Annotated in this window: 117 protein-coding genes, 4 tRNA genes and 1 riboswitch (1 of these 122 only partly in view); of the genes, 64 read left to right on the plus strand and 57 right to left on the minus strand. The window is 41.9% G+C overall.

Annotated elements, in window-relative coordinates:
• Positions 1 to 137: 137 nt before the first annotated feature.
• Positions 138 to 1,277, minus strand: coding sequence for an AraC family transcriptional regulator (locus FM019_RS14795; protein ID WP_143836739.1), 1,140 nt, complete (start codon positions 1,275 to 1,277; stop codon positions 138 to 140).
• A 199-nt stretch (positions 1,278 to 1,476) separates the two neighbouring features.
• On the opposite strand from FM019_RS14795, the gene FM019_RS14800 reads away from it, so the two are divergent.
• From FM019_RS14800 to FM019_RS14810, 3 genes are all read left to right on the plus strand, one after another.
• Positions 1,477 to 1,836, plus strand: a complete 360-nt coding sequence (locus tag FM019_RS14800) for a tetratricopeptide repeat protein (RefSeq protein WP_143836740.1) — start codon at positions 1,477 to 1,479, stop codon at positions 1,834 to 1,836.
• A 290-nt stretch (positions 1,837 to 2,126) separates the two neighbouring features.
• Positions 2,127 to 2,618 carry a GAF domain-containing protein gene (locus FM019_RS14805; protein ID WP_143836741.1) on the plus strand — a complete coding sequence of 164 codons (492 nt, stop codon included), beginning with the start codon at positions 2,127 to 2,129 and terminating at the stop codon, positions 2,616 to 2,618.
• Between the two features lie 229 nt (positions 2,619 to 2,847).
• On the plus strand, positions 2,848 to 3,657 hold the full coding sequence (locus FM019_RS14810; RefSeq protein WP_143836742.1) for an esterase/lipase family protein: 810 nt from the start codon (positions 2,848 to 2,850) through the stop codon (positions 3,655 to 3,657).
• Here FM019_RS14810 and FM019_RS14815 read toward each other — a convergent pair.
• Together FM019_RS14815 and FM019_RS14820 are read right to left on the minus strand one after the other, a co-directional pair.
• Positions 3,654 to 4,889 (minus strand): RNA polymerase sigma factor, encoded by a 1,236-nt coding sequence (locus tag FM019_RS14815; protein WP_143836743.1) that lies wholly within the window; start codon positions 4,887 to 4,889, stop codon positions 3,654 to 3,656. The two genes, FM019_RS14810 and FM019_RS14815, sit on opposite strands and share 4 nt — an antisense overlap.
• Positions 4,886 to 5,227, minus strand: coding sequence for a YciI family protein (locus tag FM019_RS14820; RefSeq protein WP_143836744.1), 342 nt, complete (start codon positions 5,225 to 5,227; stop codon positions 4,886 to 4,888). Before FM019_RS14820 ends, FM019_RS14815 begins: the two co-directional genes overlap by 4 nt.
• A 496-nt stretch (positions 5,228 to 5,723) precedes the next feature.
• On the opposite strand from FM019_RS14820, the gene FM019_RS14825 reads away from it, so the two are divergent.
• Positions 5,724 to 6,515: a DUF432 domain-containing protein gene (locus tag FM019_RS14825; protein ID WP_143836745.1), complete on the plus strand. Its 792-nt coding sequence runs from the start codon at positions 5,724 to 5,726 to the stop codon at positions 6,513 to 6,515.
• A 20-nt stretch (positions 6,516 to 6,535) separates the two neighbouring features.
• The gene (locus tag FM019_RS14830) at positions 6,536 to 7,429 is read left to right on the plus strand and encodes a mechanosensitive ion channel family protein (protein WP_143836746.1); all 894 of its coding nucleotides are present in this window, start codon (positions 6,536 to 6,538) and stop codon (positions 7,427 to 7,429) included.
• A 260-nt stretch (positions 7,430 to 7,689) separates the two neighbouring features.
• Here the strand turns inward: FM019_RS14830 and FM019_RS14835 are convergent, their stop codons facing one another.
• Entirely contained in the window at positions 7,690 to 8,076 is a 387-nt protein-coding gene (locus FM019_RS14835; RefSeq protein WP_143836747.1) for a hypothetical protein, read from the minus strand.
• A gap of 338 nt (positions 8,077 to 8,414) precedes the next feature.
• On the opposite strand from FM019_RS14835, the gene FM019_RS14840 reads away from it, so the two are divergent.
• The 4 genes from FM019_RS14840 (at position 8,415) to bfr (FM019_RS14855) (ending at position 11,728) form a co-directional block, all read left to right on the plus strand.
• Complete coding sequence (locus tag FM019_RS14840) at positions 8,415 to 8,996, plus strand: hypothetical protein (protein WP_143836748.1); 582 nt, start codon at positions 8,415 to 8,417, stop codon at positions 8,994 to 8,996.
• Positions 8,997 to 9,086: 90 nt separating this feature from the next.
• Positions 9,087 to 10,661, plus strand: a complete 1,575-nt coding sequence (locus FM019_RS14845) for a cation:proton antiporter family protein (protein WP_143836749.1) — start codon at positions 9,087 to 9,089, stop codon at positions 10,659 to 10,661.
• Positions 10,662 to 10,781: 120 nt separating this feature from the next.
• Positions 10,782 to 11,258 (plus strand): bacterioferritin, encoded by a 477-nt coding sequence (gene bfr, locus FM019_RS14850; RefSeq protein ID WP_143836750.1) that lies wholly within the window; start codon positions 10,782 to 10,784, stop codon positions 11,256 to 11,258.
• A 2-nt stretch (positions 11,259 to 11,260) separates the two neighbouring features.
• Positions 11,261 to 11,728 carry a bacterioferritin gene (gene bfr, locus FM019_RS14855; protein ID WP_143836751.1) on the plus strand — a complete coding sequence of 156 codons (468 nt, stop codon included), beginning with the start codon at positions 11,261 to 11,263 and terminating at the stop codon, positions 11,726 to 11,728.
• On the opposite strand, the gene FM019_RS14860 is transcribed toward bfr (FM019_RS14855), so the two are convergent.
• On the minus strand, positions 11,719 to 12,045 hold the full coding sequence (locus tag FM019_RS14860) for a hypothetical protein (RefSeq protein WP_143836752.1): 327 nt from the start codon (positions 12,043 to 12,045) through the stop codon (positions 11,719 to 11,721). The two genes, bfr (FM019_RS14855) and FM019_RS14860, sit on opposite strands and share 10 nt — an antisense overlap.
• A gap of 426 nt (positions 12,046 to 12,471) precedes the next feature.
• Between FM019_RS14860 and ccoN the strand changes: the two genes are divergently transcribed.
• The 12 genes from ccoN (at position 12,472) to FM019_RS14920 (ending at position 23,458) form a co-directional block, all read left to right on the plus strand.
• A complete protein-coding gene (gene ccoN, locus FM019_RS14865; protein WP_143836753.1) occupies positions 12,472 to 13,917 on the plus strand; it encodes a cytochrome-c oxidase, cbb3-type subunit I in 1,446 nt (481 codons plus the stop codon).
• Between the two features lie 12 nt (positions 13,918 to 13,929).
• On the plus strand, positions 13,930 to 14,535 hold the full coding sequence (ccoO, locus tag FM019_RS14870; protein WP_143836754.1) for a cytochrome-c oxidase, cbb3-type subunit II: 606 nt from the start codon (positions 13,930 to 13,932) through the stop codon (positions 14,533 to 14,535).
• Position 14,536: 1 nt separating this feature from the next.
• On the plus strand, positions 14,537 to 14,722 hold the full coding sequence (locus tag FM019_RS14875; RefSeq protein ID WP_143836755.1) for a cbb3-type cytochrome oxidase subunit 3: 186 nt from the start codon (positions 14,537 to 14,539) through the stop codon (positions 14,720 to 14,722).
• Entirely contained in the window at positions 14,715 to 15,686 is a 972-nt protein-coding gene (gene ccoP, locus FM019_RS14880) for a cytochrome-c oxidase, cbb3-type subunit III (RefSeq protein WP_143836756.1), read from the plus strand. Before FM019_RS14875 ends, ccoP begins: the two co-directional genes overlap by 8 nt.
• A 68-nt stretch (positions 15,687 to 15,754) precedes the next feature.
• Entirely contained in the window at positions 15,755 to 16,246 is a 492-nt protein-coding gene (locus tag FM019_RS14885) for a FixH family protein (RefSeq protein ID WP_143836757.1), read from the plus strand.
• Entirely contained in the window at positions 16,246 to 18,630 is a 2,385-nt protein-coding gene (locus FM019_RS14890; protein ID WP_143836758.1) for a heavy metal translocating P-type ATPase, read from the plus strand. The genes FM019_RS14885 and FM019_RS14890 overlap by 1 nt, the downstream gene beginning before the upstream one ends.
• A gap of 19 nt (positions 18,631 to 18,649) precedes the next feature.
• Positions 18,650 to 18,904: a cbb3-type cytochrome oxidase assembly protein CcoS gene (gene ccoS / locus FM019_RS14895; RefSeq protein ID WP_143836759.1), complete on the plus strand. Its 255-nt coding sequence runs from the start codon at positions 18,650 to 18,652 to the stop codon at positions 18,902 to 18,904.
• Positions 18,901 to 19,566: a sulfite exporter TauE/SafE family protein gene (locus FM019_RS14900; RefSeq protein WP_143836760.1), complete on the plus strand. Its 666-nt coding sequence runs from the start codon at positions 18,901 to 18,903 to the stop codon at positions 19,564 to 19,566. The genes ccoS and FM019_RS14900 overlap by 4 nt, the downstream gene beginning before the upstream one ends.
• Positions 19,567 to 19,602: 36 nt before the next feature.
• Complete coding sequence (gene fnr / locus FM019_RS14905) at positions 19,603 to 20,349, plus strand: fumarate/nitrate reduction transcriptional regulator Fnr (RefSeq protein ID WP_143836761.1); 747 nt, start codon at positions 19,603 to 19,605, stop codon at positions 20,347 to 20,349.
• Between the two features lie 82 nt (positions 20,350 to 20,431).
• On the plus strand, positions 20,432 to 21,364 hold the full coding sequence (gene uspE, locus FM019_RS14910) for a universal stress protein UspE (protein ID WP_143836762.1): 933 nt from the start codon (positions 20,432 to 20,434) through the stop codon (positions 21,362 to 21,364).
• A 96-nt stretch (positions 21,365 to 21,460) separates the two neighbouring features.
• The gene (ttcA, locus tag FM019_RS14915) at positions 21,461 to 22,363 is read left to right on the plus strand and encodes a tRNA 2-thiocytidine(32) synthetase TtcA (protein WP_143836763.1); all 903 of its coding nucleotides are present in this window, start codon (positions 21,461 to 21,463) and stop codon (positions 22,361 to 22,363) included.
• Between the two features lie 9 nt (positions 22,364 to 22,372).
• Positions 22,373 to 23,458 carry a patatin-like phospholipase family protein gene (locus FM019_RS14920; protein ID WP_143836764.1) on the plus strand — a complete coding sequence of 362 codons (1,086 nt, stop codon included), beginning with the start codon at positions 22,373 to 22,375 and terminating at the stop codon, positions 23,456 to 23,458.
• Positions 23,459 to 23,534: 76 nt separating this feature from the next.
• Here the strand turns inward: FM019_RS14920 and FM019_RS14925 are convergent, their stop codons facing one another.
• Genes FM019_RS14925 through cobB form a run of 5 tightly spaced genes read right to left on the minus strand, consistent with a single transcriptional unit; the run spans position 23,535 to position 27,111 of the window.
• Positions 23,535 to 24,161, minus strand: coding sequence for a DUF2987 domain-containing protein (locus FM019_RS14925; RefSeq protein WP_143836765.1), 627 nt, complete (start codon positions 24,159 to 24,161; stop codon positions 23,535 to 23,537).
• Positions 24,158 to 24,967, minus strand: coding sequence for a glucosaminidase domain-containing protein (locus FM019_RS14930; protein ID WP_143836766.1), 810 nt, complete (start codon positions 24,965 to 24,967; stop codon positions 24,158 to 24,160). The genes FM019_RS14925 and FM019_RS14930 overlap by 4 nt, the downstream gene beginning before the upstream one ends.
• Entirely contained in the window at positions 24,957 to 25,688 is a 732-nt protein-coding gene (locus FM019_RS14935; RefSeq protein WP_143836767.1) for a hypothetical protein, read from the minus strand. The genes FM019_RS14930 and FM019_RS14935 overlap by 11 nt, the downstream gene beginning before the upstream one ends.
• A gap of 25 nt (positions 25,689 to 25,713) precedes the next feature.
• Positions 25,714 to 26,382, minus strand: a complete 669-nt coding sequence (locus FM019_RS14940; protein ID WP_143836768.1) for a LysE family transporter — start codon at positions 26,380 to 26,382, stop codon at positions 25,714 to 25,716.
• Complete coding sequence (gene cobB, locus FM019_RS14945) at positions 26,383 to 27,111, minus strand: Sir2 family NAD+-dependent deacetylase (RefSeq protein ID WP_143836769.1); 729 nt, start codon at positions 27,109 to 27,111, stop codon at positions 26,383 to 26,385. It abuts the gene before it with no gap.
• Positions 27,112 to 27,199: 88 nt separating this feature from the next.
• On the opposite strand from cobB, the gene FM019_RS14950 reads away from it, so the two are divergent.
• The 6 genes from FM019_RS14950 (at position 27,200) to FM019_RS14975 (ending at position 34,188) form a co-directional block, all read left to right on the plus strand.
• Positions 27,200 to 28,012 carry a MurR/RpiR family transcriptional regulator gene (locus FM019_RS14950; protein ID WP_143836770.1) on the plus strand — a complete coding sequence of 271 codons (813 nt, stop codon included), beginning with the start codon at positions 27,200 to 27,202 and terminating at the stop codon, positions 28,010 to 28,012.
• An 83-nt stretch (positions 28,013 to 28,095) separates the two neighbouring features.
• On the plus strand, positions 28,096 to 29,289 hold the full coding sequence (locus FM019_RS14955) for an amidase (protein WP_143836771.1): 1,194 nt from the start codon (positions 28,096 to 28,098) through the stop codon (positions 29,287 to 29,289).
• A complete protein-coding gene (locus FM019_RS14960) occupies positions 29,286 to 30,875 on the plus strand; it encodes a gamma-glutamyltransferase family protein (protein WP_143836772.1) in 1,590 nt (529 codons plus the stop codon). Before FM019_RS14955 ends, FM019_RS14960 begins: the two co-directional genes overlap by 4 nt.
• Before the next feature lie 10 nt (positions 30,876 to 30,885).
• Positions 30,886 to 31,707 (plus strand): sulfite exporter TauE/SafE family protein, encoded by an 822-nt coding sequence (locus FM019_RS14965; RefSeq protein WP_143836773.1) that lies wholly within the window; start codon positions 30,886 to 30,888, stop codon positions 31,705 to 31,707.
• Positions 31,708 to 31,714: 7 nt separating this feature from the next.
• Positions 31,715 to 32,938: a pyridoxal-phosphate-dependent aminotransferase family protein gene (locus tag FM019_RS14970; RefSeq protein ID WP_143836774.1), complete on the plus strand. Its 1,224-nt coding sequence runs from the start codon at positions 31,715 to 31,717 to the stop codon at positions 32,936 to 32,938.
• Positions 32,935 to 34,188, plus strand: a complete 1,254-nt coding sequence (locus FM019_RS14975; protein ID WP_143837022.1) for an allantoate amidohydrolase — start codon at positions 32,935 to 32,937, stop codon at positions 34,186 to 34,188. The genes FM019_RS14970 and FM019_RS14975 overlap by 4 nt, the downstream gene beginning before the upstream one ends.
• Positions 34,189 to 34,193: 5 nt before the next feature.
• Here the strand turns inward: FM019_RS14975 and FM019_RS14980 are convergent, their stop codons facing one another.
• Positions 34,194 to 35,048: a sulfurtransferase gene (locus FM019_RS14980; RefSeq protein WP_143836775.1), complete on the minus strand. Its 855-nt coding sequence runs from the start codon at positions 35,046 to 35,048 to the stop codon at positions 34,194 to 34,196.
• Positions 35,038 to 35,340 carry an antibiotic biosynthesis monooxygenase gene (locus FM019_RS14985; protein ID WP_260681639.1) on the minus strand — a complete coding sequence of 101 codons (303 nt, stop codon included), beginning with the start codon at positions 35,338 to 35,340 and terminating at the stop codon, positions 35,038 to 35,040. Before FM019_RS14985 ends, FM019_RS14980 begins: the two co-directional genes overlap by 11 nt.
• A gap of 138 nt (positions 35,341 to 35,478) precedes the next feature.
• Here FM019_RS14985 and FM019_RS14990 point away from each other — a divergent pair, with 138 nt between their 5' ends.
• On the plus strand, positions 35,479 to 36,006 hold the full coding sequence (locus tag FM019_RS14990; RefSeq protein WP_260681640.1) for a cupin domain-containing protein: 528 nt from the start codon (positions 35,479 to 35,481) through the stop codon (positions 36,004 to 36,006).
• A gap of 17 nt (positions 36,007 to 36,023) precedes the next feature.
• Here the strand turns inward: FM019_RS14990 and FM019_RS14995 are convergent, their stop codons facing one another.
• The 3 genes from FM019_RS14995 to FM019_RS15005 are packed head-to-tail and all read right to left on the minus strand — an operon-like array spanning position 36,024 to position 38,613.
• Positions 36,024 to 37,025, minus strand: coding sequence for an adenosine deaminase (locus tag FM019_RS14995; protein ID WP_143836778.1), 1,002 nt, complete (start codon positions 37,023 to 37,025; stop codon positions 36,024 to 36,026).
• Positions 37,026 to 37,041: 16 nt separating this feature from the next.
• Positions 37,042 to 37,953, minus strand: coding sequence for an allantoinase PuuE (gene puuE, locus FM019_RS15000; protein ID WP_143836779.1), 912 nt, complete (start codon positions 37,951 to 37,953; stop codon positions 37,042 to 37,044).
• 15 nt (positions 37,954 to 37,968) lie between these two features.
• Positions 37,969 to 38,613 carry a TetR family transcriptional regulator C-terminal domain-containing protein gene (locus FM019_RS15005; protein WP_143836780.1) on the minus strand — a complete coding sequence of 215 codons (645 nt, stop codon included), beginning with the start codon at positions 38,611 to 38,613 and terminating at the stop codon, positions 37,969 to 37,971.
• A gap of 256 nt (positions 38,614 to 38,869) precedes the next feature.
• Here FM019_RS15005 and xdhA point away from each other — a divergent pair, with 256 nt between their 5' ends.
• From xdhA to FM019_RS15040, 7 genes are read left to right on the plus strand one after another with little or no spacing between them, the layout of a single operon-like run.
• A complete protein-coding gene (gene xdhA / locus FM019_RS15010) occupies positions 38,870 to 40,309 on the plus strand; it encodes a xanthine dehydrogenase small subunit (protein WP_143836781.1) in 1,440 nt (479 codons plus the stop codon).
• Entirely contained in the window at positions 40,302 to 42,641 is a 2,340-nt protein-coding gene (xdhB, locus tag FM019_RS15015; protein ID WP_143836782.1) for a xanthine dehydrogenase molybdopterin binding subunit, read from the plus strand. The genes xdhA and xdhB overlap by 8 nt, the downstream gene beginning before the upstream one ends.
• Positions 42,638 to 43,480 (plus strand): xanthine dehydrogenase accessory protein XdhC, encoded by an 843-nt coding sequence (gene xdhC, locus FM019_RS15020; RefSeq protein ID WP_143836783.1) that lies wholly within the window; start codon positions 42,638 to 42,640, stop codon positions 43,478 to 43,480. Before xdhB ends, xdhC begins: the two co-directional genes overlap by 4 nt.
• Complete coding sequence (gene uraD / locus FM019_RS15025; RefSeq protein ID WP_143836784.1) at positions 43,477 to 44,004, plus strand: 2-oxo-4-hydroxy-4-carboxy-5-ureidoimidazoline decarboxylase; 528 nt, start codon at positions 43,477 to 43,479, stop codon at positions 44,002 to 44,004. Before xdhC ends, uraD begins: the two co-directional genes overlap by 4 nt.
• On the plus strand, positions 44,004 to 44,327 hold the full coding sequence (uraH, locus tag FM019_RS15030; RefSeq protein ID WP_143836785.1) for a hydroxyisourate hydrolase: 324 nt from the start codon (positions 44,004 to 44,006) through the stop codon (positions 44,325 to 44,327). The genes uraD and uraH overlap by 1 nt, the downstream gene beginning before the upstream one ends.
• A gap of 7 nt (positions 44,328 to 44,334) precedes the next feature.
• The gene (guaD, locus tag FM019_RS15035) at positions 44,335 to 45,666 is read left to right on the plus strand and encodes a guanine deaminase (RefSeq protein WP_143836786.1); all 1,332 of its coding nucleotides are present in this window, start codon (positions 44,335 to 44,337) and stop codon (positions 45,664 to 45,666) included.
• Positions 45,666 to 46,874: a urate hydroxylase PuuD gene (locus tag FM019_RS15040; protein ID WP_143836787.1), complete on the plus strand. Its 1,209-nt coding sequence runs from the start codon at positions 45,666 to 45,668 to the stop codon at positions 46,872 to 46,874. The genes guaD and FM019_RS15040 overlap by 1 nt, the downstream gene beginning before the upstream one ends.
• 59 nt (positions 46,875 to 46,933) lie before the next feature.
• Here FM019_RS15040 and FM019_RS15045 read toward each other — a convergent pair whose 3' ends face one another.
• The 4 genes from FM019_RS15045 to FM019_RS15065 all read right to left on the minus strand — a co-directional run bounded on the left by FM019_RS15045 (position 46,934) and on the right by FM019_RS15065 (position 50,609).
• Entirely contained in the window at positions 46,934 to 47,566 is a 633-nt protein-coding gene (locus FM019_RS15045) for a PEP-CTERM sorting domain-containing protein (protein WP_143836788.1), read from the minus strand.
• Positions 47,567 to 47,769: 203 nt separating this feature from the next.
• A complete protein-coding gene (locus FM019_RS15050; RefSeq protein WP_143836789.1) occupies positions 47,770 to 49,416 on the minus strand; it encodes a DUF885 domain-containing protein in 1,647 nt (548 codons plus the stop codon).
• A gap of 245 nt (positions 49,417 to 49,661) precedes the next feature.
• Complete coding sequence (locus FM019_RS15055; protein ID WP_143836790.1) at positions 49,662 to 50,129, minus strand: SMI1/KNR4 family protein; 468 nt, start codon at positions 50,127 to 50,129, stop codon at positions 49,662 to 49,664.
• Positions 50,130 to 50,522: 393 nt separating this feature from the next.
• Positions 50,523 to 50,609 (minus strand) — tRNA-Leu (locus FM019_RS15065).
• A 502-nt stretch (positions 50,610 to 51,111) separates the two neighbouring features.
• Between FM019_RS15065 and FM019_RS15070 the strand changes: the two genes are divergently transcribed.
• Positions 51,112 to 52,494: a P-loop NTPase fold protein gene (locus FM019_RS15070; protein WP_143836791.1), complete on the plus strand. Its 1,383-nt coding sequence runs from the start codon at positions 51,112 to 51,114 to the stop codon at positions 52,492 to 52,494.
• 237 nt (positions 52,495 to 52,731) lie between these two features.
• Here FM019_RS15070 and FM019_RS15075 read toward each other — a convergent pair.
• The 6 genes from FM019_RS15075 to FM019_RS15100 form a co-directional block, all read right to left on the minus strand.
• Positions 52,732 to 52,805: transfer RNA gene (locus tag FM019_RS15075), tRNA-Cys, on the minus strand.
• A gap of 4 nt (positions 52,806 to 52,809) precedes the next feature.
• Positions 52,810 to 52,885, minus strand: a tRNA-Gly gene (locus tag FM019_RS15080).
• Positions 52,886 to 53,061: 176 nt separating this feature from the next.
• Entirely contained in the window at positions 53,062 to 53,628 is a 567-nt protein-coding gene (gene pgsA / locus FM019_RS15085; RefSeq protein ID WP_143836792.1) for a CDP-diacylglycerol--glycerol-3-phosphate 3-phosphatidyltransferase, read from the minus strand.
• A 53-nt stretch (positions 53,629 to 53,681) separates the two neighbouring features.
• Complete coding sequence (gene uvrC, locus FM019_RS15090; protein WP_143836793.1) at positions 53,682 to 55,508, minus strand: excinuclease ABC subunit UvrC; 1,827 nt, start codon at positions 55,506 to 55,508, stop codon at positions 53,682 to 53,684.
• A 22-nt stretch (positions 55,509 to 55,530) separates the two neighbouring features.
• Positions 55,531 to 56,175 (minus strand): UvrY/SirA/GacA family response regulator transcription factor, encoded by a 645-nt coding sequence (gene uvrY / locus FM019_RS15095; protein WP_143836794.1) that lies wholly within the window; start codon positions 56,173 to 56,175, stop codon positions 55,531 to 55,533.
• Positions 56,176 to 56,585: 410 nt separating this feature from the next.
• Positions 56,586 to 56,677: transfer RNA gene (locus FM019_RS15100), tRNA-Ser, on the minus strand.
• Positions 56,678 to 56,925: 248 nt separating this feature from the next.
• Between FM019_RS15100 and FM019_RS15105 the strand changes: the two genes are divergently transcribed.
• From FM019_RS15105 to FM019_RS15125, 5 genes are all read left to right on the plus strand, one after another.
• The gene (locus FM019_RS15105; protein WP_143836795.1) at positions 56,926 to 57,591 is read left to right on the plus strand and encodes a Bax inhibitor-1/YccA family protein; all 666 of its coding nucleotides are present in this window, start codon (positions 56,926 to 56,928) and stop codon (positions 57,589 to 57,591) included.
• 65 nt (positions 57,592 to 57,656) lie between these two features.
• Positions 57,657 to 58,049 carry a sulfurtransferase complex subunit TusD gene (gene tusD / locus FM019_RS15110; RefSeq protein ID WP_143836796.1) on the plus strand — a complete coding sequence of 131 codons (393 nt, stop codon included), beginning with the start codon at positions 57,657 to 57,659 and terminating at the stop codon, positions 58,047 to 58,049.
• Positions 58,046 to 58,402, plus strand: a complete 357-nt coding sequence (gene tusC, locus FM019_RS15115) for a sulfurtransferase complex subunit TusC (protein ID WP_185969310.1) — start codon at positions 58,046 to 58,048, stop codon at positions 58,400 to 58,402. Before tusD ends, tusC begins: the two co-directional genes overlap by 4 nt.
• Positions 58,399 to 58,680, plus strand: a complete 282-nt coding sequence (gene tusB, locus FM019_RS15120; RefSeq protein ID WP_143836798.1) for a sulfurtransferase complex subunit TusB — start codon at positions 58,399 to 58,401, stop codon at positions 58,678 to 58,680. The genes tusC and tusB overlap by 4 nt, the downstream gene beginning before the upstream one ends.
• A 12-nt stretch (positions 58,681 to 58,692) precedes the next feature.
• Positions 58,693 to 59,031 (plus strand): TusE/DsrC/DsvC family sulfur relay protein, encoded by a 339-nt coding sequence (locus FM019_RS15125; RefSeq protein WP_143836799.1) that lies wholly within the window; start codon positions 58,693 to 58,695, stop codon positions 59,029 to 59,031.
• A gap of 77 nt (positions 59,032 to 59,108) precedes the next feature.
• On the opposite strand, the gene serS is transcribed toward FM019_RS15125, so the two are convergent.
• The 6 genes from serS to lrp all read right to left on the minus strand — a co-directional run bounded on the left by serS (position 59,109) and on the right by lrp (position 65,837).
• Positions 59,109 to 60,404 carry a serine--tRNA ligase gene (gene serS, locus FM019_RS15130; protein WP_143836800.1) on the minus strand — a complete coding sequence of 432 codons (1,296 nt, stop codon included), beginning with the start codon at positions 60,402 to 60,404 and terminating at the stop codon, positions 59,109 to 59,111.
• A gap of 10 nt (positions 60,405 to 60,414) precedes the next feature.
• Positions 60,415 to 60,798, minus strand: coding sequence for a fluoride efflux transporter CrcB (crcB, locus tag FM019_RS15135; protein WP_143836801.1), 384 nt, complete (start codon positions 60,796 to 60,798; stop codon positions 60,415 to 60,417).
• On the minus strand, positions 60,791 to 62,122 hold the full coding sequence (locus FM019_RS15140) for a replication-associated recombination protein A (RefSeq protein WP_143836802.1): 1,332 nt from the start codon (positions 62,120 to 62,122) through the stop codon (positions 60,791 to 60,793). Before FM019_RS15140 ends, crcB begins: the two co-directional genes overlap by 8 nt.
• Before the next feature lie 2 nt (positions 62,123 to 62,124).
• Positions 62,125 to 62,814 carry an outer membrane lipoprotein chaperone LolA gene (gene lolA / locus FM019_RS15145; protein WP_143836803.1) on the minus strand — a complete coding sequence of 230 codons (690 nt, stop codon included), beginning with the start codon at positions 62,812 to 62,814 and terminating at the stop codon, positions 62,125 to 62,127.
• 2 nt (positions 62,815 to 62,816) lie between these two features.
• Positions 62,817 to 65,246, minus strand: coding sequence for a DNA translocase FtsK (locus tag FM019_RS15150; protein ID WP_143836804.1), 2,430 nt, complete (start codon positions 65,244 to 65,246; stop codon positions 62,817 to 62,819).
• 105 nt (positions 65,247 to 65,351) lie between these two features.
• Positions 65,352 to 65,837: a leucine-responsive transcriptional regulator Lrp gene (lrp, locus tag FM019_RS15155; protein WP_143837023.1), complete on the minus strand. Its 486-nt coding sequence runs from the start codon at positions 65,835 to 65,837 to the stop codon at positions 65,352 to 65,354.
• Between the two features lie 129 nt (positions 65,838 to 65,966).
• Here lrp and ald point away from each other — a divergent pair, with 129 nt between their 5' ends.
• The gene (gene ald, locus FM019_RS15160) at positions 65,967 to 67,097 is read left to right on the plus strand and encodes an alanine dehydrogenase (protein WP_143836805.1); all 1,131 of its coding nucleotides are present in this window, start codon (positions 65,967 to 65,969) and stop codon (positions 67,095 to 67,097) included.
• A gap of 300 nt (positions 67,098 to 67,397) precedes the next feature.
• Here ald and pyrF read toward each other — a convergent pair whose 3' ends face one another.
• The 9 genes from pyrF to gyrA form a co-directional block, all read right to left on the minus strand.
• Positions 67,398 to 68,093 (minus strand): orotidine-5'-phosphate decarboxylase, encoded by a 696-nt coding sequence (gene pyrF, locus FM019_RS15165; RefSeq protein WP_143836806.1) that lies wholly within the window; start codon positions 68,091 to 68,093, stop codon positions 67,398 to 67,400.
• 7 nt (positions 68,094 to 68,100) lie between these two features.
• Positions 68,101 to 69,270: a lipopolysaccharide assembly protein LapB gene (lapB, locus tag FM019_RS15170; protein WP_143836807.1), complete on the minus strand. Its 1,170-nt coding sequence runs from the start codon at positions 69,268 to 69,270 to the stop codon at positions 68,101 to 68,103.
• A gap of 4 nt (positions 69,271 to 69,274) precedes the next feature.
• Positions 69,275 to 69,511 (minus strand): lipopolysaccharide assembly protein LapA domain-containing protein, encoded by a 237-nt coding sequence (locus FM019_RS15175; protein ID WP_143836808.1) that lies wholly within the window; start codon positions 69,509 to 69,511, stop codon positions 69,275 to 69,277.
• A 154-nt stretch (positions 69,512 to 69,665) separates the two neighbouring features.
• Positions 69,666 to 69,956, minus strand: a complete 291-nt coding sequence (gene ihfB / locus FM019_RS15180) for an integration host factor subunit beta (RefSeq protein WP_143836809.1) — start codon at positions 69,954 to 69,956, stop codon at positions 69,666 to 69,668.
• An 81-nt stretch (positions 69,957 to 70,037) separates the two neighbouring features.
• Positions 70,038 to 71,714: a 30S ribosomal protein S1 gene (gene rpsA, locus FM019_RS15185; protein WP_143836810.1), complete on the minus strand. Its 1,677-nt coding sequence runs from the start codon at positions 71,712 to 71,714 to the stop codon at positions 70,038 to 70,040.
• A 104-nt stretch (positions 71,715 to 71,818) separates the two neighbouring features.
• Positions 71,819 to 72,508: a (d)CMP kinase gene (gene cmk / locus FM019_RS15190; protein ID WP_143836811.1), complete on the minus strand. Its 690-nt coding sequence runs from the start codon at positions 72,506 to 72,508 to the stop codon at positions 71,819 to 71,821.
• A gap of 175 nt (positions 72,509 to 72,683) precedes the next feature.
• Positions 72,684 to 73,964, minus strand: a complete 1,281-nt coding sequence (aroA, locus tag FM019_RS15195; RefSeq protein WP_143836812.1) for a 3-phosphoshikimate 1-carboxyvinyltransferase — start codon at positions 73,962 to 73,964, stop codon at positions 72,684 to 72,686.
• Positions 73,965 to 73,967: 3 nt separating this feature from the next.
• The gene (gene serC / locus FM019_RS15200) at positions 73,968 to 75,053 is read right to left on the minus strand and encodes a 3-phosphoserine/phosphohydroxythreonine transaminase (RefSeq protein WP_143836813.1); all 1,086 of its coding nucleotides are present in this window, start codon (positions 75,051 to 75,053) and stop codon (positions 73,968 to 73,970) included.
• 85 nt (positions 75,054 to 75,138) lie between these two features.
• Positions 75,139 to 77,847, minus strand: a complete 2,709-nt coding sequence (gyrA, locus tag FM019_RS15205) for a DNA topoisomerase (ATP-hydrolyzing) subunit A (RefSeq protein ID WP_143836814.1) — start codon at positions 77,845 to 77,847, stop codon at positions 75,139 to 75,141.
• A gap of 260 nt (positions 77,848 to 78,107) precedes the next feature.
• Between gyrA and ubiG the strand changes: the two genes are divergently transcribed.
• The 5 genes from ubiG (at position 78,108) to yfaE (ending at position 83,800) form a co-directional block, all read left to right on the plus strand.
• Positions 78,108 to 78,818, plus strand: a complete 711-nt coding sequence (gene ubiG / locus FM019_RS15210) for a bifunctional 2-polyprenyl-6-hydroxyphenol methylase/3-demethylubiquinol 3-O-methyltransferase UbiG (RefSeq protein ID WP_143836815.1) — start codon at positions 78,108 to 78,110, stop codon at positions 78,816 to 78,818.
• A gap of 49 nt (positions 78,819 to 78,867) precedes the next feature.
• The gene (locus tag FM019_RS15215; protein ID WP_143836816.1) at positions 78,868 to 79,521 is read left to right on the plus strand and encodes an HAD family hydrolase; all 654 of its coding nucleotides are present in this window, start codon (positions 78,868 to 78,870) and stop codon (positions 79,519 to 79,521) included.
• A gap of 473 nt (positions 79,522 to 79,994) precedes the next feature.
• Positions 79,995 to 82,316, plus strand: a complete 2,322-nt coding sequence (nrdA, locus tag FM019_RS15220) for a class 1a ribonucleoside-diphosphate reductase subunit alpha (protein ID WP_143836817.1) — start codon at positions 79,995 to 79,997, stop codon at positions 82,314 to 82,316.
• Positions 82,317 to 82,400: 84 nt separating this feature from the next.
• Positions 82,401 to 83,531, plus strand: coding sequence for a class Ia ribonucleoside-diphosphate reductase subunit beta (gene nrdB / locus FM019_RS15225; RefSeq protein WP_143836818.1), 1,131 nt, complete (start codon positions 82,401 to 82,403; stop codon positions 83,529 to 83,531).
• The gene (gene yfaE / locus FM019_RS15230) at positions 83,531 to 83,800 is read left to right on the plus strand and encodes a class I ribonucleotide reductase maintenance protein YfaE (RefSeq protein ID WP_143836819.1); all 270 of its coding nucleotides are present in this window, start codon (positions 83,531 to 83,533) and stop codon (positions 83,798 to 83,800) included. The genes nrdB and yfaE overlap by 1 nt, the downstream gene beginning before the upstream one ends.
• A gap of 27 nt (positions 83,801 to 83,827) precedes the next feature.
• On the opposite strand, the gene FM019_RS15235 is transcribed toward yfaE, so the two are convergent.
• Positions 83,828 to 84,397, minus strand: a complete 570-nt coding sequence (locus FM019_RS15235; RefSeq protein ID WP_260681641.1) for a YSC84-related protein — start codon at positions 84,395 to 84,397, stop codon at positions 83,828 to 83,830.
• 271 nt (positions 84,398 to 84,668) lie between these two features.
• On the opposite strand from FM019_RS15235, the gene FM019_RS15240 reads away from it, so the two are divergent.
• Entirely contained in the window at positions 84,669 to 85,412 is a 744-nt protein-coding gene (locus FM019_RS15240) for a hypothetical protein (protein ID WP_143836820.1), read from the plus strand.
• A gap of 86 nt (positions 85,413 to 85,498) precedes the next feature.
• On the opposite strand, the gene FM019_RS15245 is transcribed toward FM019_RS15240, so the two are convergent.
• From FM019_RS15245 to dapA, 3 genes are all read right to left on the minus strand, one after another.
• On the minus strand, positions 85,499 to 86,602 hold the full coding sequence (locus FM019_RS15245) for a phosphoribosylaminoimidazolesuccinocarboxamide synthase (protein ID WP_143836821.1): 1,104 nt from the start codon (positions 86,600 to 86,602) through the stop codon (positions 85,499 to 85,501).
• A 78-nt stretch (positions 86,603 to 86,680) separates the two neighbouring features.
• Complete coding sequence (gene bamC / locus FM019_RS15250) at positions 86,681 to 87,787, minus strand: outer membrane protein assembly factor BamC (protein WP_143836822.1); 1,107 nt, start codon at positions 87,785 to 87,787, stop codon at positions 86,681 to 86,683.
• Between the two features lie 29 nt (positions 87,788 to 87,816).
• Positions 87,817 to 88,695 (minus strand): 4-hydroxy-tetrahydrodipicolinate synthase, encoded by an 879-nt coding sequence (gene dapA / locus FM019_RS15255; protein ID WP_143836823.1) that lies wholly within the window; start codon positions 88,693 to 88,695, stop codon positions 87,817 to 87,819.
• A 239-nt stretch (positions 88,696 to 88,934) separates the two neighbouring features.
• Here dapA and FM019_RS15260 point away from each other — a divergent pair, with 239 nt between their 5' ends.
• Together FM019_RS15260 and bcp are read left to right on the plus strand one after the other, a co-directional pair.
• Positions 88,935 to 89,462: a glycine cleavage system protein R gene (locus tag FM019_RS15260; RefSeq protein WP_143836824.1), complete on the plus strand. Its 528-nt coding sequence runs from the start codon at positions 88,935 to 88,937 to the stop codon at positions 89,460 to 89,462.
• A gap of 9 nt (positions 89,463 to 89,471) precedes the next feature.
• Entirely contained in the window at positions 89,472 to 89,936 is a 465-nt protein-coding gene (gene bcp / locus FM019_RS15265; RefSeq protein WP_143836825.1) for a thioredoxin-dependent thiol peroxidase, read from the plus strand.
• A gap of 81 nt (positions 89,937 to 90,017) precedes the next feature.
• Here the strand turns inward: bcp and FM019_RS15270 are convergent, their stop codons facing one another.
• Positions 90,018 to 91,100, minus strand: coding sequence for an AI-2E family transporter (locus tag FM019_RS15270; protein ID WP_143836826.1), 1,083 nt, complete (start codon positions 91,098 to 91,100; stop codon positions 90,018 to 90,020).
• A 205-nt stretch (positions 91,101 to 91,305) separates the two neighbouring features.
• Here FM019_RS15270 and FM019_RS15275 point away from each other — a divergent pair, with 205 nt between their 5' ends.
• Positions 91,306 to 92,895, plus strand: a complete 1,590-nt coding sequence (locus FM019_RS15275; RefSeq protein ID WP_143836827.1) for a M48 family metalloprotease — start codon at positions 91,306 to 91,308, stop codon at positions 92,893 to 92,895.
• 7 nt (positions 92,896 to 92,902) lie between these two features.
• Here FM019_RS15275 and FM019_RS15280 read toward each other — a convergent pair whose 3' ends face one another.
• Positions 92,903 to 93,391, minus strand: a complete 489-nt coding sequence (locus FM019_RS15280) for a TlpA family protein disulfide reductase (RefSeq protein ID WP_260681642.1) — start codon at positions 93,389 to 93,391, stop codon at positions 92,903 to 92,905.
• 90 nt (positions 93,392 to 93,481) lie between these two features.
• On the opposite strand from FM019_RS15280, the gene arsC reads away from it, so the two are divergent.
• From arsC to FM019_RS15300, 4 genes are read left to right on the plus strand one after another with little or no spacing between them, the layout of a single operon-like run.
• Positions 93,482 to 93,835, plus strand: a complete 354-nt coding sequence (gene arsC, locus FM019_RS15285; protein WP_143836828.1) for an arsenate reductase (glutaredoxin) — start codon at positions 93,482 to 93,484, stop codon at positions 93,833 to 93,835.
• Complete coding sequence (wrbA, locus tag FM019_RS15290; RefSeq protein ID WP_143836829.1) at positions 93,835 to 94,422, plus strand: NAD(P)H:quinone oxidoreductase; 588 nt, start codon at positions 93,835 to 93,837, stop codon at positions 94,420 to 94,422. The genes arsC and wrbA overlap by 1 nt, the downstream gene beginning before the upstream one ends.
• Before the next feature lie 3 nt (positions 94,423 to 94,425).
• The gene (locus tag FM019_RS15295) at positions 94,426 to 94,848 is read left to right on the plus strand and encodes a DUF2069 domain-containing protein (RefSeq protein ID WP_143836830.1); all 423 of its coding nucleotides are present in this window, start codon (positions 94,426 to 94,428) and stop codon (positions 94,846 to 94,848) included.
• Between the two features lie 5 nt (positions 94,849 to 94,853).
• Positions 94,854 to 96,788, plus strand: coding sequence for a hypothetical protein (locus tag FM019_RS15300; protein ID WP_143836831.1), 1,935 nt, complete (start codon positions 94,854 to 94,856; stop codon positions 96,786 to 96,788).
• 50 nt (positions 96,789 to 96,838) lie between these two features.
• Here the strand turns inward: FM019_RS15300 and hda are convergent, their stop codons facing one another.
• Both hda and FM019_RS15310 read right to left on the minus strand, forming a co-directional pair.
• Positions 96,839 to 97,573 carry a DnaA regulatory inactivator Hda gene (gene hda / locus FM019_RS15305; protein ID WP_143836832.1) on the minus strand — a complete coding sequence of 245 codons (735 nt, stop codon included), beginning with the start codon at positions 97,571 to 97,573 and terminating at the stop codon, positions 96,839 to 96,841.
• Entirely contained in the window at positions 97,574 to 98,683 is a 1,110-nt protein-coding gene (locus FM019_RS15310; RefSeq protein ID WP_143836833.1) for a DUF2066 domain-containing protein, read from the minus strand. It abuts the gene before it with no gap.
• 171 nt (positions 98,684 to 98,854) lie between these two features.
• Here FM019_RS15310 and purM point away from each other — a divergent pair, with 171 nt between their 5' ends.
• From purM to fadE, 4 genes are all read left to right on the plus strand, one after another.
• Positions 98,855 to 99,895 carry a phosphoribosylformylglycinamidine cyclo-ligase gene (gene purM, locus FM019_RS15315; RefSeq protein ID WP_143836834.1) on the plus strand — a complete coding sequence of 347 codons (1,041 nt, stop codon included), beginning with the start codon at positions 98,855 to 98,857 and terminating at the stop codon, positions 99,893 to 99,895.
• 2 nt (positions 99,896 to 99,897) lie between these two features.
• On the plus strand, positions 99,898 to 100,545 hold the full coding sequence (purN, locus tag FM019_RS15320; protein WP_143836835.1) for a phosphoribosylglycinamide formyltransferase: 648 nt from the start codon (positions 99,898 to 99,900) through the stop codon (positions 100,543 to 100,545).
• Positions 100,511 to 101,242, plus strand: a complete 732-nt coding sequence (locus tag FM019_RS15325) for a DUF3108 domain-containing protein (RefSeq protein WP_260681643.1) — start codon at positions 100,511 to 100,513, stop codon at positions 101,240 to 101,242. Before purN ends, FM019_RS15325 begins: the two co-directional genes overlap by 35 nt.
• Before the next feature lie 236 nt (positions 101,243 to 101,478).
• Positions 101,479 to 103,944 (plus strand): acyl-CoA dehydrogenase FadE, encoded by a 2,466-nt coding sequence (gene fadE / locus FM019_RS15330; protein WP_143836837.1) that lies wholly within the window; start codon positions 101,479 to 101,481, stop codon positions 103,942 to 103,944.
• Positions 103,945 to 104,252: 308 nt separating this feature from the next.
• On the opposite strand, the gene add is transcribed toward fadE, so the two are convergent.
• Both add and FM019_RS15340 read right to left on the minus strand, forming a co-directional pair.
• Positions 104,253 to 105,251: an adenosine deaminase gene (gene add, locus FM019_RS15335; protein WP_143836838.1), complete on the minus strand. Its 999-nt coding sequence runs from the start codon at positions 105,249 to 105,251 to the stop codon at positions 104,253 to 104,255.
• Positions 105,252 to 105,285: 34 nt separating this feature from the next.
• Complete coding sequence (locus tag FM019_RS15340; protein ID WP_143836839.1) at positions 105,286 to 105,930, minus strand: response regulator transcription factor; 645 nt, start codon at positions 105,928 to 105,930, stop codon at positions 105,286 to 105,288.
• 213 nt (positions 105,931 to 106,143) lie between these two features.
• On the opposite strand from FM019_RS15340, the gene cmoA reads away from it, so the two are divergent.
• Both cmoA and cmoB read left to right on the plus strand, forming a co-directional pair.
• Positions 106,144 to 106,872 (plus strand): carboxy-S-adenosyl-L-methionine synthase CmoA, encoded by a 729-nt coding sequence (cmoA, locus tag FM019_RS15345; protein WP_143836840.1) that lies wholly within the window; start codon positions 106,144 to 106,146, stop codon positions 106,870 to 106,872.
• Positions 106,873 to 106,875: 3 nt separating this feature from the next.
• On the plus strand, positions 106,876 to 107,847 hold the full coding sequence (cmoB, locus tag FM019_RS15350; RefSeq protein ID WP_143836841.1) for a tRNA 5-methoxyuridine(34)/uridine 5-oxyacetic acid(34) synthase CmoB: 972 nt from the start codon (positions 106,876 to 106,878) through the stop codon (positions 107,845 to 107,847).
• A gap of 4 nt (positions 107,848 to 107,851) precedes the next feature.
• On the opposite strand, the gene FM019_RS15355 is transcribed toward cmoB, so the two are convergent.
• From FM019_RS15355 to moaA, 7 genes are all read right to left on the minus strand, one after another.
• Complete coding sequence (locus FM019_RS15355) at positions 107,852 to 108,634, minus strand: DUF1223 domain-containing protein (protein ID WP_143836842.1); 783 nt, start codon at positions 108,632 to 108,634, stop codon at positions 107,852 to 107,854.
• 90 nt (positions 108,635 to 108,724) lie between these two features.
• A complete protein-coding gene (gene moaE, locus FM019_RS15360; protein WP_143836843.1) occupies positions 108,725 to 109,213 on the minus strand; it encodes a molybdopterin synthase catalytic subunit MoaE in 489 nt (162 codons plus the stop codon).
• A gap of 26 nt (positions 109,214 to 109,239) precedes the next feature.
• Positions 109,240 to 109,482 (minus strand): molybdopterin converting factor subunit 1, encoded by a 243-nt coding sequence (gene moaD / locus FM019_RS15365; RefSeq protein ID WP_143836844.1) that lies wholly within the window; start codon positions 109,480 to 109,482, stop codon positions 109,240 to 109,242.
• Positions 109,479 to 109,982, minus strand: coding sequence for a cyclic pyranopterin monophosphate synthase MoaC (gene moaC, locus FM019_RS15370; RefSeq protein WP_143836845.1), 504 nt, complete (start codon positions 109,980 to 109,982; stop codon positions 109,479 to 109,481). The genes moaD and moaC overlap by 4 nt, the downstream gene beginning before the upstream one ends.
• A gap of 10 nt (positions 109,983 to 109,992) precedes the next feature.
• On the minus strand, positions 109,993 to 110,532 hold the full coding sequence (gene moaB, locus FM019_RS15375; RefSeq protein WP_143836846.1) for a molybdenum cofactor biosynthesis protein B: 540 nt from the start codon (positions 110,530 to 110,532) through the stop codon (positions 109,993 to 109,995).
• 18 nt (positions 110,533 to 110,550) lie between these two features.
• Positions 110,551 to 111,165 carry a molybdenum cofactor guanylyltransferase gene (locus tag FM019_RS15380; RefSeq protein WP_143836847.1) on the minus strand — a complete coding sequence of 205 codons (615 nt, stop codon included), beginning with the start codon at positions 111,163 to 111,165 and terminating at the stop codon, positions 110,551 to 110,553.
• Positions 111,166 to 111,195: 30 nt separating this feature from the next.
• A complete protein-coding gene (gene moaA, locus FM019_RS15385; RefSeq protein WP_143836848.1) occupies positions 111,196 to 112,164 on the minus strand; it encodes a GTP 3',8-cyclase MoaA in 969 nt (322 codons plus the stop codon).
• A riboswitch (molybdenum cofactor riboswitch) is annotated at positions 112,155 to 112,318 on the minus strand. It overlaps the preceding gene by 10 nt.
• A gap of 416 nt (positions 112,319 to 112,734) precedes the next feature.
• Between moaA and FM019_RS15390 the strand changes: the two genes are divergently transcribed.
• The 3 genes in view from FM019_RS15390 to FM019_RS15400 are tightly spaced (at most 9 nt apart) and all read left to right on the plus strand, a layout consistent with a single transcriptional unit that may run on beyond the window.
• Positions 112,735 to 113,655 carry a kinase gene (locus FM019_RS15390; RefSeq protein ID WP_143836849.1) on the plus strand — a complete coding sequence of 307 codons (921 nt, stop codon included), beginning with the start codon at positions 112,735 to 112,737 and terminating at the stop codon, positions 113,653 to 113,655.
• Positions 113,652 to 114,503: an HAD-IIB family hydrolase gene (locus FM019_RS15395; RefSeq protein ID WP_260681644.1), complete on the plus strand. Its 852-nt coding sequence runs from the start codon at positions 113,652 to 113,654 to the stop codon at positions 114,501 to 114,503. Before FM019_RS15390 ends, FM019_RS15395 begins: the two co-directional genes overlap by 4 nt.
• A gap of 9 nt (positions 114,504 to 114,512) precedes the next feature.
• Positions 114,513 to 115,343 carry the 5' portion of a glycosyl transferase gene (locus FM019_RS15400; protein WP_143836850.1) on the plus strand. Its footprint extends 393 nt past the window's final position, so only the first 831 of its 1,224 coding nucleotides appear in the window; the start codon lies at positions 114,513 to 114,515; the stop codon falls past the right edge of the window.

The raw sequence follows: 115,343 nt of genomic DNA on the forward strand, positions 1-115,343 counted from the left end.
TTACGCAGCAAGGTTAAAAGTGATTTGTTAATGAATCCGTACGTATAATTAACATAAAAGAAATATTTTGTTTGTTTTAATTCGATAAAAAGTAATGTTCGGTAGAAATTCAAACCATACTAAAGCGTTAAAAAATGCTAGTTAACTACCTCTTCTTTCACACTTTCGCGAAATTCCGAAGGTGTTTTTCCGGTACTTTTTTTAAACAAAGTATTGAATGTCGTTTTGCTATTGAACCCCGCTTCCTCGAAGACTCGTTGGATGGTTTTGTGATGTTTTGATTTTTCTCTTAACTGCTCTATAGCATCGCTAATACGGTATTGGTTAACAAAATCATAAAAACTTTTTTGATAATGCTGGTTTAAAATACTAGAAAGCGAGCGAGGTGAAATCCCCATGCTATCTGCCAAACCATCGAGGCGTAATTCAGGATCCTGATACAACTTAACCCGTTGCATTAAATCATTGAGTTGATTAATGGAATTAGGGTTCACAATTGTCGAGTTTTCGGGCTGTTTTTTTTCTGCTGAAATCTCTAAAGACTGTGACTGGCTAATGGCGTGACTTTGACTGTAGAGAACCATTGTACTGATGAGAAATAGGGGAGGCACATGTCTAAACAAATATAAAATTTCAGCGAAGTTGGTAAGACCCACAACCATTGAAAAATCAGCAACAACTGGCAAGACCCAAACCGATACAAAGCCAATCATCACGACTTTTAGCCAGGTCAAACTATATTTATCTATGGTTGAATGGATAAATGGTAATTTAATCTCGTAGGAATGCAGCTGTCTTATTGCTTCAAACCCTAAAACTACGGAACAAACATTTAGTAGCCATGCACACGCTAGCAACACATGAATGTTACCACCCGACGCAATATTGAAATGCAAATTAACGACTATCGTTATCAGGCACAATATGGCAACGACATTAGTTGTTTTAGAACGCAGACCCAATGACCTCCCCATCATGGCTCTTGCAAACCAAAGAACCAATAAGCCTTGTAGTCCAAGTACTAACAAGTGCGGGACTTTGTAAAAGGGGAATAGAGTATCTCGAATGTGTTGCCCTATATTTTCATTAAACAGCAGTACAGAATAGAAGGCGTAAAATCCTTGAATAAAAATGAACGCTGCCAACAATACATCATTTATACCGCGATCACGTTTTATAAGTAAAGGGATCGCCAATAGCAGTGCGACCACAAACGTGGTTAGTAGCAAGACATCATAAATATTTAAAATATGAGAAAAAATGATGCTTGAATTCATTTGCCAAGCAATTCCTATGTTTTACTAAACCGTTTTTCATTCTCACTAAAATCTAACAATTGTCCATAGTGATATAGGTTCGATTTACAGCAATGCGTGCAAATGAACGTTCGACTCGATGAATTGCTTATTTTCGGACGCCAATTGCAAATCAAATCCCTAAGCTGAACTTGGTTATTACAATCAGAGGGACAATACCGTGAAAATAATAGTCAGCGTTACATTACTAACTTTATCAACTATCAGCTTTCAAACATTGTCAGCATCGAGTTCAATTATTGATAAGCTCAATATAAATATTTCCAAATGCTATCAACAAACTGAAAAAGGAAAATATGCAAAAAAACGTGCGTGCAATACAGTATTGAAATCAGATTTCATATCAAGAAAAAACAGAGCGATTGCATACCATAATCGCGGTGTAATCAACCTTAACCAAGGTGATATTAACAGTGCATTTCGTGATTTTCGAAGAGCGATTAAATATGATCCAACAATGAGTAAGACCAAGCAAATTGTCGCATATCTAAACACGAAAATGAGTAACCAGGTGGGTTAACAACGATATTGCCAGTACCGTTGATACGTTGGTCACTGTATCAACGGTTTTTAGCTGCATTTAAATAGCAACATCATAACCTTCTGAATCGCCACTAATTTCCTGGAAGCCTCCCAGTTAGATAAACTACTGAAAGAGTGGTACTTATGAAGGGTATGAGAACCGTCGTGACATTCTGTAGCTAGATGAACAGTGTAAAAAAAGCTTTGCTCTTTTTCGTCGTTGCTATAATTGTTTAGTAAGTTTTTTAGTCCAGTGTCTATTCGAATTCTCTAAGGTAGATGGAATCTATGTCTCAGCTTTCAGACCTGATAATTGAACTAAGTAAACCAACTGACAAACCTGACGATCAGTTAACGAAAATCTGCATCGCGATTGAAGCACTTATTCCTGATGCTCACAGAGTCAGCATTTGGCGGTTCGACGACAATAAAACGTGTATCAGATGCTTAAAGTGTTATGAAAAAATCAGTAAACATTTTTCTGCTGGGCAAATTTTAACTCGTAAAGAATGCCCGTGCTATTTTGAGGAAATACTTCTAAACGGTTTGGTTGTAGCTGATAATGCCCAAGAGCACCCACAAACACAGTGCTTTACTGATGATTATTTTTCAATACACAACATTCGTTCAGTCTTTGACTGTATTGTTGAAACTAATTTCCAGCCAACTGGAATTATCTGCTGTGAGAGTGTGAACGTTGTAAACAATTGGGAAAAATCAGATATTGAAATGATTAAACGAATCGCAAACATGACATCGCTTTTTTTTGAAAGGTACTGAGTATTCAACCCAATACCAATATGCGCATAATGTATATTATGTTAAATCATGTTTGTTGTTTTAAATTAAACAATTCCCTCTTCTTTATCCCTCCAGCACAATCATTGAATTTAATAACTAAGTCCCTTACACATTGTTACATCCTTTAATTATGAGAATTGAACTACATTGATTAAACTATCGTAAGTTTTAATCAAGAATTCCTCTTTGTTTTTAATTGTCACTAAGAATGTTTAGACCAGTAATAAAAGCGAATAGACGAAAAAGTATTTCAAAATGGTGGGCATTACCCATCGTACTTCTAATACAAATCGCGGTAAGTGGTTGTCAAATTCGTCCTGATGCACCAGCGATGTTTGATGATTCTCAAGATCTCACCAATCAAAAAGATGTAGTAATACTGTTGCATGGACTTTGGCGCGATGCTTCTGCAATGCGGCCGGTTGAAACGTTTTTAACTGCTCAGGGTTATCAGGTGCATAACCTGAGTTATCCGTCTACAGAATTTCCTATAGAAACTTTGGTTTCTGACATTCTTAAACCCGCTGTTGATGCGATTAATCTTGGATCGGACCAAAAACTGCATTTTGTTACCCATTCGATGGGCGGTATTCTTGTTCGTTATTATTTGAAGCATAACCAACCTGCCAACTTAGGTAGAGTTGTTATGATTGCTCCACCTAATCAAGGAACTGAACTTGCGAATTTGTTTAAAGATTCGGATTGGGTAGATGTTAGGCGTGGTCCCGCTGTCGAACAATTGAGTAACGCAGAGTCTAGTTGGGTTAGGCAACTCGGTGAAGTCAATTTTGAGCTCGGGATTATTGCAGGAAATTATAATACTAATTGGATAACCGACTGGATTTTACCTGGTGACGATGATGGCGTTGTGACAGTTGAAAGCACTAAAGTCGATAACATGAGTGATTTTCTCACCATTCCAGAAAAACATTACCGATTGAGAGGGGACGAAAAAGTGCTCAAACATGCAGCTTATTTTCTGAAGTACGGAAGCTTTTACCGGCTTACGAGTATCTAACTTTTATATTTATTAAAACGTTTTCTTAACAGTGCAGACACATGGGGCGATGTAGCGAGTTCTAACGCTCTGCTTGCATTGGACTTTGCCTCTGTTAACTCTTTACATCTAAAGTGTAAATCAGCCAATACCGCATACCAATAGTAAGAACAAATTAACCAACTTGGTGGTTCACTTTGTTCAAGCATGGCTAATGCCTTTTCTGGTCCATTGTGCTCCGCAATAGCGATCGCTTTATTAATTAAATGCATGGGTGAAGGCGACACGCTATCTAATAATTCGTACGCATCAATAATTGCCTGCCAATTGGTTTGAGCAAAAGATGGTGACATACAATGTTCAGCGGCAATTCCCGCTTCTAAGTGATAACGCGAAATCTGCTCACCCTGGGCAGACAATTGTAGATAGTACATTCCGCTCTGAATGTAAGACGCATCCCAAAGTTGCCTGTTTTGTTCTTCTAATAGTAGAAGTCCTGACTTACTTTTTCTCCCCGTAAGCCGGGCTAAATTAAACAACATTAGTGCAGCTAACGCATGGCATTGTGGTTTATTTCCAATCGGATTATTGACCAAAACAAACGTTAATCTGAGTGCTTCTTCACACAAATCGCGACGAATGGCCTTATCAGGATGAGACGACAAATATCCTTCGGTGAACATCAAATACAACACATTTAACACATCGGTTACCCGATCATTTAAGTCAGTTGTTGTCAGGGTGTCAAAGTCCGTGTAGTTCTGCTGTAAAAACGCCTTTGCTCTTTGATATCTTTTATAAACATTATCTTTGCTTACAAATAAACGTATAGACAATGCTTCTGTTTCAAACCCACATAGACTTTTTAGAGTAAATACCAATTGAGACTCTGCTGGAATGCGTTTATCACAGCTAATAAAAAACATCCGTAAAAAGGAATCTGCCAATTCATTTTCTAAAAAGATTTCATCCGTTTTTGTTTGTTCAAGAACTTCATTGGTAGGATCCAACACATCAAATGGTCGTTCTTTTTTCTGTTTGTCAATTTCCCGCAATATAAAACGAAATGCGACGCGATACAGCCATCCTATCTGGTTTTCAGGAGCAACTCCCCTACTCCATTTTGACAAGGATTGTTCCATAGAATATTGCACGGCGTCTTCTATGATACCCAAATATACTAAGCCAAAACGCTTAGAAAAATTCGCCACCAATAAACCGTAATGATGGCGATAGCTTTCAGCGAACTTCAAGGTGTACTGATCTCTCTAATTTCAATACTAGTTGAAGGGTTAGCAACCATCGGGCTGGCTTTAATAACCTCAACAGCCCCCTCTAGATCTTGGGCTTGGATCATCATGTACCCGCCTATTATTTCCTTCACCTCTACAAAGGGGCCATCTTTCACCGCATCACTGGATACAACAGCTCCGCTTGACCCCAGTGCACCGCCCATGGAAACAATATTTTCAGAAAACTTCTGCTGCCATGCTTGATATCTGGCGTGCATCGCTTCCATATCAGCAGGAGAAGGTTTTTCGCATTCGCCTGAAGCCGTGCGTAGAATACACATGTAGTTTTTATTACTCATTTTTAAAACCCTTTAATGTTTACTAGTTAAGACGAAAGTTAGTTACCGTCATTATATAGTGCCTTGAGGTGAGTAACTTTGGACACCAAACCAAATTATTTTTGTTGTCAGCGTGCAATTTCCTAGTATTTTATAATAGCAATGTGAAGAACATAATAAACAAAGATAGTTGACCACTATAATAAGCATGAAACAAATAGATATGTTGAAAAACGGATTCATTTATTTCTATCCCCCCTACACTTTCAGTCACCAACCAATCCTTTTCAAGTTAGAAAATTGAATACTAGTTGATGCATTGAACAAACCGAAACAAGCTAATTTGCAACAAGCGTCGTCAATGAATGCAGTCAATAATGAACTAGTATAGGACTGGATCACGGTAGAAAAACGTGTCATAACTGGCGCAGCTCTTTTTGGTCCATGATTTAGTGCGATCAGAAATCATGAGAAATCAAGTTACTTAAACAATTAACGAAACATTAGTATATAGAATATGACGACCAATAAAGAATGGTGGGGCGAGTTTGCGTTTAATCAGGACGAAACAAAATGTTGGCGAATCGGCGATAGATTTATTGCAATAAAGCGCAGCGAACGTGAGTGGACAATCTGGAACAATGAATCAGCGAATGAAATAAATAAACCAGTTATCGTTAATAAGCAAAAATCGCGAGAGTCATTTCAAGATGTTAGCTTCGAACGGTTTATGGTCTGCCAAACTACAGACATTGTGCATGTCGAACCATCATTAGCTGATCGATCAATTATAGTGCGGCCAAGTAAGCCTTTGGTCGTCATGCCCTTCGAGAAAATACAACTTTATGTCAGTACGCCAATTTGGATGACAATTTCTGTTCCAAATATAGAAACCCCAATGTCGGACATACCTTTTTGGCGACCTTCTGACTCGTGGTTTGGCCCTTCCACAATGTCAGGGGATATTTGTTACTCAAAATATACAGACGCAAAAGTTAAGCAAGAAGATTTAGAGATGAGGTCGCATAGGGCTTCAACCATGGTAACGGTAACAAATGATCAAGAAGAGCCTTTAATTATCCAAAGGCTGAATCTTCCCGTTCCGTCTTTGAAAACGTACAGCAATGGCAATGGGCATTTTTGGACAGACCAGATAAGTATTTTACAAAGGACTGAACACTCAAAACCCGTTTCCCACGTTAAACACAGCCCCCCCGAAGACGTTCATACTATGACTCAAGTATCTGAATCGCGTGAGCTAAGTAATAAATCTTCATTTTTATCATCGATAAAAAACCTTATAGGTTAATTATCATCGGAGCGTAACCTATGGAAAACACTGACCAAACTCTGTCACTGTTAGAAAGATTTCATTTGTTTGATGTATTCCAAGCAATAATAATTTTATTTGTTGGGTATTTTGTAGCCCGTTTTTTAAGTAACCTGATTTTGCGTTTTAACATCGCCAATATGACCCCTCATGCACAAGTACTTGTAAGGAGAGGGATTTTCTACGGCATTATGATAATAATGTTAATGTCAGCATTACGTGAATTAGGTTTTGATTTAAGTGTTATCTTAGGAGCCGCTGGAATATTAAGTGTTGCGATTGGATTTGCTTCACAAACGTCGGCTTCAAACCTCATCAGTGGCATTTTTCTTATGATGGAAAGGCCATTTTCGATAGGTGATGTTATTCGCATTGATCAAACGCTTGGAGAGGTCATTTCTATTGATCTACTCTCTGTAAAAATACGAACTTTTGACAATCTTTTTGTGCGGGTGCCCAACGAGTCAATGATAAAGAGTCAAGTGACTACCCTTACGCGTTTTCCAATCAGGCGCGCCGACCTGAAAATAGGAATTGCCTACAAAGAGGATATTGAAAAAGTTAAAACTATATTAAATGAAGTGGCAGATAAAAATCCAATGTGTCTAAATGAACCTGCTCCCCTGTTTATTCTATTAGGGTTTGGCACTTCGTCTGTGGATATTCAATTTTCAGTTTGGGCAAAAAGAGAAAACTTTTTACTTCTTAAAAATGAGATCTATCAACAGATCAAAGAAGCTTTCGATAACAATGCCGTAGAAATACCCTTCCCTCATTTAAGTCTTTATTCGGGAGAAGCGAGCAAACCCATATCGGTGTCACTTTCAGACATTTCGGATGGAAAAAGTAGCTCACCGGCAGCCCAACAAATCGCAAATAAAGATCAAAAATAGTGCAGTAGAACAAGCCTGATAGATAAGCTTAAAATGAAGCGATAGTGCTTTTTAATTGACAATGAAGTCGTTCGGGCGGTACACAACAAAGCAGTCAATTAATCACTTATCCAAGCCAACATTAGCTTGAGGATATTTAACGATATTTGTCACTAAGTTTTGACTCTTGGTCACCTCACTACTCTTCACAAATAGAGTAATAACACAAGGTCACAAAATGATAGACATCTTAAGATGGCAGTCTAAGTAAAGTTACCGTTTCAAGGTATTTCGATACCCAAACGTTTAAAATATTTGAGCGCTTCAGTCTTAGTAAAAACTTTAAAAGGGACAACTTTGGACTCTTTAAAATAAGGTAATAGTTCGTCACCCTGCTTTTCATGATCGACGATCCATACTTCGGCTATTTGCGTTCGTCTATTAAGCATCAATTTACTTTTAAAGGGGGATTCAAAGACTTCCTTTGGAAGAATCCAGCCACGCATGTCTACACACATACCCCACTCGCGGCCTTTAAATACCTGCACAAATTCAACGAGTTTGCTTATGTATTCCAGATCTTTTTGGATTGTCCACACACCAGTGATCGTGATGTAAATCACGTTTTTATATCGGTCTATAGAGAACTCACATTGCGTCAGCGTCATCAACCTCAATTTTTCTGGACGTAGATTAATCGTTCAAGTTGTTTGATTTGTACACATTTTTAAAGGTTGTGGTTCACATTACAACAAAGAAAAAACTAATACAGCTGTTACAAGAAATCCTATTGAAGACGGTCTTTTGGGTAATTAAAACCAATTTAACAAAAGTTGTTTTTTAATATAACCATTGTACTCTCAAATTTTGTTATGTTAATGAATGTTAAAGTATTTCAAATTTACGGTAAGACGAATTCATATTTTGCCGATACAATACTGAGCTGTTGTCTTTGAATGCCGCTTTTGTTTGCATTTTTGAATTGGTTTGATCATTTAAAACGGTTATGTTTGAAAAATTAAAGGTTGAAAAAGTCGAATTGGTAAAAAGAGTTATTCGTCAGAATAACTATGACCAATATGAAAAAACGCACAGACAGTGTGTTGAGCTTGGCTTGAATATAAACCGTCAAGCGCTTGACCGTTTCGCCAACAAATTGGAATTGATAGACAAAGCACAATTATCTAAACGCCAATTTGAGCTGCATAAATTAGAAATCGCCGCGCAAGAGCAGAAAGAAAGGCGACAACAACAGCACGTTTCTAAAAGCGCAACAAACCAACCACCTGCCAGCTTGCGTAGCAATAAAGATCGTGAACTGGATGCTCACTTGGAACAGTATGACGAGTCTTATACTGAGGAAGCTGTTATTTCGACTCCTCAGCCTCCTAAACGACGCGTAGCTCCTCAGCAAAAAAATAAAATGACTCGCCATGGGTCAATGCCTGGCGACATGACATACGAACAAGTCAAACAACGTGAAACAGAAATTACTTTCGAGTTAGGCGAGCTAAAAATCAGAGAAAATGAGCTTCTACAAGAATTAATTCGGTTAACAGAAGCCCTTGATAAAAATCAAAAAAATTAGATATATTTTCGTGAATTACGATTAAACACTTTGGTCCAATGCAATCAGCGTTGTATATTGTTACTTCATTTATGATTTCTCACGGTTAATATGGAATTTGCATTCATTCTCGTTGCTTTTGTATGTGGTCTAGCCATTAAAATAGTAGGACTCCCTCCCCTAATTGGCTTTCTCATTGCTGGCTTTACTCTAAATTTTCTTGGGTTTGAGCCTGACACATCGATTCAAACATTAGCGAACCTCGGTATAACCCTCATGTTATTCACAATTGGGTTAAAACTTAATATTCGAGACTTAATGAAGCCTGAAGTTTGGCTAGGCGGCACGCTCCACATGGTAATTTGGCTCGCTCTGGTATCATCTTGCTTCATTTTTCTGACAATTTTAGGGATTGGTTATTTTGCTACCATAGATATGACTAGTGCGGCACTTATCGCCTTTGCACTAAGTTTTAGCAGTACGGTTTGTATCGTAAAAATTCTGGAAGAAAACGGCGAGATAAAGACCCGGCATGGCAAAATTGCGATTGGGATATTGGTTCTTCAAGATATATTTGCCGTTGTTTTTCTTGTTGTAGCGACAGGTAAAATTCCTTCCATTTGGTCTGCTGCACTATTGCTATTATTTTTTGCCAAACCAATTTGGTCAATTGTTTTGGAAAAAGCTGGCCACGGTGAAATGTTGCCGTTAACAGGTTTTTTAGTCGCCCTAGGGGGATACGAATTATTTGAGCTGGTAGGCGTAAAAGGCGATTTAGGCGCCCTGATTGTTGGAATGCTCATCGCAAATCATTCTAAAGCAGCCGAGTTAGCAAAGTCATTAATGAGTTTCAAGGATTTATTTCTTATTGGCTTTTTCCTTTCTATTGGTTTCACAGCACTCCCCAACATAGAAATGCTCATTACTGCTATCGGTTTTTGTTTATTAATTCCTATTAAATTTGGGCTGTTTTTCAGCGTTTTTACTCGACTAAAACTCAGAGCTAGAACGTCTTACCTGTCGAGTTTAGTACTAGGTAATTACAGCGAGTTTGGCCTAATTGTTGCGGCATTAATGGTGAATTTAGGTGTGCTGGATAAACATTGGCTCGTGGTACTCGCTTTATCAGTTTCGTTTTCTTTTTTATTTACTGGTTATGGGTATCGGAATTCCCATCAACAATATAATCGGATCAAAAACAAACTTAAAAAATATGAACACCCACAACGTCTCAAAGAAGATATTTATGATCAACCGGAAAATGTAAGAGTGTTGATAATTGGAATGGGGCGAGTGGGTAAAGGCGCTTATTTAGCGCTGAAAGATGAAATTGATGAACAAGTGTGGGGAATGGATGCCGACCCCATTCGCATCGCAAAGCTTAAGAAGCTTGGTATGCAAGTACTAACAGGTGATGGTGAGGATATTGATTTTTGGGAAAATTTTGATTTAACCAACACAGAAATCGTAATGCTTGCGGTTCCGTCAGTTGAAGATATCAGCAATATCACTCAGCAACTTCGCAGTGTAAAATTTAATGGGACTGTCGCCTCAATCGCTCGCTATGAAGACGAAATCGAATTACTGCAAAAAGCCGGTGCCGATAAAGTATTTAACTTTTTCACGGAAGCAGGAACAGGATTCGCAGAAGAAAGTCTGCAGATGCTCTCGTCACAATCTAACTAATAACAATGTCAACAATGATAATCATTATCATTGTCTATCCATTTGTTTTTTAACGTTTTTTCTTTTATCGGGCGTTTAAATACTCTATACTTTTGTAACGAATTCGTCGGAGGTTAGTGAATGAAAGGCCAACCCAATATCATCGCCGCGTTGAATGACGCGTTAACCGTTGAACTCACGTCCATCAATCAATATTTTTTGCATGCCCGCATGTACAAAAATTGGGGGTTTGAGGCACTCAACAGTGTATGTTACAAAAAATCCATTAAAGACATGAAACAAGCTGATGCACTAATAGAACGTATATTGTTTCTTGAAGGACTCCCTAACCTTCAAATGCTTGGGAAATTATACATCGGTGAAGAAACCGAAGAAATGTTGCATTGCGATAAAAAGTTTCAATTAGAACAAATTCCCAAAATGAAATCAGCGATTGCGCTATGCGAATCTGAACAGGATTATGTTTCCAGAGATTTGCTCGAAGACATTCTGGAATATGAAGAAGAACATTTAGATTGGTTAGAAACACAAGAGTACCAAATCTCCTCAATGGGGATTGAAAACTATCTGCAAAGCCAAGTTGGTACAGGAGACTAATTATGAAAGGCAACCAAAACATTATCAACGCATTAAATGGACTATTGGCGTACGAACTTGCAGCCATGGATCAATATTTTATTCATTCTCAAATGTACCAGGATTGGGGATTAAACAAGCTTTATGAGCGCATCGCTCACGAGTTTGAGGACGAGAAGGGTCACGCAACAAAGCTAATTGAGAGAATGCTTTTCTTGGAAGGCACGCCAGATATGACCAATCGTGAAGGTTTTCAGGTAGGTAATGATGTGCCGGCCATGCTGGAAAGCGATTTACGCGTTGAATATGCCGTGACAGACAAACTCAAACAAACAATTGCTTTGTGTGAAGTGGAAAAAGATTTTGTCACCCGAGACATGTTAATGGTGTTACTGGATGATACTGAAATGGATCATGCTTACTGGCTTGAGCAGCAATTGGGGCTAATTAAACGACTAGGGCTGCAAAATTACCTTCAGTCTCAATTGTAATTGGTCTGAAAAAATACACTAACTTGGTGTTCTTGGCCTGTGCGGAAATCTGTCAGGTCGAGAACCAACTTCCATCGCATACGTGGTTCACTACATGCCCCTAAAAACAGCTCGATTTGATGATTAATTGCGTTGTTTAGCGTGACGCTTTTGCCTATCGCCAAGTTAGTTTTTCCCATAAACATATTGGTGCCTTCAACCCAGCCCTTTTGTAAGACAAAATGAGCATTGTGTTCAACGGAAAATTTAATTACTTCTTCAATAACAATCGGATACTGTTCAAAGTTTAGAGTGACTTCACTATCAACCAACTTCAAAGTGCATGATTTGCTTTCGAGGTAACAATGATTCTCGAAAATTTCGTTATTCCCCAGATTATTTAAAAAATAAACTCCGGTAAGAATTGAAATCACAACTATAATTGGAAAGGTTTGTTTAATCAGCGTGTTGTACCCTGGTTTGAGTCTATGGTGAACAGAAATCACACAAACATTTCGAATGTTTCATAGTTGAAAAACAAAAATTAGCGGATTTCTATTGATTGAGATCAAGCATACACTGATTAGAGTATCTTTTTTAGTTTAAAAACTTTAAGATCTCGCCCGGATTAACCTAGGATTAAGCACGTAATTCAGTGACTTAGGTTAAAAGATTGTTAATAAAGGCAATTTAATCAATTTACACTTAACGAAAGGTACTGAGATACCGAACGTCAATAATAATGAAGTGGAAGACACATTAATATGAGCGTAACCAGCCAAGTACATCCGGAATATAACTACAAAGTGATCAGGCAGTTTGCCATCATGACAGTAGTTTGGGGTATTGTAGGAATGATAGTAGGTGTGCTTTTAGCCGCACAACTATACTGGCCTGCACTAAACTTCGACATTCCCTATTTAACCTTTTCTCGACTTCGCCCTTTGCATACCAACGCAGTAATTTTTGCTTTTGGTGGCTGTGCATTGTTTGCAACGTCTTATTATGTCGTGCAGCGGACGTCTCAAGTGCGATTGTTCAGCGACAAACTTGCGTCTTTTACATTCTGGGGCTGGCAATTGGTTATTGTTCTGGCAGCTATCACGCTTCCATTGGGCATCACTTCAAGCAAAGAATATGCAGAATTGGAGTGGCCAATAGATATACTCATTACACTGGTTTGGGTCGCATACATCATTAATTTCTTTGGTACCGTTGTGATCCGTCGGGTGTCGCACATCTACGTTGCAAACTGGTTCTTTGGCGCGTTCATGCTAACGGTTGCGGTATTGCATATTGGTAACAGTATGGCGATCCCGGTTTCATTTACCAAATCTTACTCGCTCTACGCGGGCGCCGTTGATGCGATGATGCAATGGTGGTACGGGCATAATGCGGTAGGCTTTTTCTTGACTGCTGGTTTCTTAGGGATGATGTATTATTTTGTACCTAAACAAGCAGGTCGTCCGGTCTATTCTTATCGTCTTTCTGTAATTCACTTTTGGGCGCTGGTTTCTTTGTATATTTGGGCTGGACCTCACCACTTGCATTACACTGCCCTGCCCGATTGGACTCAATCGTTAGGCATGGTGATGTCGGTGATTTTGTTTGTTCCATCCTGGGGAGGCATGATTAACGGAATTATGACCTTGTCCGGCGCTTGGCATAAATTGCGTACAGACCCGATTCTACGTTTTTTAATAGTTTCATTGTCATTCTACGGTATGTCGACGTTTGAAGGCCCGATGATGGCGATTAAAACGGTTAATGCCCTGTCACATTACACTGACTGGACAATCGGACACGTGCATTCTGGAGCTCTTGGTTGGGTAGCGATGGTTTCCATTGGTTCGATTTATCACCTAATACCAATCCTGTTTAACAAACCTGCTATGTATAGCGTTAAATGGGTGAATATCCATTTCTGGTTAGCCACTATTGGTGTTGTGCTTTATATCGTAGCAATGTGGATGTCAGGGGTTCTTCAAGGGCTTATGTGGAGAGCGGTTAATGCCGACGGCACCCTAACCTACAGTTTTGTTGAATCACTCGAAGCGTCAAAACCTTTCTATTTTGTGCGCTTTATAGGTGGTGTGTTTGTTGTCGCTGGAATGTTGTTGATGGCCTGGAACGTCTACAAAACAGTCCGCACTCCAAGTGAAGAGTTTAAAGACGAAACTCAAGCTCAACCTCAGCCTCAAGCAGCATAAGGAGACTAAGCGATGAAAAACGTTCATGAGATCGTCGAAAAGAATGTTGGTTTGCTCGCAGTCTTCGTACTGATAGCAATCAGTTTTGGTGCAATGGTTGAAATTACTCCATTAATGTATCAACAACAAACGATGGAAAAAGTAGAAGGACTTAAACCCTATACTGCACTGGAAATGGAAGGTAGAGACATATACATCAGAGAGGGCTGTGTTGGTTGTCATAGTCAAATGATACGTCCGTTCCGTGCTGAAACAGAGAGATATGGCCATTACTCAGTAGCAGGCGAATCGGTTTGGGAACATCCTTTCCTTTGGGGCTCAAAACGAACGGGCCCTGATTTAGCGCGCGTAGGTGGTCGTTACAGTGACGAATGGCATCGAGTTCACCTGATCAATCCTCGAGACGTGGTGCCAGAATCAAATATGCCTGGTTTCCCATGGTTGGAAGAGAATGTATTGGACGGTGCACTCACGGAGCAAAAGCTACGAGTTTTTCGTGACTTTGGAGTGCCTTACACAGACGAAGACATTGCTGGTGCAAAAGCGGCGGTGCAAGGCAAAACAGAAATGGAAGCCTTAATTGCGTATTTACAATCTCTTGGCACGGCGCTGAAATAAAATGGATTATGGATTAGCTGGCAGCATTTTTACCGTTGTGGTGTTTGTGTCTTTTATTGGCATTGTCTGGTGGGCAATGAGCAGTCGAGCTAAAACACGGTTTGATGAAGCACAAAACTTGGTTTTTGATGATGAACCAACTCAACAAACAGAAAAAAAAGATCGGGAGTCTTCGATAAATGAGTAGCTTTTGGAGTATTTGGGTCTCAGTTATCTCACTGGGAACAATTCTAGGGTGTTACCTTCTTTTACGCTGGTGTTTGCTAAATAAAACCGGCATCGAAGAAGGTGATGATATGCACCATTCTTTTGATGGAATTATCGAAATTAACAATCCCCTGCCGCGTTGGTGGACCATTATGTTCTACATGGTGCTAATTTGGGGAATTCTCTATTTGGTGCTTTATCCTGGCCTTGGAAACTGGGCGGGGTTGTTGGGCTGGAAAAGCTCGAACCAAAACATACAGTCATTGCAAGAATCCCGTGATGCTATTTTGATTTCCCAACAAGAAGCAAAGGAATCCTTGTTTGGCGTTGGTGTTCAATATGACCGAGAACTTGAATTTGCGGAAGAGCGATTTGCGCCCATTTTTAATAAATATGCTGAGCAACCGATCACCACATTAGTGAATGATGAAGAAGCATTAAAAATCGGACAACGACTGTTTATGCAAAACTGTTCTCAGTGTCATGGCTCCGATGCACGAGGACAACGTGGCTTTCCTAATCTAACGGATAATGATTGGTTGTATGGCGGTTCGCCTGAAAAAATCACTGAAACCCTGGTGCTGGGACGTACTGGGAACATGCCAGGCTGGATTGACGCATTTGGCGAACAGGGTATTGATGAGATTGTTGCCTATGCGCTTAGTCTTAGTGGACGCCAGGTGAATCAGTCTCTCAAAGATGCAGGTGAAGCTAGATACGCTGTATGTGCCGCTTGCCATGGCGCTGATGGCAAAGGTAATCAGTTAATTGGAGCGCCGAATCTAACCGATAATATTTGGCTGTACGGCGGCACACAAGATGCAGTCACCGAGACACTCACACATGGTAGAATGGGTGTAATGCCATCTTTCAAAGATACCTTGGGCGAGAAAAAGATTCACTTGGTAGCCACCTACGTTTACAGTTTGTCGCAAGATAAATAGTTTAAAATTGGTTTTGAAATTAGCCTCGATTTTCGAGGCTTTCTTTTTTATGAGAAGTCTAAAAATACATGAAGCAGTCTGATTCTTCACCGTGGTATAAACAATTTTGGCCGTGGTTTCTTATCACAATCCCTTTAATTTCCATTATTTTAAGTGTCACAATGCTTAACCTTGCACTGAACACTGAAGATAGCTTAGTCATTGACGACTATTACAAGGAAGGGAAAGCGATCAACATGGAACTGTCAAAGGTTCAAGAGGCTCGGGTTCGTAATATTAAAACCGAATTATTTGTCATTGACGATAAAATCAGCCTAACATTCTTAACAGGCGCGCCTGAATCAGGAGAAGCGTTGGAGTTGCATTTTTACCATGCAACGTTGGAAAAAAATGACTTCACAATATTACTTACCCGCGACGCTAAAGGTATTTATCGCGCTACCGCACCCAATGTGATCGCAGGCAAGTGGAACATTACACTCTCTCCTGTTGATGAATCTTGGAAAATTATCAATGAGATTGTGTATCCTAAGTCAACGACAACCTCATTTAATCCCTAATGGAACCCAGCACAAAAGAGCAGTGCTACCATTGTGGTTTGCCTTTGATTAAAGGCCAGCTATGTAGCACGGTAGTACTTGGACAAGAACGGCAAATGTGCTGTCCTGGCTGTAAGGCTGTTTCTCACTCCATTGTTGAGAATGGTTTAGAGGATTATTACCGCTTTAGAACTGCCTTTGCGGACAAAGGAGACGAGTTACTCGATAAAACGATTGAAGCGCTAGATGCATTTGACCACCCAGACATTCAAAAGGAATTTGTCGTAGAAGACGGAACTGAAAAGCATATTCAAGTAACTATCGAAGGGATAAGTTGTGCGGCCTGTGGTTGGATCATTGAAAAACAATTATTAAAACTATCAGGAATACAACGTGTTGCCGTTAACGTGTCAGCCAGAAGAGCCACAATTGCCTGGCAGGAGTCGCAGATTAAGTTAAGCCAAATTATTGGCCAACTCGAAAAAATCGGTTACCACTCCCTTCCCTTTCAACCTGATCAACACGAAGCCTCATTCCAAAAAGAAAACCATAATTTTTTAAAACGAATCGGTTTGGCTGGATTAATGTCAATGCAAGTCATGATGTTAGCCATAGGTTTATATTTCGGGATCTTTGGTTCTATCGATGAATCAACCAAGCACTATCTGCATTGGGTAAGCTTAGTGTTGTCAACACCCGTTGTGTTTTATTCTGGATTCGAATTTTATCGAAGTGCATTCAACGCATTAAAAGTGCGTTCAATCAACATGGATTTCTCGGTCACTTTAGCGGTACTTGGGACCTATTTGGCAAGTGTCTGGGCTACTGTAACAAAAAGTGGTGAAATCTATTTTGAATCAGTGTGTATGTTTATATTTTTGTTACTCATCAGCCGTTATATCGAACATCGTGCTAGATACAAAGCCAGCCAAATTTCCGCCAATATGCTCAAATATATTCCTTTAACAGCTACGCTATTGGAGAATGGAAAACCTCAAACGGTATTAGCTAAACACCTAGTCGCTGAGCAGATAATACTAATAAAACCCGGAGAGACACTGCCCGTGGATGGAGAAATTCTAGACGGCGATAGCCACATAGATGAATCCATGTTGACGGGTGAATCTGAAAGAATACATAAACACATAGGCGATGGAGTCTATGGCGGTACTATCAATACCGAAGGAACCTTAAAGATAAAGGTTACTAGTGAATTCAAAAACGCATTAGTTAATCAAATCCTTAGGCTACAAGAGCTAGCTCTGGCAACAAAACCCAAAGCTGCCATCTATGCGGATAAAGCCTCCCGTTATTTTATTCTTATCGTTTTGTTTATCACTGCAGTGAGTTATCTAGTTTGGCTAAATTTGGATCCGAGCAGAGCGTTTTGGATTGCCATTGCGATACTTGTAGCGACCTGTCCTTGCGCACTTAGCTTGGCGACACCATCTGCACTGACCAGCGCAATGGCGAAATTAAATGAATATGGCTTACTATTGAAACGCGCGGATGTCCTCGATCAAGTTCCAGAAATAGACACTATTGTTTTTGATAAAACAGGCACCCTAACCCAAGGTGAATATTCAATCGCTGAAATGAAGCTATTTAATCAATTCAGCAAACAACAAGCCCTTTCGTTTGCGGCAAGTTTAGAAGCGTACTCTGAACATCCCATAGCAAAAGCATTTGAATCGGATACAAAATTTGCAATGCAAAACGTTGTATCCGAATCCGGTTTAGGAGTCAGAGGCTTTCTTGCAAGTGATGAGTTGCGGATTGGCAAAGTGACATTTTTAACTCCAAGCTCCGAAGTTGATGAGTTAATCGATTCGTCTGCAATCTATTTACAACAAAACGACCAATTGGTTGCGAGTTTTGTACTTAATGACACGATTCGAGCAGATGCTTCTTCACTTGTCGCAGCTCATCAAGATAAAGACGTTGTCATGTTAAGTGGCGATGCAAAAGAAAATGCAGTGCGAGTCGCGAAACAAGTAGGGATTGAAAACATACACTTCCGGCAAACGCCGCAACAAAAACTAGCGTTCGTACAGCAAAAGCAATCAGAAGGTAAAAATGTCATGGTTGTCGGTGATGGTATCAACGATGCCCCTGTGATGGCTGCGGCGAATGTTTCGGTTGCGGTGGGAAATGCAGCAGATATGTCAAAACGTTCAGCAGACATCATTTTGCTAAATCAAAAAATTGGGCACATCCAACATGTTTTTACAATGGCAACTAAAGTTAGGCGCAAAGTAAAACAGAATATGGCCTGGGCACTGGGATACAATCTTCTCATCTTACCGTTAGCAATTGCTGGCTATCTGACGCCTTGGATGGCTGTAATAGGAATGTCCTTGAGCTCTATTATTGTTGTAGTAAATTCAGTACGATTACTCCGTTAACTATCATGCAGGCCCTATTTTGAGCATCATTTATGTTTTAATCCCCATCGCAATCGTGTTAGTACTTATTGCGATAGGCGTGTTTTTTTGGGCAGTGAAATCTGACCAATTCGAAGATTTAGAACGGCAAGGATACAATATTCTTTTTGATGACGATTTGGAAAAACAACCCAAAGCATCATTAGATGCCACAATAAATCTGCAAAACGCGGAAAAATCAATCAATACTGAAATAAAAGACAAGACTGACGACAAGCCTCCAAGCGCGTTATGAATGAATTCAGCTTATTCACAGCACTATTGATTGGCATAGCCGGAGGCGTACACTGCGCAGGAATGTGTGGTGGAATTGTAGGTTCATTTACCTTCATGCTGCCAAAAGACGAAACAAAATGGCCGTATATGCTGGCTTATAATGTCGGCAGAATAATTTCTTATAGCCTCGCTGGCGGACTGGCAGGCTTTTTTGGACAATCATTAACTTCCGGGAATGTATTTAATCCACAGACACTTCCATTATTGGCGGGGGTTTTCCTTGCATTGCTAGGTCTATATGTTGGTCAATGGTGGACAGTATTGACCCATTTAGAAAAAGCCGGCTCAATCATTTGGCGACATATAAGCCCTCTATCGAAAAAATTCATTCCTTTTAAACATCCTATTTCGGCCATTCCCTATGGCATGATATGGGGTTGGTTACCCTGTGGCTTGGTTTATTCCACATTGACCTGGAGTATTGCCAGCGGCAGCGCAGTTAATGGTATGTTAACGATGCTTTTCTTCGGCATTGGCACTTTGCCAATCATGTTAGCGATGGGGGCTACTGCTAATACTTTGCGAGTTTGGATGCGCGATTCTCGCGTTAGAAAAACAATTGCAGTCCTTATGCTCAGTTACGGCTTGATTTTAGTCTACCAAGCAATCAATAATTGGTAACTCACACAAGGCTAATGTCTTAAAGGAAAACGATCAATGACTGATTTTACGATCCGCTGCCAAAATTGCAGTTTCAATCATTTATGCATTCCAGTTTCGTTAAACAATACTGAAATGAACAGCCTTGATGAAATAATAGAGCGTAAGCGTCCTCTGCACAAAAACGATCAGTTAACCGTTCCCGGTCAAAAGTTTACTTCCTTGTTCGCAGTGAGAAGTGGATCGTTTAAGTCTTACATTACTTCGAGCGATGGGGAACAGCAGATTACAGGCTTCCATTTTCCTGGCGATATTGTTGGCTTTGATGGGCTATATTCAGATCAATATCAAAGTTATACCCAGGCAATGGAAACTTCAATGATCTGTGAATTGCCTTATGAGAAACTTGATCAGATGAGTGCGCAGCTCCCTACCCTACGTCGTGAAATGTTAAAGATCATGAGCACAGAAATAAACCAAGATCACAGCATGATGATGTTGCTCAATAAGCGCACTGCTGAAGAACGTTTGGCACATTTTTTAACGACCTTATCAGATCGTTTTTCAAATCGCGGGTTTTCAGCCGTAGAATTTAATCTAACGATGACTCGAAACGAGATCGGTAATCTCCTTGGCTTAACGGTTGAAACGGTAAGTCGCTTGTTAACACGTTTCCAAAAGGAAAATATTATCAATGTCGACGGTAAGCTCATTCATATAGTTGATATTGTTGGCTTGAAACAAAAACTCGGTGATCCATCATCTGCTGTTAGCTGTTCAGAAAAGTTCGGGACCCACAACTAAACGATTTTTAGTTACAAGTCACTTGGCGAAAACTCTTATAACCTCTTACACTTAAAGTGTTGGGTAAATAAAGGAGTGGTTTGTGTCTATTTTCAATAAGATACTTGCAGTCGTAGAGCCAGAAGAGATACAACAAAAATCGCTTAAACGAGCAATTACCATTGCGCAAAAAACCGGGGCTAGTGTTACTGCGTTTTTGTCAATTTATGACTTTTCTTATGAAATGACAACAATGTTGTCGGTTGATGAGAGAGAAACCATGCGACAAGCGGTTGTGGATGACCGAACAGATTGGTTAGCAAAGCTGGCAGAGCCTATTGCAGAATCAACGTCTATTTCGATTGATGTAAAAGTTGTTTGGCACAATCGGCCTTACGAAAGTATTCTCTATGAGGTCATAGATAACAGTTATGATCTGATAGTAAAGGGAACCCAACAACACGATTCGTTGAAATCTGTGATATTCACGCCTACGGACTGGCATTTGATTAGAAAGTCACCTGTTCCCGTTTTACTCGTTAAAGAGCATGACTGGCCTGAAAACGGTAACATTATTGCGGCAGTTGATGTTGGTACTCAAGACGAAGAGCATCAAAGCCTAAATATAAATATTACACGCTATGCCAATCATTTTGCCACACTGCTTAACGGTCATGTCAATTTGGTGAATTCTTACCCCGGAACCCCGGTTAATATCGCTATTGAAATCCCCGAATTCGACCCCGTAGGCTATACCGAATCGGTCAAGAAGCATCATCTAGATTCTATGGACAAACATGCTCGGCAACATGCTATTCAACCAGAACGGTGTTTTGTTGAAGAAGGATTGCCTGAAGACATTATCCCTCAAATTGCCGGCAAAATAGACGCTGAACTGGTCATTATGGGTACAGTAGGCCGCTCAGGCATTACTGCTGCGCTAATCGGAAATACTGCAGAACACGTCATCGACTCATTGAATTGTGATGTACTAGCACTCAAACCCGACAAATTTGAGTGTCCTATGCAACGCTAAGAAGATGCTTTTTAAGAAGGTAACAATTTTCTGTTTGTAGACTGGGTACCTAACGGTATAATCCTACGCCGCGGTACTGCAGTTTATAGGATCAAAATGAGCAAGCTAGAAACCTTACCTGACAACAAACGTTACAGCTTTAACAAATTACAAAAGCGTTTACGCAGAAATGTAGGTAAAGCAATTTCCGATTTCAATATGATTGAAGACGGTGATAAGGTCATGGTTTGTGTATCAGGTGGTAAAGACAGTTATACCTTATTAGATATTCTGATGTTTTCGCAAAAAATCGCACCTATTCAGTTTGACATTATCGCAGTCAATCTAGACCAAAAACAACCGGGATTTCCTGAACATGTACTTCCAGAGTATTTAAAAGATCTCGGTGTCGATTTTCATATTGTTAATGAAGATACCTATTCGATTGTTAAGGATAAAATTCCAGAAGGAAAAACCACCTGCTCGCTGTGCTCAAGGCTTAGAAGAGGTATTTTGTATAAAACCGCCACGGCTTTAGGTGCTACTAAAATCGCCCTTGGCCATCACCGTGACGATATGATCGAGACACTATTTTTAAATATGTTTTACGGTGGCCGACTAAAATCCATGCCACCAAAACTCGTTAGTGACGATGGAAAGCAAATGGTCATCCGGCCGCTTGCCTATTGCTCTGAAAAAGACATCTCGTCTTATTCAAATTTAGTAGAGTTTCCAATCATCCCCTGCAACCTTTGTGGTTCCCAGGAAAATCTGCAACGAAAATCAATCAAATCGATGCTTAACGATTGGAATAAGCGCTTTCCTGGCAGAATAGAAAGCATGTTTAAAGCCATGCAAAATGTTGTGCCTTCTCACTTGGCTGACCACACATTGTTCAATTTTAAGGCTCTGCAAACCCAAGACACCCCCTTTGAAGGTGGGGACATTGGGTTTGATAGTGAAGAAATTCAATCACCTTCAGACAATCAACCCACTGTCACTATTGTCGATTTAAGTTAAGGAATCACTATGAAAATTGGATTGGCACTTGGAAGCGGTGCCGCCCGGGGATGGGCACACATTGGAATTATTCAAGCTTTAGAAGAGTTGGGAATAAAAATTGATGTGGTGGCAGGTTGTTCGATTGGTGCTTATGTTGGCGCCGCCTACACCAGTGATAAACTTGAGCCATTAGCCGAATGGGCGAGTTCATTGAGTGAATGGCAGGTATTGGGATTAATGGGCGTTGGGATCAGAAAAGGTGGCTTAGCAAGTGGGTTTAGAGTTTTTAAAGCGTTAGAAGAAAATTTCTGCGCAAAATCTTTTGAAGAATTGAGCAAGCCTTTGGGGGTTGTTGCTACCGACTTGTACAGCGGCAAAGAAGTATCCTTTACCCAAGGTCCTATCCCAAGTGCAGTAAGAGCATCCTGTGCAATCCCTGCGCTCTTCCCGCCTGTTGCGTATGAGGGCCGCTGGTTAGTGGATGGCGCCGTTGTTAACCCAGTCCCAGTAAACTTATGCCGCCAATTAGGTGCAGACTTTGTATTCGCGGTCAATCTGAGTGCGGATTTTAGACCTGAAGTCCAAGCACAATTTAGACAACAGCATGAAAGTAATCAACGACGTACCAATGACTTTTTTAGTCAAAGTCAGTCATTTATTCAACGCATATTCGGCGGAAAGTTTAAAAAAGACGAAGACATAGACCTTGATTCTGAGTTGGAAAGCGAAGAAATGTTGGAAGCAATGGCGGAAAACAACAGCAATGAATCGCTACAGTCCGAGCAGCAGCTTACTACTGAAAATTCAGAGACTGGAAATCAACTAGAGCTTGCTACTGAAGAATTGCCTTCGGGTGACGACTTGCCGGTTAAATTAGATTTAACTGACTCAACGCCAAGTATGTTGGGTGTCATGTCGAGCTCCTTGGATATATTGCAAGCAAGGGTCACACGCTCCAGATTGGCCGGTGATCCACCAGACATTCTAATTGAGCCACAATTGCGCGATTTCGGGATCATGGAATTTCATCGTGCCGCAGAACTGATCGAAGAAGGACGACAAAGTGTTAATCGTGTTGCAGAACAAATTAAGTATCAGCTGAGGTTAACTTAACTCAATCGAAAGCTGCACACCTCTTTGAACTTAGACTTTAAAACGGCTGCTAGCTGGCCGTTCAACACAATGAAGCCTAATTATTAGTCAAAGCAGTGATACGAATTGGCAAGGATTCGAACGTTAGATTATTGCCTTGTTCAATCCACTGCTGATTAATATAAAGGTGATTTCCTTCTACATTCACGCCAGAAGGAAAAGTGTCGTTTAACGCCTGATCAAAATGAAAATGTAGGCCTTCAACACCAGGCATTAAGAAAGATAAAAAACTGCCCATGTCGTCGAAAAAAACTTGATATTGCTTCAACACAAAGGCTAAGTCTTCTGACATGTATTTTGTCTTAAGATATTCGGGTTTTGTTTCTAATTGCACTGACATATCACATTGATTAGCCGGTTCTTGCAGTGAGATTTCTACTTTTGCCCGCGCCTGCTTAAGTGCTTTTTCAGTCGGTAACAAAAAACGTTGTTCGGCAGTCACATCAATTGGAACTGTCACCTTCTGCGTGACAATTTTCACATTGTCTATGGTACATAGTTTTTCACTAGCCACGTGTTTAAAACCAAAAGCGAATTGCAACGCTGGGGTGTCATCGCTGTCTAGTTTACGTAAATGGCTGTAAAAACTTGAGTACTCTACTGATAGCACTTCTGCTTTTAATGAAAGGCAAAAAAACAAACTTAGGCAAAGAACAACTTTCATACCCGCATGAACTTCCGGTTAAATTTTATCATTTGAATAAGTTCATTAATGTACTCATCCCCTCTTTCAGAATAACTTCCTAATCCTTTAGCTAACGCTTCTGCGCGAATATTTTGCCCTGATTTACGTAGATTATGTCGAATATTTCTAAGTTCAGAATAGGCAGCGTGACGATTTAAATTACGAAAATATACATACATGCCATGTGACAAGTTTTTAAATTTAGCGACTTCATGATTAGCGCCGTTATCCCTGTTTTTTGGCACAAACCCACAGCCACGTTTAAAACACCAAAGGCCAAAAAAATTATACCCTTTCGTGGCAAATCGTGATGTTCCCCACGCTGATTCGTTTGCTGCCTGCATCAAAACTAGCTCAGGAGGAATAATATCTATTTTCTTGAGCAGAGAAGTTAACTGACTAACCAATTTAGTATTAGCATCCACTCGATATTCTTTTAGCAACTCGCCCAAACGCTTTAATTGTTTGGTGGTTAACGGTTTTTGTTGATTAATATTTTCCTCAATTGTAAAAAGAAACGCTCGTTTTTCTAATATCAATTTATTTTGATGGCGAATAATCGGCATTAAATAGTTAAAAAAAGCGATTTTACGTGCTTTGATATCTTGAATGCTTTTAAAATCAGGCATATCAGTCTCTACGACTTGGCGTTGTGCAATATCTTCAGGTGCAAAATCACTCGAGGGAAAAAGAAATGGATAGCTAAATACGAGCGCAGCGAAAACCCAAATTATCAGCAGATAAGCAATTCTTTTAGGTGGTGGAATATCAGTATCAAGCTTCAAAGGAACCCTCACTTTGTATTTCGGTTACGTTATTAACTTTATCCTTTGCATCAGCAAATAGTTCAACATACAAAATCCCTTTTACATTATAGTAAAAAGGCAAAAATAAAATTAAGCCAATACCATAAGTTAAAAGCCCCGCGATAAAAAATATCAAGAGCAGTAAATAGAGCCCAATGAATTTCACTAAATAGCGATTCACCATTGTCATAGACAAAGCAATAGCTTTAAAAGGTGTTAGCTTTTTATCCGCAACTAACATCATTGCAAACCCTGTGCTCATGACAACATACATACCCGGGATGAGAAATAGCGCCATTCCAACCAAAGTCAATAAAGAGATAATAATTGATGACAAGCACAAGGCCAACATTTGGGGAAAATACTCAAACAAATCTGACACTCTGCGGGTTTGATTTAATTGAACTTTCACACCGTGCATCATGAGGGCAGCAAACAAAGGAGCGAGCAAGACCCTAACAACCAAATCAAACATGTTGATCGATTCATAATTAATCTGTTCAGCAGATTCCATTCCCTGTGTCTTAACATAAACTAGTGCTAAACCAAGTAAAATGCCGAGTAAAACAAACAGCATAGGAACAAAGGTATTCAAACTACCTAGCGTATTTTTCCAGCCCTGTTTTAAAACACTTTGAATATTAAACTCGTACGCCCCTTTTAGGTTGTTTTCAATTTTCGGCGAATTTGGCTTGTTCAATCGATGACTCTCTTAAGGTTTATAGTTAAACGGAAAAAATCAGATTAATCGCTAAGGCGATAAGAATCGCCCCCATTATACGATCAAATATGTGACCATTTTGGGTTAATGTAGCCCGAACTCTTGAACCACTTAAGATGTATGACAGAAAACAAAACCACATGCCTGTGGCAGTGGCCAAATATAAGCCGTAAAATACTTTGATTTGTAACGGTGTTTCTGGCGACACAGCAACAGCAAATACGGTTAAGAAAAACAAAGTGGCTTTCGGGTTTAGGCCATTTGTTACCAAGCCAATCAAAAAAGATTTTCTATCACTTATCTCATTTACATTATTTTTCATTCTCTTAGTGGGTACTTCGAGTTGATCTTCATTTCCCGAAACCTTGGGTTTACTGCGAATGGCGCCCCACCCTAGAAACAACAGATACCCCGCAGCTGCATACAAAAACAATTGAAATAACCAAGGCGTTGTTTTAATCAACAGCCCTATTCCTAATAGTGAGTAGACAACATGAACTAAAATACCTACTCCGATACCTATGCTTGTCAACATTGCCGCCCGACGCCCTGCGACAACACTTTGCTTCACGACAACCGCAAAATCAGGACCAGGACTGGCGACGGCAAAAAAATGAAGTGTGGCGATTGCCATAAACTCAAAAACAAATGGGCTAAACTCCTGCCAACTCATTTATATTTTCCCCTTTAGGAAATTTTCCACAAATTGCGGAACGACTTGAGAGCCCAAACCATAATATCCCTGATCAAATCCACTGTGCCCAATGCTTGGTTCCAGATTTAATTCAATACATTTTGCTCCGTGAGAACTGGCCTCTTGCACGAAACCCGCTGCGGGATAAACGTTTCCAGACGTACCAATAGATAAGAATAAATCTGCGCGGCTTAACGCTTGGTAAATTCGTTCCATTTGCAAAGGCATTTCACCAAACCATACGATATTTGGACGAATAGAGTTAGCAGGCTCACAGCAAGTACAACGACTCCTTTGATCATACGACTGGGTCGTTTCAAACACCTGACCTGAAAAACAACATCGATAACTCAACAATTCGCCATGCATGTGAATAACTCTGTTAGTACCGGCCTTTTCATGCAGGTTATCCACATTTTGAGTGATTAGGAGGAAATTATCTTGAAGAAAATTTTCTAATTTTGTTAACGCAATATGCCCTGGATTTGGCATAACGTTTTCAGAGGTTAACTGCGCTCTTCGTTGATTATAAAACCGGTAAACTAACTCAGAGTCCCGCTCAAAGGCTTCAGGCGTGGCAACATCCTCAACACGGTGATTTTCCCATAAACCGCCGTTATCTCTGAACGTTTTTAATCCTGACTCTGCCGAAATCCCAGCACCTGTTAGCACCACAACTCGCGTGTGTTTACCAAAATCCGTCGTCATACTATCTTTTTCATTGCATGTTGATTTGTTGTCATTGCATTTTTTTCGCTACACTGCGTAAAGTGCTCATTATTATTGAATCGTCGTTTTGCCAAATTCGAAATTTGTATCCGTCATTACGCAATGTTACCAGCAGCTTTCTCCCAATGGGCGAAAAATTGCTAATTATTTGCAACAAAATCCGTTAGATGTATTGAATATGTCGGTTTCGGAAATTGCACAAATCACTCATACTTCGAAAGCCACAGTCAGCCGATTTTTTCGTCAACTTGGATATGCCAACCATCAAGATGTCAAAGATGAGCTTCGCTCCGCACGTCAAAATGGCTATCCAATAGGTGAATCTCATCAAAACAATGACTACATTACTCAAGAATTGCAGCGTATTCGACAGACGTGGGATAACGTTGATCCTAACGATATCAATGAACTCATTGAATCAATCACACAATCTTCAAGAGTCACCCTGATTGGATTTAGGAATAGCTACCCAGTCGCTTTGCACTTTCGTCAACAATTATTGCAGGTTCGAGGAAAAGTGCGGCTACTGCCCAATCCGGGACAAACTCTAGGAGAGGAGCTTGAAGACATTGCCGAAGACGAATTAGTTATTATTGTGGCCTTTCGTCGTCGACCTAAAATCGTAAAACATCTCATAGAAAAAATACCAACCCAGCAACTTGTACTCATGGCTGATCCATCGGCACAAATATATCAAGACCAAGTAAAACAGCTATTCATATGTCAGCTTGGCCAAGAACTGCCTTTAGATAGCTATTCTGCCCCGATGAGTGTGATATCAGTTGTATGTAATCAAATCCTAAATAGCGACTCGCACAATGGCAAAGACCGTATTAAAGCGATTTCAAAGCTATATAAAGATTTGGATGAATTGGAATAAATTAATCCTACTTTACAATTGTTTCTCTTGACTATTTAATGAAACAGTTGTTTCATAAAGGCTGATAATTAAGTAAGAGAGTCATGGAAACGAATTCACGTTCTCCCTTCTCCACCACTGCTCCTTTGTCGATAAAAAAACGGAATACACCTTCCAAACACCTTCAAGGTTGGTCCTTGGCGGTCAAAGATGTCATTGATGTTGCAAAGTTGCCTACTGGTGCAGGGAATCCTAAATGGGAACAAACACATGTTGTTCCATCCCAACATGCAGACGTTGTTAACGCTTTGCTGCAATCTGGTGCCATCGTGACCTGTAAAACCATTACGGATGAATTGGCCTACAGTTTAAATGGGCAAAATATCCACTTCCCAACGACAATGAATTGTTTGGATGAGGATCGCCTTTGCGGAGGTTCCTCTAGTGGCTCAGCAGTAGCCGTTGGCAATTTTAAAGCAAGACTTGGATTAGGGACAGATACCGGTGGTTCGATTCGTGTCCCGGCTAGCTACAATGGTCTAGTTGGTTTTCGTCCGACTCACGGCGCAATCAGCCGCAAAGGTGTCGTGCCGTTAGCACCCAGTTTTGACACCTTGGGATGGATCACAAAAGACATAGACGACGCGATTAGCGTAGGTAAAGTGCTACTTGGTAATACGCCTGAGCCTTCAATTGAGCTAAAAAAACCTGTCATTTTCGACTGTTTAGTTGAAATGTGTGACTTTAAAGCAGAATTTAATTCGTTTGTAACGAATATTTTTGGGCAATCAGTAGCAACATGCTCTTCGCTATCTAGTCTAGCGATGGAAATTGCGGCGGAAGCGTTTAGAGTGCTGCAAGGCAGAGAGATATGGCAACAACATGGTCAATGGATCAGCAAGCATGAACCAAAATTTGCACAAGACGTAAAACAACGATTCGAGTGGTCCAGCAAATTAACCAAACCTCAAGAGCTTGCCGCCTGTGATCAGCAGCAACGATTTAATCAACAACTTAAACAAATTCTGACAGAAGGACATTTTGTTGTTTTGCCCACGACTCCAGGGGCTGCGCCTTTAAAAAATGCCGATAAAAATGAACTGGCTAACTATCGCAACAAATTAATGATGTTTACCTGTACTTCGGGTTTGAGTGGTTGCCCGCAACTACATCTACCAATTTTTAAGAAGGATAAGGAAGCCTATGGAATATCCTTACTCGGTGCAAAACATTCCGACCAAAAACTGCTGCAGTTGGGGAAACAAATAATGGAAAACTACATTGGAACTTCACAATGAATCAAAACGTACAATATTATCCCGATAGTTTTGGGTTTACAGCGCCGCATTATGCTGCAGCACAAGCGGGACAGCATATTTTGGAAACTGGCGGCACTGCCATAGAAGCTATGGTTGCAGCGGCAGCTTCAATTGCGGTGGTATATCCGCATATGAATGGTTTAGGCGGTGACGGATTTTGGCTTATCAGTGAACCAGGAAAAGACCCCATCGCCATCGATGCGAGTGGTACTGCGTCGATTAACGCGACAACAGATTATTATTCAGAGTATGACAATATTCCAACCAGAGGGCCCAAAGCCGCATTGTCGATGGCTGGCGCCGTTGCCGGATGGAAAAAAGCATTGAGCGTTAGCCAGCAATGGCAAGCAAATAAACCTCTTGATGAACTATTTTCTACGGCTATAGGACAAGCCCAATGGGGTTTAGAAGTCACACAAAGCCTGACAGATGCCAGTTTTAAAACCTTTGAAGATCTTCATGACTACGATGGTTTTGAACAGTTTTTGATCAAAGAAAAGCCACTTAAAAAAGGCAAAATTGTTAAGCTACCAAAATTGGCTGAAACCCTAAATACACTGGCTAATAATGGTTTGGATGATTTTTATCGAGGTAAAATTGCCAAAAACTTGGCTCAGGATCTCCAACACGCGGGCTCACCATTATGTCTAAAAGATTTTGAGCATTATGATGCGAATATAGTTAAGCCGCTAAAAACAAAGATATCAGTCGGTGAATTGTATAATTTAGGTGCTCCCACTCAAGGGGTTGCATCAATGCTGATCTTGGCACTTTATGACAGGCTAAAACATCTGGTTACCTGTGAGAGTGAGCACATCCATCTATTGATCGAGTGCACAAAACAAGCCTTTATTCAACGCAATCAGTTTGTTACAGACCAGGGTCGACTCAATATCTCTTTAGAAGTCTTGTTAGAAGATGAAAATTTGCGCGCATTGGCTGCCAATATTGACATGAATAGTGCTTTGCATTGGCCTCACGTTGCAAAACCTGGAGATACTGTTTGGATGGGTGCTTGTGATAAAGATGGGAGAATGGTCAGTTACATCCAGAGTTTATATTGGGAATTTGGAAGCGGAGTCGTATCACCTTCAACAGGCATTGTATGGAATAATCGGGGAACATCTTTTAGCCTGGAACCGGGTTCAAATCAACTACTTCAACCGGGTTTAAAACCCTTTCATACCCTCAACCCTGCTTATATAAATTTGCAAGACGGTCGACGTATGGTTTACGGCACCATGGGAGGTGAAGGACAACCGCAAACTCAGGCAGCATTGTTTACTCGATATCTATACCAGAATAAAGACCTGGTGAAGGCCATCGAAGAGAGCCGCTGGTTGTTGGGCCGAACTTGGGGAGACCAGTCTCACAATCTAAAAATTGAAGAAGATTTAGACCCACAAATTGTCGAAACGCTCAAACAGTTGGGACATGACATTGTTACAGTTGCGCCCAACAATGAAATGATGGGCCATGCTGGCGCCATAGTGAGAGATACGGACGGAACCGTCTCAGCCGCAACGGACCCTAGAAGTGATGGCAAGGCCTTCCCACTATCATGAGATTATTTAAATGACCGAATTAGTTGAACATTTTCCAACCATTTTTGCTTTGATGCTTACCGGGGTGTTTGCAGGCATACTGGCAGGGTTACTAGGTGTTGGCGGTGGGATTGTCATTGTTCCGGTACTGTATTTTCTATTCCAACATTTTGGTGTGAGCGCAGATTCGGCAATGCTGGTCGCCACAGCGACTTCACTAGCGACTATTGTTCCGACATCTATTAGTTCTATCCGCTCACATCACAAAAAGGGAAATGTTGATCTCGTTCTATTGCGTCAATGGGCAATATTTGTACTTTTAGGCGTGCTGTTGGGCAGTTGGTTAGTCACCCAAATAAAAGGATCTTGGTTAACTCTGCTATTTTCATTTATCGCGATATTAGCGGCATTAAACATGTTGTTTCGAGCAGGTAAACCCGCCCTATTCCAAGCTCTTCCTGGGCGTTTGGGTCAAGGCACTATTGCCACCAATATCGGTGCGTTTAGTGCAATGGTGGGTATTGGCGGTGGCACGCTTTCAGTACCTATCTTAACGGCATGTAATTATCCGGCACACAAAGCGGTTGGAACAGCGGCTGCAATTGGACTGATCATATCATTACCTGGTGCCCTAACGATGTTGACGTTAGGCACGACACCCGTTGACGCGCCGGTTTTGACCTTTGGTCTTGTCAACGTGATCAGCTTTTTATGCATTGTACCGTTGACAGTTTTGTTTGCGCCAGTGGGTGCAGCATTGGCAAATCGATTGGACGCAACTCTATTGAAACGCATTTTTGCTATCGCTTTGCTAATCACCGGATTGCGTATGTTAGGCCAGATACTACTTTGAGGAACTCATGACTTTATTAGCTCCACCTCCACGACTACTTATGGGACCAGGTCCTATCAATTGCTATCCACGGGTGTTAAACGCAATGTCAACCCAGCTAATTGGCCAATATGATCCAGTGATGACCCAATATATGAATGAGGTCATGACACTCTACCGCCAGGTGTTTTTGACCCAGAATCATGCGACTTTACTTATTGATGGAACATCGCGGGCCGGCATAGAAGCGGTGTTAGTTTCTTGCATCGAGCCCGGCGACAAGGTGCTTGTTCCAATATTTGGGCGTTTTGGTCACCTACTAGCGGAAATAGCTGAACGTGCTGGTGCTAAGGTTCACCGAATTGAAGTACCGTGGGGGCAAGTATTTGAACCGGAACAAATAGAACAAGCAATAAAATCAGTTCGCCCCAAAGTGTTGGCTATGGTACAAGGTGATACATCCACAACGATGTTACAACCTCTTGAGCATCTTGGCGCTTTATGTGAAAAATATAATGTGCTTTTTTATAGTGATGCAACCGCGTCCATTGGCGGTAATCCATTCAAAACTGACGAATGGAAACTCGATGCGGTTTCTGTAGGATTGCAAAAGTGTCTTGGCGGTCCATCTGGTAGTGCCCCAATAACATTGAGTGACAAATACGTCGAAATAGTAAGAAAGCGTCATCACGTTGAAGCCGGTATACGCACTACCGAACATGAACACGGTATGGGATCACGGATCCAATCCAATTATTTTGATATCCCAATGATCTTAGATTATTGGTCTGAAGAACGACTCAATCATCATACTGAAGCGACTTCCATGCTTTATTGCGCAAGAGAATGTGCTATTCAAATACTCGAAGAAGGCATTGAAGCGTCTATCCATCGACATCAATTGCATGGAAACGCTATGCTCGCCGGAGTCGAAGGCCTAAACCTAAAGGTCTTTGGTGATGTTAAAAATAAAATGACCAATGTCGTGGGTGTATACATCCCTGAAGGCATTGACGGTGAGCAAATTCGTCACACTATGCTGCATGATTTTAATATTGAAATTGGAACCTCTTTTGGTCCCCTACACGGTAAAATTTGGCGAATCGGTACAATGGGCTATAACGCGAGAAAAGATGCAGTGCTGCATACCCTTCAAGCCTTGGAGAACACACTTCGACGCTCAGGTCACGTATTGAATCCTGGTGACGCTACTGATTGCGCCTATCAAGTATATGCAAAGGAGGAAGTATAATGCCACTAACTCCTTATGCTAAAAAAGTGATGAAGCGATGTGAAAAACTGGCCCAATTTAGTCAACATCCAGACTATATCGACAGGCGCTATTTAACCAAAGAGCATAAAAACGCTAATCTCCAAGTTGCAAAATGGATGCAGCAAGCGGGTATGCGCACCTGGCAAGATGAGGCCGGAAATCAATGGGGTAGCTACCGAAGTTCAAGTCCAAATGCCAAATCACTAATCATTGGTAGTCATTTAGACACTGTTCCTGATAGTGGCAAATATGATGGAATTCTTGGTGTGCTGCTCCCTATCAGCCTGGTGCAGTATTTTCACGATCATAAACAATCTTTGCCTTTTCATCTCGATATTGTTGCCTTCGCTGACGAAGAGGGCACGCGTTTTGGTACTACATTGTTAGGTAGCCGCGCAGTTGCAGGGACTTGGCAAGAAAAATGGGGATGTCTTCGAGATAGTGACGATATTAATCTCAGTTCCGCTATGCGCGAGTTTGGCTTAGATATCAACAAAATTCATGCAGCTGCACGATCAGTTGACGACACAATGGGGTTTCTTGAAATTCATATTGAGCAAGGCCCTGTATTGGAAAGCAGAGGCTTACCTGTTGGGGTGGTTGATGGAATTGCCGGAGCCAAACGTTTTGAAATTAGTGTCGTTGGACATGCTGGACATGCTGGTACAGTTCCCATGGAATTGCGTCAAGATGCGCTTGCTGGCAGTGCACAAATGATCGTTATGATTGAAAAAGCCGCAAAAGAGCATGGTGTCGTAGCAACTGTCGGTCAAATCCACTCTTCCAGTAATGCGGTAAACGTTATCAATGGGAACGTCGTTTTTAGTCTTGATGTGCGAAGTTTGGACAATCAAAAAAGAGATCGCTGTATTGATGAAATAATGAACGCTATCGAACATATTGCAGGTTACCGCGGGCTAGATGCCAAAATACGAATGACACATGACGCAGATGCCACACATTGCGACAAAATGTTGATGGATGAGTTACGAATAGCTTGTGAAAACTCGGGAATTGAACCATTTAATTTAAGTTCAGGTGCCGGACACGATGCCATGGCAATAGCCGATTTGTGTCCAGTGGCGATGCTATTCGTGCGGTGTGCAAAAGGTATCAGTCATCATCCCTCGGAAGCGGTTACCTTCGAAGATGTCTTAAATGCAATGTTAGTTGCTCGTTCATTTATTGAACTTAAAGCACGGACCTGTGAGCACGAATTAGTTGCATAAAAGAATCAATTGTCAATGGGCAAGTTATTGTCACTTCCCCACTCGCTCCATGAACCGTCATACACTGCCCAGTCGTTTATTCCCAATTCATGGGCAGCCAATGCTAATATACATGCGGTGACACCTGAGCCGCAGGTGAATACCCAATATTTTTGGGGTTGCACTTTGAGGCCATCAAATATTTGTTTCAAAGTAGCGCGATCCTGCAAATACCCATCGTTGACCAGCTTGGCATAATGAAGATTGTGCGCACCTGGAATATGACCAGAGCGAACCCCTGCTCTAGGTTCAGGTTCCGTTCCATTAAATCTAGCTGCGCCACGAGCATCACAAACCGTCAGCTTGTTATGGGGTAGATCTTTTAAAATTTCAGATTTATCGCAGACCAAATTGGAATTAAAATGCGCTAGATATTGGCTCTTGCTTTGCAAATTGGTGTCGGTCAGTTGTTCGGTATCGTTACCCGCTTCTATCCAAGCTTTAAGTCCGCCGTTTAACACGTAAACCTGTTGATGTCCCATGCACTTTAACATCCACCAAACTCTAGGCGCACTAAACAAGCCTTGATTGTCGTATACAACCAACGCATCTTCATTTGTAATACCTAGTGCAGACATGTGCCTTGAAAACTCACTTTGCGTCGGCAACATGTGAGGCAAAGAGGACGTTTTGTCAACAAACACATTTTCAAAATCAAACAAGATTGAACCGGGGATAACCCTGTCCGAATCTACAATGCCTGAATTGTTGACGGGAAATTTCATGTGGGTGTAAAGCACTTTAAAATTGTCTAGTTTAAGTAAGTCTAATAAACCTTTAATGTCCAACAAGGCACTTGTTGAGGTAACACTAAAATTCATAGTGTTTTTCTACTTTGGCAATTCTTACAATGTAGCGTTCGTACCACTTTTCGCGACCGGCTTTTTGGGCAGCCAAGTGTTCATTATTCTGTTTCCATGCTTTAATTGATTCTAAATCTCGCCAGTAGGACACCGTTATGCCAATGTCTTCCCTTGCGGATTCTATCCCGAGGTATCCTGGCTGTTGTGCAGCCAAGCTAGCCATTAATTCGGAGATAGACCCATATCCATCGTCTACATTGGAACGTTTTGATGTAAATATTACAGCATAATATGGGGGTGTATATGTCATCAGCATTTGCTCCTCGAATTGTGCACTTGTTATATTAATCTGTATTAAGTTGAGCAAACAATGATTTTACGGTTTTTCATTTTACTATTCACGACAACCCTGTTGGCCTGCCAACCTATTAAGCAATCAGGAACCCAAGTGAACGAAGACAAAGCGTTATCTGTGCAACAAATTGTAGAAGCTCTGCAGTTGGAACCTCATGTTGAGGGGGGATACTTTAAACAAACCTTTAAAGCAAATGGTGACATTGTCATCGACACAGATAAAGGTGCTCGGGTCACTATGACCTCAATCTACTATTTATTGACCGCTGACTCCCCTATTGGACATTTTCATAAAAACACCTCTGATATCATGCATTATTTCCATGCAGGCGATCCCATTACCTATTATTTGATGTATCCCAACGGCGATTTGCAACAAGTTGTTTTGGGGCCAGATTTATTAGCCGGCCACACATTGCAATTTGTCGTCAAAGGTGGAGTTTGGAAGGCTTCAAGGATAAGCACGGATGGCATATACGGCTATGGTCTCATCGGTGAAGCAGTGGCACCGGGATTTGAGTATGAAGATATGCAATTAGGAAAGACCAGTGACTTGTTGTCAGACTTTCCGCAGCACGCAGACTTAATTCAGTCATTAAGTCGAGAAAATTCTGCTGATTAGATAACCCTAAATTAGTGTCATTTCGCTAATGCTGCGTCGACCTGATTGAGCCAGTGCTTTTTTTGTTCCGCAGGCAAGAAGCTCCCAATAAAGCTATTCTTAACTAATTGGGTAATGGTAGATTTGTCCAATTCAAAGGCGGTGTGTAATGCAAGATAATTTTCATTCAAATACCCTCCAAAATAGCTGGGATCGTCAGAATTTACCGTAACAAGTAAACCCTGATCCAACATCTTAAGAATATTGTGTTGGGTCATGTCATCAAACACACAAAGCTTAGTATTAGATAAGGGACATACCGTCAAGGCTATTTGATGTAATTTAAGATAATCTATTAATTTTGGATCTTCGTCGCTGCGCACTCCGTGATCAATGCGATCGACATGTAAAAGCTGAATGGCTTCCCACACGTAATCAGCGGGCCCCTCTTCTCCCGCATGTGCAACTTTTAACAAGCCTAATTCCGCTGACTTAGAAAAAACTTGAGCAAACTTACGTGGCGGATTGCCCTGCTCTGAACTGTCTAATCCAACGGCTTTTACGTCTGCTAAATAGTTTTTGGCGGCATCAAGTGTGAGTAATGCATCCTCTTGTGACAAATGACGTAAAAAAGATAAAATTAAGTAAACTGACTGGCCCCACTCGGACTCAGCTTGTTTAATAGCACGTAAAAAGCCAGGCATGAAAACATCAAATCCAATACCTCGGTGAGTATGGGTTTGCGGGTCAAACATTATTTCTGTGTGAACGATATTCTGCTCTTTGCACTTGCATAGGTATTGCCACATGAGTTGATAAAAATCATCTTCATCAATGAGTACCGATGCCCCCAGATAATAAAGATCTAAAAAGCTTTGTAAGTCTTCAAAATTATAAGCCTGATGGATTTGTTCAATATTTTTGTAGGGTAAATCGATTTGATGTTTACGACTTAAGCTGAGCAGCAACTCAGGTTCAAGAGAACCCTCGATATGTAAATGAAGTTCCGCTTTAGGCAGCGATTGAATAAAAGACTGCAATTCAAAATTCCTCTAATTAAGTCGGCTCGCGCATTGGAAAGTTAGCCTGCCAATGCTCGGCAATCTGCTGCCGAGTGCACAACCAAACACCTTGATGCTGTGTTATATATTCGATGAAACGCTTTACCGCTGCGAGTCTGGCAGGTCTACCCGCGATTCTGCAATGCAAACCAATTGAGAGCATCTTGGGCGACTTTTCACCTTCTTTGTACAGCACGTCAAAAGCGTCTTTAAGATAAGTATAAAACTGTTCGGCACAATTGAAGCCCTGTGCCGTGGCAAAGCGCATATCATTGGTATCTAAAGTGTAGGGTACAATCAAAAGCGGCTTGCTGTAGTGGTAATCGTAATAGGGTAGATCATCTGAATAGGAATCAGCGCAATACAAAATATCATCACGCTCTGCGACAAGAGCAAGTGTATTGGGACTAGTGCGACCCGTGTACCAACCCGCCGGTTTGCTTCCAGTGATCCTCTCGTGTAATTGGATAGATGCTTCCATTAATTTGCGTTCGGTATCAACTTCCATAGTTTGATAATCAATCCAGCGCATTGCATGACTGGCGATTTCCCAACCACTTTCCAACATGGCTTCAACGACTTCTGGGTTTCGTTGCAATGCCATAGTGACCCCAAATACGGTTGTTGGAATGTTAAACTCTTCAAACAAACGATGTAAACGCCAAAACCCGGCACGACTGCCATATTCGTAAATGGATTCCATACTTAGATGACGGTCTTGATATGCCTTAGCACCGATAATTTCAGATAAAAACACTTCTGAAGATGGATCACCGTGCAATGTGCTGTTCTCTGCCCCTTCCTCATAATTGACCACAAATTGCACAGCAATTTTTGCACCGCCGGGCCAATTTGCGTGCGGCGGGTGCTGTCCATAACCAATTAGATCACGAGGATAAACTGACATTTTTTAGTGTTCTCATCATTGGAACCTGCTTGGAACATTGAGCCCACAGCCTTTCAATATAAGCTCAATCAGAGATTTTGTTGCTAGTGCATATTCTTCTCTGCCCATTTGCTCACCACGCAATTGAGTAATTTGTGCGGCAAAGTCAGCATAATGCTGACAACACGCCCAAATATGAAAGAGCAAAAATTGCGCACTTTTTGTTTCAATTTTTCCTTGGTCTATCCAACTTTGCACAACGTCAACGCGCCCCTGCATCCAAGCAACATGCTGCTCTTTAAAAAATCCAGTTAGATTCTGCGCGCCATTGATAATTTCCAAAGCGAATATTCTAGAAGCTTCGGGCCTGACCAATGAAAATTCCATTTTCTCAGCAACATAATGTGCGAGTGTTTCAGCAGGGTCATCTTCGCTAGTAGCCCTATCAAACGCCGAATTCCACAACTCTAAGATCTGTTCAAGTACGGCTAGATATAGATTCTCTTTACTTTTAAAGTAGTACAAAACATTGGTTTTAGGCAGACCTGCACGATCCGCAACCTGCTGAATTCTAGTCCCTTTAAGTCCATTTTTGGCAAATTCATGTTCAGCCGCAGCCAATATTAATTGTTTATTGGCGGCGCCAACTCGGCCTTCTTTATTGGTTTTATAATCGTTCATGGTCCATTATTTCTGGTACAAGGTGAATTTTCAGGGCGCGACATACTTAATCGAGTATATCGATGACCAATGTATCATTTGTTTTTTACTTTTCTAAGTCAGAGTGAAAAATATTTTCATGCTTTACTATAAATTAATTTGACCATTTGGTCAGGTTTTATATTATGTCAGTAATTTGTCACTGTTAAAAATGGTTTGTTGCGACTTAAACTAGGTTTAAAAACTAATTTTTATCTGTAACCTGAAAGGATTAATTTTGATTAGCTTCATGCTCAATAAGCAACGTATTGACATCACTTCAATTCCAACGGACCTCACCGTTTTGGAGTATTTACGTGAGCACCAATCCTTGTGCGGGACGAAAGAAGGCTGTGCGTCAGGAGATTGTGGAGCCTGTACTGTTGCATTAGTCGAACCAAACAAAGAAGGCACGGACTTGACTTACCGAGCAATAAACAGCTGTATCACTTTCATGAGCACATTACATGGAAAACAACTTATAACTGTTGATCATCTATCGTCTAATCAAACACTGCACCCAGTTCAAAAGGCCTTAGTAGACAACCATGCGTCTCAATGCGGATTTTGTACGCCCGGATTTGTCATGTCATTATTTGTTTTCTATCACCAACAAAAACTACTAGACAGACATAATTTGGAGCTGGCGCTTTCTGGAAACCTATGTCGTTGCACAGGTTATCGACCTATAATCGATGCGGCAAAACAAGCATGCAGCGATAAATTCGACGATCACTATGATCACGACAAATCGATCACCTTAGGTACGTTGATGAGCACCGCTAAAAATGAGGTGTCTATTCCGGGCCTTGTCGCTCCAACCAGCCTTCAGCAATTAGCTGACACACTAAAAGCACACCCAGATGGAAGACTGTTTTCTGGCAGCACAGATCTCGCGCTGGAGGTTACTCAACAAAATAGAACGTTACCTTGCCTTATCGATTTAAAAAGGGTGCCAGAGCTAAATTGTCTAAGATTAACTGCTGAAGTGTTAGAAATTGGTGCTGCGCTTCCATTTGCCGATATAGAAGACGTACTTCTAACCCAGTTCCCACAGCTTAACGAATTATTCTGGCGATTTGCTTCTGTCCCAATTCGACATCAAGCCACACTGGGCGGTAATGTCGCTAATGCATCCCCCATCGGTGACATGCCTCCGGTATTACTGGCGCTTAACGCTAAGATTCTCGTTGGGAATGGTACCGAGACTCGATTGATACCCGCCAATTCGTTTTTTATCGACTATCGCAAAACAGCTCTTGCCAAGGGAGAGTTCATTCAAAGTATTCAAATACCCTTATTACCCAATCACGTTCATTTACGTGCTTATAAAATTTCTAAGCGAATGGAAGACGATATTTCTGCCGTTTGTGCTGTGTTTAACGTTCAAATCGAAAACGGATTAATTACAGCAATTTCCACTGGGTTTGGTGGTGTAGCAGCAATACCTATGTTTGCATCCGAACTCAATGAAAAATTACTGGGGCTTCAATGGCATGAATCTGCAACCATGACATTAGGTAAAGAGATTTTATCCCGTGCCTTTTCACCAATCGATGATGTGAGAGCCAGTGCCGAGTATAGAACAAATATGGTAATGAATTTGTGGCACCGATTTTGGTTGGAAACCAATTCTGATCTACAAGCCGTTCAAACGCGGGTAAAGCAGCATGCGTAAACTCATTGATATAGACACTCACGCTATCGCGCCCAAAAGTATTGGCATGAAGGTTCCCCATGAGAGCGCCATCAGACAGGTATCAGGAACGGCTCAATATGTCGATGATCAACGCTTGCCCGCAAATACTCTGTTTGCAGCGGTTGGAACTAGTGACGTAGCACGTGGGACACTAACCAAATTAGATTTAAGCAAAGTACGCAATAGCCCTGGCGTAATTGACGTGATTACTGTTGATGATGTGCCAGGTCATATTGATATTGCACCCGTATTCGACGGTGATCCGGTGTTAGCTCACTCTGACATTTTATTTTACGGACAACCCATTTTTGCCGTATTGGCAACGAGCGTCAAATTAGCCCGTCAAGCTGTATCTCTCGCATCTATTCAAACCAGCGACAAAGAACCTGTTCTTAGTATTGAACAGTCTCACAACAAGGCTTCTTTTGTCAGGCCTAAGCATACCATGCAAACGGGAGATCCCGATTTAGCGTTAACTGAAGCTCCACTTAAGATTGAAGGCTCAATTGATATAGGAGGTCAAGAGCACCTCTATCTTGAAGGTCAGGTATCTGTCGCTATTCCGCAAGAAGAAGAGCGTATGCTGGTATTCACCTCCAGCCAGCACCCCAGTGAAGTACAAAAATTAGTAGCAGAAGTACTAAACGTTAAGCTGCATAAAGTTATTGTTGATATGCGTCGAATGGGCGGTGGCTTTGGCGGTAAAGAAACCCAGGCAGCTCAGTGGGCATGTATTGCTTCCTTGCTTGCCCATCGTAACCAATGCCCAGTTAAATTGCGCCTCCCTCGTGTGCAAGACATGCAATCAACAGGTAAACGCCATCCATTCACTAACTTCTACAAAATTGCTGTGGATGACAAGGGCATTATTCAAGGTAGCGATATTCAAATTAATGGGGATTGTGGCCATTCCGCTGATCTTTCCGATGCGATTGTTGATCGTGCCATGTTCCATGCAGACAACGCCTATGCGCTGGTTAATAGTAAAATTGTAGGGCACAGGTGTCGCACCAATAAAGTATCGCATACCGCGTTCAGAGGATTTGGTGGACCGCAAGGAATGATGGTCGCTGAGGCCATGCTTGATGCCATTGCCCGAAAGATCGGTGAAGATCCGCTCACGGTTAGAAAACGAAATTTGTATGGCATGAATGGAAGAAACTCAACCCATTATGGCATGCAGGTAGAACATAATGTTTTACCGGATCTCATTTCTAGGCTGGAAATTTCGTCAGATTATTGGTCTCGTCGCAAAGAGATCACCAAATTCAATCAAACCAGTCCGATCATTAAAAAAGGGTTGGCATTAACACCTGTGAAGTTTGGTATTTCTTTTACTGCAAAGCATCTTAACCAAGCCGGTGCCCTACTCCACGTTTATACCGATGGCAGTATTCAGATTAATCACGGCGGCACAGAAATGGGGCAAGGCCTGCACACTAAAATTGCACAAATTGTTGCCCATGAATTCGGACTGCCAATTGAGCATATCGAAGTTACTTCTACACGCACAGACAAAGTCCCCAATACCTCACCAACAGCGGCATCTAGTGGCACAGATATTAATGGCAAGGCCGCTCAAAACGCCTGTATTACTATTAAAAAAAGGCTAGCGGAATGTTTTGCGAAGCCGTTAGGGCTAAATCCTGATGAAGTGATATTTGAACAGCAACATTTACGCTGTGGTGAACACCAAATCCCGTTTGTTGAGCTAGTTCAAAAGGCCTACATAGAGAGGGTTTCTTTGTCTGCAAATGGTTTCTATAAAACACCCAAAATTCATTATGATCGGGAAACAGGTAAAGGCCGACCGTTTTTCTATTTCGCCAATGGCGCTGCAGTAAGCGAAGTTACGATCGATACCCTTACAGGCGAGATGAAAGTTGAACGTGTGGATATTTTGCATGATGTCGGCACAAGCCTTAATCCAGCTATCGACATTGGACAAATAGAAGGCGGCTTTATTCAGGGTATGGGATGGCTTACCACTGAAGAGTTGCTTTGGAACGATCAAGGAAAATTGATCAGCAATAATGCTGCGACCTACAAAATTCCGGCGATTGGCGACACTCCTAAAGTGTTCAATGTGTCTTTATACCCACATGCAAACCCCGAAGACAGTATTTACCACTCTAAAGCCGTAGGCGAGCCACCCTTGATGTTGGCTATTTCAGTATGGTGTGCAATTAAAGACGCCATTTCGAGCATCGCAGATTATAAAATTGACCCGCCTCTTAACACCCCGGCAACCGCTGAAAAAATTTATAATGCGTGCGAGAAAGTACGAAAAATCGCCGGAGCCGAATTATGAATAATCACAATTGGTTTGAAGGCATAAGACGTTGTCAAAATAACGGAATTGGCTATGTACTAATTACGGTAATGGGCTCCTTAGGGTCAACACCTCGTCCTCAGGGTACTAAGATGGTGGTTACAGCTGGACAGATTTTTGGCAGCATAGGTGGAGGAAACCTTGAGCACCAGGCAATCCAATCAGCACGCTCTATGCTCACAGATAATTCCAACGGCCAACGATTAGAGCATTTTCCACTTGCCGCAAAACTGTCTCAGTGTTGTGGTGGAGCCACTCACGTGTTATTCGAATCTTTTGTAGAGCATATCAATAGAATCGCGATTTTTGGGGCTGGTCACGTCTCACAAGCACTAATACCCATCTTAGCCCAGTTGCCATTGCACATAGATTGGTTTGACAGCCGAGCAGAAATGTTTATCGACGCCTCGAAGTTTGAAAATGTCACGCAACATATTATTGATTCACCCAAAGACGTTTTCACTAACGCTACAAATGCAAAGTGGGCGTTGATCATAACTCATGATCATCAACTTGATATGCAAATCACTGAGCAGGCCCTAGCAACCGATGATATTGAGTACGTTGGCTTAATCGGCTCAAAGACAAAAGCAAAACGTTTTAAATATCGTTTGGGCATTAACAGTAAAACCAAGCACAACCTTAATAAACTTGTTAGCCCCGTTGGTGTGTTAGATATACCAGGTAAAAGTCCGATAGAGGTAGCTGTGTCGATTGCTGGGCAAATCATTCAAAAACTGCACGAAAATGCACCTCCGTCGACTCAACAACTAAAGCAGTCTTGGCAACAAACAAAGCATATTGCAGATTTACTATGACACTTCTCGAACTAAATACGTTAGACAATCAAAAAGCCTACCAATGGTTTGAGTCCTGTTGCGCCGCTCCGCGTTGGTGTTCTCAAATGGTGGCTCAGAGACCTTTTGAAACGGCAGAGCGATTACATACGACTGCGTTTGAAATATGGCAAGGCCTTAATAATTCTGATTATTTGCAGGCGTTTGAGGCCCATCCAATGATTGGCGACATCAATACTTTAAAAAAAAAGTACGCTTCAACATCTGCAGTGGCCAAGAATGAGCAAGCAGGGGCGGCTTTAGCCGACGAAAAAACCTTATTTGCACTCCAGACATTAAACAAAGAGTATCTCGAGAAAAATGGCTTTATTTTTATCATTTGCGCTACGGGTTTAAGCGCTAAGCAAATGCTACAAGAGCTTAAAAAGCGCATAAAAAATGGGCGTAAGCAGGAAATTCAAATTGCAGCAGCTCAACAAATGATGATCACAAAAATTAGAATAAATAAGCAATTGAACTTAACTGACCAGGGCTTAAATACATAATGAATACTTTATCCAGCCACGTACTCGACACTGCCAATGGCAAACCAGTGGCAAATTTGGCATTGGAATTGATGCTTCCTGATGGCCAAACTGTTGTGTCGTCAACAGACAATGACGGACGCTGCAAAGACTGGCAGAACTGCGACTTGAGCGCTGGACAGTATCGTTTGAGGTTCCAGGTAAAACCCTATTTAATCCAGACTCATGGAGAGAGTTTTTATCCTCATGTTGATGTTCACTTTGAACTTCAGGCTACTAACGATCACTATCATGTACCTTTGTTGATATCCCCTTTTGGTTTTAGTAGTTATCGAGGTAGTTAACACCACTATGGATCCCAACCTGCAACTGTATCGTGCAAGTATTTTGCATTTCCCTACAAGCACCGCTAGCCCTGAATTAGAATTTTGTTATTTTTCAGATGGTTACATGGTTACGCGTAACGGTAAAATAGAAGACTTGGGCAACTTTAAACACCTACCAAGTGAATATCGAGAGTTAAAATGTGTTGATTACACGGGAATGTTGCTGTTACCCGGTTTAATCGATAGTCATGTTCATTTCCCGCAAACTGAAATGATTGCTAGTTTTGGTGAACAGTTGTTGGAGTGGTTACAAAATTACACCTTCCCTACTGAACAAAAATTTGAAGATGAACAATACGCGGCGAACATCAGTAACCTATTCCTTAATCAATTATTAAGTAATGGTACGACTTCCGCGCTGGTTTATTCCACAGTGCATAAAGCTGCCACCGATGCGTTGTTCGAACAAGCCCGAAATCTAAATATGTGCTTAGCTGCAGGTAAAGTCTGTATGGACCGAAACTGCCCGCCGGAATTACAAGATACCGTTCAAAGTGCGCAAGTAGACAGTGCGGCACTGATTGAAAAATGGCACGGGAACGGTCGTTTGCTTTATGCCCTAACACCCAGATTTGCGCCAACCAGTTCTCCTGAGCAATTATCAGCGTTAGGCGAGCTGGCAAAACAATACCCTGATGTATTTATCCAGACACACCTGTCAGAGAATAAAAACGAGATTGCTTGGGTGAAATCTTTGTATCCAGAGTTTACACACTATTTGGATGTATACGATTATTTTGGGTTAGTGCGTAACCGCAGTGTGTTTGGCCACTGCTTACATTTATTACCTTATGAATGGGAATTGCTCAAATCCGCGGGAGCCACAGTGGCTTTTTGCCCTAGTTCTAATTTGTTTTTGGGCAGCGGTTTGTTTGATCTTGAAGAAGCTCGTCAACACAAGGTTAATATCGCCTTAGCGTCTGATGTAGGCGCAGGTACAACCTTTAATATGTTAAGAGTACAGGGTGAAGCCTATAAGGTTAGTCAATTAAACCATTCCAAATTGTCACCCCTTGAAGGTTTATACATGATGACCCAAGGTGCAGCAGTTGCTTTGGGCTTAGACTCATCGATAGGTAACTTGAATGTGGGAACCGATGCCGATTTCATTTTGCTCGATCCAAAATTTAATCAATTGAGTCAACTGCGCACAGCCAATGTCTATGAAGGCGATCAAATTGATCAACCCAGTGATCTAATATTTGCACTGAGTATGTTGGCTGATGAAAGAACCATCCACGCCACCTATGTCGCGGGCGAACGGGTATATCAAAACACACAAGGAGAGCGGCGCTAATGTGGATGGACTGGTTGTCACTATTTTTACGTTGGTTTCATGTCATAGCGGGTGTGGCCTGGATAGGCGCCTCGTTCTATTTCATATGGTTGGACAATAACTTAGAAACGCCTCCCGATTGGAAAAAACAAAAAGGCATTAAAGGTGATCTGTGGGCCGTACATGGTGGCGGCTTTTACGAAGTCGCCAAGTATCAATATGGTCCCGAAACGATACCCAAAACACTCCACTGGTTTAAATGGGAAGCTTATACCACCTGGATCAGCGGCTTTTTACTGCTGATATTGATTTACTATTTTGGTGCGTCAGCCTATTTGATTGACCCAGGTGTGGCTGATCTTTCTGCTGCACAAGCCATAGGTTTGGGCTTAGCGCTCATTTTTGGCGGTCTGCTGGTCTATGAAGTTGCTTGTCGAAGCCCATTAGCAAAACACCCATTAGCGTTTGCAATTGCCTTTGTAGCGTTCTTATCACTGCTAAGCTGGTTGTCAACCCAATGGTTTAGCGGCCGCGGTGCTTATATCCATATCGGCGCTTTGATAGGCACGATCATGGCAGCAAATGTGCTACTACAAATCATCCCCTCACAAAAAGCTATGGTCGCTGCAGTTGCTAACAAACAAGATATCGATCCTTCCTGGGGTGAAAAAGCCAAATTGCGATCGGTGCATAACAACTATCTTACCCTGCCATTGTTATTTATTATGATTAGCAATCATTATCCGATGACTTATCAGCACGAACTAAACTGGCTGGTACTCATCGTGATTTCTATCGTTTCTGCATGGATCCGGCATTTCTTCAACTTGAGACACCTCGGCATAGTCAAACCTTCAATTTTAATCTCGGGTGGAATTGGAATGTTGGTTATTGCGCTTTGGGTAAGCATGCCAGCTGATTATTTTACAAAGCCGTCTTCCGAACCAGAGGTTGAAACAATAGCATTGCCAATGGTGACGCAAAAACAAGTGACTGATTTAATGGATAAACACTGCGTCTCTTGCCATTCTTCGAAGCCTACAGATGAAATGTTTCGCGTTGCACCTTTGGGGTTGGTGTTTGATACATGGCAAGACATTGAGAATAAGTCGATTGCGATCTATCGCCGAACATCTGTCACCAAAGATATGCCGTTTTTAAATAAATCAAACATGAGCGAAGAAGAACGTAAGGTCATTGAGAATTGGTATCTGCAACGCATAAAGTAAAAGGTTTTCCAGTGCGCAGTTGAACTGCTACGCACTGAATAAACCATTCGAAAAATTTTCTATTGAGTTTTACGTGCGAACCCCATCAGGCCAACACCTAATACTAACAATGCCGCCATTGACGGCTCTGGCACATCAACACTGGCATTAACGACCGACCATGTACCTAACACTGATGCACTATTAGTGTCACTGATGTCATCAGCAGGAAAGAATATTTTTCCACTTGAAGCACTAGATAAAAAATGTTGGTAAAAGTTTTCGCCTATTGTCCAAGTAGCACTGCCCACAAATGCTAACGCACCTTGGGTAAATGAGAGACTAGAATCCGAAGAAACTTCAAAAATATTCAGACCAGGATCGTTGGAAAAATGAAATAGATTTGGTACGAAGTTACTACTATTGTTAGCGCTCGTTAAGTCACCAGCAACTAAATTTTCATCAATTCCTCCTAAATTATTCGAGCCAAAAAAACCATCCAAGTAAATACCGGTAAAATCAGAACCCGATGCCGTGATAAGTGAAGCACCATCCGTTGCATTAATTGAAATAGTATTTTCAACACTTAAATCAACTTCAAGCAAAAGTGAAGCATTGACGACTGAAACGTAAGTTAAACTCGTTAAAAACAAGCTGAAGGAAATGAATAACTTCCTGATCTTGGTAGCAAATTGTGTGCGATTATTTTTCATTTTTTATTCCTTTGTACAAACAACTATTGAAAAGCGCAACCACAGATTATGGCTGCACACCTGGGTTTACGTTAAGTAAACGAAATAGTTGCGACAGCAGAAACTTTTTTTAAAAAATCAGATCCAAATTGCCAATCGCTTTAATAAACTAAATTTTTGAGATTTTTGTCAGATCTCATCCAAAGTGACCCGTTATTCATCTTTTACCATTCTTCGCTTTTTGCAGCCTTTTCTACCTCTTCAAGAAATTTTGGCTTTTTGCCGGTCATCTGCCAAGTTCCTAAAGACATCGGAATGTTGCCAATTTGGTTAAGCTCATCAAAAAACGTCTTCAAAACAAAGGGATTGCCATTCTCCTCAGCCAGTTTTGCTTTTTCCATCAAGGCATCATCCAATAAACTTTTACCCGTTACATAACTAGTACCGTAACCAGGTTGGCGAAGATAAAGATGCTGTTCGAAAATAAGCAAGTCGGGTTCAGTTTTCATCCAACCTCTTGGTGTGTAATTCATGTGAATTTTACCCGCGTCTTCCATAGTCATTTGATTAGCATGAGCATATAAAGAACCAAGCCCTCTGGCTGCTCTTTGCGCTAACATTATCCAAACAATTTCTCTGGCCCTTGGGTTATTATCGTACAGGCCGGCGTGCATAAAAATTTCTTCGACCGCAGTTGCGGTGCCCTCATTACGACTGTCAAAGATATTGTAAAGCAATGCGTCTCTTCTTATAAATCTTGAGTTTGGCTCATTCTCCATCCTTGCCAGTTCGAACCAATGGTAAAAGTGAGAATACAAAGGTGTTGGGTCAAAATGGCTGCCGATATAAAAAAAGTGACGCGTTTCTACCGGGACAAAGCTGCCAAGCCTTTCAAAAAGTGCCGGTTTAAAATAATCCGCAACCGTAACAATCTGCTTTTCGTCCAGAAATTTCAAAAAGTTGTTAGCTGAGCGAATCGCTAATTCGTCATATTCCTGCTTGTTTTTTACCGACATTAACTGCGGAAGATTAATATTTCTATGCTCTTCTAATTTCAGCGATGACCAAGCTCTTTCTAGTTCACGTTTTAACAATCGCTCTTCATCTTTCCACGTCATAGGAACCAAATGAACATGTTGTTGGTACCAACTGTAGTGTTCTTCGCCAATTCCAGAGGGGCCGGTTTTGCTTTCGCTTTGTTGCTCCAGCCACTTAATAAACGACTGTGTTGCCAATGCTGCTTTTTGTAGAACAGAGCTAAGTTCGTTGTTGTTTAGGGTTGCAATATCTTGTTGGACACCCTCGAGTGCTTGGAATTGCTCTTGAATGTCACGGATCCCAGCAATCCAGAGCTCCCTCGCGTTACCTGTCAAATTTTCTCTAGCCTGGTCTAAAAATGGAGGAATTCGCGACAAATCAGTAGTTAGTCTGTTTTGCTCTGTCTCACTCAATGGAAACGAATAGGTCCATAGTTCGGTGAGAAAATGTGGTGTTGGCCCTTCATGAGCTGGCACATCACTTTTGTAAGTCCAAACTTGCTTGTAGAACGCAGGATCGCGTTGCCAAGGTTTTAAAACCCGCTGATTAAAATCGTAGCCATTTAGTTCAGCTAACATCACAAACCAATCAATTTGTTGAGCGGTGCTCCAATTTGATTTATCAAACGCTATAAGTGAACGCTTGATATCTTTCCAAGTGCCGTGACGTTGTTTAAATGTTTGCTGTCGGTAATCAGGTGCCCCTTCAAACAATGGCGCAACTTCAAAACTACGCCACTGTGAAAAAAGTTGTTCAAATTGGGTGAAATTCTGTGACGCAAATGTGTTAAATGAGAAAAGTATACTAACAAACGTGACCAGACCTGTTTTCATTATTATCTCCCTGTCTTTGTTTTATCAGTGTAGCAAACATTTGATTAAGCTAAGTTCTTTTTGGAATTCAACCAGCTTGTATATAGGTTATACAAATGAGTTTCCCGTTACGCTAATTCAGTAAAACTTAAGTGGCGATAAATTAAACGGTGAGTGGGGAATAAAGTTTCAGATACGATTTATTTAATTAATCAGGGATTTCAGTTTGTTGGAATAAGCTGGCCGGAAAAGAGATTTTCAATGCGTTAGATTATTTCTAGAACGCGAAACTTTTCAATAAACTGCCCAATATCTTTTGCAACGATTGTCGCATCTTCAAAATCGGCTTCAACACCATGAACGATTTTTCCAAACGTAGCATTTTCAACTGAAACTGCATAATATTCATAGCCATCCTCAACACTCATAAAAAAAGGAATATGGCTGTCCCAAAAGGACTTGATTCGATCAATTTCGTCTTTATCGTCTTCTGCAGATTCTATCGACATTAATTCAAATTCATTCCAGCGAAAAGCATCCTTGCTCTCTTCTGAAACAACATGACATGTAACAAACCATTTAGTTTTTTGTGCATTTTCACACATTGCGTACTTTGTAAGAAATCGTTGCAACGCTTCTGGTAAAACTGGATATCTATTTGTTAATGCTGCGGGAATTTCTTGCGAATTTCCTTTTAAGATATTCCACCCATAATTATATAGAACTTCAATCAATCGTATGCCTCTTTATATCTAGTTAGTGCGTCTTAAATAATTGATAAGAGTTAACAATTACTGCACAAATAAATCTAAATTGACAAGATGTTTTATACACAACATGCCAACTATTCATAGAGCTTATGTACTTTAAAGTGAATAATTGAAAAATAACATTACCCTGCGGCAGACACTCTGAAAAACAGGATCATGTAGAAATTCCATAACCTATTAGAACTGCTATCAACACGAGCATATGGTTTTAGGAATTTTGAAAATTATCGAATAAGAGTAATGATCCATTGTGCACGCCGGTTACCCGGATGGGATGGTGTAATTAACCGTGTACGATGAATGCTTATCCCCCGTTTATGGGGTAGAGCCCAGAATTATCTATGAAATATCGAGAGATGGTGCCCGGGGCCGGACTTGAACCGGCACGTCCTTACGAACGAGGGATTTTAAATCCCTTGTGTCTACCAATTTCACCACCCGGGCATCGGATGAACTCATAAGACCTATGAGAGGGTTCTAACTTCTTGACCAAACTTCGTTTGGTACCTTGTGGTCGCTACCAGCATCCTGCTTCTCGCGACACTAGTGCATCCTGCACGTCGTCTACCAATTTCACCACCCGGGCATCGGATGAACTCATAAGACCTATGAGAGGTGTTTCCACATGACCCCTTAAACAAGAGTATCAAAATGGAGGCGGAACCCACCATCAAAAAGTTTGATTAACTACTTGATGTGATTCATAATTTTTTAGCTGGAAAACTGTTGTACCCACCAAGGTACCTACACACTAAAAACACGTCTCCTTTGAAGACAGTGCGGATTATACATATCAATCTAATCTATGCAATATGAAAATCCAAAGTTAAGTACTGAAAGGTTAGAAAGTGCTCATTTTTAACAAGATAAATTAACATAACTCATTTTTTATACTTCAAATTCAGTTGAGTAAAAGCCTACAAACAAACAAAGAAGGACCTAATAGATGTATTTTAAAAACTTAGATTTCGAAGTTGAACCGACTGAACCACTCAAACACGATAAATTAGAAAGAAAATACGAAATTGAAAATCTAACTTCTTTAATTCTTAACCTTAATACACCAGCAGTGTTAGCTATAAATTCTCCATGGGGATCAGGAAAAACCACATTCGTTAAAATGTGGCAACAACAACTAAAAGAAAGTGAAGCTGAGACATTATATTTCAACGCATGGGAGACTGATTTTTCTCAAGATCCATTAGTTGCTTTTTTGGGTGAAATGACTAGTGGGCTGAAAGAACTGATTGGAGAGTCAAAAAGTTCAAAACACGCGTGGGATCATACCGTCAATTTAGGTAAGAAAATTTTAAAATATGGAGTTCCGGCAGCTATTAAAATATCAACTGCTGGCGTTCTTGATGCAGATAAAGTTTTAGAAAGTGAACTAGGAAAATCTTTAAGTTCCTTAGCTTCAGATTCGTTGAATGGATACTTAGAGCAAAAGTCTGACATTGTAGAGTTTCACGATTCGTTAAAAAAATTCATTGAGAATTCTGAAAAAGAACGGATTGTTATTTTCGTTGATGAACTGGACCGTTGCAGACCCAATTATGCAGTTGAATTATTGGAAAGAATAAAGCACCTATTTAATATTGAGGGGATCACCTTCGTTCTATCAATAGATAAAGCTCAACTCGCTCATTCCATAAATTCAGTATATGGAGAAAAATTTGAGTCTAATGGTTACCTAAGAAGATTTATTGATTTTGAATACAGTTTACAAAAACCCAAGCTGGAAAAATTTGTGAAATCACTATTTTCGACTTTGGAAATAGATAAATTTTGTGAACCTCGGCAAAAATATAGTGAATTAAGAAATGATCTGGACAGTCTATCTAAATCTACTATTTTCTTTGCTGAAAATTTCAATTTATCTCTGCGTGAAACTGAACAAATAGTAGCTTACACAAATGTAGCGATTAGGACCGCAAAGGAAAATGAATATATACATCCGCCACTACTTGTTTTCTTAATAGCGTTAAAATACATGGATGTAGTTTCTTACAACAAATTCATATCTCAAACTTCTTTTGAAACTGAAGTTTTAGACTTTTTAATGAAAAGTATGCCAGATCAATTGAAAAAAGATCACTTTGTCGCCTATTTAGAGGGGTTAATACTGAGTGTAACCTACAAAAAAGAATCTGAATCAAAACGAATACAAGAACACAAAAAGGTATTGTCTAGAGACGAGAAGACAGATGAAGAAGAGCACTACTCTTCAACTGTTTTAAACGTTTTTAATCGCCCGTCAGGATTTGCACAGAGAATCAGTTTAGAGCTACTTGCGAAACGAATAAATTGGATAAGTGAATTTGAGTTTTAAAAATCATGTGGGTACTAACAATAGAAATAAGAGCTCTGACCTGTGGGTACATTTGGTCAATATAAAAACCATCTGTTGCTTATGTACCCACAAAAATACCCACAAATTCAATTGTAACAAGACCTAATATCTATTCTAAATACATAAAAAAACCACCCATTGGGTGGTTTCTTAGAAAAATTACTTTAGACTTCAAAAAGTAACTTTAAGTCATTGATTTATAACGACTTTTTCAACTGGAGGCGGAACCCGGAGTCGAACCGAGATCCACGGATTTGCAATCCGCTGCATAGCCATTCTGCCATTCCGCCAATTTGGAGCGGGAAACGAGACTCGAACTCGCGACCCCGACCTTGGCAAGGTCGTGCTCTACCAACTGAGCTATTCCCGCGTATAAACGACTTAAGTTAAGTTCATTTATCGCATTCCGCTGTTGCGAAATGTGAGGCAGCATTCTACCGTCAAAGTGTTATCTGTCAACTACAAAAATGGCCTTTTATGTGCGTTTGGCTGATTTTTAACATAAATGCGTTAAATTCAATCAAAGGAGATATTTTGCTGCTCTTTTTAAGATGATTGAGTCAAGTTTTTCCAGGCAGCAATCGAGTAAGTCAACATCGACCATACTGACAAAAACGCTGCGAAATAAAGTAAAACATAACCCAGCGTAACCCAATACAGGGGAAAGCCCATAAAATATTCGAGTTCTGATAATAATCCGATAAGCGCCAGCATTTGTGCCGTAGTTTTTGCTTTACCAATAAAGGATACAGAAACAATGTCGCTCTTTCCGTGTTGCCCCATCCATTCCCGCAAAGCAGAAACATAAATTTCTCGAGACATTAACAGTATTGCAGGGATCGTAATCCAGACAGTGGCATAGGTGTGGGTAATCATTAGGAGTGCTGCTGCAACAATAAGTTTATCGGCAACTGGATCGAGAAACGCCCCAAACGCTGAAGATTGTTTTAATTTTCGAGCAAGATAGCCATCAAACCAATCAGTTATTGCCGCAAACCAAAAAACAAAAGCGCCCGCTTGTCTAGCCCATTCCCAGTCAAGATAATACACCGTCACAAATATTGGGATAAGCGCTACACGTAGCATGGTAATAATGTTTGGAATTGTCCACATACTTCTATTTAACCTTTGCTTTTGTTGGGAAAAACGCTCTTTTAATATTGTTACTACGCATGAATATGTTCGTAAATTGTGTCAGCCATGTCTTCGCTGATACCAGGAACTTTAGCAATCTCATCCCTACTCGCTTGCAATACGCCTTGGATCCCTCCCATGTATTTGAGCAAAGTTTGCCGCCTTTTAGCGCCAACTCCCGGGACCGATTCAAGTACTGACGTGCGTTTGGCTTTTTGCCGACGCTGTCGATGACCAGTAATTGCGAAGCGGTGCGCTTCATCTCGTATATGCTGTATCAAATGCAACGCAGGAGAATCGCCAGACATCGGTATAGTATCATGATTTCCGGCCAGAATAAGTGTTTCAAGCCCTGGCTTTCTGCTCGTTCCTTTGGCTACACCGATTAACATCGGTTTCTTATCCCCTTTCCAATTTTCAAAATGTGCTTCCGCTTGAGCCAACTGACCTTTACCACCATCGATAAATAGAATATCAGGGATCTTTTCCTGATCTGCTCCAGATTTGTAACGCCGACCTAGCGCCTGAGCCATCGCTGCATAATCGTCTCCCGGAGTTATCCCCTCGATGTTGTAACGCCGGTAATCGGCTTTAAACGGCCCCTCTCGGTTAAACACAACACAAGAAGCCACTGTTTGTTGGCCGGATGTATGACTGATGTCAAAACACTCCATTCGCTGAATAGGCTGTTCTGACTCAAGTACTTTTTCTAATTCAAGATATCGGGCAAAAACGGATTTTTGTTGATTCTGGCGCGCGTCTAGCGCATTTTCGGCGTTGGTATTGGCTAAACTCAAATAACGTTTTTTCTCTTCCCTCGCCCCTTTAAAAAACTGAATTTTGTAGCCTGCTTCTGCACTGAGCAATTGTGCAATACTATCTTGCTCTTCCATTTCCATTGGCAAAACGATTTGTTTAGGAATCGTTTTATTGCCAGCCAAATAAAATTGCAGGATAAATGACTGCAAAACCTCTTCAGAACTCGATTGAGGAGGAACTTTAGGAAAAAAGCTTTTACTGCCAAGCAATTTGTTGTCGCGGATAAACAATCCCTGGATGCTAGCAATACCATTTCTGTAAACAAATCCAAATACGTCCATTTCCTGCTGGTTACCGCTCACCCATTGCTGCTCTTGGACTTTATTGAGCGCACTAATTTGATCACGGTAACGACCGGCGGCTTCAAAGCGCAGTTCTGAGCTGGCTCTTTCCATTTTTTCTACCAACGATTGAATAACTTGTTGGTTTTTGCCTTTAAGAAAAAGTTTCGCCAATTTAATCTGATCATTGTATTCGCTATCAGAAACTAACCCTTCCACACAGGGTCCTGCACAGCGTTGCAGTTGATATTGTAAACAAGGTCGGCTTCGTGCTCGATAATAGCTATCTTCACACTGCCTGACAGGAAAAAGCTTTTGCATTGTACGCAAGCTTTCTCGCACCGCCCAAGCACTTGGATAGGGTCCAAAATATTCGCCTTTGGCTTTTTTTGCGCCTCGATGAATAGTAAGCCGTGGATGTCGATGATCAGAAAGAAAAATAAAAGGATAGGATTTATCGTCTCGCAACAGAACGTTGTAACGAGGTTTATACTTTTTTATAAAATTGTTTTCGAGAATAAAAGCTTCGGTTTCGCTGTTGACAACAGTGACATCCATTTGATGGATTTGTTTCACCAGAGAGCGCGTTTTAATACTATCTAAGGTAGCTTTGAAATAGCTGGAGACGCGTTTCTTAAGATTCTTGGCTTTTCCCACATAAATCACTTCATCCTTGACATTGTACATTCGGTACACACCAGGTTGTGTGGTCAGATTCTTTAGAAACGCTTTGTGGTCAAAACTAGCCTGTTGTTCCATCACTTTTAACTAATCAATATGATTAAAGCTGATTGGTATCGATTAAATTATGGCGCAATGCCAGGTGTGTAAGCTCCACATCCGAGGCAACATTCAGTTTTTCAAACATACGATATCGGTATGTATTGACTGTTTTGGCACTGATATTCAATTGATTAGCAATATCAGGCACTCGAGAGCCTTTCGTGAGCATTATGGTAATTTCTAATTCACGCTTCGAGAGTTGATCAAAAGGATTGGTTTCATTTAGATTCAACTGCCCAATCGCGATTTGCTGTGCAATATCAGGGGCAATATAACGTTGTCCAGCCGCGACTTTACGTATGGCAATGATCATCTCTGCAGGGTCAGTGCCTTTAGTCAGGTAGCCAAAAGCACCAAGTTGCATCACTCGCGCGGGTATCGGGTTTTCTGTGTGCACAGACAACACAATAACTTTCGAGTCCTGTGCGTAATGAATAATCTGCTTAGTTGCTTCTAATCCACCAATTCCAGGCATATTCATATCCATTAACACAATATTAGGGGGCGAATTCCGACAGAATTTAATGGCTTCTTCGCCATTATCCACCTCACCGATCACCTTGAAATCAGAAACATCTTCAAGAATTCTGCGAATGCCCGTGCGAACTAACTCATGGTCATCGACTAATAAAAGTGTGATCAAATGGAACTCCAAACCAACTACCTGAATCAATAAAATAACACAGTAAATAACTATTTTGCAGCGTAAACTTTATATATTTATTGCCAAAGAAAATATCCTACGAAAAAGTTAGTTTATCCTTGGCGGTAGTATTAATTCCCGCCAAATAGTTGAACCGTGGAGCTTCTCACCCTCCCTTATTTCTCTTTGAATCCAAAATGCAAAAAAACCGCAACAAGTGCGGGTTTCTTTTATATGGCGGAGAGGGAGGGATGTCCTCAGGCACATCCTTGTGCTTGTCCCTTCGGGCGCCTGCGGCGGTACACATTGTTCCCGACAATGGTGTCTAACCGCGGGGCTTCTCACCCTCCCTTATTTCTCTTCGAATCCAAAATGCAAAAAACCCGCAACAAGTGCGGGTTTCTTTTATATGGCGGAGAGGGAGGGATTCGAACCCCCGGTAGGGATGAACCTACGTCTGATTTCAAGTCAGGTGCATTAAACCGAGCTCTGCCACCTCTCCGAAGTGGTGCGAATATTAATGGCCTTTTTTGGGCTTGTAAAGGGGATAGTTTAATTTTTTCATCAATCGCTAAAACTTTGGTCAATTTGCTTACTAAAAACACAATAACGCAACCAAAACACAAATAGTCACAAAGTGTTTGCGATAATACTTGAAAAATTGAACCAAACACCATACAAATACACTAATTACAAAATACTTTAGTAATTTACTCAGTTATTACTTTTAAATGCCTACTGGAGGTTTTTATGGATCAAGATCGTTATGTTCAGGTTGGTGCACAACCATCGGTATTAGAGACCAATAAGGTTCTCCGAAATACCTACATGTTGCTCGCCATGACATTAGCATTTAGTGCGGTTTGTGCTGGATTGACTATGGCAATGGGAATTGGCCATGGTGCAGCAATGGTGATGTCTCTTACTGCCTTAGTGATGATTTTCTTTCTCAACAAAGTAGCTAACAGCTCAATGGGTATTTTGTTTGTATTCGCGTTTACGGGTCTGCTAGGTGGTTCTTTAGGTCCAATGCTTAATCACTATATGGCTGCAGGTGCAGGCTCACTTGTTTTCCAAGCTCTTGGCACCACAGCCTTGGTATTCTTTGGATTATCAGCTTATGTACTGACCACTAAAAAAGATTTCTCCTTTATGGGCGGATTCCTTTTGGTCGGTTTGATTGTTGCTGTAGTAGCATCTATCGCTAATATCTTTATGGGTATTCCAGCATTGTCATTAGCGGTTAGCGCTGCGATTGTATTTATCATGTCAGGTTTCATCTTGTTTGATACAAGCCGCATCGTTAATGGTGGTGAAACCAATTACATTAGAGCAACAGTTTCTATGTATTTGAATATCTACAACTTGTTTACGTCTATCCTACACTTGCTTGGTGCATTTGGCGGCGACGACTAACATTTTCTGTTATGCTAAAACACCTCAGCGAACGCTGGGGTGTTTTTGTTTTAGGCGGATCAAATTTGGCAACAATCAGTATTATCGTGACATCCCCTGCCCTTGACTCTCAAGGTGCATACAGTGCCCTTAGATTTATCCAGGCGACGATTGAAAAAGGTCATAGTGTCAATGGTGTGTTTTTCTATCAAGCTGGTGTCACTGTAGCCAATGGGTTTCAAACTGTTTTATCCGACGAGCTTGCACTGTATGAAAAATGGCAAGACTTGGCACAGCAACATAAAATTCCCTTACAAGTTTGTGTGACCGCTGCAAATCGTCGAGGGGTTATTAGCCACGAGGATGCTCAACAAGATAAAAACAGACATGATCACAATCTTGTGAGCCCGTTTCAGTCAGTTGGTATTGGTGAGTTAGTGGCGATGTTAAACGAGTCAGACAAGAGCATACAATTTTGAATACCCTAGCCATTATCAACCGCAGCACGCCTTTCAAAGGACAGGCAGGACAAGAATCTGTAGATCTGGTGTTGGCAGCGGCCACCTTTGGTCAGCAAGTCAGTGTATTTTTTGTTGACGACGGTGTTTTTCAACTTTTGACCCAATCGCCAGCGGAAGTGGAACAAAAACACTTTGCTAAAAGTTTTGGGGCCTTTGAGTTTTATGATGTGGAATCGATATATGTCTGTCAAAAAAGCCTGTCGCAACGCGGCTTGTCAAAAAGCGATTTAATCATTGAGACTGAAATTGTTGATGAGAACAGATTAAATCAGCTGCTAAGCCAGCATCATAATGTACTGAGTCTGTCATGATTTTGCACAAATTTGTTTCAAGCCCATTTAGTTGCCAAACCATTGACCAGACGATTTCCAGGATCAGTGTTGAGGATGCAGTGATATTAATGGAAGACGCGGTGTATGTGCTCAACGATTCTAAACTCTTACAGGCCTTAATGAATGCAACTGATAACGTGCATGTACTCGAAAGCGACGCAAAAGCACGTGGTGTTTCTGTATCAAAGGTCCGCAACATTAACTATTTAGAACTCGTCGACCTCGTCATCGACCATGACAATGTTATTGCCTGGTAATCGGAAAGCGCTATGGAACACTTCATCACCTTTGAACAACAACAAATCCCAACAGACAAAGCGGGATATTTACTCAACGTAGAAGACTGGCAACCAGAGCTTGCGCCCGTTTTGGCGGCAACTGAAAATATTGAGCTAGACGAAAATCGCTGGGAAGTGGTTAATTTTGTCAGAGAGTTTTATTTGGAGTTCAATACCAGCCCTGCAATCAGAGCGCTAGTAAAGGCCATGGCAAACAAATATGGTCCAGAAAAAGGTAACAGTCGATACTTACAGCGACTATTTCCCAAAGGCCCTGCTAAACAAGCGACTAAAATTGCTGGCTTACCCAAACCGGCTAAATGCCTGTAAGATTCTTCTATATTTTTTATTAAAAAAGGTGACCTTGGTCACCTTTTGCAGTTTAGCTAACGTCAGCGAAGTAACTTTTACGAAGCTGAAATTGACTCCACACCATTCATATACGGCACCAAGGCTTTGGGAATAGTGACCGAACCGTCGGCCTGCTGGTAGTTCTCAAGGATTGCAACCAAAGTTCTACCAACGGCCAAACCTGACCCATTTAAAGTGTGCAATAGTTCAGGTTTATTGGTTTCTGGGTTGCGGAATCGTGCCTGCATTCTGCGCGCCTGGAAATCATGCATGTTAGAACATGAAGAGATTTCTCGATAGGTGTCTTGCGCCGGTAACCAAACTTCCAAATCATAGGTTTTGCAAGCGCCAAAGCCCATGTCACCTGTGCACAACAGCACTTTTCTGTAGGGCAATTCAAGCAATTGCAATACCCTCTCGGCATGACCGGTTAATTCTTCGAGTGCGTCAAAGGAATCTTCAGGTTTAACCAACTGCACCAGTTCAACTTTATCGAATTGGTGGTTACGAATAAGGCCTTTCGTATCCCGTCCATATGAACCGGCTTCACTTCTAAAACAAGGTGTATGCGCGGTCATTTTTACAGGTAGATCTTTGGCTGAATATATTTCGTCTCTTGCCATATTGGTCAGCGGCACTTCTGCCGTAGGTACCAAAGACAATCCCTGACCTTCTTCTGTTGCCGGCATAGTATGAAACGAATCTTCTTTAAACTTGGGAAACTGCCCAGTACCAAACATGCTGGCTTCATTAACCAAATAAGGCACATACATTTCTTGATAACCGTGTTCAGTGGTGTGTAAGTCGAGCATAAATTGTGACAGAGCACGATTTAATCGGGCGACTTGACCACGCATGACCACAAAACGTGACCCCGATAATTTTACGCCAGTTTCAAAGTCTAAACCTTTGTCGATAGCTTCCGCCACATCAACATGATCTTTCACTTCAAAATCAAATGCTCTTGGTTCGCCCCAGCGTAAAATTTCCAGGTTGTCGTTCTCGTCTTTCCCTGCGGGTACTGAATCATCGGGAAGATTGGGTATACCGTAAGAGAACTCAGCAATGTCTTCGAGCAACTGGCTTAATTCAGCTTTCGCGGCGTCGAGCTCTTCCCCTAATTTTCCAACTTCAGCCAATAGTGGCGCGATATCTTCACCAGAGGCTTTGGCCTTGCCAATCGACTTTGAACGTACATTGCGATCATTTTGCAATTCTTGGGTACGCACTTGAAGGGATTTTCTGCGTTCTTCCAATTGGTTGAATGCAGAAACATCAAGTTCATAACCTCGAGACTTCAGTTTTTCTGCCGTTTGTTCTATGTCGTTACGTAAGTGCTTAGGATCTAACATCTGTAAATTATTAACCTTTAACCAATTGCATGCCTAGCCACGCTGCGAGTAAACAGCTAGCCAAATTTAAAAATATATTAAGTAAGCCTTTCCACCACATTCCCTGTTGAATTAACAAGAGTGTGTCGACTGAGAAGGTAGAAAAGGTCGTTAAAGCACCGAGAAAACCGATGCCTACTGTGGTGCGCCAAAGCACAATTTCTATTTGCCCTTGCTCGATGAGTGAATACACCAAGCCAAGACAAAAGGAGCCAATCACATTGACCAGCAGTGTACCAAAAGGAAAGCCTTTACCAAACCATTGCAACATCAATTGTGAAAGAAAAAATCGTAAACATGCCCCTGCAGCGCCACCAAGGGCAATATAACCATAAATCGCCATGGTATTATTCATGATTGTCTCGCTTTACATCACTTTGTGCGTCAAGTTCTTTAAGAAACGCTATCTTTGCCTTAAGCTGTTTTTCTAATCCTCGTTCACTGGGTTGATAATAATCTCGCGAACTGAGATCTACAGGCAGATAATGCTCCCCCGCTGCATAAGCATGGGGTTCATTGTGGGCGTAGCGATATTCCTTTCCATATCCCAAGTCTTCCATTAACTTTGTTGGGGCATTTCGCAGATGTTCAGGTACGGGATGATCGGGTAACTCTTTTGCATCGGCAACTGCGGCTTTAAATGCTTTGTACACAGCGTTACTTTTTGCCGCGCAGGCACAATAGATCACTGCTTGAGCAATAGCCCTTTCACCTTCTGCAGGCCCCACCCGATGATAAATATCCCATGCATTTAAACATACTTGCATCGCTCTAGGATCGGCGTTTCCTATGTCCTCGGTGGCAATAGCCAATAGGCGTCTGGCGATGACTGTTGCCTCTGCACCGGCAACCAGCATTCTTGCATACCAATACAGTGCACCATCAGATGACGAACCTCGCACCGACTTGTGAAACGCTGAAAGCATATCGTAATACTGATCACCGCCTTTATCGAACTGGGCAACTCGGTCACCTATAGCTTGCGCGACCGTTGTGAGTGTCACGTTACTATCTTCAACAAAATCGGAACACAATTCGATATAGTTGAGCAAGCGACGAGCATCCCCACCAGAAAGGTCGATGAGACGGTTTCGTGCGTCGACTTCAATCTTCAAATTTAAGTGCCCTAAGCCACGCTCCGCATCGGACAAGGCAGTGTTTAGCACTTGTTCAAGATCGTCAAAGGTTAAAGATTGAAGTAAATAAACTCTTGCTCGCGATAATAGTGCGTTATTAAGTTCAAATGATGGGTTTTCAGTCGTCGCACCTATAAAAGTGACCGTGCCATCTTCGATGTAGGGCAAAAACGCATCTTGTTGGGATTTGTTGAACCGATGAACTTCATCTACAAACAATATGGTTCGTTTGGAGCGCATTGCGGCTTGTTGTTTAGCCATCTCAATCGCGCTTCGAATGTCTTTAACACCGGAAGTGACGGCTGAAATTCGTTCGATATGCGCATCACAGTGGCTAGCGACTAACTCAGCAAGGGTGGTTTTCCCTGTACCCGGCGGCCCCCATAAAATCATTGAATGTGGATGGCCATTTTCTAGCGCTTTACGAAGGGGTTTTCCTGGGCCGACAATATGCTGCTGACCAAAATATTGAGAAATCGTGCTCGGCCGCATTTTTGCCGCAAGCGGTGCAAAGGATGTCTTTTGATCAAAATCAAATTCCATTGCTAGCGTTGATCATCCAATTCAAAACCTTCGGGAACCGAGAATACAAATTGTTCGTCACCAATGGGTAGATTTTGGCGAATATCAGAAAAGACTAAACGACTAGTCTGTTGCTGTCGATCTACAAAATGCAGAGCGGTCAAAGTGTCATTGTCGAATTTTAAGAATAATTGAGCTACCTGAGATTCTGGTTCTTTCGCACTCACCATAAAACCTTCATCTACGCGACTAATAACAAAAGCATCCCACGCCTGGTTTTCCGGGTCGGTTAGCAAGACGACTGGGTTATTCGCCACAGAAGACGATTGATCGACCGCAGTCACCTGCTCGACAAAAGGATCGGAATACCATAACGTTGACCCATCAGCGACCATCAGGTTTTCATCTGGCTCATTGACTTGCCAAATCATTAAATTTGGCTGTTTTAAGGTCAATTGTCCACTGGCGTTTTGCACAAGTTCGCCTTGTCCGTCAACGACTGTTTGCTCAAAGATTGCCGTATAAGTTTTTAATAACTCCAGCTTTTGTTTTAGGCTCTGGACCGCCTCTGAATTGGTTTCGGTACCAGCAATTTCCGGTGCCCTTTGCGTATCACTGTCTTGCGACAATGCATGATTTGAAACTAAACAAACAAAACTAAATAGCCCCGCAGTAACAAGGCTATTAAAACGCTTTTTAACTATTAACTTCATAATTAATCCCTAGGTGGCGGCGGTGCCAATACTTCGCGAGCACCATTGTGACCCGCAGCACTTACGACGCCACTTTGTTCCATTTGTTCCACTAGACGAGCGGCACGATTGTAACCAATTCTGAATTTCCTCTGTACGCTTGACACCGAAGCCCTGCGTGATTCTGTGACAAAGGCGACGGCTTCATCATAAAACGCATCCATTTCCTGATCAGCGTTTTCGGCTTGCTCACCAGGTAACAACACTTCTGCGCCACTGTCACCGGAAAGAATTTCTTCAATGTATTCAGGTTCACCGCGTTTCTTCCAATCGGCAACCACAGCATGGACTTCGTGATCATCTACAAAGGCACCATGTACCCGTGTAGGAACGCCAGTGCCAGGCGGTAAATACAGCATGTCCCCCATACCCAGTAGCGCTTCTGCACCTTGCTGATCCAAAATGGTTCTAGAATCGATTTTTGAAGACACCTGAAATGCAATCCGTGTAGGAATATTGGCCTTAATCAAACCTGTAATGACATCTACAGAAGGACGCTGCGTTGCCAAGACCAAATGGATGCCAGCGGCTCTGGCCTTTTGCGCGATACGTGCAATCAGCTCTTCCACTTTTTTACCGACAATCATCATCATGTCGGCAAATTCGTCGACCACAACAACAATGCTCGGCAGTTTTTCCAAATCCGGTGCAACCGTTTCCATACTCTCTTCAAAACGCCACAGTGGATCTTTGATCGGTTCACCAGCTTCTTTAGCTTTCGCTACCTTGGTGTTATACCCTTTGAGGTTTCTAACGCCTAACGCAGACATCAGGCGATAGCGCCTTTCCATTTCGCCCACACACCAACGCAAGGCATTGGCAGCTTCTTTCATGTCGGTAACAACCTCAGCCAATAGATGAGGGATGCCTTCATAAACCGACAATTCCAACATTTTTGGGTCAATCATGATCATGCGCACATCTTCAGGTGAAGATTTATACAGCAAACTTAGGATCATAACGTTGACCCCAACAGACTTACCCGAACCTGTGGTACCTGCCACTAATAAATGAGGCATTTTAGCCAGATCTACAACAACCGGTTTTCCTGAGATATCTGCGCCTAGCACCATGGTTAAATGAGATTCATTACCTTGGAATGCCTGGCAACCGATGACCTCACTGAGGCGGACCATTTCTCTATTTTTATTTGGTAGTTCTAAGCCAATAACCGATTTACCCGGGATAACTTCGACGACACGAACGGAGATTGCTGACATAGCACGCGCCAGATCTTTTGCCAGAGATGTAATTTTACTAACCTTTACACCCGGCGCTAAGTCTAGCTCGAAACGTGTAATAACCGGACCAGGATAAACGCCTACTACTCTCGCCTCGATATTGAAGTCTTTAAGTTTCTCTTCCACAAGCCTGGACACTCCGTCCAACTCTTCTTGGCTAATGGGATTAAGCACTTTATCTGCACGATCGAGTAAATCAAATGAAGGCAACTCCCCTATACTTTCGTCGGAAGGTGAATCGTTGTTGCTATCTTTTACAGAGGTCACAGCCTGATCATTTTTACTGGGTTCTGGCGTAACCGACGCGTCGTTATCCGTTGCAGGTTTATTTCGCGACCCCGAGATTTTCTTTTTTAGTTCTGAAACTGACAAAATACTAGGTTTAGTTTTTTCCGGCTCAGGGTGTTGAAAAACCTCATCTGGAATAACAGGCTCGAATTCGTCTTCATAGGCATCGGGTTCTGTCGCCTTGAATGTCGTTATCTCGACTTCACGCTGTTTGTTTTCAATCGCTTTGCGTTCTCGATTTGGCATAAATGATAATCTGGCAATTGGGCTTTGTTGTATTCGTTGAGGAGTGTTATACAAAACAATGCCTGAACGTATGCTTAATTCGCCTAATTTGTCGATGACCGTCAACCAGGAAATGCCCGTGACCAACGTCACGCCTGTAAGTAAAAAGCACAGTAACAACAAGGTTGTCCCAACAAGACTAAAGTGAGGGATTAGTGAAGTGCTTACCACATCACCGATCATGCCCCCTGCAGAGAAATGATAGATGTCACTGGCATTGAGGCTTAGCAGGCCGGATAACCCTACAATAACCAAAATTGAACCAATAATTCGAAGACCAATTGTTAAGTAATCTATTTCTCCTACTTTTTTGGCTTGCTGGAATAAAAACCACCCCACAAAAGCCAAAATAAAAGGAATAACAAAAGCAAACCTGCCAAAGCTAAAGAATAAAACGTCAGCAAACCAAGCGCCAATAGGCCCAACCCAGTTGTAAATTGTGCCTTGAAACCCTGCTTGACTCCAACTGGGATCCGAGGCATTGAATGAAGCCAGTGCTAGAAGAATAAAGAATGCGAAACAGCATGAAACAATCATGCCCACTTCCATAATTCGCTGAATTCCCGTTAATCGCGCCATAAATTCTTATCGTTATATTTGTACTAGTTTTTATCCCTATACCTTACCAGCGAAGCCACTAAAATCCTAGCAAATGAGCGGCTATAAACCCTGAAGAGTGGTGATTTACTTCAGATTGATTTTAATTTGACCAGTGTGTTTGACCTCTTCCATAACAACGTAAGTTCTAGATTCACTCACACCAGGAAGCCGCAGTAAAGTATCCCCCAACAATTTACGATAACTGGACATATCTGCCACTCTTGCTTTAAGTAAAAAGTCGAAGTTACCAGAGACTAAATGACATTCCTGAATATCATCATGTTTTTTAACCGCCGCAGAAAATTCTTCAAATATATCTACACTCGTTTTAGTCAAAGTGATTTCTACAAATACCAGCATAGCGGCGCCAAGTTTGTTTGGGTCTACTTGCGCATGATAGCCAACAATATAACCCTGTTGCTCTAGACGCTTAACCCTTTCAAGACAGGGACTTGGACTAAGACCAACGGATTTTGCTAAATCTACGTTGGACAATTTGCCGTTCTTTTGTAAGGCAATCAATATGTTTCGATCGATTCGATCTAAGTGTTTGGGCGTTTTAATTAACATTACTTTGTTCTGCATATTAATCTATTTTCAAAATTATATACTGCATACTTAAAAATTACAGCAGAACAGTTTTTAAAATGTCACCTATACTTCGCTTTTATTTTTTAACTCTAATGTTTAGGTGAGAACATGCTAATTGGTGTACCAAAAGAAATTAAAAATCATGAATATCGCGTTGGCTTAACGCCTGCTGCCGTGAAAGAATTTGTTACTCATGGGCATCAAGTAATGGTTCAACATAATGCGGGGGCAGCTATTGGCTTCGATAATGAACAATATCTCGTTGCCGGTGCTACCATTGTTGAAACACCGGAAGAAATTTTCGCTAAAGCAGAGATGATAGTAAAGGTTAAAGAGCCGCAGCCGAATGAATGCAAAATGTTGCGAGAAGGACAGACCCTATACACCTATTTACATTTGGCACCGGATCCAACTCAAACTAAATTACTAGTAGAATCTGGCGCAACGTGTATCGCTTATGAAACCGTAACGGACAACCGTGGTGCCCTGCCCTTGTTGGCGCCAATGAGTGAAGTGGCTGGACGTATGGCCGTGCAAGCTGGCGCTCATTATCTTGAAAAAGCTCAAGGTGGAAGTGGCACACTTCTAGGTGGTGTTCCAGGCGTTGCACCAGGCAAAGTACTTGTTATTGGTGGTGGTGTTGTAGGAACAAACGCAGCAAAAATGGCTATTGGCTTAGGTGCCGATGTCACAATTTTAGATCGTTCATTACCGCGATTACGCGAGCTGGACGATATTTTTGCCAATCAAGTCAAAACTGTTTTCTCAACTATAGACGCTATTGAATATTACTCTTCAAAAGCTGACTTAGTCGTAGGTGCAGTATTAATACCAGGTGCAGCGGCGCCTAAATTACTCACAAATGAACATATCAGAAATATGAAAGAAGGCTCAGTCGTAGTCGATGTAGCCATCGACCAAGGCGGCTGTTTTGCTACGTCAAAGGCTACAACACATCAAGATCCGGTATATATTGTAGATGGCGTGGTACATTATTGCGTGGCTAACATGCCTGGTGGCGTTGCCAGAACTTCTACCATGGCGCTAAACAACGCTACGCTCCCATTTGGTCTTGCACTAGCAAATAAAGGTCCAAAACAAGCGATGCTGGATGACCATCATTTACTTAATGGATTAAACGTTCACAAAGGTAAGGTAACCTATAAAGCCGTTGTTGACGCGTTAGGTGATGAGCTTAACCTTGAATATATGGATGCTACCGCGGCACTACAGTTGTAAACTGCACCTAATACCCTTAAAAAAGCTGCTTCGTGCAGCTTTTTTTGTCCTGGAAAATCGATTGTAGAACGATTGTTGTTTTCAAGAGATCCCAGCTAAAAGCATGCTGGGATGACGCATTAATTATATTGCTGGGATGACATATTAATTATATTAGGGATTACGAAATAGTCATTCTAAGATGATGCACTAGTAGACTTACAATTTACCGCAACGGCGCCTTCCCGTTGTCACAAATACAACGTCATCCCCGAGGTCTTTTGATCGGGGATCTCTTACCACTTTCCTAAAACGTCACTATCAACCAATCGAACGGTTAATATCCAAAAGCGCTTGCAATGGATTTTCAGCCTGAGTGATAGGCCTGCCAACAACCATGTAGCTGACACCTGCGGCCAGCGCATCAGGTGGTGTCATAATTCGCTGTTGATCGCCTTTTTCACTGCCCACCGGCCGGATCCCGGGGGTAACCAGCAAGAAATTATCATTAAGATGACTTCTTAATGTTGGCGCCTCTTGCGCAGAGCACACCACACCATCTAATCCACATTCTTGAGTCATTTTTGCTAAAGACAAAACATGTTGCTCTGGCGTTGTTTGAATACCAATTGCGTTCAGTTGTGATTGATCCATACTGGTAAGCACGGTCACCGCGATAAGTTTTGGGCGATCATGTCCAAGGCTTTCCAATGCCTGTTGAGTGTGGCTCATCATTTTGGGCCCACCGGAAGCATGAACGTTCATCATCCACACCCCCAGATCAGCAGCAGCCAGACACGCTTTAGCTACTGTGTTGGGAATATCATGAAATTTTAAGTCCAGAAAAACATCAAACTTGCGATGCACAAGTTCTTCTACGAACTCAGGACCAAAGTAGGTAAACATTTCTTTGCCTACTTTGAGTTTGCATTGACTGCTGTCAAGCTGACTAACTAAATCTAAAGCTTTATTTTTATTATCAAAATCTAAGGCGACAATTACTTTCGGGTCTGACATTCGGGGACTATTCTCCGTCTAGGCCTTTGATGGGTTTCACAACGCCCCATTTCTTACATGAGGGACAAAGCCAATGAATTTGGCGTCCGGAAAAACCGCAGCTGAGACAACGATACTTCGGCCGGATTTTAATTTGTTCTTCAACCAGGTCTTTTACCATGCTTAGGCTTTCTTTGGTTTTATTATCCACTTCATCTTCGATAAAAAAGCCCATAAGGGTTTTAAAGCCTTTCATCGTAGGTGTTTTCTTGAGTTGTTCAAATAAAACCTGTTCGGCGCTATCTGTACTGTCTTTCTTGGCTAACAATTTCACCTTCGCCAAGTAAGAGGTAGCACATTGTTGCCAGTATTGTTCAAGAATTGCTTCGAGCTGTTCGTCTGTGCCTAATTTTTGAGCACACAACTCCAACATGGGAACCGCTTCGCTAAACCAGGTAATGTCTCTAACTGGCACTTCTTTGAGATAATCAATCGCCTGTTGATATTGTTCTTGTTTTACCGCTAAATCGCCTAAAATCAACCAGGGACGGACAGCATGTTCATCGGCCAGAATGGCTTTTTGCAAACTCTCTTCCGCTTTTTCGAACTCATCACTTTTAATGCGCTTTAGAGCTTGTTCACAATAGAAGTGAGAAATTCTATTACACAGCTCATCACTGTCGCCATGACAATTCATCATGCGCTCACCCAGCTCAATCGCCCTATCCCATTCTTTTGTCGTCTGATAGATACTGAATAGCTGTTTTTGAGCATCTAAAAAGTGTTTATCGCTATCAAGGAGCTGTAAAAATGCGTTTTCTGCCCGTTCCAAGAAACCTGCCATCATGTAGTCTTTGCCTAATTCACGCAATGCCTGATGGTTTTGTGACTGAGATAATTCTTGTTTACTTACGAGATTTTGATGGACTCTAATGGCCCTGTCCAATTCCCCTCGGTGACGGAAAAAATTGCCCATGGCAATATGGGTTTCTACCGTGTCACTATCTAAATTAATCATCTTCATCAGCGTATCAACCGCTTTGTCTGGTTGATCTGATAAAAGAAAATTTAACCCTTTGTAATAATGGCGCGAGAGTATACTGGATTGTTTTCGTTGTGCTTGACGAACACTATTGCGCCCCATGACATAGCCATAGCCGGCTGCAACTGGAAGCAATAAAAATAAGAGTTCTAACATCTAATCAACTACTTACAAGTTCAGATTTTTGTTGTTCAGCTTTGCGTTGTTGTTTTTGCAACCGCCCGACATGCCACTTTAATTTTATCCAAATAAGTGCAAACACTAGTCCACTAAAAAGTACACCGGCGGCAAAAAACAGCATCAATAAAATAGAAAGGCGCATTTCGATGACATTGAGAAGATAATCAAAACTCACTGCCTGATCATTTTTTGCCCCTAACATGGCAGAAATCAACATAACTATGATCAAAATGAAGACGAGCAGGAAAACTCTCAATGTAAGTCCTTATTATGCAAAAGGTAGTCGTTGCTATATTACTAGAAAGCGAATGTGTTTGTCATCCAAACAAAAACGGCATCCTAATTGGATGCCGTTTTAACTTTTATCTTTTTCAGTGTGTAAGTCCGTCATTCACACGTTCACGTAATTCTTTGCCTGGTTTAAAATGCGGTACATATTTACCGTCAAGTTTAACCGTCTCGCCAGTCTTCGGGTTACGGCCCACTCTTGGCGCCCGATAATGCAAAGAAAAGCTTCCAAACCCACGGATCTCTATTCGATCACCTTTTTGAAGCGTTTGAGCCATTTGCTCAAGCATTTCTTTGATTGAAGACTCAACGTCTTTGGCTGGAATATGTCGTGCTTTATCGGCTAGCCTTTCAATAAGTTCAGATTTGGTCATTTGTACCCTCCGTTAATCAAAAACACCTACCGATGCGACGTAATGGTCAGACACAATCAATGCGCCTGACCACTTTTGTACTTACTCTTCGCCTTTAGCAGCTTTGAAAGCTTCAGCAAATGCGTTAGTGAAACCAGCGTCATCTTGCTGCTGATTTACTTTATCAATTGCTTCTTTCTCGTCTGCTTGGTCTTTAGCTTTCACTGACAAGTTAACTACGCGGTTCTTACGATCTACGCCCATAAATTTGGCTTCTAGATCATCACCAACGTTAACAACTTCAGATGCATCTTCGATACGCTCAACAGCTAGGTCGCCTACACGAACATATCCGTCAACTTCTTCGGCCAAGTTAACTGTCACGCCTTTAGCGTCTACAGCGGTAACCTTACCAGTAACGATAGCACCTTTCTTGTTATCTGTCAGATACTTATTGAATGGGTCTTCTTCGATTTGTTTAACACCAAGAGAGATACGCTCACGCTCAGGGTCAACTTGAAGAACAACTGCAGAGATTTCGTCGCCTTTCTTATATTCGCGAACGGCATCTTCGCCAGTTTTGTTCCAAGAGATATCAGACAAGTGAACAAGTCCGTCGATTCCGCCGTCTAGGCCGATGAAGATACCAAAGTCAGTGATAGATTTGATCTTACCGCTAACTTTGTCATTCTTCTCGTGAGACTTAGCAAACTCTTCCCAAGGATTCGCTTTACATTGCTTAAGGCCAAGAGAAATACGGCGACGTTCTTCGTCAATTTCAAGAACCATAACTTCAACCACATCACCCAAGTTAACCACTTTAGATGGGTGGATGTTTTTGTTAGTCCAATCCATTTCAGAAACGTGAACCAAACCTTCTACGCCGTCTTCGATTTCTACGAAACAACCGTAATCAGTTAGGTTAGTCACTGCACCTGACAACTTAGAACCTTCAGGGTAACGGTTAGCAATTTCTTGCCATGGATCGCTGCCCATCTGCTTCATGCCTAGAGAAACACGAGACTTTTCTTTGTCAAATTTCAATACTTTAACATTGATTTCATCACCAACATTGACGATTTCACTTGGGTGCTTAACGCGTTTCCAAGCCATGTCTGTGATGTGAAGTAGGCCGTCTACACCGCCCAAGTCAACGAATGCACCGTAATCGGTAAGGTTCTTAACGATACCTTTAACTTCGTGACCTTCTTCAAGGTTAGCCAAAATTTGATCGCGCTCTGCACTGCTTTCGGCTTCGATAACAGCACGACGAGAAACAACTACGTTGTTACGTTTAGCGTCAAGTTTGATAACCTTAAATTCTAATTCTTTACCTTCAAGGTGAGTTGTGTCACGCACAGGACGTACGTCAACAAGTGAACCAGGTAAGAAAGCACGTACAGTATTTACTTCAACTGTGAAACCGCCTTTCACTTTACCGTTAATTACACCAATGATGGTTTCTTTTTCTTCGTAAGCTTTTTCTAGTTCAACCCACGCTTCATGACGCTTGGCTTTTTCTCTAGAAAGGATAGTCTCACCGAAGCCGTCTTCAACAGCATCTAGAGCTACGTCAACCGTATCTCCGATTGCAACTTCAATTGTGCCTTCGGCATTTTTGAATTGCTCTACTGGGATAGCACTTTCAGATTTAAGACCGGCATCAACAAGAACGATGTCTTTATCGATTGAAACAATTGTGCCTTTTACGATGGCACCTGGACGTGTTTCGAGTTCTTTCAAACTCTCTTCAAATAGATCAGCAAAATTTTCAGTCATAGCTTACTTTGATTAATACTTTTGTTTGACATCCACGAAAGAATCCCGTTATCGTGGGGTTGTTATTCATCGCCATTACATTCCGTGTTCTGGCAAGTTAGTACTTAAAGAGACGTTTCCTCAGTTAATTTCGAGTCTACGTATTCTTTAACCTTTTCAAGCACTTGATTAATATCAAGGTCAGTAGAGTCAAGTACAAATGCGTCAGCCGCAGGCACCAAAGGCGCTACGGTTCTGTTAGCATCTCTCTCATCTCTAGCCTGTATGTCGGCTAAAAGGCGCGCAATGTTAACATCATGGCCCTTTTCTTTCAACTGGTTATAACGACGTTGTGCTCTTTCTTCTGCGCTTGCGGTGAGGAAAATCTTTGCATCGGCATTAGGAAAAACTACCGTCCCCATATCTCGACCATCGGCAACTAGCCCTGGCTCTTCTCTGAAGGCACGTTGACGTCGCAAAAGCGCTTCTCGAATTCTAGGTAAAGACGCTATTTGAGATGCGACACTGCCGACTTCTTCGGTGCGAATTGAATAGGTTACATCCTCGCCTTCTAAAACAATTTTAGTTCCCTGTTCGCTGGTTTCAAAGGCTACATCCAAGCTACTCGCCAATGGGACAAGGGCTGATTCATCATCACTTTTTATTTGATGATGCATTGATGCGATAGCAAGAACACGATAAATCGCGCCACTGTCTAAGAAATGCCATCCAAGTTGTTGGGCTAACAGTGTGCTGAGTGTTCCTTTTCCTGCGCCACTTGGGCCGTCGATGGTGATGACGGGAGATAAATGCATGCGCTCTCCTGAGCTGGTTTAAAAAAATCGGCGAGATTATACGCTTTGAGAGGATTATAGCAATGAGTGTGGTCTGATTTGTCGGTAGATAACTGTTTATTGGTGAGATTTAAAATGTAACAAGTCGTCAACAAGCTCTAAACGACTTGCTACATTAAATATAAAAATGCCTGGTCTATTTGCAAATACTGGCAAAACGTTCAAAGTAATCAGGGAAGGTTTTCGCTGTGCAACCTGGGTCGTTAATAATGACCGGCGTGTCACTTAACGCAACCAGCGAGAAACACATGGCAATTCGATGATCATTGTACGTATCAATTTCAGCTTCGTTCAATGAATCTGGCGCCGTAACTTCAATAAAATCGTTCCCTTCATTCACGATGGCACCTACTTTACGCAATTCTGTCGCCATCGCGGCTAGCCGATCGGTTTCTTTTACCCGCCAATTATAGATGTTGGACATTCTTGTAGTGCCCTTGGCAAACAAAGCGGTCGTGGCTATGGTCATAGCTGCATCTGGGATATGATTCATGTCCATATCAATAGCGGTTAATGGGCGTCCAGTCACTTCTATATATTCATCAGACCAATTAATTGTCGCCCCCATGGCTTGCAGAACATCGGCAAAGCGAATGTCGCCCTGTATGCATTTTGATCCAACACCAGTGACACGCACAGTGCCGCCTTTTATGGCTCCTGCAGCAAGAAAGTAAGACGCTGACGATGCATCACCTTCAACCATAAAATGCCCAGGTGATTGGTAGGTTTGACTGCCGTTAATCACAAATCGTTGATAGTCGTCATTTTCTACCTTAACGCCAAACTGCTCCATGATGTGTAAGGTAATATCAATATAGGGTTTAGAGACTAACTCTCCAACAATCTCAATCTCGCTGTCCCCTTTAAACAAAGGTGCGACCATCAGCACTGCTGTCAAAAATTGGCTGGATACACTGCCGTCTACCTGAATTTTGCCGCCTGCCAGGGATTGGCCGATAATCTTCAATGGAGGATACCCATCATTTTTAAGGTATTGAATCTGCGCTCCGGCTTGCTCAAGTGCATCGACCAAAGCTCCAATGGGGCGCTCTTCCATACGAGGTTCACCGGTTAAAACGTATTCACCACTAGAGGCAGCCAACGCTGCACAAAGCGGTCGCATTGCTGTACCAGCATTACCTAGGAATAGTTCAATATTGCCTTGGGTAGTGAAAACACCATCATTACCTGTCACCAAACACTCGGTTTTATCGTCACTTAATTGGTAGTGAATACCGAGTTTTTGCAGCGCATCCAACATATGACGGATATCGTCACTGTCGAGTAAATTGGTTAACCGGGTCTGTCCGTTGGCAAGCGCTGCCAATAGCAACGCGCGATTGGATAAGCTTTTAGAGCCAGGCACATTAACGGTACCCTCGACCGAAGAAATCGGGTTTAGCAGAAGTTGTTGCATGGATTAACCCTTCCTTCTTGCAAAATCATTCATAAAATCAACCAGCGCCTGCACGCCGTCGAGTGGCATCGCGTTATAGATACTCGCTCGCATACCCCCTACCATCCGATGTCCTTTTAATGCTTTAAGGCCAGCATGCTCAGATTCAGTTAAAAATAAGACGTCTAGATTTGGATCGGCTAGTTGAAAAGGTACATTCATTCTGGAACGGTGCTGTTTGGCGATCTTGTTTTGGTAAAAATCATTGTTGTCGATAGCGTCGTACAGCAAAGCGGCTTTTTGCGCATTGCACTTTTCCATCTCTTCAACTCCACCTTTGGCCAATAGCCATTCAAACACTAATCCAGCGAGATACCAGGCGAATGTCGGAGGCGTATTATACATAGAGTCATGCTGGCTCAATAAACTGTAATTGAGTATCGAGGGTGTTTCTATTCTTGCTTTGTCTAAAAGAGACTCATGAACAATAACCACAGACAGACCCGATGGACCAATGTTTTTTTGAGCGCCACCGTAAATCACGCCAAACTTAGACACGTCGATTGATTTAGATAAAATATTTGACGACATATCCGCAACAATTGGCACGTCTCCAACATCCGGTACTTCGTTGATTTCAATGCCGTCCACGGTTTCGTTCGGACAATAATGAAAATAGGCAGCATTTGGGTTAAGTGTCCAGGTATTTTGCGGGGCCACAGTAATTTCGTCGTCTGTGGTAAGGATTCCACCGACAACATCTGCCTGTAAATAATGGCTTGCTTCTTTGACAGCGCCTTTCGACCATGAGCCGGTAACAAGGTGATCGGCAGTATCAGATGCGCCTGCGAGGTTGAGGGGAATAGCGGAAAAGTGCCCTCGTCCACCGCCTTGAGTAAATAAAATTTTGTAATCGTCTGGCACAGATAATAACTTTCGAAGGTTGTCTGTTGCGGTTTGTGCGACCTCAATAAAGGCTTTGCTCCTATGACTCATTTCCATCACTGAGCAGCCCTGCCCTTGCCAATCAAGAAACTCTCGCTGTGCTCGTTGCATAACGTCTACAGGCAGCATCGCTGGTCCAGCACTAAAGTTATAAATGCCCTTCATAGTTTTACTTTTTTACCCCCCAAAATAAAACGAGCGGCCATAGACCGCTCGTTATTGTTCAACTCAATACGTGCGTTAAGCAAATTTACTCGGCGTCGTTAGGATCCGATTCACTGCTCTTGTCACTCTGCTCTGCGTTTTGCGCATCGGCTACCGTTTCGGTCTCTGGAATAACCTGGCCTTCGTCATCGAGCTCCAAGTCTTCCGATTCAACCTCATCTATTCGTTGCAATCCAACAACGTGTTCGTCATCTGCAGTGCGTATCAAACGCACACCTTGAGTGTTGCGACCGACAGTTGAAACTTCGTCTACTCGGGTTCGGACTAGAGTGCCTTGATCACTGATCAGCATTATCTCTTGACCTTCTTCGACTTGAACAGCACCGACAACTGAACCATTGCGTTCTGATACCTTAATCGATACAACCCCTTGGGTTGCACGACTTTTCGCTGGGTAGTCATTGAGTGGTGTACGCTTACCAAAACCATTTTCAGTGGCAGTTAGAATTGCACCGTCGCCTTTTGGAACGATAAGTGATACAACACGTTGACCGTCCTGCAAACGGATACCACGAACACCGGTCGCTGTTCGGCCCATGGGACGCAATGCCAGCAACTCTTCACCCGTCTCAGGATCAATTTTGACCTCTCCGGTTTCAGAATCACGTTGTTTTTCATTAAATCTAACTACCTTACCGGCATCAGAGAACAACATGATGTCGTTTTCGCCATTGGTGATATCAACACCAATCAATTCATCACCTTCATTAAGATTAACGGCAATGATCCCGCTAGCTCTGGGGCGCGAATATTGTGATAGTGCGGTTTTCTTGACGGTACCATTAGCGGTAGCCATCAAAACGTACTTGTCATCTTCAAATTCTTGAATAGGCAGAATGGCAGTAATACGTTCATCCTCTTCCAAAGGAAGAATATTGACGATTGGTCTGCCTCGTGCATTACGGCTGGCAAATGGAAGTTGATAAGTCTTCAACCAGTACAACCTGCCACGCGTTGAGAAACACAAAATATGATCATGGGTATTGGCAACCAACAACTTCTCGACAAAATCTTCGTTCTTCATCTTTGTGGCTGACTTGCCTTTGCCACCACGACGTTGTGCTTCGTAATCCGACAATTTTTGATACTTGACATAGCCTTCGCGAGACAAGGTAACAACAACATCTTCACGCTCAATCAAGTCTTCCATGTCTATGTCATGGCTGGCTGCGGTGATTTCAGTACGGCGTTCGTCGCCGTATTCATCACGCACTTTTTCAAGCTCTTCGCGGATCACTTCCATTAATCGCTCAGCGCTACCCAAGATATGTAGTAATTCTGCGATGAAATCGAGCAACTCTTTATATTCAGCAAGGATTTTGTCGTGCTCTAGACCTGTCAATTTATGTAGGCGTAGATCAAGGATAGCTTGTGCTTGTTGTTCAGTTAGGAAATATTCGCCATCGTGTATACCATACTGTGGCTCTAGCCAATCTGGACGCGCTGCATCATCTCCTGCGCGCTGCAGCATTTCCGCCACGTCACCCAGTGCCCAGCCTCGAGCAATCAAAGACGCTTTGGCATCGCTAGGGCTTTCTGAGGCTTTAATCAGTTCAATGACTTCGTCAATATTGACCAAGGCAATCGCCAAACCTTCCAAAATGTGCGCGCGATCACGGGCCTTCTTCAATTCGTAAACCGTGCGGCGGGTCACCACTTCACGACGATGAAGAATAAAGGCTTCTAATGCCTGTTTAAGATTGAAAACTTTTGGCTGGTTGTTATCCAGCGCCACCATATTGATACCAAACACAGTTTGTAATTGCGTTTGTGCATATAAGTGGTTTAACAGTACTTCAGCAGATTCATTGCGTTTAACTTCTACTACAATACGCATTCCATCTTTGTCAGATTCGTCACGTAGTGCTGAAACACCCTCAATTTTTTTCTCTTTTACCAGTTCTGCGATTTTTTCGATTAATCGTGCTTTATTAACCTGATAAGGGATCTCGTGAATAATAATGGTTTCTTTACCACTATCTTCCGTCTCAATTTCTGCACGGGCACGCATATAAATTTTGCCACGGCCGGTGCGATACGCATCATCAATTCCCTTACGACCGCTAATTAAAGCAGCAGTTGGGAAATCTGGACCTGGGATATGCTGCATAATTTCTTCGATATCCATATTAGGATTATCGATAAGCGCGATACAGCCATTTACCACTTCTGTTAAGTTGTGCGGCGGAATATTTGTTGCCATACCTACGGCAATACCAGATGAACCATTTACCAATAAGTTAGGCACTTTGGTCGGTAGGACATCAGGAATATGCTCGGTGCCGTCATAGTTAGGAACAAAATCGACCGTTTCTTTTTCCAGATCAGCAAGCAACTCATGAGCGATTTTGGCCATTCTTACTTCGGTATAACGCATGGCGGCAGCTGAGTCACCATCAACTGAACCAAAGTTACCTTGACCATCGACAAGCATGTATCGTAAAGAAAAAGGTTGCGCCATGCGCACGATCGTATCGTACACCGCAGAATCACCATGTGGGTGATATTTACCGATAACATCGCCCACTACACGAGCAGACTTTTTATACGGTTTATTAAAGTCGTTTTTAAGTTCGTTCATTGCGAACAATACGCGGCGGTGTACGGGTTTCAAACCGTCTCGCACATCGGGCAGCGCGCGCCCAACGATAACACTCATGGCGTAGTCGAGATAAGAGTTCTTCAACTCTTCCTCTATGTTAATGGGGAGGATTTCTTTGGCATTGTCAGTCATATACAGCCTTGTCCCTAAATTATTATTCGAATCGACTTACGAAACTGGCTATTTGCACAATTGATAAGTTCGATTTCACTATTATGTGGGTTCTACAAATCGACTGAAGATTCTATCACTGAGTAAACAAAATAAATAGCCGTGATCCGCTCATATAGTGTTCAATCAATCACTTTTTTAGCACATATAGCCATTTAATTGCTGGTTATATTAAATCGGCCCGTCTTATAATGTTCGGTATCAGCAGATTGAGAATAACTATGAACCAGCAAAACGTCGACACTTCTGAAATAGATAAGTTTTCAGCTCTCGCCTCAAGATGGTGGGACTTAAACGGTGAGTTTAAACCCTTACATGATATCAACCCGTTGCGCGCTGACTTCATTCTGCAACATTGTGAGGGCGTATTTGATAAAACCTTAATTGATGTTGGCTGTGGAGGTGGGATCCTCGCCGAATACATGGCTAAACAAGGCGCTAAAGTTACAGGCATTGATATGGCCGCAGAGTCCTTAGAAGTAGCTAAGTTGCATGGTCTGGAATCAGGTGTAAAAGTGGATTATCAACAGATTACAGCGGAACAAATGGCTGACAGTCATGAGCAGCAATTTGACATTGTGACCTGTTTGGAAATGCTGGAGCACGTGCCCGATCCTGCATCGATAGTGAATGCCTGCGCAAATATGGTTAAACCTGGCGGCCATGTGTTTTTTTCAACGCTAAATCGAAACATTAAATCCTATTTAATGGCAATCGTTGGTGCCGAACAAATTCTTAATTTGGTCCCCAAAGGCACACATGAATATGACAAATTCATTAAACCTGCTGAAATGCTTAAATGGATAGATTCAACACCTTTATTAGTCAAACACATGACCGGTCTTCATTTTAACCCGGTTAGTCAGCAATACTATTTATCCAAACAAAATGTCGACGTTAACTACATCGTACATTGCCAACGGATTGACTAACTGTTCAACTTATTTAGCAATTAAAAGAATGATTGATTAGGGGTTATAAATGAGCAGTTTTTCAGGTGTTTTGTTTGATTTAGACGGTACGTTGTTAGACACGGCTCCTGATTTGGGAAATGCGTTGAACCACGTACTCGACCACTATGGTTTTCCGACCCTTGCCTACGAGCAATACCGAATCGTGGCGTCTGACGGAGCTAAGGGTCTATTGCAATTGGGAACCGGAGATCAGTTTGATCACATCGACTACGAAAAAGCCCGACAAAAGCTGTTGGATTATTATTTTGAGAATATCTGTGTGGACACCCAACCTTTTGACGGTGTCGACGAAACCCTTCGCTATCTCAATCAACAATCTATTCCTTGGGGAATTGTGACCAATAAACCCGGTTGGTTGACTGCAAAACTATTAAAACATTTTCCTTTAATGGAAGAATGTCGGTGCGTGATCAGTGGCGATACCTATGAATTTAATAAACCTCATCCGCTTCCTTTAATCGAAGCTTCAAGAATACTCAATGTTTCCCCAGAACAGGTGCTTTACGTGGGCGATGCAAAACGAGATATCGACGCTGCCCACGCCGCGCAAATGCGTTCTGTTGTGGCACTTTACGGGTATATCTCTGATTTAAACGAAGGCAAAAGTTGGGGCGCAGAATTTGAAATTCAAATTCCTACTGACATTTTAAATCACTTCTAGTCCAGCTTTCATTTAGCAACTCTGCACCTATTTGGTGAATTTCCCCCGTGCATATTTAATACCATATATGGTGCCAAATTGAATAATTGACACTATATATCGTGATTGTCTAAAAACCATAAACGACCTAATAAAAAATTTTATATCGTAAGTTTTGTTCAGAATAAACTTGCATTCGGTTTAACTCCCTGTTGATTAACGGTTTTAAGTTAGTCAACACTAACCTACCATTTGGTCAAGTTCCAAGTGCTTATAAAACCACCATATATTGGGTTGCATTGAGAGCCAAACACCACTATCTTGTGTCTATCGCATTCAAAACGAACTACTCAAATAAAATATTGGTGGGGGCATGACTAATACATGCTCGAAGCCTTCGAGTGCGACATTTATAGCAACAAGTAAAATAATAAACGTGTTCGGTTATACATTATCACGAGCATAAAGCGCTAATTTTCTAATACGGCTAAACTATGAACAACAACCTCTATGTCACTAAACGCGATGGTGAACGTGAAGTCTTAGACTTGGACAAAATTCACAAAGTCATTACCTGGGCAGCAAAAGGCCTAAACAATGTCTCCGTGTCTCAAGTTGAAATTAAGGCCCATATTCAGTTTTATGATGGTATCCAAACTGAAGATATCCATGAAACACTGATCAAATCAGCAGCAGATCTAATCTCTACCGATACGCCTGATTACCAATATTTGGCTGCACGCCTTGCTATTTTTCATCTGCGCAAAAAAGCCTATGGTCAATTTGAACCGCCAGCGCTGCTTGCCCATGTTAAAAACTTGGTGGCAAAAGGCAAATATGACAAGCACATTTTAGAAGATTACACAGAGCAAGAAATCAATGAGCTTGATCAATACATAGACCACTGGCGTGACATGGATTTTAGCTACGCTGCAGTAAAGCAGTTGGAAGGTAAATACCTGGTTCAAAACCGAGTTACTGGTGAGATCTATGAAAGCGCACAATTCCTGTATATTTTGGTTGCTGCTTGCTTGTTTGCGAATTATTCAAAAGACACTCGCCTAGATTACATTAAACGCTTTTATGACGCGGTTTCGCAATTTAAGATTTCATTGCCAACTCCTATTATGTCAGGAGTGAGAACCCCTACCCGTCAGTTCAGCTCCTGTGTACTAATTGAAACTGGTGATAGCCTTGATTCAATTAATGCCACAGCAAGTGCGATTGTGAAATATGTCAGTCAACGAGCCGGGATCGGTGTTAACGCTGGTCGCATTAGAGCGCTAGGCAGCGAAATACGAGGTGGAGAAGCCTATCACACTGGTTGTATCCCTTTTTACAAATACTTTCAAACTGCCGTTAAGAGCTGTTCACAAGGTGGCGTGCGCGGCGGTGCAGCAACCTTGTTCTATCCGGTTTGGCATCTAGAAGTCGAGTCATTATTGGTATTGAAAAACAACCGGGGTGTAGAAGAAAACCGTGTTCGTCATTTGGATTATGGGGTGCAATTTAACAAATTGATGTACCAACGCATGATCAAAGATCAACATATTACCTTGTTCAGCCCATCTGATGTCCCCGGTCTGTACGATGCATTCTTTGCGGATCAAGACAAATTTGAGCAACTCTATGTTCAATATGAACAAGACGATTCTATCCGCAAAAAACAAATCAAAGCCGTTGAGTTATTTAGTTTGTTTATGCAAGAACGTGCCAGCACTGGACGTATTTATCTGCAAAACGTTGATCATTGTAATACTCACAGTCCGTTTGATCCTGCAGTGGCACCTGTGCGTCAAAGCAATCTGTGTCTGGAAATTGCCTTACCGACCAAACCCCTTGATCACGTGAACGACGAAAACGGGGAAATTGCACTTTGTACTTTATCTGCGTTTAACTTGGGCGCAATTGAAAGCCTAGACGATTTTGAAGAGATGGCTGATTTAGCTGTGCGCGCACTCGACAGCCTGCTCGACTATCAAGATTATCCGGTTCCAGCTGCTCATAACGCGTCAATTGGTAGACGCACCCTAGGTATCGGCGTTATCAACTTTGCTTATTATCTAGCCAAACACGGCAAGCGATACTCTGATGGCAGTGGTAATGCGTTGATCCATAGAACATTCGAAGCCATGCAATACTACTTATTAAAAGCGTCCAATAATTTGGCCAAAGAAAAAGGTGCATGTCCGAAGTTCAATGAAACCACCTACTCTAAAGGTGTGTTACCGATTGATACCTATAAAAAAGACCTAGATAAAGTGTGCAATGAACCGCTTCACTATGATTGGGATGCATTGCGTAAGGACATTGTCGAGCACGGACTCCGTAACAGTACCTTATCGGCATTAATGCCTTCCGAAACGTCCTCACAAATTTCCAATGCAACTAATGGCATTGAACCGCCTCGTGGGCACATTAGTATCAAATCATCTAAGGATGGCGTGCTTAAACAAGTCGTTCCTGACTATGAGAACCTAAAAGAGCAATATGAGTTGCTGTGGGATATTAAATCTAATGACGGCTATTTAGAATTATGTGCCATTATGCAGAAATTTGTCGATCAAACGATTTCGGCCAATACCAGTTATGATCCGGGCAAGTATGAAGGCGGAAAAGTCCCAATGAAGCTTTTGCTTAAAGACTTGTTAACCACTTATAAACTCGGAATTAAAACACTCTATTATCATAATACCCGTGACGGAGCGTCTGATTCCTCTCAGCTTGAGCTGAAGAAAGAGGAATCTAAACCCCTTGCTCAAGAGGTAGTGATGACAGAAGACGATGACTGTGCTGGCGGAGCCTGCAAAATTTAAAGCATTGAGTTGGTTTTAACTGAATACAAGAGGTGGCGATAACTCGCCACCTTGTTGTGACTGAATAAAGAGTATTAACAATTAATGAAATACACCACTTTTAATCAAAAACGTACAAATCCACTTGTAGAACCCATGTTCTTTGGTAATCCCGTCAACGTGGCTCGTTACGACCAACAAAAACACAGTATTTTTGAAAAATTGATTGAAAAACAAATTAGTTTTTTCTGGCGTCCCGAGGAAGTTGATGTCAGTAAGGATCGTGTTGATTTTCAATCATTAAGTGACTCAGAAAAACATATCTTCATTTCAAATCTAAAGTACCAGACATTGCTTGATTCGGTGCAAGGAAGAAGCCCAAATATCGCATTCTTGCCGATTATCTCGTTGCCAGAACTTGAAACCTGGACGGAAACCTGGTCATTTTTTGAAACCATTCACTCGCGTTCTTATACACACATATTACGTAATCTGTTTACTGATCCGAGTAACATTTTTGATGACATCGTAGTCAACGAGCACATAAAGCAACGCGCTGGAGATATCTCTAAATATTATGACGATTTAATCTTCTATACGCAGTTATGGCAGACCCAAGGTGAAGGTGTGCACACCGTTGATGGCGAAGTACATCAAGTTAATATGCGTGAATTGAAGAAAAAGTTGTATTTATGCATGAATTCAGTCAATGCATTGGAAGCGATACGGTTTTACGTATCCTTCGCTTGTACCTTTGCATTTGCTGAACGGGAACTAATGGAAGGTAATTCAAAGATTATTCGACTCATTGCCCGTGACGAAAATTTACATCTGACCTCAACTCAACACATTCTGAATTTGTGGCAAAAAGGTAAAGATGATCCTGAAATGGCAGAGATTGCTGAAGAATTGAAAGATGAAGCCCGCGCCATTTTCATGCAAGCTGTAGAGCAGGAAAAACAATGGGCAGGATATTTGTTTGGACAAGGCTCGATGATTGGTCTTAACGAAGAAATTCTCTGCCAATATGTTGAATACATTGCCAATCACAGAATGTCTGCCATCGGTATGGGACAACCCTTTGACGTTACTAGCAACCCTTTGCCATGGATGAACAACTACTTAAATTCAGACAATGTACAAGTCGCCCCTCAAGAATCTGAAATCAGTTCATACCTTGTTGGCCAAATCGACTCAGAAGTTAACGCCGAAGATTTCGGTGACTTTGATCTTTAATGTCAGACGATACACGGTTTGTGATCACCATAGCTGATCACAAACCTATCCCATGTGAAACCGACAAAACCGTATTAGAAAATCTCGAAGCTCAAAATGTCGAAGTGCATTACCACTGCCGAGAGGGTTTTTGTGGTGCTTGTCGAACAAAACTAATAAAAGGTGAGGTTGATTACACCACCGACCCTCTTGCTTATATTGATGATGACGAGTTTTTACCCTGCTGTACAATTGCGCTAACAGACATTGATATCAAAATAGAATACTAGCCCTAAATATCTGCGCCAATATCAGAATCAATTCAAATCAGGATCTTTCCAAATTCGTGTTCCTTTAACGGTAAGTTGTAACGCTATACCGCTTTGCGTTATTTGATATATAGTTACGTTGTCTATTGCAACTTCTCCGCCAACAGCCGCCCCTTGATCACCGGCTTTTGCACTGGCATCGGCTTGTGCACCTGCGGACCAACCTTGGTCGACAAAACGGCTCATTGCCTCAGTATCATGGAACACGAAGATAAGGCTAAAGTCTTTGACTCCAGCGCCAAAACCTACACCGGCTTCGGCCATTTTCATGTAGGTCTTTTTACTTGTTTTGTTATCAATAACAACACCATAGCCACTACCAACACTAGCGACGATAAAGTTGACATTAGCATTTTGAAAAACGGCATAACCTACTGCTTCCCTGACCTTTTGTTTAACATCTGGCTGTTTTTCATAAAGGGTTTGCAGCACTTCCTGGGACATTTCAAGTACCTCTATGCGCTGCTCAGCTTTATTAAATTTCTTACTCGCACAACCGCCGATAAAAACTAGAGTGAAAAGTAAAGTGATAAAAAAACGAGAGTTGAGATGTTTCAACGGATATTCCTTGTATATTGAATTCAAAATGACAAACGATGAGATAACCGTCAAAGATTACCACAGTTGGGACGTTGCTTTGGCTTTGTTGTTACTAAGACCCTTGTTTATTTAAATTCGGTTCAATTAATATTGAATAAATTATTATGCCTTTCAAATTGTCGATACACATTCCTACATTCGCCTACAAAATCTCAACAATTCTAGACAGTTATCAGTTTTGTTAGCCGCTAACATTCATTTCGTCTTTAGTAACAATGGAACTCAAACTATGAGCAATAGAATCTATAAAAAAGGAAGCGCAGGCGTGTTGGTATTCACAGCACTCTCATTAAACATGGGGCAAGTTAATGCTGAAGAATACCTACCAAGCATTAACTATTTTGAAGCGGGCTACGCTAATTTGGAAAAGGAAAACTTTCTTGCGTTCAATCCTGGATACGATGAGCAACTAACCGGATTCTACGTTGATAGTAGAATTTCGATTTTTTCTAACATTTACCTCAATGCAAGTTTCACCACAACCGAAACTGACGGACCCGATTTTGATTTCACGAGAAACTACAATGATACCAGTGTGCAATTTCAAGGTAGTACAGATTACGAATTTGATGAGCAAAAAATAGGTGTAGGGTATTGGTTTCAGATAGAGGACAACTGGCGCGTGACCGCTGATCTAAACTATTTGCGTCAAAGGTTTACTGCTGATCGCACGGGCAGCGTCACAGTAACCGGAAACATCAACGACCTGCCAGCGGTGCCCAACATTTCCGATCAAAACTTAACCCTGGACGGCGGAATTGCGAGAGTTGGTGTCGAGTATGGTGTTATTCCTAATCTTACATTGCTAGGAAACATAACCTATCAAAACATCACAGGAGACGGGTATAAACTTAAGGGCTATAAATTGAATTTGGGCGCCAACTACAAGATTTCTGCCGACTGGTCTTTAACTGGAAATTATCAAATCTCTAATGAAAATGCGCTTTATCTTGGCGTGAGATATAGCTTTTAGAAGTAAATATCATAAAGATAGGCTTCCGATAGAAGTGAGCACTAGATGAAAAAAAAGCTCACATCTATCGGTATTCATGAGAAAGGTTAGGCAATCAATCCATATTTTGTCGCCAATACATCGATAATTTCTTGTCTTGGGTTTTCGCTTAAAACTAAAGGTTTGCCCAAGATTTTTTCAGCGATATCGATATAGGTTTTGGAAACTTTAAGCAGTGCTTCTTGAGGCAACAGGTTGTTTTTTGCTAGTTCAAAACGTTCTGGCATGCGATTTTTATTTAACAAGATATCGGGATCAGGAAAATGATCCAGCAGATATTGCCTGAAACCTTCTTTTGAATTTTCAACAATCTTACCCTGCCTGTAAGACTCACCATCCCAAATTCGAGAGGAATCTGGCGTACCTACCTCATCCATGTAGATTAACTTATTGTTCCCATCTCGATCTTTTACATAACCAAATTCAAACTTGGTATCGACAAAGATTTGATCCAACTTACTCAGCGCCTTGGATATAACTTGAAACCCTTGTTTGAGAAGGGTTTCGTAATAGTCCACATCTTCAAGCTGATTGAATTTAAAGGCCTGGTAATGGTCTACAATCGACTGACGTGTAATATTTGCATCATCCGCCTCTTGCACACCCGGGATCCCTTTAAGCACACCTTTTGTTGAAGGCGTGATCAATAAATCTTCTAGTTGACTGTCTTTTTGCAGACCTTCCGGCAGTTGGATCCCACAAAAATCTCGTTCGCCATTAGCATAAGCGCGCCACATTGACCCCGTTATGTAGTTTCGCGCAATCGCTTCGATCATCACGGGCTTAGCTTTTTGTACAATCCACACAAAGGGATGAGGCACATCGAGAATATGACTGTCGGCGAGGCCATTTTGTTTAAATAAATCGAACCAATGGTTTGAAATGGAATTGAGCGCCGCGCCTTTTCCAGGCACCCCATTGAGTCCCCCTTCGGCGTGCCAAACGCAGTCAAAGGCAGAAATACGATCACTGATGATCATGACAGCTAGAGGCGTATCAGTAGGCACGTTGTACTGATATTGTTTTATCAGTCTTTGTGAATCTTGCTCTGTCAACCAATACACTGAGCGCACTTTGCCGCTGTGTACAGTGGAATCGGTACGAATAGGGAGATTATCGTTAACAGCCAGTACAGTATTTGCCAAACTCATGTCACGGGTTTCCAGTCGAATGTTTGCAGTCAGGGTATTGCTTGAGCAAGGCCCCCTAGCCTTGCCCAATTACTAGGATTAAATATCCAAGTCGTCAGAAGCCATTACTCTGGCAAAGGTGGGAAATATTTCTGTCACTTTATTTGCTTCAAAAGGATTACTTTCATTATCAAGCAAGGTCACAGCCGTTTTACCGCTTTGTTTGTTGACCTGAATGCGATAGTCAGTCTTGTCCAGCTCGAGTTTTTCTTCGCTGCTGGTGAACCATCCTTCCCACCAAGAGCTTTGCTCTCCTCCATAATTCACGAACAGTAATCCATTTGATTTGTCTAAGTCTTTCACATTAAAACCGAGTTTGCGCAATACCAGCAATAAACGTGGCCAAACTAAGTCATAGTCGCCATCAACAACATATGCCGGCTCGCCTTTGTTATTGAACCCCATTTCCATCTCAAAACCACTGCGTATTTGGCGAATACGTTTAATGTCTTCGATTCGAACTTGTTTTTCATAGTGACTGATCACCTGATTGAGAATATCGACTTCGTTGCGGCGCTCTTGTTCAGAATTAAGATCAGCAATGACATTATCACCAACAGTTTCCAGGTAATCACGCAGCTCAGTGCGCAACTTTGCTGTGCGGCCATGAGGTTTTAGGTCGAGACTAAATTCGAAACGACGACCAATGCTGCGATCTGTGCTTGTCCAGTTGAACCATCCACCCTCTTCGTCTTCATCGATGATCATCCAGTCTGTCACTAACGTCTGTTTTTCTGGATCAAAGTCGACGATACCAATGTTACGTTCTTCAAGGAAGCTGATGAGTGAATTCCAAATCGTCGTATCTAAAGGTTGAGAATCGTCGATTTTGTCAAACCATACGGTTGCTTCTTTTAAACCTTCTTCAACATGAGAACCTGTCACCAGCGGCAAAACTAACGCCGGAGACACAACAGTTATCTTGTCTCCAATCAAATCTTGAGGTGCTTCACTGCCGATATCAGGGATGTCGAAGTCACTTTTAATAAATGGCGTGTCAACATCCGAGGGTACTTGATATCGCTCGCTTTGCTTGGCGTCTACATAATCGTATCCACCATTAGCTCGTTGCCTTTCTTCTAATGTGGTGCACCCGCTTAGGGTTCCTATCGATAGACAAACCGCTAATATTGTCATTCGAGTCATGCTTAATTCCTTAACATCTTTTTTCAACATCATAAAACGCCTACATTGCGCATGACTTGTTCGATTGTATTTTGGCTGTCGAGTTCCGGAAGAATAAGAGGTAAACGCAAATTAGCGCTTTTCATCATACCCATTTTAAACAATGCCCATTTTGGCATCACCGGATTAGGCTCGATAAACAGATCCGTATGCAACTGTTTGACCTGTTCATTAATTTCTCTTGCTTCAATGAATTTGCTTTTCAGTGACAGCTCACACATTTGTGCCATCTGCTTCGGAACAATGTTTGCGGTGACAGAAATAACACCATGACCACCCAATTCCAAAAAGTCCATTGCGCTTGGGTCATCCCCGCTTAACATCACAAAGTCATTGGGAACCAGCTTTTGTGTGTCACGCAACCGTTGCATGTCTCCTGTTGCATCTTTCAATCCGACAATTTTAGGATGCGAAGCTAATTCGGCAACAGTTTCAGGCAACATGTCTGCGACGGTTCTTCCTGGCACGTTATATAACAACACAGGTAAGTCAGTGGCATCAGCAATCGCTTTAAAATGTGCGACCATGCCTTTTTGTTGTGGTTTGTTATAGTAAGGTACAACGCTTAAAAATCCTGCGATGCCTGTATCGGCTAGTTGTTCACTTAAAAAGATAGCTTCTGCCGTGGAGTTAGCGCCGCTACCAGCTATAACCGGAATTTTGTTTTGCGCAAACTCGACCGTTTTTTTCACGACCTCAATATGCTCGTCAAATGGCAAAGTGGCTGATTCACCCGTTGTTCCGACTGAAACCAACCCATGCGTGCCCTGTTCGATATGAAAATCGACTAAATTTTGTAAACTGACATAGTCTATTTCACCCGAATCAAACATCGGCGTGACAAGTGCGACAAAACTACCTTTAAACATGCTTACTCCACAAAAATGAGGGCCTAATGGTAAAGACACATACCACTAAAAACAAGCAGATAATCGATTAACTTGGGGATATTTGACGTGTTTTTGTGATTAATGGAATTTAGTGGATTTGATTCTTAAAAACAGATGCAATATTGCATTATAAATGACTGTTTTTTCGTCGTTATCTTGCCCAAAATTTAACTTGTGCTAATCTTGCGGGCTTGATCGCTTCAATCTTTGAATAATCTATGAAACAACAATTGATCGTAACCATTCTTGGTGCCAACAATGTGGGTATCTTGAGTGAAATAGCGAATACCGTCAGCGAAACAGGCTGTAACATACTGGATAGTCGTCAAGCCATTTATGGAGAGGATTTTTCTTTGACGATGATCCTAGAAGGTTCGCAAAGCGAGGTAACCAAGGCAGAAATCAAATTGCCGCAAACTTGCCAGCGACTTGATCTCTTGTCGATGATGAAGCGTACCAAGCGCCACTGTAAGCAAAACCTTGAGCATTTGGTCGACGTGCAAGTTATGGGTGATGACACACCTGGCGTCATTCACAAAGTTTCAGCATTACTCGCAAATTTTGACGCCGCAATCAGTGCAATGCGACAAAACACCTTTACTGATCAAGATGCGCAAAAAGAAAAGATGAAAATTAAATTTGTCGCAAGTGTGCCCGCTTGCGCAGATATGAAACAACTGCAAGATGAATTTACTCGTTTATTAGGTAGTTTGGGGTTAGACGGTAATATTACTGAGAATCATTAGGACATAAATATGAAAAGACTTAACGCTGGCGACAAAGCTCCGCAATTTTCCCTTCAAGACGAAAATGATAACACAGTAAACCTCGCCGATTTTGCAGGCAAAAAAGTTCTTGTGTATTTTTACCCAAAAGCCATGACACCTGGCTGCACAATCCAAGCCCAAGGGTTACGAGACAGTAAATCAGATCTGGAGGCACTAAACGTAGTGGTGCTAGGAATTAGTCCCGACGCACAAAAACGCTTACCTAAGTTCGTTGAAAAAGAAAACTTAAATTTCACATTGCTGTCAGATGGGGATCACGCAGTTGCTGATGCGTTTGGTGTTTGGGGTCCAAAGAAGTTTATGGGACGAGAATACGACGGCATCCACCGTATTTCTTTTTTGATAGATGAAAATGGTGTTGTTGAACATGTGTTTGATAAATTCAAAACCAAAGATCACCATCAAGTTGTGCTCGATCATTTGAAGGGATAAACCTCACCAAAGTATAATCGAAAGTGCATCAAAAAAGGGAGCAAAGGCTCCCTTTTTCAATTTTGCTCTACTGAATAATTTTCAGTTAGCTTCGCCAGCGGGTTCTGTTTCGCTTATATCAGAAGGAGACCAGGCATGGATAACAGCCTTGACCAGTGTTGCCAAGGGAATCGCAAAAAACACGCCCCAGAATCCCCATAGACCACCGAAGAACAGCACTGCAATAATAATGTAAATAGGATGCAAACTGACCGCTTCAGAAAACAACACCGGAACCAATAGATTACCGTCTAACGCTTGTATAATGAAATAAGCAACGATCAAATACCAGAATTCAGGCGCTAATCCCCACTGGAATAACGCCACAATGGCAACAGGAATAGTCACGACAGCCGCTCCAATATAGGGAATGAGCACTGAAAAGCCTACTAACACGCCTAAGAGCACCGCGTAACGCAGATCCATCAGCGCAAAGGTGACTGCTGACACAGCTCCAACAACAATTATCTCAATGACTTTACCGCGAATATAATTAGCAATTTGTTGGTTCATTTCCATGCCAACTTGCTTGATTAATCGACGCTCATTGGGAAGTAATCTGGACAAGTTATCGATCAACATTTGCTTGTCTTTGAGCATGAAAAATACCATCAACGGCACTAATATCGAATAAATCAAAAAGGCGCCAACGCTGCCCAATGAAGCAAAAGAAAAGGTAATCAAGGTTTCGCCGACAGCAACAATTCTATCGTTGAATCCGGCCATCATGTTCTGGATCTGCTCAACCTGAACAAAATTTGGATACAGCTGAGGTAAGGTTAGCAACCATTGTTGACCTTCTTTCCAGATGTCAGGTGTTTCTTGCACAAGGTTGATGCTTTGTTGAGCAATCACTGGCACCAACACCACAAAGATTAAGATGGATAAAGCGATAAAAACAAATAAAACCAAACTCGATGCATAGGTTCTCGAAACCCCTGTACGGATCAGTTTGGTGACTGGCCAGTCCAATAAATAGGCAATGACGGCTGCGACCAGGACGGGCATTAAAATGCCTCCCCATACGGCCAAAATTAGCGATACGAAGAGCAAAAGCATAAGTAACATTAACGAATCGGGATCCGAAAATTTACGCTTATACCAACGATCAAACAGCTCTAACATGTTCTCTCCTGCTTAGTGGAATGGATTGAGGACTTCAAAGAATGTGAATTCTGCTAAAGAAGACCAATAATTTACACTAAAGTTGAGGTATATTGATAAAAAAAAAGCATAAAGCTGTAAGTAATCGTAACGAACAAGGTCCAATGTAGCCTGAGTGATGTAAAATTCTAAATACAATAAAATCAAAACAACTGAACTTAATTGAATGATTCGGTTTCAAAGTTGGGTATTTGACCATACATTTGTATTGAAAATTGAAGGGAGAGTATCCAGTTTGCAAGAAAGGTTGGTAACAAGATTGGTAAAGACATTAATAAATGCTGCAGTAAAAAGATTTACGGCTAAAATCGCCGTATCCCTAACAGCCAGCCTGTATATTCTTTTCAGTGCAATTGCCTCTGCGCAAATTGCTGAAGGTAATCAGCGCAATGCATTGCCAGAGATAGGTGTTGTCGCGTCAGATACGATTAGCATTAATAAGGAAATTCAAATTGGCGACATTTTAATGCGCCAATTGAGAGGTCAAGCCCCCTTAATCAATGATCCATTGCTGGATGAATACTTACAAGACTTAGGCAATCGATTAGTTGCCCAATCCGATAATGTAAAATTTCCCTTTAAGTTTTTTTTACTCAACAGTGCTGACATCAATGCCTTTGCCTTTTTTGGCGGACACATTGGGGTACACACAGGCTTGATATTTAACGCTGACAATGAAAGTGAACTGGCTTCGGTTTTAGCTCATGAAATCGCCCACGTCACCCAACGTCACATTGCGCGAAAAATACAAGCTCAGCAAAAAGCCTCACCGTTGCAATTGGCGTCGTTATTTGGTGGATTGTTGCTGGCTATAGCAAATCCTGAAGCTGGCATTGCAGCGGTGAGTGCAACCAATGCGGCGGCGCAACAGTCATCAATCAATTACACCCGATCAAATGAGAAAGAGGCTGATCGTATTGGCATGCAGATCCTCGCACAAGCCGGCTATGATCCCAGAGCATCTGCCACCTTTTTTCAAAAATTGGCTGAAAAATATCGACTCCGTTCGACTCCCTTTGCCTATTTGCTTACACACCCATTACCACAATCACGTATTGCTGACGCGCGTAGTCGAGCGCAAGCTTTTGACGTCCGCCAAGTTCCCGAAAAACTAAGTTTCCATTTAGCCAAAGCACGCATCATTGCTCGTTATTATGGCAACCCGAAAGATAATATTACTTACTTTGAGTCAATATTAGAAAATCAGCGTTACGTGTTTAAACAATTTGCCGAATATGGTTTGGCATTAACGTACTTTGAAAATGAGCAGTTTGCCGAGTCTAAGGCCATCATTGACAGGCTTCGCAGGAGCGAACCGGAAAATTTGTTTTACATCGATTTAGCCACTGATATTGCCATTGCACAAAAACAATTTGCCAGTGCCGTGGATATGCTTGAAGAACAGGCTCGCCGGGCACCGCGAAATCGGGTAATTTCTCTAAACCTGGCAAACGTGTTAATTAAAAAAGGCGATATCGATCAAGCCACTAATGTGCTTAAAGATTATTTGTTGGTGAATCCAGACAACATGCTTGCGTTGCAATTGCTTTCTGAAGCGTATGGAGAAAGTCGCCAGTTGCTCGAAATGCATCAAAGTAAAGCTGAAGTTTATGCGCTGGTAGCCGCCTATCCCCGAGCGATTGATGAGCTGCATACCGCGTACAATTTTGCCGGTGAGCGAAGAATCGAAAAACAGCGGATTCGTGCAAGAATCGACCAATTTCGAGAGGCTCAGGATCGCTTAAAAGCCCTTTAGATAAAAACTATTGGGTCTGATATATCTTTTGCAGGCCCAGTACAATGGCTTCTAATGATTCTGCGCTTTGTTCGCCTTTGAGCTCCTTTATCAACTCTCCGTTTGTGCCAATGATAAAGGTCGCAGGTAATGATTTTGGCATGCTAAAAGGGGCTTTTTTGGGTAATCCAGAGACCATTTTGAACTGCATATCGTATTTATCTCTTAACGCTGTCAATTGTTCATCAGAAACATTATCAAAATTCACCGCAAAAAGGCTGACCTTATCGGTTTGACGCGCAAACTGATCAAAATCATTGAGTTCGGGGACTTCTTTAAGACAAGGTGCACACCATTCTGCGAAGTAATTTACCACCACGATCTGCTCTTCTAGTCCTTGCCAACTGTACCCTTCCCCATCAAGGGTCGTAAAATCAGTACGCATGGACAAAGACAGCGTGATACCCGCATAAACGGCTAAGCCGCACACAAAAACAAAAAGACCTTTTTTAAACACTGTTCACCTATCTGAATAATTTACAACTGGTTCGGGAATAAAATCCACATTAGAATACGCTTTTACCAAATAACCAAGTGAACAATCAATATGTCTACCCTCACCATTTTGCATAATCCCCGTTGCAGTAAAAGCCGTCAAACCTTGGAATTACTGAAACAAAAAGGCTACGAGCCAGACGTCATTGAATATCTTAAAACACCGTTGAACGCTGTTCAGTTAAAAGATGTCATGGTTAAACTTGGTCTAACTGATCCGCGCAAAATGATGCGCGTTAAAGAATCAGAATATATTGAAAATGACTTGGCGTCAGCAGAATTAACAGCCGACGACTTGCTTAAAGCCATGGCGTCCTTTCCCAAAACGATGGAAAGACCAATAGTGATCACCGATGATGCAGCACGTATCGGGCGGCCACCAGAATCTGTATTGGAGATCCTTTAGTGGGGCCTGTTTTAGTTCTTTACTATAGTTTACACGGTTCAACACGACTGCTAGCCAACAAGATAGCGCAAGGTATAGAAGCTGAAGGTGCCGACGCGATTATTCGTACTGTTCCTAAAGTCAGTGATGGATTTAGTGAAAAGCCAGAGACTATTCCAACCGAAGGCGACATGTACGTGACTCACGAAGATATTAAACATTGCAGTGGTATCGCCCTGGGTAGTCCCACTCGATTTGGAAATATGAGCGCTGCGATGAAGTATTTTTGGGACTCAACTGCTCCTTTGTGGCTATCCGGGGAGTTGAACGGTAAGCCGGGGTGCGTATTTACCTCATCAAGTAGCCTTCATGGCGGTCAGGAATCAACGCTATTATCCATGATGTTTCCCTTGATCCACCATGGAATGCTTATAGTCAGTTTACCATACAGTGTGCCGCAGCTTCACACCACGCGGTCCGGAGGAACTCCCTACGGCCCCAGTCATGTCAGTTTCGGCAATAACGAAGCGACATTGAGCGACGACGAGTCCGCCTTAGCCATCGCTATGGGCAAGCGCTTAGCCATCACAGCAAAAAAATTGGGATAATCCATGCAACTAAACACCAGTTTCTATCGTAAGTTAGCATTAATAAGTTATTTTGGATTATTAATTTGGGTACCTATATGGCATTTATTTCTTGCTGAACCTGTAGGCCGTTCTTTGCAATTTGAAGTGTTTCTTGCCGTAGTTTGGACGATTCCCTTGCTGTTGCCGTTAAGAGGAATAGTGAAAGGATTGCCTTACACCCATGCTTGGGCAAATTTTATTGTAATGTTCTACATCATTCACGGTCTTACTAGTATATACGCCGTAGAAAACGAAACGATTTATGCTTTGATTGAGTTGATTTTCTCCACGGGTATGTTTGTAGGGTGCAGTGTTTATGCAAGAAAGCGTGGAAAAGAACTTGGCCAAGGATTACCCAAATTAAAAGAAGTGATGGCACAAGAAAAACAGCGATTTGAGAGGTAAAGGTTATGCGTGTTGTAGGAATTGTATTGCTCGGTTACTTAATGAGCGCCTGTGGTGGCGGAGGCTCGAGCACTGGTACGCCAAACACTCCTAATCAGCCCGCACCTTCTCCTCCACCATCGTCGTTGCTTGCCCCCTCACCTATCTCCAGCAATACTGATTACCAAATCTACGGTCAATTAGAGGCCAATCAGGGGGAATCGGTTGGATTTGCCTTAGTGGCAGGCAACGGAAAACGGGTTGAAAGCTTGCAATGGCAACAGCTCTCTGGTCCAGCGGTAACTATTTTAGCCCCCCATATGCAAGCCATTGGCTTTGATGTTGCACAATCTGGTGAATATCGATTTAACGTGTCTGGACAAATGGAGTCAGGCCAACAAATCGCGCAGGAATTATCCCTAACAGTTGTAGACAGCACGACGCAAAAAGCCAACATTCGTGTCGATCATGCTGTGTCTGAACGTGGCAAAGTGTCCCTGAGAATCGATACATCCAGTGACAAAGAAATTGTATCCTGGCAGTGGCAGCTAGTTGAAGGAACCGTAAACGTAGCAATCGAACCTCAAGATGCCTACGTTTTTTTTGATGCGCCCAGTGTTAATAAAGATGAAATTATTGTCATCCAAGGCGATATTGAATTTGCGGATGGCTCCCGCCAATCTGATCTCAGTCAAATAATCATCAAAGATATTCAAATTGATGAAGATGGGTACTTTCCTCGATTTAATGAACGTGTTGTGACCAATGATATGTTTGCCTATGTGCAAAATAGCCCCTATTCAGCAGCATTAGAAGCCTGTGTATATAACAATCTTGTCAATCGCTCCTGTTCATTCAACCAGCTCCCTCTTATCGGTCAAGTTGTCAGTCAGCCGACAGTCGATGATATTATGCAACGTGTTATTGTTTCTCATGAATGGATGGGCGATAGATTTCGACAATTTTTAGAGACCTCGGTAACAGGTGAAGATATGCGCAATCTGTTACGTGCCGTTACGGCGGTGGTGATTTCTTATGACGTTCGGCCTTCGTTCTACTGGACGGCAACGGGAGCGATTTACCTGGATGCGGCCAATTTTTGGATGACACCAGAAGAAAGAGACACACTCAACTCCGCGCCAGACTTTCGCAGTAATTTTGGTAATGAGTTGCAATTTTCGATTCCCTGGCGTTATATCAAAGACAACCAGTCTTATATTCGGAATTCGGACTACCCTAGAGCTAGCCGTCTAACCAAAAGTTTTGTCGACTTTGAGGCTAATATCAGTTGGTTGATGTATCACGAGCTAGCTCACGCCAATGATTTTTTCCCACCAACGAGCTGGACTCGGGTAACGGGGAGTGATTCGCCACTAGGATATGCTAATGATAACGAAGCAAACTCTACGGCATTTTCAAATAGTTACCCCTTAACCTCGCAGGCGATGCGCGATTTAGCGAGTGTTAGCTTTGCTGGTGTTGATGCCAGTGAACAGCAAAAAGCCTACACGCCGAATGATGTAGTGCCATTTTTCGAACCTGATAAAGCACCAGCGTATTACAGCTATTCAACGATTAGAGAAGACTACGCAACGCTTTTTGAACGTTTTATGATGGTCTATCGATTGGATGCACAAGCCGACACCGCAATCATAGAGCTTGATGAGGAGCTCACCTACCCTGTGTCATGGGGACAGCGTAATCGAGTTAACTTACCCGCTATTCAACCACGCACTGCTGTTGTGGTTGAACAAATACTGCCACAACTTGACGCGCAACAAATCCAACAGTCATTACCCGGCGTTACTCAGTTCACACCCGGCGTTGGATATTTTGAGCAGATTGATTTGAGCAATCAACAAAAAGGCAACGTTGCAGGAAAGCCTGTGTTAACCGATCGGAAACTCAATTTTGAAATGTTGAGCATTCATCGAGGGCGCCCGTCAATGCCAGAAAAGTAAAAGCAGTTTATCTGGGTTTAACGGAACTGGGTTTGTAGAGAATCGAATTTTTATTGCGGCGGAATTGTGCTGAGCACTTGTTTGATTAAAGGTATGCTGATCTTGCGTTTTTCTTGCAGACTTTGGTGCTCAATTTTGTCTAGAGTTTTCGTTAAAGTATGCATGTCACGTCGACAATGCTGTACCAAAAATTTTAATGACTCCGCCGGAACGGCAATACCTTTGTATTTTGCTTTTTTAAGCAACGCACTGACCGCAGCAGATTCATCCAAGGTGTTTAGATGAAAACTAATTCCCCAAGTCAGTCTCGAGCTCAAATCGGCCAGCGCTAAATTTAGCGCTTTTGGCCCCGCATTGGACGATAAAAACAATTTGCAGTAATTACTTTCTTTAACTCGATTGATTAGATCAAACATTGCACGTTGCCATTGTGCACTTTGTTGTATCCATTGGATATTATCAATACAAACTACTTGCAAACGTTCCAACCCATCAAGAATTAAACTTGGATAAGATAAATCTTCATCAAGGTTTATATAAAAGTGTTCGAGGTTGAGCGATTTTGCTAAGTGGCAGGTGGCAACTAACAGGTGGCTTTTGCCCGCCCCCGTCGGCCCAGAAAGGTAAGTTAAAAACGGCTGCGTCCCGCCCGACTGGGTTTTTATCGCTTGCTTGAGGTGTTCAACGACTAGTTCGTTTTCACCTGCTTCAAAGTTCAAAAACGTTTGTTCATCAGGCAAATTAACATCCAGTACAATTTGTTCGGGAAGTATTTTTGAAGCCAATTATGGTCTCCACAAATATGGCATATCAGCGATAGGTTGGCCAAAAGAATCCAACGGTCTTTTTAATCGCTCATCTAAACCAAACGCTTGTTCTAAATTTTCCTTTGCGCCAAATAATTTCAACTCAAAGGTAGCCATCTGTCCTTGCTGCGCGACTAATGACACATCGATGACCATTGAGAGACTTTTTAAAAATGCCATCACCTCTGCATAACGAGTCAGCGACGAAATATTGTCGATTTGAATGCGATAGGCATCGTCAGCTGAACCGTCAGTAACAGCTGAAATCGCGTAGGTTTCTCCTAATACATCTGCTACTGCATCGATCATACGTTCGATAGCCTCTGACTGTGAACTGCCGCTCACTTCACCAGAATGGAATGTTCCCTGACGCGCAGTGGTCCATTCTGCCACCCATACATTAAGTGGCTCAGGTGCTATGGGACTGACTTGTTCATCCACAACAATCGAAGTGGCTTGAGTGCGAAAATAGACCCGAGATGTCAGGGTATATTCGGAACCATACCTTCCACTGGCATCAACAATATTCTGCATAAAGTTCGACCAGACGTCATAAACACTGACCTGCTGCAAATCGGTGAGATCTAATACTGGGAAACTAATTTTGATACCACGGAGTTGCGCCTGCTCTCGCGCAGCCTCAGTGAGTTCGCTTAAAGCACTATCTGAAAGCAACCTTCTAGAGCGCGTGGGTTGTTCTTCAATCGCTAGCCAAATTAAGGTTTCAGGCCTGTGTTTACCCCAGATAGGATAACCTGTCGAGCGGATTAACTGCTCGATTTTATTGGCATTAAATTGTGCATCGTAGAGTACCACGTCTTGTTGAATATCAAATTGATAGGAAGTCAACAAATTGTCAGCATTCCGCATAGCTCGTTTGATATCCGCATCTGAAAGTATTGCTTTTGTTCCACTCACTTTCACCAACACTTCTGCCAAGGCTGCCGAAGCGCCTTTTTTTTGCTGAGCGGGAGATTGGTTCTCTATCTCAACTGACGCATTGAACAACCCCTCAATCACTGCGGCTTGTGTTGAAAAAACGAAAAACGAGCAAAGCAGAATAAGACTTAAAACGCGATTAAAAGCCATGATTTCCTTAGAGACACTTTAATTAGACGAACATTGTCTTTGATTTAAAGATAAATTTCACCAATTGTTATTAAACATTTAGATTTGAAAGCTCAAATTCAACATATTTGCAGTACCTTTTGTGTCCTCTTACTGCTAAAATCCGCAAAATTTTTGCCGCCGAGGAATATTGTGAGCGACGCTAATCCATCACTAAGCTATAAAGACGCAGGTGTAGACATTGACGCTGGAAATCAACTGGTTGAAAGAATTAAGTCTGTAACTAAAAAAACCCATCGCCCTGAAGTAAAAGGCGGTTTGGGTGGATTTGGTGCCTTGTGTGCATTGCCTGAAAAATATCGTTCCCCCTTACTTGTATCAGGCACTGACGGAGTCGGAACAAAATTACGCTTAGCGATGGATTTACAGCGTCACAGTGGTATTGGAATCGATTTAGTCGCTATGTGCGTCAATGATTTAATTGTGCAAGGGGCTGAGCCACTATTCTTTCTAGACTATTACGCCACTGGCAAACTTGATGTAGATACCGCTACAGAAGTTGTTACGGGCATTGGCGCAGGCTGCGAGCTCTCTGGCTGCGCATTAATTGGTGGTGAAACCGCTGAAATGCCTGGTATGTACCATGGCAACGATTACGATGTAGCAGGATTTTGTGTTGGCGTTGTTGAAGCTGACGAAGTGATAGACGGAAGTAAAGTTGCTCCTGGCGATGCCATCATTGCTTTGGCGTCTTCTGGTCCGCATTCAAATGGCTATTCATTGATACGCAAAGTGCTAGAAGTCAGCGAAGCAGACCCAATGCAACCTTTTGAAGGCTCTACACTAGCCGACCATTTGTTAGAGCCTACCAAAATTTACGTTAAATCCGTATTGGCTCTTTTGGAAACAACACCCGTACATGCAATTTCTCACATTACCGGTGGTGGTTTTTGGGAAAACATTCCTCGCGTACTGCCTGACACTGCCAGAGCCGTTATTGATAAAAATAGTTGGCAACGACCAGCAATTTTTGATTGGTTGCAAGAAAAGGGCAATATAACTGAACACGAAATGTTTAGAACTTTTAACTGCGGTGTAGGTCTTATGATTGTATTGCCGCAAAGTCATGTGCAAAGCGCTATTGACCTGCTAAATCAAAGTGGCGAAAAAGCGTGGCTGTTGGGCAGCATCGAAGCGAGACAAGAACAACAAGAATCCGTCGAGATGATATAATAATGTCTTCTCCTAGCAGAATTGTTGTATTAGTGTCAGGAAATGGCTCTAACTTGCAGGCAATTATCGATTATTTTGAAAACAGAAGCCATGTAGCGCAAGTCGTGGGTGTAATTTCTAATGTGCCAGATGTTTTTGCTTTAGAAAGAGCAAAAGTATCGAATATTCCTTCGGTTTGCCTTAACCATAAAGACTACGACAATCGAGAAACTTACGATATTGCGTTAAAAAACAAAATCGATGAGTATGCGCCAGATTTATTAGTCCTTGCGGGCTTTATGCGCATTTTAACTGAAGACTTTGTGCGAGCTTTTGAAGGAAAGATGTTAAATATACACCCATCGCTTTTGCCCAAGTACAAGGGCTTAAATACGCATCAAAAAGCCATTGATGCTGGCGATAAAGAGCACGGTGCTTCTGTCCATTTTGTGACACCGGAATTGGATGGTGGACCGGTGATTATTCAAAGCAAGGTGCCTGTTTTCATAGAAGATAATGCATCTGTATTAGCACAACGAGTACAGCAGCAAGAGAGAAATGTGTATCCACTTGTAGTAGACTGGTTCTGCAATGAGCGATTAGTAATGATCAATAATAAGGCAGTATTGGATGGTAATGAGCTTCCACAGTCAGGCTACGCAGCTGATTAACATAGCAAGAAACGGTTTAGCCGCCGTTGCATTTTTGATTGGATTCAATGCTGCAGCTGCCCCGTTGAGCGAATTCAATGCTGAGTATAAAGCTTTCCAATACGGCAAGGAGCTAGGCACAGCCTCGTTAATGCTCGAATCGCTTGGCAGAGACCGTTACCGTCTTTCCTATCAATCTAAAGTTTCATTATTTTTCTTGTCTGATAAACGCAAAGAAGTCAGTCTCTTCAGTTTTAATAACAACCAAATCAAACCGTTTAAATACACTTACGAACGAACTGGATTTGGCTCAGACTCATCGCTAGTTGCAGAGTTTGACCGTAAAAAAAATCGTGTATTAATAAATAAAGAAGAGTCTGTTGAGTGGCAAAGCGAATTTGATAACCAACTTTATCGTTTGGATATCCAACTGCAACTTTCTCAAGGCAAAAAGCAGTTTGCTTATGATTTGATCAACAGCCGAGGCCAAAAACGTCACTACGATATGTTGGTTTTAGGTCGTGAACAACTTGAGCTTCCTTATGGCATGTTAGAGGGAGTCAAAGTGAAAATTGTCCGTGAAAATGCCAAACGTGAAACCTATGCTTGGTTTGCGCCCTCGCTAAATTATCAACTGGTTCGTCTTCAACAGTTTAAAGAAGGAGAAGAACAAGGTGATATTCAGCTTTCCTCCTTTCAAAGTAAAGAAACCTTGTAAGGTTTTAGAGCATATTCCTTTACTACTTGTCAGCACGCCTAATAATACCAATCCACAGTAAGAAGTGATCAGTCAGAACAAAATAAGGCTTAAAAAAGACCACTTTCCTTGAAATCGCTCATATCCCGTCCATGCTTATAGTGGAAGCGGAAAAAACAGTACGATTAGACTTGATCTTTGAGTCGTAAAAGCATACTTTTTGAATACCTGGTCTGACCTCTATCATGGGGATTTATATGAATATATTAATGTGGTTAATCATCGTAGTTGGCGCTATCGGAGTCGTCAGTTTTTTGCGTTTAAAACTACTCAACGCAACTATCATTGTTGGTCTTGCTCTTCTAGTAGGCTCCTCTTTTGGCTATGTCGGATTCTTTAGTTGGTTGCTATTTCTTGCCGTTGCCATACCTCTTAATGTCGACTCAATCAGAGTCGAGTATTTAACCAAACCGATTCTTAAAACATATCGTAAAATCATGCCTGAAATGTCTCGTACTGAACAAGAAGCTATCGATGCAGGAACTGTTTGGTGGGATGGAGAAATATTCAGTGGTGATCCTAACTGGAGCGCATTACATGGTATTATACAGCCGCGCTTAAGTGACGAGGAACAAGCTTTTCTTGATGGGCCAGTAGAAGAGGTCTGTCGTATGGTCGATGAATGGGATGTTCATCATGATCGCGCGGACCTGTCTCCAGAGACTTGGCAATTCTTGAAAGACAACAAGTTCTTCGCAATGATCATTAAAAAAGAATACGGTGGGTTAGAGTTTTCCGCTTATGCCCAGTCTCGTATTCTGCAAAAACTTTCTGGCTGTAATGCTGTGTTGGCAACGACAGTTGGCGTCCCAAATTCCTTGGGGCCGGGCGAACTTCTTCAACACTATGGAACTAAAGAACAGCAAGATCATTACCTCCCACGTTTAGCCGAAGGCGAAGAAATCCCCTGTTTTGCGTTAACCGGCAGAGAAGCAGGTTCTGATGCGGGCGCGATACCGGATTTGGGTATTGTCTGCAAAGGCCAGTGGCAAGGTGAAGAAGTATTAGGGATGCGCCTGACGTTTGAAAAGCGTTATATTACTTTAGCACCCGTCGCAACTGTTGTTGGGCTGGCGTTTAAACTCTTTGACCCTGAAGGTTTATTAGGTGGTGAAGAAGATTTGGGTATCACTTGTGCGCTTATCCCAAGAGATACCGATGGACTAGAAATCGGAAATCGTCATTTTCCTTTGAATGTTCCATTCCAAAACGGTCCACTAAAAGGTACAGATATTTTTGTTCCCATTGATTATATTATCGGTGGCGCGGATATGGCTGGCCAGGGATGGAGAATGCTCGTTGAATGCTTGTCTGTAGGACGTTGTATCACCCTCCCCTCAACCTCAGCAGGCGGAGCAAAAACAATGGCACTGGCTACAGGAGCCTACGCGCGGATCCGTCGTCAATTTAAAATGCCAGTAGGCAAAATGGAAGGCATTGAAGAAATGCTTGGTCGCATTGGAGGCAATGCCTACATGATGGACGCGGTAACAAGTCTATCTACCAATGGTGTTGATATGGGCGAAAAACCGTCGGTTATATCTGCAATTTGCAAATATCATCTCACCGAGAAAATGCGATCTGTTGTGAATGACGCCATGGATGTGCATGGTGGCAAAGGTATTATGCTCGGTCCAAATAATTATTTGGGTCGCGCTTATCAAGGCGCTCCGATTGCAATTACCGTAGAAGGTGCGAATATTCTTACTCGTAATATGATGATTTATGGCCAAGGTGCTATTCGCTGTCACCCGTTTGTATTGAAAGAAATGTATGCAGCGGGAAATCAAGATCGAGGACAGGGATTAGAAGAGTTTGATGAGGCGATTTTTGGCCATATTGGTTTCGCTATGAGCAATTTCTTCAGGAGTCTATGGTTCTCATTCACTGGCGCCAGAACAGCCGATGCACCTTTCTCAGATGAAACTGCAAAATATTACCGGGCAATGAAACGCTATAGTTCTAATATGGCACTACTGTCTGACGTTGCAATGGGCGTCTTGGGTGGCGAATTAAAACGTCGTGAGCGATTGTCTGCTCGTTTGGGGGATATTCTCAGTTATCTCTATCTAGGTAGCGCCGTTCTAAAGAAATTTGATGAACAGGGTCGCTTGAAAGACGATTTGCCATTGATGCATTGGGCAATGCAAGATTGTTTGTTCGAATTAGAAAAAGCCATGGAAGAGCTTTTACAGAACTTCCCAAATAAAGCACTTGGTGTTTTTCTTAAAGTGGTGATTATGCCGTTTGGCAAATCATTTAGTCGTCCTTCCGACGAATTAGACCATCAAATTGCAACGATCCTGCAAACGCCTAGCGATACTCGTAATCGCCTTGCCGAAGGTCAGTACACGGGCCGTGATGAAGGCAACGCTATGGGTAAATTGGAACAAATACTAGATGATGTATTGGCGGCAGAACCTTTGTATGACAAGGTGTGTGATGCTGCTGGCGAGCGATTCCCATTTACCCAACTAGACGAAGTGGGCCAAAAGGGTCTAGCCTTGGGAGTGCTTACCGATGAAGAAGCCGCACTAATGAATCGCGCCGAACAGGGCCGATTAGACACCATTAACGTTGACGACTTCAAACCGGAAGAGCTTATGGCAGACAAATCTTTGGCTAAACCCAAACGTAAATCGCGTAGCAAGAAAGCTGCTTAAAAGGCGACAGCATAGAACAAAGGTGACTTCATCGACCTTTGTTTATAAAACGCCCATAAAAAATGCCAATCAGTCAAAGAAACTGATTGGCATTTTTGTTTTAAAGCTTTATCAATGACATAGAAGCTATCGTCATTTTGATATTGATTTTTTATAGGTAAGTGCCGTGATTTATTCCCTTATCAAGGCGAGAATTATGTTGTCTAGTCGTTCTAAACGCATAATGAACAACGAAGATAAGAGAATAAATATCGGTGCTTACAGGCGTTGCTTATCCGGGATTGCGGTTATTTAGGACGGTTTTAAATCTAACCCGTTTTTTTACTTAAAAGCGATTGTTTGTCTGAATCACTCAAAAATGCAGCGTCTACACCATTACGTTGAACCTGTTTTAATTGCGATGCCGATAATCCAAGTACATCTTGAGCGACTTTATATTCGTGGATCAAATCAATATTCGACACCGCAGGATCATCTGTATTCAGCGTCACCAATAGCCCTTTTTTTAAAAACGTTGGCATTGGATGCTTCGCTAAATCTTTAACCGTTGCAGTTTGATAATTAGAGGTCGGGCAAGACTCAATAGCTATTTTATTGTCTATCATGTACTGAATCAGCTTTTCGTCTTGAATTGCTGCAACCCCATGACCTATGCGGGTTGCTCCTAACTTATATATTGCATTCCAGATACTTTGCGGACCATCAGCTTCTCCAGCGTGCACGGTAATGTTCCAATCTGCGTCTTTGGCCAGCATAAAATGGTCGACAAAGAGCTCTGCGGGAAAACCTAACTCGTCACCTGCCAAGTCAAGTGCAATGATATCGCTTTTGTATTTCAACAGCGCCTGTAATTCATCCATACAGGTCTCAACACCGAAAGTCCGACTTAAGATCCCAATCACATTGGCTTTAACCCCAAAGTCTTTTTCACCCGCTCTAACACCATCAATTACCGATGCAATTAACTCTACCATATCAAGTTTATGACTTTGTGCCATGTAGTAAGGTGAGAATCTCAATTCTACATAGTCAAGTTGACTTTGTTTGGCATCCCGCATGTTCTCGTAGGCAACGGTGTAACATGCATCGTAATTCGCCAACATGGACACGCCTACGTCTAATTTTTCCAGAAAAGCTAATAAATCGCTGGTTTGATCTTGGATCTGTGTGATTTTTTTAACATCTTCTAGAGACTTTGCAGCTATCGGTAAATCATTTTTCTGCGCGAGTTGCCAAATTGTTTCAGGTAAAATGTTGCCATCCAGATGACGATGAAGGTCAACCAGAGGCAATGAAGGATCAATCATAATCTCATCACTACTAAATTGTTATAGGAAAGGTTTAGCCCTGCAGACCGCTTTGTAATTTTTCAACAAGCAATACTGCTTGGGTACGAGTATTCACGTCGAGCTTTTTGAAAATGCCACTAATGTGGGCCTTAATTGTAGCCTCTGTCACCCCCATTTCGTAAGCAATTTGCTTGTTCAGCTGCCCTTCTTGCAAATACTTAAGCACCTGAAATTGTTTAGGCGTTAACTCAGCAACTTTCCCTGCAATAGATTTTTGCTCTTCGCTTATTTCGTTGATTTGATCATGTAACTCTTGAGGTATCCAAGTGCCACCATTCAACACGGTGTTAATAGCATCAGCAATAGTCGCAATTGCTGCCGCTTTTGATACAAAGCCTTTGGCGCCGTATCCAATCGTTTGTGAGATTGTTTGCGCACTGTCGCTTGCGGAAATGACAACGACTGGGATCGTCGGAAAATCTTCACAAACTCGGATAACACCATAATAATTTTCACACCCTGGCATATTTAAGTCGAGCAGTATGATGTCCAGGTCAAAATTAGTGTCGATTGCCATCAGCGTAGAATCTAAGCTGTCTGATTCCACAAACACCGAAGATTCGAAATGCGCTTGCAAAGCAGCTTTTAACGCTTCTCTAAATAAGGGGTGATCATCTGCAATTAAAAACTTTGCCATTTGTGGGTTTCGACTCTACTTATTGTTATAGACTTAAGTCTAACGGGTTAATCATTAAATCCAAGCACTTTTTGGGTCATTAGTATCATTTCTGCAATTCCAGAATGAAGTAATACACACTGCTGACGATATTAGCCGCTCTAATTTGCTACTGGACAGGCTCGCAGGTAAAATTGCGCGAATTTTGATAGCTAAGCACTAATATATTCAAATATGAGCAAAAAAGACGCGATTTATTCTGTACCCAAATCAACCATCGGTGATTTTAGTTTTGATGAGGCCGTGGTCGATGTCTTCCCTGATATGATAAAACGATCCGTTCCTGGGTATAGCACTATCATTGATAATATCGGTTTAATTGCGCAAAAATATGCCCTGCCTAATACCAACCTATATGATTTAGGATGTTCTTTGGGCGAGGCCAGTATCGTGATGCGCCGCAAAGTGTCACAAGACGGGTGCAAAATCATTGCTGTAGATAATTCTCCGGCGATGATTGAGAAATGTGAACGCCATTTACATGCATTTCGTTCGAATGTACCTGTCGAAGCGGTTTGCAGCGACATAACAAAAATCTCCTTGGAAAACGCGTCGGTTGTTGTGTTGAATTTCACGTTACAATTTATTGAGCCTGAATTGAGACGAGCGTTGATTGAAAGTATTTACGCAGCATTAAAGCCTGGAGGCGTGCTTGTGTTATCTGAAAAGATTCGGCACCCGAATCAGGTTGGCGACGAATTACTGGTAACCCTTCACCATGAATTTAAACGAAATAATGGTTATAGTGAATTGGAAATCAGCCAGAAGCGCTCTGCTTTAGAAAACGTCATGCGCATTGATACCCTTGAACAGCATGACGCTAGACTCAAACAAGCTGGTTTCACTGATATTGTCCCCTGGTTCAGTTGCTTTAATTTTTCATCAATAGTAGCGGTGAAGTAAATAATGGCTAATCAATGGTTTAATCAATTTTATGCACAGATTGCACAAACTAACCTCAGCCCTTGGCTGGAAGTTTTACCTGCACAACTGGCGGTATGGCAAACACAGCAGTTACATGGCGATTTTGCTAAATGGCAGAAATTACTCAAGAAACTTCCTCAAACCAATACTTCAAATTGCGACATAAAAAGCCAAGTGAGTTTTGGTACTACAGATGATGTTGACGAATATACCCAAAAGCAGATCATAGGATTATTGAAACAATTCAAACCATGGCGTAAAGGTCCGTTCAATGTTCATGGGATCCAAATAGATACTGAATGGCGCTCTGATTGGAAATGGGATCGTGTGTTACCTCATTTGGATCCTTTAAAAGATCGACAGGTTTTAGATATTGGATGCGGCAGTGGCTATCATATGTGGAGGATGCTGGGTGAAGACGCTAAGTTAGTCGTAGGAGTAGACCCTTCCCAGTTGTTTCTCATGCAATTCCAAGCAATCAAACACTTTAATCCTGATCCGCGAATACACTTGCTACCAATTGGTGTTGAGCAACTACCCGAATTAAAGGCTTTTGATACGGTATTTTCCATGGGTGTGCTTTATCATCGTCGCAGTCCTATAGACTTTTTACATCAGCTAAAAATGCAACTTAGAACCGGTGGCCAGCTCGTTTTAGAAACCTTAGTGGTTGATGGAGATGACACGACAGTGTTGATGGCTGGCGAGCGCTATGCACAAATGCGTAATGTATGGTTTTTACCCAGCACCCAAGCCTTATCAATTTGGATGAGTAGAGTTGGCTTTAAAGATGTTAAAGTGGTGGATGTTGCCGTAACGACAACCCAAGAGCAAAGACAAACAGATTGGATGGATAGTTTATCGTTAGAGGATTTTCTTGATCCCAACGACCCTTCCAAGACAATTGAAGGATATCCGGCACCAAAAAGAGCAGTACTAATTGGAACCGCTTAATTGTTTAAAAATCAAAAAGCTGATTGGGAACAAATCCGCCCGCAACTTGCTTTGGACGCAACGAATTTTTCGACGTGACCCAAGCAACAAGAGCATACTGGTCAGCACTGACACTTGGCTCGTCAACCTGTGTTAACCAGACATTATCGATAAGATCGACTTCTTTGTGCGACAAAACAACAAACTCTTGTCGCAGAGATTTTCGTCGATTTTCGCCTCTGGAAACATAGGTGTTAAAGCCAAATCCTAGCAAGGCTAAATTTAGTTGGTCGCCAGGCGACGTTTCACTAAATGAAGCGCGCACGTCGGTTCCTTTAATCAAAACCGTTAACTTGCCTGATTTGTTGTTAATAGGCGAGACAGATTTCCCCCTGAACCAACCACGCCATTCTTTTCCATCTAACATAAAGCCAGGCGTGTATACTGCGTTTGCCAAACCTTGATGCTTGTATTGAGATTGTCTTGCAGAATAATTTGGCTTTGCAAACGGATCTCGCCAACCAAGATAGTCCCAATAATCGACATGAAAAACCATGGGAATAAATTTCAGCCACAAGTCTGGACTTTCCAGCCAACTATTGACCCATTTTTCAGCAGGCGGACAACTTGAACATCCTTGTGAGGAATACACTTCTAGAATTCGGGTAGAGTATTCATTAGATTCCAGCGCCCACGAGTGCAATGGACTGGTTGTTTCTCCACGATGGGAAAGAGAACTTGCGTGTGCTTGTAAACCGCCTAGTAAACCTAAACTGATAACAAACCAAAGTAGAGACGTCTTATTCATAATTTCTACCCAATTTAGAATGGTAAGACTACCCTACTCCTTAGCGTTCACAAATTTATCACGAATGCTTCAAAAATCGTTCTCGGTTATCTACGAGATCCACTTTTTAACTTGTTGTTGATCTGTTTGCCTTGCATTAACCCAGTATTCCCCCTCTGTAGATTGTTCCTTTTTCCACAGTGGCACCTTGGTTTTCAAAAAGTCCATGATAAATTGGCAGGCGTCAAATGCATCGGTTCTGTGTTGAGAACTCACCCCTACAAACACGATTTGTTCATTTAACGAGAGTTTTCCGACACGATGAATGATTCGGACATCTCCCAGTTGCCACCTTTGTCTGGCCAAATTAATAATATCCATGAGAGATTTTTCAGTCATACCCGGATAATGTTCTAACTCAAGTGCAACAACCTGATTGCCTTGGTTCATATCCCGCACTAAACCGCAAAACGTCACCACCGCGCCGCATTGGGAGTTGTTTGCCAAATTGCGATACTCATGCGCCAAATCAAAATCATCATGCTGTACACTGATGTAATCATTTGGTGATAAATTAGCTGAAAGTTCACTCTTAATCATCGTCAAATTCTTGTTTTTCTAACCACTCATCCACCGGTAACTGGCGGAAAGAATGCTACTTCGTCATGTTCATTAAGCTTGCAATGTTTATCTGAAAGAGTTTGATTGACTGCAACTAAAATAGAGTCTGATGATAAGTATTGTCGCCATTGATCATTTTGAGCGGATAAATGTTCAAGCAAAGCCGAAACATCGCTAGGTGTAGCATCAAGTTGTAACTCAGTGACGTTTAACAATTCTCTAAGTTGGCCAAAAAACAGTATTTTCATAGCGCACTCTCTGATCGGTTCTCACGCTGCCAATCGCCACTTTTCCCACCCTTTTTGTGTTCAACGCCAATGTCACTGATCACCATCAATGGATCAACGGCCTTACACATATCAAATAGGGTCAAAGCCGCCACAGAAACAGCCGTCAAAGCCTCCATTTCGACGCCGGTTTGTCCACTAAGTTTACACAAAGACTCTATTTTAACGCGATTATTTTCAGGCTCAGGAAAAAAGGATACGTGTATTTTTGTTAATAGCAGCGGATGGCATAAAGGGATAAGATCTGCGCACTTTTTGGCGGCTTGAATACCTGCAATTCTTGCCACCGCAAACACATCTCCTTTTGCATGTTTACCTTGTGTTATCAATTCCAAGGTTTTGGGATGCATATTCACATAACCAACAGCCTTGGCCTCACGAAAGGTTGATGACTTATTGGTCACATCAACCATATTCGCCTGCCCTTGTTCGTTAAGATGACTTAATTTTATGTCTGTCATTGTCACTCACCTAGTTCCTGCTGGCACAAGGCATCGAACTTGACGTTTTGAGATGCACGACAAAATTGCAAGGTCGATGGGTGCTGTCTAGTTGCTCACGCAAAATGCCTATCCATGCTGTTTTGCATGCCCCAGTAGAACCCGGTACACAAAATATTGCCGTTCCATTTGCCATTCCTGCCAAAGCCCTAGATTGCACTGTCGACGTACCTATCTCGCCATAAGAAATGTGTCTAAATAACTCTCCAAATCCTTCAATGTCTTTGTCGAACAAAACGCTCAGCGCCTCTGGTGTGGTATCACGCTCAGTAAACCCCGTGCCCCCTGTGCACAACACTACCTGAATATCACCGCTGGCAATCCAGCCAGAAACGACAGCACGAAGTTGATATTTATCGTCTTTCACAATGCGCTTTTCAAGTACACGATGACCCGCTTCAATCGCAGCGTTGTATAGATACCGCCCAGATGTGTCAGTTTCCTCATCGCGGGTATCAGAAACCGTCAACACGGCAACATTCAATCCGGTAAAATCAGCAGAAGCAGACATTGTTTTTCCTCTTTCGTTTCAGTGTCGTTGATTGTAAATCGCCGTAACCTGAGAAAACTGTTCAGGCGTATTCACGTTTTTAAATTGGTATTTATATTTTTCGGGTAATGAACAAAAAGTGGCTGACATTTCAGTGAGTATATTTTTAATGGCAAACTCTTTCTTTATCATCAGTTCGTTTGTTTTTTCAATAAAATGTCTATTTAAGCGCAGACAAAGTGGTAACGGGTAGCTTTCGAAGCAACATGTTGTATCGGTTTTTGTTGTTTTTTCAATCAATAACTTCAAGCAATCTGCATCTACAAGAGGCATATCAATCGGCATCACGATTGCCAAATCAAATTCAATGACTTTGGCCCAGTTCGCCAACGCGTGAAATGCAGACATTGGTCCGCAATGACGTTGTATGTCTCTCATAGCACCTTCAATATGATTAGCACTCACAACGACCTCGTCAACGCCCGTGTCGCGCAACAACGCTTTTGTCTTTTCAAGAAAGTTTTGGCCTCTAATTTCAAGTGATGCTTTGTCAGTGCCCATTCGAGAAGATTGTCCACCGGCTAACACGACACCCAATATTTTCCCAGAGACCAGGCTTTTTTGAGCACTAAACATTACTTTCTCGGGCATCATTGCCGGTCATCAACTTAACTATCAAAACGGCTAGCCACCGAGCATGGCAAGGTGTTTAGTTGCGCCAGTCATACCTTTGTCTAACCAATGGCTTGCCTCTTTATCACCTAGCAAGGCTTGCAGTTGATTGGCTAACCCATTGTCATCACCACTTTGGATATAAGGTCTGATGTCTAAACCTTTATCGGCGAACAAACATAGGTGTAATTTGCCCGTGGCACTGACACGAAGACGATTGCAACTAGCACAAAAGTCTTTGCTGTAAGGCATGATCAAGCCAATATTGCCTTGATATTGAGGGTGGGTAAATTCCTGAGCTGGTCCCGAGGCTTTGTCTCTGATCACCTGTGTCCAACCCGACTGTAAAAGAGTTTGTTTGATCGGTTCACCGGCAACATGATTGGCCTGAAAGAAAGAGACATTATCCCCTGTTTGCATCAATTCGATTAAGCGAAAAGTGATAGGTTTGTCTGTAATCCAATCCAAAAACTGTTGCAGATCATTGGCATTGTATTGGCGCATAAGGACACCGTTTACCTTAACCTTAATGCCTAATTCAAGTGCTAAATCGATTCCGGCAAGAATAGTGTCAAGTTTGTCTTGGCCAGTAATACTTTGGAACATTCGCGGATCCAGGCTGTCGACACTGACATTTAGTGACGTTAAACCTGCCTCTGCCCAACTATGAATATGCTGTGGCAAGCGATATCCGTTGGTCGTGATGGCGACTTGTTCAATGCCAGGCGTTTGCGTACAAATTTTAATAATTTGCGGCAAGTCCTTTCTCAGAGAAGGCTCTCCTCCGGTGATTCGGATTTTACTCGTACCCAGACTGGCAAAAGTTGAGGCGATTGTGCGGATCTCGTCCACCGTCAGAAAATTGCGATCAGAGTCACACTGGTATCCGTCAGGCAGGCAATACTCACAACTAAAATTGCAAACGTCAGTAATAGACAGGCGCAAATAGTGAAAGCGCCTGCCAAATTTATCTTCTAACACATTAAACACCTTTCCAAAGTTACCAACAAACATTGTCAGTATTGCGGGAGGCTATCAGGTTTCCCTTTTAACCCTGGCGATAAAATTTATCGCGGCCAAGTTGCCTTATTCATTTTAAGAACTTAGGAAAAGAGGCTCGGAGTCTTAACTTTTAATAATGTCAGGCTAAAACAATGTTTTACCCTGTCTTTCTAAATAGAACGATTTATCCACTTAATCTTTCACTTGTTGCTGCATTTAACCCTACTTTACTGCCACAACGCAACTCAAAAACCGAACATTTATTAGAGAATATTTATAAAGCGATTCATTCTTAAAGTCCCTAGCCGCACGTAAACTACACTTAAACTAGACATCCAAATAATTATCAACAAATGATTAGGGAACATGTGTTTATGATCTACATGATTACGGCCAATTATAGTTTTTTTGCGCTGTTTGGCATGGTTGTTGATGGCATGCTGAGTAGTTAGATGAAGGATTGAGTGAAATAGTGCTAGATTGTTCCACTGTCAATACTTACTTCTACCACTAACACTTTTTCATCGCAATCGCATATACAAGGGCGCTATGTTGAGTACTGATACCGATTTACAAGATTTACTGGGTAGTTTTATTTATCGACATCAATTGAGCTCTAAATTCGTCGACATTGCGCAAAAATGGTTCATTCCCTTATGCAAATCCCTGGAATTGCACCACGACGGTGCGGAAACACCCTTTTTTGTCGGTATCAATGGTTGCCAAGGTTCAGGAAAATCTACATTAAGCGACTTTTTAGTTGAGTACCTAACAAAAATTTGCGGTTTGAACGTGATCACACTATCTCTCGATGATTTTTACTTTTCAAAAGCAACACGGCTGGCGTTGTCTATCAAGATCCATCCATTGTTAGCAACTAGAGGAGTGCCTGGAACACACGATGTAGAAACGCTAAAAACCGTTCTGACCGACCTCAAACAGCGTCGTTTTCCGTTGTCCATTCCCCGATTTAACAAAGCGACTGACGACCCCTTTGAGCATTCTCAATGGCTCAATGTGGATAAACCCGTCGACATCGTCATTATGGAAGGTTGGTGTTGGGGGGTTAACGCTCAACCTACATCGTTGTTGGCAGATCCCATCAATCGATTAGAGTTGGAAGAAGATACCACCGGAGCTTGGAGGCATTACGTTAATAGACAACTTCATATTAGTTATGAACCTTTGTATAAAATGATGGACTACTGGATCATGTTAAAAGCACCAAGCTTTCAATCTGTAGAGACGTGGCGCTGTGAGCAAGAGCATAAACTCAAGCTTACGTTGGGTGTGGTTGAGGGCAATAATTCCAATCACGCTGGTTTAATGAGTGATCAACAAATTCGTCGTTTTATACAATATTACCAACGCCTTACCGAGCACGGGTTAGCAACGCTCGATGAACAATGCGAAACCGTTTTTGAGTTAGATAGTGAACGTAACATTGTCTCTGCGAGGGTAATCAAATGACCCACGCAGAGTTAATGCCAGGCCAAAAAATACAGTACTTAGTTTTTACTGATATGGACGGCACATTGCTAGATCACCATACCTATAGTCACGCTCCTGCTACGGAAACGCTTAAACAACTTAAACAACATAAAATTCCTGTAATACCCAATACCAGCAAGACGTTTGAAGAAATGGTCGAATTGCGCAAGGAAATAGGATTAACGGGGCCTTTTATCGTGGAAAACGGTGCAGCAATTTATATTCCTCACGGTTTTTTCAAAACAAAGCCTGCCAACACCCAGTGGCTCAATAATCATTGGGTACGTCAATTTACGTCTAAAAAAAGCCATTGGCTGAGTTTGCTAAAACGAATTGAAAAAGATTTCGAAAATCAGTTCACCTATTTTTCTAAAATGACTACAAAGCAAATATGTGACGTTACAGGTTTATCAGAAAAAGAAGCCAAACGTGCGTCCAATCGTCAATTTGGTGAACCGGTTTTATGGCTGGGCGATGAGCAGGAAAAACAGCGTTTTCTTAACGCAATAACCTCTATTGGTGCACGTCCGTTGATAGGTGGACGATTTCTTCATGTATCTGGGGAATGTGATAAAGGTGCGGCAATGAACTGGCTGGTCAAAGAATTTTCTCGCCAATTTCCCAATTTACATTGTCATTCTATTGCACTTGGAGACGGACAAAACGACGCAGCGATGTTAGAGGCCGCAAACATCGCGGTTCGAGTAACGTCGCCTGTTAACCCGCCACCAACTTTGAAAAAGACAAAAAACGTCTACACCAGCGAGTTGCATGGTCCAGAAGGGTGGGCACAAACAATTAAACAAATTTTAACTAATACTCTTTAGGAGGCGAAAATGGCCGATTTTTATCAAAACGGTATCACCACCACGCTACATAACTTGGCAAAACGTCCAATTGAAGAGATGGAAAGTGAGTTGCTAGGCTACTCTAAAAAGCGCCCCCTTGGGTTACTTTTACCAAGTTTATATTCAGAACTTGAAGGCAAAGCCATGCCTCAAATCATTGAGCACATCAAGAAAGTCCCCTACTTAAATGAAATTGTTATTGGTTTAGATCGAGCGAATAAAGAGCAATATCAAAGCGCCCTAACCTTTTTTGACACATTGCCACAGCATCATCGAATACTTTGGAATGATGGCCCAAGACTCAAAGCGATCGACGCCGAATTAGCTGAAATTGGGCTTGCACCAAAAGAAATGGGCAAAGGGAGGAATGTTTGGTACTGCATGGGGTACATCTTAGCAACCGGTCGTTCGGAATCTGTCGCTTTGCATGATTGTGATATCTTGACTTACGACCGCTCTTTACTTGCCAAGTTAATTTATCCTGTTGCCAATCCCCAATTTAATTACGAATTCTGTAAAGGCTATTACGCACGGGTAGCAGACGGAAAAATAAATGGCCGAGTATCGCGGTTGCTCGTTACGCCCCTGTTAAGAGCGTTAAAGCGAACAGTAGGAAATAATGAATACCTTGAGTTTATGGACAGCTTCCGCTACCCCTTAGCAGGCGAATTTTCGTTTCGTCGAGACGTACTCAACGACATTAGGATCCCAAGTGACTGGGGACTAGAAATTGGCGTTCTTTCCGAAATGCACAGAAACTACTCTCACAATCGACTTTGCCAGGTCGATATCGCAGAGAATTATGATCACAAACACCAG

Origin of the sequence: Aliiglaciecola sp. M165 (assembly GCF_007197995.1) — a bacterium.
Taxonomy (GTDB): Bacteria; Pseudomonadota; Gammaproteobacteria; order Enterobacterales; family Alteromonadaceae; genus Aliiglaciecola.

Coding starts and splice junctions, on each gene's coding strand:
- FM019_RS14795 (WP_143836739.1), bottom strand. CDS start 1,277: ATGAATTCAAGCATCATTTTTTCTCATATTTTAAATATTTATGATGTC.
- FM019_RS14805 (WP_143836741.1), top strand. CDS start 2,127: ATGTCTCAGCTTTCAGACCTGATAATTGAACTAAGTAAACCAACTGAC.
- FM019_RS14810 (WP_143836742.1), top strand. CDS start 2,848: ATGTTTAGACCAGTAATAAAAGCGAATAGACGAAAAAGTATTTCAAAA.
- FM019_RS14820 (WP_143836744.1), bottom strand. CDS start 5,227: ATGAGTAATAAAAACTACATGTGTATTCTACGCACGGCTTCAGGCGAA.
- FM019_RS14825 (WP_143836745.1), top strand. CDS start 5,724: ATGACGACCAATAAAGAATGGTGGGGCGAGTTTGCGTTTAATCAGGAC.
- FM019_RS14830 (WP_143836746.1), top strand. CDS start 6,536: ATGGAAAACACTGACCAAACTCTGTCACTGTTAGAAAGATTTCATTTG.
- FM019_RS14835 (WP_143836747.1), bottom strand. CDS start 8,076: ATGACGCTGACGCAATGTGAGTTCTCTATAGACCGATATAAAAACGTG.
- FM019_RS14840 (WP_143836748.1), top strand. CDS start 8,415: ATGTTTGAAAAATTAAAGGTTGAAAAAGTCGAATTGGTAAAAAGAGTT.
- FM019_RS14845 (WP_143836749.1), top strand. CDS start 9,087: ATGGAATTTGCATTCATTCTCGTTGCTTTTGTATGTGGTCTAGCCATT.
- bfr (WP_143836750.1), top strand. CDS start 10,782: ATGAAAGGCCAACCCAATATCATCGCCGCGTTGAATGACGCGTTAACC.
- bfr (WP_143836751.1), top strand. CDS start 11,261: ATGAAAGGCAACCAAAACATTATCAACGCATTAAATGGACTATTGGCG.
- ccoN (WP_143836753.1), top strand. CDS start 12,472: ATGAGCGTAACCAGCCAAGTACATCCGGAATATAACTACAAAGTGATC.
- ccoO (WP_143836754.1), top strand. CDS start 13,930: ATGAAAAACGTTCATGAGATCGTCGAAAAGAATGTTGGTTTGCTCGCA.
- FM019_RS14875 (WP_143836755.1), top strand. CDS start 14,537: ATGGATTATGGATTAGCTGGCAGCATTTTTACCGTTGTGGTGTTTGTG.
- ccoP (WP_143836756.1), top strand. CDS start 14,715: ATGAGTAGCTTTTGGAGTATTTGGGTCTCAGTTATCTCACTGGGAACA.
- FM019_RS14885 (WP_143836757.1), top strand. CDS start 15,755: ATGAAGCAGTCTGATTCTTCACCGTGGTATAAACAATTTTGGCCGTGG.
- FM019_RS14890 (WP_143836758.1), top strand. CDS start 16,246: ATGGAACCCAGCACAAAAGAGCAGTGCTACCATTGTGGTTTGCCTTTG.
- FM019_RS14900 (WP_143836760.1), top strand. CDS start 18,901: ATGAATGAATTCAGCTTATTCACAGCACTATTGATTGGCATAGCCGGA.
- fnr (WP_143836761.1), top strand. CDS start 19,603: ATGACTGATTTTACGATCCGCTGCCAAAATTGCAGTTTCAATCATTTA.
- ttcA (WP_143836763.1), top strand. CDS start 21,461: ATGAGCAAGCTAGAAACCTTACCTGACAACAAACGTTACAGCTTTAAC.
- FM019_RS14920 (WP_143836764.1), top strand. CDS start 22,373: ATGAAAATTGGATTGGCACTTGGAAGCGGTGCCGCCCGGGGATGGGCA.
- FM019_RS14925 (WP_143836765.1), bottom strand. CDS start 24,161: ATGAAAGTTGTTCTTTGCCTAAGTTTGTTTTTTTGCCTTTCATTAAAA.
- FM019_RS14940 (WP_143836768.1), bottom strand. CDS start 26,382: ATGAGTTGGCAGGAGTTTAGCCCATTTGTTTTTGAGTTTATGGCAATC.
- cobB (WP_143836769.1), bottom strand. CDS start 27,111: ATGACGACGGATTTTGGTAAACACACGCGAGTTGTGGTGCTAACAGGT.
- FM019_RS14955 (WP_143836771.1), top strand. CDS start 28,096: ATGGAAACGAATTCACGTTCTCCCTTCTCCACCACTGCTCCTTTGTCG.
- FM019_RS14960 (WP_143836772.1), top strand. CDS start 29,286: ATGAATCAAAACGTACAATATTATCCCGATAGTTTTGGGTTTACAGCG.
- FM019_RS14965 (WP_143836773.1), top strand. CDS start 30,886: ATGACCGAATTAGTTGAACATTTTCCAACCATTTTTGCTTTGATGCTT.
- FM019_RS14970 (WP_143836774.1), top strand. CDS start 31,715: ATGACTTTATTAGCTCCACCTCCACGACTACTTATGGGACCAGGTCCT.
- FM019_RS14980 (WP_143836775.1), bottom strand. CDS start 35,048: ATGAATTTTAGTGTTACCTCAACAAGTGCCTTGTTGGACATTAAAGGT.
- FM019_RS14985 (WP_260681639.1), bottom strand. CDS start 35,340: ATGACATATACACCCCCATATTATGCTGTAATATTTACATCAAAACGT.
- puuE (WP_143836779.1), bottom strand. CDS start 37,953: ATGTCAGTTTATCCTCGTGATCTAATTGGTTATGGACAGCACCCGCCG.
- FM019_RS15005 (WP_143836780.1), bottom strand. CDS start 38,613: ATGAACGATTATAAAACCAATAAAGAAGGCCGAGTTGGCGCCGCCAAT.
- xdhB (WP_143836782.1), top strand. CDS start 40,302: ATGCGTAAACTCATTGATATAGACACTCACGCTATCGCGCCCAAAAGT.
- xdhC (WP_143836783.1), top strand. CDS start 42,638: ATGAATAATCACAATTGGTTTGAAGGCATAAGACGTTGTCAAAATAAC.
- uraD (WP_143836784.1), top strand. CDS start 43,477: ATGACACTTCTCGAACTAAATACGTTAGACAATCAAAAAGCCTACCAA.
- uraH (WP_143836785.1), top strand. CDS start 44,004: ATGAATACTTTATCCAGCCACGTACTCGACACTGCCAATGGCAAACCA.
- guaD (WP_143836786.1), top strand. CDS start 44,335: ATGGATCCCAACCTGCAACTGTATCGTGCAAGTATTTTGCATTTCCCT.
- FM019_RS15040 (WP_143836787.1), top strand. CDS start 45,666: ATGTGGATGGACTGGTTGTCACTATTTTTACGTTGGTTTCATGTCATA.
- FM019_RS15045 (WP_143836788.1), bottom strand. CDS start 47,566: ATGAAAAATAATCGCACACAATTTGCTACCAAGATCAGGAAGTTATTC.
- FM019_RS15050 (WP_143836789.1), bottom strand. CDS start 49,416: ATGAAAACAGGTCTGGTCACGTTTGTTAGTATACTTTTCTCATTTAAC.
- FM019_RS15070 (WP_143836791.1), top strand. CDS start 51,112: ATGTATTTTAAAAACTTAGATTTCGAAGTTGAACCGACTGAACCACTC.
- pgsA (WP_143836792.1), bottom strand. CDS start 53,628: ATGTGGACAATTCCAAACATTATTACCATGCTACGTGTAGCGCTTATC.
- uvrC (WP_143836793.1), bottom strand. CDS start 55,508: ATGGAACAACAGGCTAGTTTTGACCACAAAGCGTTTCTAAAGAATCTG.
- FM019_RS15105 (WP_143836795.1), top strand. CDS start 56,926: ATGGATCAAGATCGTTATGTTCAGGTTGGTGCACAACCATCGGTATTA.
- tusB (WP_143836798.1), top strand. CDS start 58,399: ATGATTTTGCACAAATTTGTTTCAAGCCCATTTAGTTGCCAAACCATT.
- FM019_RS15125 (WP_143836799.1), top strand. CDS start 58,693: ATGGAACACTTCATCACCTTTGAACAACAACAAATCCCAACAGACAAA.
- serS (WP_143836800.1), bottom strand. CDS start 60,404: ATGTTAGATCCTAAGCACTTACGTAACGACATAGAACAAACGGCAGAA.
- crcB (WP_143836801.1), bottom strand. CDS start 60,798: ATGAATAATACCATGGCGATTTATGGTTATATTGCCCTTGGTGGCGCT.
- FM019_RS15140 (WP_143836802.1), bottom strand. CDS start 62,122: ATGGAATTTGATTTTGATCAAAAGACATCCTTTGCACCGCTTGCGGCA.
- lolA (WP_143836803.1), bottom strand. CDS start 62,814: ATGAAGTTAATAGTTAAAAAGCGTTTTAATAGCCTTGTTACTGCGGGG.
- FM019_RS15150 (WP_143836804.1), bottom strand. CDS start 65,246: ATGGCGCGATTAACGGGAATTCAGCGAATTATGGAAGTGGGCATGATT.
- lrp (WP_143837023.1), bottom strand. CDS start 65,837: ATGTTAATTAAAACGCCCAAACACTTAGATCGAATCGATCGAAACATA.
- ald (WP_143836805.1), top strand. CDS start 65,967: ATGCTAATTGGTGTACCAAAAGAAATTAAAAATCATGAATATCGCGTT.
- pyrF (WP_143836806.1), bottom strand. CDS start 68,093: ATGTCAGACCCGAAAGTAATTGTCGCCTTAGATTTTGATAATAAAAAT.
- lapB (WP_143836807.1), bottom strand. CDS start 69,270: ATGTTAGAACTCTTATTTTTATTGCTTCCAGTTGCAGCCGGCTATGGC.
- FM019_RS15175 (WP_143836808.1), bottom strand. CDS start 69,511: ATGTTGATTTCTGCCATGTTAGGGGCAAAAAATGATCAGGCAGTGAGT.
- ihfB (WP_143836809.1), bottom strand. CDS start 69,956: ATGACCAAATCTGAACTTATTGAAAGGCTAGCCGATAAAGCACGACAT.
- rpsA (WP_143836810.1), bottom strand. CDS start 71,714: ATGACTGAAAATTTTGCTGATCTATTTGAAGAGAGTTTGAAAGAACTC.
- cmk (WP_143836811.1), bottom strand. CDS start 72,508: ATGCATTTATCTCCCGTCATCACCATCGACGGCCCAAGTGGCGCAGGA.
- aroA (WP_143836812.1), bottom strand. CDS start 73,964: ATGCAACAACTTCTGCTAAACCCGATTTCTTCGGTCGAGGGTACCGTT.
- serC (WP_143836813.1), bottom strand. CDS start 75,053: ATGAAGGGCATTTATAACTTTAGTGCTGGACCAGCGATGCTGCCTGTA.
- gyrA (WP_143836814.1), bottom strand. CDS start 77,847: ATGACTGACAATGCCAAAGAAATCCTCCCCATTAACATAGAGGAAGAG.
- ubiG (WP_143836815.1), top strand. CDS start 78,108: ATGAACCAGCAAAACGTCGACACTTCTGAAATAGATAAGTTTTCAGCT.
- FM019_RS15215 (WP_143836816.1), top strand. CDS start 78,868: ATGAGCAGTTTTTCAGGTGTTTTGTTTGATTTAGACGGTACGTTGTTA.
- nrdA (WP_143836817.1), top strand. CDS start 79,995: ATGAACAACAACCTCTATGTCACTAAACGCGATGGTGAACGTGAAGTC.
- nrdB (WP_143836818.1), top strand. CDS start 82,401: ATGAAATACACCACTTTTAATCAAAAACGTACAAATCCACTTGTAGAA.
- yfaE (WP_143836819.1), top strand. CDS start 83,531: ATGTCAGACGATACACGGTTTGTGATCACCATAGCTGATCACAAACCT.
- FM019_RS15240 (WP_143836820.1), top strand. CDS start 84,669: ATGAGCAATAGAATCTATAAAAAAGGAAGCGCAGGCGTGTTGGTATTC.
- FM019_RS15245 (WP_143836821.1), bottom strand. CDS start 86,602: ATGAGTTTGGCAAATACTGTACTGGCTGTTAACGATAATCTCCCTATT.
- bamC (WP_143836822.1), bottom strand. CDS start 87,787: ATGACTCGAATGACAATATTAGCGGTTTGTCTATCGATAGGAACCCTA.
- dapA (WP_143836823.1), bottom strand. CDS start 88,695: ATGTTTAAAGGTAGTTTTGTCGCACTTGTCACGCCGATGTTTGATTCG.
- FM019_RS15260 (WP_143836824.1), top strand. CDS start 88,935: ATGAAACAACAATTGATCGTAACCATTCTTGGTGCCAACAATGTGGGT.
- bcp (WP_143836825.1), top strand. CDS start 89,472: ATGAAAAGACTTAACGCTGGCGACAAAGCTCCGCAATTTTCCCTTCAA.
- FM019_RS15270 (WP_143836826.1), bottom strand. CDS start 91,100: ATGTTAGAGCTGTTTGATCGTTGGTATAAGCGTAAATTTTCGGATCCC.
- FM019_RS15275 (WP_143836827.1), top strand. CDS start 91,306: ATGATTCGGTTTCAAAGTTGGGTATTTGACCATACATTTGTATTGAAA.
- arsC (WP_143836828.1), top strand. CDS start 93,482: ATGTCTACCCTCACCATTTTGCATAATCCCCGTTGCAGTAAAAGCCGT.
- FM019_RS15295 (WP_143836830.1), top strand. CDS start 94,426: ATGCAACTAAACACCAGTTTCTATCGTAAGTTAGCATTAATAAGTTAT.
- FM019_RS15300 (WP_143836831.1), top strand. CDS start 94,854: ATGCGTGTTGTAGGAATTGTATTGCTCGGTTACTTAATGAGCGCCTGT.
- FM019_RS15310 (WP_143836833.1), bottom strand. CDS start 98,683: ATGGCTTTTAATCGCGTTTTAAGTCTTATTCTGCTTTGCTCGTTTTTC.
- purN (WP_143836835.1), top strand. CDS start 99,898: ATGTCTTCTCCTAGCAGAATTGTTGTATTAGTGTCAGGAAATGGCTCT.
- FM019_RS15325 (WP_260681643.1), top strand. CDS start 100,511: ATGAGCTTCCACAGTCAGGCTACGCAGCTGATTAACATAGCAAGAAAC.
- fadE (WP_143836837.1), top strand. CDS start 101,479: ATGAATATATTAATGTGGTTAATCATCGTAGTTGGCGCTATCGGAGTC.
- add (WP_143836838.1), bottom strand. CDS start 105,251: ATGATTGATCCTTCATTGCCTCTGGTTGACCTTCATCGTCATCTGGAT.
- FM019_RS15340 (WP_143836839.1), bottom strand. CDS start 105,930: ATGGCAAAGTTTTTAATTGCAGATGATCACCCCTTATTTAGAGAAGCG.
- cmoA (WP_143836840.1), top strand. CDS start 106,144: ATGAGCAAAAAAGACGCGATTTATTCTGTACCCAAATCAACCATCGGT.
- cmoB (WP_143836841.1), top strand. CDS start 106,876: ATGGCTAATCAATGGTTTAATCAATTTTATGCACAGATTGCACAAACT.
- FM019_RS15355 (WP_143836842.1), bottom strand. CDS start 108,634: ATGAATAAGACGTCTCTACTTTGGTTTGTTATCAGTTTAGGTTTACTA.
- moaE (WP_143836843.1), bottom strand. CDS start 109,213: ATGATTAAGAGTGAACTTTCAGCTAATTTATCACCAAATGATTACATC.
- moaD (WP_143836844.1), bottom strand. CDS start 109,482: ATGAAAATACTGTTTTTTGGCCAACTTAGAGAATTGTTAAACGTCACT.
- moaC (WP_143836845.1), bottom strand. CDS start 109,982: ATGACAGACATAAAATTAAGTCATCTTAACGAACAAGGGCAGGCGAAT.
- moaB (WP_143836846.1), bottom strand. CDS start 110,532: ATGTCTGCTTCTGCTGATTTTACCGGATTGAATGTTGCCGTGTTGACG.
- FM019_RS15380 (WP_143836847.1), bottom strand. CDS start 111,165: ATGATGCCCGAGAAAGTAATGTTTAGTGCTCAAAAAAGCCTGGTCTCT.
- FM019_RS15390 (WP_143836849.1), top strand. CDS start 112,735: ATGTTGAGTACTGATACCGATTTACAAGATTTACTGGGTAGTTTTATT.
- FM019_RS15395 (WP_260681644.1), top strand. CDS start 113,652: ATGACCCACGCAGAGTTAATGCCAGGCCAAAAAATACAGTACTTAGTT.